Raw genomic sequence first — 115,343 nt, 5'->3', positions numbered from 1 at the left:
CCGCCGCCGAGGCAGGAATGACCCTGAACGAGGTCACCGGGCTGATCACCTCCTACACCACCGACTATCCGGTGGCCAATGTCAGTATCGACGGGGCCGATCTGGACGTCCACCTCACCCCGGCCGCCGATATTGACACCATCCAGGAATTGGAAGACCTCGATTTAGGCGGGATCCCACTGACCGATGTGGCCGACATCGAGCGGATTTCCATCGCCCCACAAATCAATAGCTCCAATGCGGTGCGTACCGTGACCCTTTCGGCCACTCCGACCAACCCCGACGATATCGGTACTCTGACCGACGAGATCACCCAGGTTATGGACGACACCGATCTACCCGAAGGCGTCACCGCGGAGATCGGTGGTCTGGCCAGCGACATTGACACCACCTTCTACCAGCTGATGCTGGCCATGGTCGCCGCGGTCTTGCTGATCTATGTCGTGCTGGTCTGGCTGTTCAAATCCCTGATCCAACCACTGGTGTTGCTGATGTCGATCCCCTTCGGCATCAGCGGGATGATCTTGGCGTTGTTGCTGACCGGCACGCCCATCGGCGCCCCGGCGATGATCGGCCAGCTGATGTTGATCGGCATTGTGGTCACCAACGCGATCGTGCTGATCGATCTGGTGAACCAGTACCGTGATCGGAAGATGTCGATCAACGACGCCCTACTCTACGGTGGCGGGCACCGCATCCGTCCGATCCTGATGACCGCTGCGGCCACCATCGGCGCGATGATTCCCCCAGCCCTGGGTCTGTCGGGGCAATCCAGTTTCGTCTCCGCCCCGATGGCGATCGCGGTGATCGGCGGGCTGGCGTTCTCCACCGTGGTCACGCTGATCATTGTGCCGGTACTGTACTCGCTGACCGAACGTGGCGGAACCTACCGCCGCGGCGAGCACGCCAGCAGTGACCACCAGCAGTGACTGACCCGAAACAGCACATGGCCCCGGCCGCTGACTGCGACCGGGGCCATGCACCTATTCTCATCACTCACACCTTGAAGAGGCACTATCTAGTCTAAGAAGCCGCGATGAAAGCTGGCCGGGAACCAGCTGGAAACTTACTGTGAGTCTCGATGAGCGACATCATCCTCCAGGAGGACCCCACCCACACCCCACACCGGCTAAAGTAAGGCCCGGACCGACACCCGGCCCGTCCCCAGACCACATCACACAGCCCAGGGAGGAACACCACGGTGACTGACCCGGAGAGTAGCCAGCGTACCCGCAAGATCCGGAAACGCTCTCAACCCTCCACCGAGGTTGACCCATCCCCCGACGCTCGCGCAAAATTCCTCCGCGAGCGGGATGTCAACGACCCCGGCCTGGTCACCGGCACCCAGGGCCTCACGGGCGAGCAGGTACAGGCCCGCATCGACCGCGGGCTGATCAATACCCAACCTGCGGGCACCTCCCGCACGCTGTGGGCGATCCTGTCCACCCACTTATTCACCATGTTCAATCTGGTGATTGGACTCTGCGCGCTGGGCATTATCCTCTTAGGCCGCTGGCTGGACCTGTTGTTCTCCTTGGCCGCGCTGTCCAACGTGATCATCGGCGTGATCCAGGAGTACTCGGCGAAAAAGAAACTCGATCGCATCGCGTTGCTGAATCAGGACGACATTGTGGTGATGCGCCACGGTACCCCCACCTCGATCGGCCTCACCGACGCGGTGCTCGACGATGTCGTGGTGCTGCGTCGTGGCGATCAAGTCCCGGCCGACGGGGTGGTGATCTCCTCCCAGGATTTCGAGGTCGATGAATCTCTGGTCACCGGTGAAGCCGACCCGGTGGCGAAAAAAGTCCAGCACACCGTGCTGTCAGCCACCTCAGTTGTCTCCGGAACCGCCCTGATGCGTATCACCGGGGTGGGGCACGATTCCCACGCCGCCCAGCTCACCTTGAAAGCCCGCGAATTCACCACCGTGCACTCCGAGCTACGCGCCGGGCTGGAAAAAGTCGCCGGCTGGATCACGGTCTCACTCATCCCGCTGATCGCCATCACCCTTTTCGGCCAGGTGATGGCCGTGGGCGGATGGGACCAGGTCTTAGGCCACGGCAGTCTGGAGACCCCGCTGATCTCGACCATCGCCGGTATTACCACCATGATCCCGCAGGGCCTGGCCCTGATGACCACGATCAGCTTCGCTATGGCCGCACTGTCGCTCACCGGCAAAAAAGTGTTGATCCAAGAACAACCCGCCGTGGAAATCCTGGCCCGTGTCGATACGGTCTGTCTGGATAAAACCGGCACTCTGACCGAAGGTGGCATCCTGTTCGACGCCGCCTACCGGATCGACCCGACGAGCGGTGATCTCACCACACTAACGACCCCCACCACATCAGCCACTGACTCCACGGCCCAGCCACCCGCCTGGCAACAGGTACTGGCCACCATTGGCGCCGACCCCAACGCCAACCCCACCGCGATCGCGTTGCGGGAACACTTCACCCAGCAACCCGATCAGCCACTGACCGATCACGTGGTCTTCGCCTCCGAACGGCGCTGGTCAGCCTTTGGCTTCGGCACCCCCACTACCGGGGACCCGGCAGCAGACGAGGTGACCGGTGGCTGGTTTCTGGGCGCCCCGGAGGCCCTGATTTCCCAGCTGGATCCCACGCTGGCACCGGTCATTCAGCAACACACCACCGCCCTGGCCACCAACGGTCTGCGCACCATGGTGCTGGCCCGAGCCCACGCCGGTGCTGCTCATGCTACCGCCGAGCACCCCTGGTTCGGTGACAGCGCTGACCTGCCCGATCGCTTAGTACCCGAGCTGGTGCTGACCTTCGGAGAGAACGTGCGTGACGACGCCGCAGAGACCCTGAACTATTTCCGTTCCCAAGGCGTACAGCTCAAGGTCATCTCCGGGGACTCTCCCCACACCGTGGCAGCCGTGGCCCGTGCCGTGGGCTGGGAGCACGACGCCCCAGCTAGCGAGCGCACCCAGAGTACGGCCCCCAGCCTCGCCTTCGACGCCCGCAATTTACCCGAAAATGACGCCGAACTGGCCGGCATCATGGACGAATATTCCGTCTTCGGCCGCGTCTCCCCGGACCAGAAGAAACGCATGGTCGAGGCCCTGCGCGCCTCCGGTCACACGGTGGCCATGACCGGAGATGGCATCAATGACGCCCTGGCGCTGAAGCCCGCAGATTTGGGGATCGCTATGGGCAACGCTGCCCCGGCCACCAAGGCCGTCTCCCGGATGGTGCTACTGGATTCAAAATTCGACCGCCTCCCCTCAGTACTGGCCGAGGGTCGCAAAGTTATCGCCAACGTCGAGCGCCTAGCGCATCTGTTCTTGGCCAAAACCGCCTACGCATTCGGCTTCGTGCTGATCTTCTCTCTGCTGTTCTGGCAATACCCGCTCCTGCCCCGCCAAGCCTCCACCGCCGACGCACTGTTCATCGGCATCGCGTCCTTCCTCCTCGCCCTGATGCCCAACCCGCGTCGCTATGTGCCCGGTTTTCTCCACCGCGCACTGCGTTTCGCCATCCCCTCCGGGGCGGTCATCGTCCTCGCACTGGTGGCGATCAACCTGGTAGGCCGGTGCTATGCCAGATCCTTCGCCGGCGAGCTCCCCTTCTTCGACGACCCCCTCGACGCGCTGGGCTCCCCGGCCTCTTGGGATGGGTACGTCGCCGCCGCAGAGCACGTCGCCGGTGCTGCGTTGACCATGGAACAACTCCAAACCGCTACCATGATCACCTTGACCCTGACCGGGTTGTGGCTGCTGAATGTCATCTCCCGTCCGCTGAATTGGCAGAAGATCGGGATCCTGGCGATCATGTACGCCGGCCTCGTGCTGGTGGTCGCCGTGCCCTTCTCGCAGTGGTACCACCAGTTCATCCTGCCCCCCACCCCGATCCTGCTGGCCTCGATCGGGATTGCGGTTGCCGGATCGCTCGGGCTCGAACTGGTCTACCGAGTGCACAACCGCTGGTTGTGCGCACATCAGCCCGAAGCACTCCCGGCGGGATAGGCTAGAGAGATGACCTGTGCAGAGCCAATATCCCCACCGAGGCAGACATCCCTGCCTCTGTCCATCCTGGATCGGGCCAATACGCGAACTGGCTCCTCAGCCGGTGCGGTCCTGCATGACGTCATCACCCGCGCCCAACACGCCGAAACTCTGGGGTACCACCGGTTTTGGGTCGCCGAACACCACGCGGTCCCCGGCATCGCCGGATCCACCCCCGCCGTGCTGATGGCCGCCATCGCCCAAGCTACCCAGACCATCCGGATCGGCTCCGGTGGGATCATGACTCCTAGCCATCAGCCCCTCGTGGCCGCCGAGTACATCAGCACCCTGGAGGCCCTGTTCTCCTCCCGGATCGATATCGGGCTGGGCTCCTCGGTCGGCTTCACGGCCCCAATCCGTCGCGCACTCCACCAACAACATGCCGACCGCTACCATTTCCCTGAGCAACTGCGCGAGATCATCGCTTTGTTGAACGGGACTGCTGAGATCACCCTGCAACCACCGAATGAGGCAGCCACCCCGTTGTTTGTGCTCGCCTCAAAGCGTTCGGTGGCCACTGCCGCCGAGGTGGGGGCCGGTGTGGTGATCGGCGGACCGGCCCTCCCCCAGTTCTCCGTAGCCCACCGCGACGAACTGGCCGCCTATCGGGATGAGTTTGTCCCCGATCCGCACCGCAACCAGCAACCCCGGGTGATTTTATCCCTCAACGTGGCAGTAGCCGAGACGGAAGCCCACGCCCACGACCTGTTGCTCTCCGAGGCCTGGGCGATGGCCCGCTCCCGGAACGTGGGCGCCTTCCCGCCCTTGGATGATCCCACAGAGGTCCGCCACGCCCTGGATCACGCCACCGCCCGCGAACGTGCGCACACCGATGAGCACCTCGCTCAAGGCCTGGCCGGCACCCCCGAGACCGTGGCCGCCCGGGTGCGTGAGCTGGCCGAATTTTACCAGGCCGATGAGGTGCTAGTCACCGGTGGCATCTTCGACCCCGCCGACCGGCTCGCCGTCGACAAACAACTCATCGCCGCGTGGGGTTGAGGCTCTGTCGGCCGGCTGCCTGAGGCGTGCGCGACTGTTGGCGCACCACCGTGGACCGGCACAACCCTGACAGGTCCTGACACACTCACGTCAGCCGTAGTAGGGTCAAGTTGTGAACGACTCCCAACGACCCCCGGTCCAGGGCTCACTGATCGACGCCCTGGTGCGGGCCCAGGCAACAGGCACGGTGGAGATCATCGATCTCACCAACGAGCTCTCAGCCGATATTGCGGTGTTGCGCCTGCCCGCCCCCTACATCAATTTGCACGACTTCTCCCTCGAGCCGGTGGCCGCCTTCGATGAGCGGGCCCCGTTGTGGGCGCATCATAATTTCCGGATGGGTGAACACGTGGGCACTCACGTCGATGCCCCCGCCCACTGGATCACCGGTCGCGATGGCAAGCACATCCACGAGCTGGCCCCAACCCGACTGATTGGTCCGGCCGTGGTCCTCGATTTCGTCGCCGAGGCGCGGGCTGATCCCGACTGGTGCCTGGAGATTGCCGACGTTCAGCAGTGGGAGCGCACCCACGGCCCCTTACCGCCAAACTGCTGGGTGTTACTACGCACCGGCTGGGATGCCTACGCCCGCGATCCCGAAAAATCTCTCAACGCTGACCAGCATGGCCCCCACACCCCCGGGGTGTCGCCCGCAGCCGCCGAATGGCTCTCCCAGCGTGAGGAGGTCTCCGGTTTCGGAGTTGAAACCGTCGGCATCGATGCCGGCTTGGCTGCCGGATTCGAGCCGGCCTTCCCGGTGCACCACTACCTGCTCGGGGCCGATAAATATGGGGTCACCTCCCTCCAAAACCTCGATCAGCTACCACCCACCGGCGCGTTGATCGTCGTCGCCCCATTGCCGATCAAAAACGGCACCGCCGCCCCGGCGCGCGTCTTCGCGATCGTTGAACGCCCCGGTGCCGTGGCCGGCCAGCACCCCGCCAGTCCTTCCAGCTCAGACGGTGATCGCCGATGACCGAACAACCAGCTCAACAACCCCAACCCGCCCCGCACGACTCACCCGCCCAGCCGACTCTGGTCCAACGTGTGGCCGAGATCTTAGCCGAGCACGGCCTGACCCACGTCTTCGGTGTGGTCGGCTCGGGGAACTTTCATCTCACCAACCAGCTGATCGCCGCCGGGATCGAGTTCACCGCAGCCCGCCACGAGGGAGCAGCCGCGTCGATGGCCGACGCCTACACCCGATTGGCCAGCCTCGATTCCCCCGAAACCCGACAGGTCCGTCCCGAGCTGAACCCCACCGGGTTCGCTGCGGTCAGCGTCCACCAAGGGTGCGGGCTGACCAATACCCTGACCGGACTGACCGAAGCCGCCAAATCCGGCACCGGCATGCTGGTGCTCACCGCTGAAACACCCCAGGAGTCGGTGGGCTCGAATTTCAAGATCGACCAGTTCAGCCTGGTGGAAGCCGTGGGTGCCACCCCGCTACGCATCAGTGACCCCAATGAAGTGGCGACAGTACTTGACGAGGTCTTCCAACATCTCGCCCGACGTCATACCGTGGTGCTGAACTTACCGATCGATCTGCAGACCCAACCGGTCACCGCCGAACGTCAAGTCCCCCACCGGGGCCCGCGCACCGGCACCATCCCGCAACTTTCCCAGGTGACCCGAGCAGCCAAATCCTTATTTCACGCCCAGCGCCCGGTGGTACTGGCTGGTCGGGGCGCGTTGCACGCCCGCACCGAGATCATCGCTCTGGCCGAAACCGCCGGGGCACTGCTGACCACCTCCGCGGTGGCCAACGGACTCTTCGAGGGACACCCGTGGAACCTGGGCATCTCCGGTGGATTCTCCTCTCCGGTGACCGCCGAGCTCATCTCCCAAGCCGATCTGGTGCTGTCCTTTGGTTGTGCCCTGAACGACTGGACCACCCGCCACGGGGAGCTGATTAACGACGAGGCCACCCTGATCCAGGTGGACCATTCCCCGTGGGCGATCGGGAAATTCCGAGAGGTCTCCCAAACCCTGGTGGCTGATTCCGCTGCGGTGGCGGAGGCCGTCAACGCCGAGCTAACTCGCCTACACCACGACGCTGCGGAACATTCCGAGACACCGTCGGTGACCGGGTACCGCACCGATCACGTGCGTACCAAGCTCTCGGCAAAATACTTCAACGAGGTCCCCCTTGCCGGTGGCGATCTGAGCACCGAGGACCGTATTGACCCCCGCGTGCTCTCTACCAAACTCAACCGGCTGTTGCCCGAACAGCGCGTGGTGACCACCGATTCGGGAAACTTCATGGGCTACCCGGTGGCCTATCTGCGCGTTCCGGACGTGCGCGGATTCTGTTTCACCCAGGCCTTTCAGTCCATCGGGCTGGGACTGGGCACGCTGGTCGGTGCTGCCTTCGCCGAACCGACCCGCATGCCGGTCCTCGGCACCGGCGATGGCGGATTCGCCATGGGCATCTCCGAACTGGAGACCCTGGTTCGGTTGCGCATCCCAGCGGTCGTGATCATCTATAACGATGCCGCCTATGGGGCCGAGCTCCATCACTTCGGCCTGCAACCGGGGCAAGATAGTGCCCGGAACACGGTGACCTTCCCCGACACCGACTTCGCCCGGATCGCTATCGGTTACGGGGCCCGGGGGATCACCGTGCGTGTCGCCGAGGACCTCAGCCAGGTCACCGATTGGCTCGAGACCGCCGTGAGCGCCGATGAGCACGGTCGTCTGACCGGCACCCCGCTGATCGTGGATGCCAAGATCGCCTCAGATGGTGGCGCTTGGTGGCTCGAGCAGGCCTTGAGGCACTAAGTTCGGCCCTGCGTGTCCTGGGAAGACGTCGAACATTGACCTTGCTACAGCCGTAGGGAAGAATCGAAGTGAGAGCACCCTCGCTTGAAAATCGGGTGTCCACCATTTCGTATCACCCCCACCTCGGGTGAAGAAAAAGGAGAATGACATGGGTCTTTTCAGCTTTCGTAACATCTTGACCTTCGGTGCCGGTGCTGCCGCGGGGTACTTTTTGGGCTCCCGCGAGGGGCGCAAGCAGGCCGAGGAGATCGCCCGCCAGGCCCAGGAATTCTGGACCGACCCCAAGACCCAGCAACAGGTACACGATGTGACCTCCAAGGTGACCAGTGTGGTCAAGGAAAAGTCTCCGGCTCTGGGCGACGCTGCTGAAACCGCCGCCGGCATCGTCGACAGCTCCACCGGTTACACCTCCGAGACCGCCCAGTCCGAGAACACCGGCACATCCGCTGATTCCGACACCACGTCCAACTCGACGTCGAACTCCACCTCCAAGACCACCAAGCCGTCCGGCGGTGCACACGCCAACTCATGATGACCACCGGCGTTCACCCGCCGTGTCATACACCGTCATATCCGGGCCTGGATCCCTCAATGAGCGGGGGTTCGGGCTCGGTTGTGATGCTCGAGAGCAACAGCACACCAGAACCTGAGACCTCCCGTGTTACGTCGTCATAACGGCTCCGTCACGCCGTTGTTCATCTATGAGTCACCATCAATATCACCTAATTCACTTGCATTTAACACCTACTTCTGTATCGTATAGCTCAGCCCTGAAAACCAGGGCCTGAACGTGCCTGAGACGACGAATACCCGCCCTTGGGTCGTGGCCGATGGCTCGGTTCATCATCTACTCAACCTTGTCAGGAGTGCTTAGGCACCGATGTTGACCAAATTGCACGACGCGTTAAAGTTGAAAACATCCCCGGTGATTTTCTTTTCCTCCGCCGGGATCATCATTCTGTTCGTGATTGCCACCATCGCCTTCACCGAGCCACTGGGCGGGGCAGTCTCCACCGCCTCCGATTGGTTGCTGACCAACCTGGGTTGGTTCTACGTCCTAGGTGTGACCGTCTTCCTGGGGTTCTTGATCTACATCGCGCTTGGCCGGTTCGGTCGCGTCAAGCTCGGCCCCAATGACGAAAAGCCCGAGCACTCCGGTCTAGCCTGGTTCGCGATGCTGTTCGCGGCCGGTATCGGTTCGATTCTGATGTTCTGGGGTGTGGCCGAACCGGTCAGCCACTTCGGTGATCCGCCACGTGGCCCCTCGCTGGGCATTGAGGCAGGTACCGACGAGGCCGCCGTGGAGGCGATGAACTTCACCTTCTATCACTTCACGTTGCACACCTGGACCATCTTCACCCTGCCGGCACTGTGCTTCGCCTACTTCATTCACAAACGCAACCTGCCCCCACGGGTGTCCTCGATCTTCCAGCCCATTCTGGGTGAAAGAATCCACGGTCCGATCGGTAAGTTCATCGACGTGGTGGCCATCGTTGGTACCGTCTTCGGTGTTGCAGTTTCCATCGGTCTGGGTACCCTGCAGATCAACGGTGGTCTGGGTCAGCGCTTCGGTGTGCCGAACTCGGCTGGCTGGCAGCTGATCATTATCGGTGTGGTCACCGGTGTGGCTCTGCTCTCGGTGTCGCTGGGGCTGGATAAGGGCATTAAAGTGCTCTCCAACATCAACATCGTGATGGCCATCGGTCTGCTGATCTTCGTGCTCATCACCGGTTCGACCCTGTTCATGTTGCGCGGTACCTTCGAGTCCCTGGGAAGCTACCTGCACAACCTGCCCGAAATGGCGCTGTGGAACGACACCTTCGCTAATACCGGCTGGCAGAACACCTGGACCGTGTTCTACTGGGCCTGGACCATCACCTGGTCGCCGTTCGTCGGAATCTTTATCGCCCGCATTTCCAAGGGTCGCACCGTGCGTCAGTTCGTGCTCGGTGTGCTGGCTATTCCATCGGCCTTCTCCATCCTGTGGTTCGGTATCTTCGGCTACGGTTCCTTCGATATCGAGCTCAATGGCGACGGTGGCCTGGTCGAGCGCGTGGTCGACGAGGGAGACATCCCCGGCGCGCTCTTCGCCTTCCTGGAACACCACCCGTGGTCCTACCCGATGTCGATCCTGGCCATCATCCTCGTGGTGATCTTCTTCATTACCTCGGTCGACTCGGCCGCACTGGTCACCGACACCATGGCCAACGGTCACGAGGACTACAACCCGCTGGGCCAGCGCATCTTCTGGGCGGTGGCCATCGGTCTGATCACCGCCACCCTGCTGGTCTTCTCCGCTGAGGGCGGTCTGACTGCACTGGAACAGACCATTATCTTGGTCGGTCTGCCATTCTTCGTGATGGGCTACTTCCAGATGTACGCGCTCTACCGCGCCCTGCGTGAGGACGCCGGTGAGTTGCCCCAGATCCGGACTCGCGAGTGGAAGAAAGTCCTGCCACCGGAGGAATACGCCCGTCGTGACGCCGACGATGACTTCAACACCGATGATGTGGTCGTCGAGCCCGAGGCCGAAGAACCGGCTCCGGTCATGCGCGATCCGTACCTGGATCTGGAAACGATCGAGCCCAGGGCCAAGCACGGTACCCTGGCTGCCCGCACTAGCTCGGCCCCGCTACCCAAGGTGCCCAAGAAGGACCGCAACCAGTAAGGGCCCTGATTAGTAAGGGCCAGTCTGGGCCGGGGCTCGCTGAGTCCCACACGGCATGAGAAAACCGGCAGGGTTTCTCCCTCAGCGGGAGAGGCCCTGCCGGTTTGCTGTCTGGCGGTCCTAGCGCTGCAAAGATCCCGGCGTGAACTGGGAACCGTGGTGGCGTTCATTGAGGTGATCGCCCTGACCAAACAGCTTCTGACGCAACGTGCCCGGAGCGTAGCCGGTCTTGTACCGCCCCAGCTTCTGCAGCTGTGGCACCACGTACTCGACGATGTCCTCGAAGGTGCCTGGGGTGACCGCATAGGCTAAATTGAACCCGTCGATATCGGTCTCATCCTGCCACTGGATCATCTTCCGGGCCACGGTCTCGCCGGAGCCGACGATGACCGGGCCGAAGCCGCCCACACCGACCCATTCGGCCATTTTGCGCACGGTCCACTCCCCGTCATCTCCCGACGCCTGCTTGAAGGTCTCCACCGTGGACTGGATCGCGTTTGATTCCACCTCACCCAGCGGCTCGTCCAGATCGAACGTGGACAGGTCCAAGCCCATCCAGCCTGACATCAGCACCAGGGCGCCTTCCACATCGGCGTAGCTGGCGTAGTCTTCAAACTTCGCCTGGGCCTCGTCATCGGTGGCTGCGGTGATCACCGTCAGCATCGCGAAGATCCGCAGATCATAGGGGTCACGGCCGGCATCCACTGCCGCCTGGCGTAGCTTTTCCACAGTCGCGCTCATCAGCTGTGGGGTGGGCGAGTTAATGAAGGAGGCTTCAGCGTGCTTACCGGCAAACGCCCGACCTCGGGTGGAGGCACCAGCCTGGAAAATCAATGGCACCCGTTGCGGGGAGGGCTCGGTGACCGCGGTGCCGGGAACGGAGAAGTACCGACCCTGGTGGTTGATATTATGCACCTTGGTCGGATCGGTGAACACCCCGGTGCCACGATCCTCGACCACCGCATCGAGCTCCCAGGAGCCATTGAGTAACTTATAGACCACGTCCATGTACTCATCGGCGTGATCGTAGCGCTCGTCGTGTTCCATCTGATCGACATTGCCCATATTGCGGGCCGCGGAGGGCAGATACCCGGTGACCACGTTCCACCCGATCCGGCCGTCGGTGAGATGATCCAAGGTCGCCAGTCGCCGAGCGAAGGGGTAGGGGTGCTCATAGGCGGTACCGGCGGTGACCCCAAAGGAGAGGTTCTCGGTCACCGCGGCCATCGCCGAGACCAGCAAGAACGGGTCGTTGACCGGCACTTGGGCCCCGGAATTCAGCGCTGCCCGGGGTGAGTCCTCAAAGACGTCGTAGGGACCGAGCACATCGGCAATAAATAGCCCATCGAACAGGCCCTTTTCCAAGATCTGGGCCAGCTTGGTCCAGTAGCCGATCGTGTTGTATTCCCGGGCGTGATCCTCCGGGTGGCGCCACAGCCCCGGGGACTGGTGCACCACGCAATTCATGTCGAAAGCGTTGAAGAAAATCTCGCACTCGCCGTTCTGGCCGGTTTCAGGGGTGGTCGACATCGAAAGATACTCCTTCCATCGGTCTTGGCATTAGCACCCGGGCACGGACCGTGGACCACGGGTTGCTGCGGCGTCAACGAGCCAAGTCTCTCAGCCACTCTGGATGGGACGAGACCATCACCTAACCTGGGGCTTTTCGACAGAATGTGGCTGAGGCAAACCGCCGTGCGAGTGGAGACCGGTTGCTACCGGGGCGTGCTGCTGGGGCTATCGGTTCTGCGCCAAATAGGTGCTGGGCACGGTTCCGTTGACTTCCCAGTCACCGACCATCCTGGCCTTGAATACTGATGGATCATGGGTGGCCAGGGTCCGGGCGTTGCGCCAGTGCCGGTCCAGGGCCAAACCGGTGGAGGTCGCCGAGGCCCCGAGCACGTCAAAAATACCGGTGCAGACCTCCAACGCCAGTGACGGGACCGTAATCGCTGCCCGCTGGGAGGCCACCAGCGTCTCGATCCACCCGGAACCGGGCTGAGTCTCTTGACGACCAGCGTCGGTGGCCTCTTGGGCTACCACGGCCTCATCCAGTTGCGCACCGATCGCGCGCACCGCTTGCTCACACAGCGCTGATTTGGCGGAGAGTTCTCCCACAATCCCCAACAGTTGATCGTCTTCGCGCGGGGTGGACCCGGTCGAGGTGTTGAAAACGCGGGTGCGCTGTTGCAACGCGGCCATCCCATCGCGCAACGCCGCCCGGGCAATACCGGCCTGCAGGGCCAGCAACGTGACCTCAAGCATCACGTTGAGAATACCCCGCCGGGAATCACCCGGCCGGTCATAGACCGCCTCGGCCAAAGCGTCTTTCATGATCAGCGATCCGGTCGCAGTCAGCCGTTGCCCAAAACCGTCCCAGTCATCACGGACTCGCACGCGGGGCTGTTTCACCGCAACCACGGCCACCGCGGACAGACAATCCTCAACGCGCACCCCCGATTCGCCATGACGGCGTCGCTGACGGGCTCGTTTCAGCGCCAAATCATGGTCACGATCCACGCCCACCATCGTCCAGGTCGAGGCCAGCGTGCCCGTGGAGTAGTACTTGGTGCCCGACACGGTGAGGTTGCCCACCTCATCGGCGCTGACTGTGGTGGGCTGGGAGACCTGATCCATCGTGGCTGACAACGCCGAACCGCCCCACTCGCCCTGGTCAATCCGATGCCACCACTGCTGCATCTCGGACGAGGTGGTCACCGCGCGCAAATACTCAATAAACACCACATGCGATCGCCACATATGGGCGACGTTCACATCTTCGGTGGCGAGATCCATCATCAGGCGCAGCACCGTCTCGAAGCTCGCGACCGGTTGCTGCGGATCCTGTCGGGGCACCGTAACGGCCCCGAGCCCGGCATCGCGCAACTGCTCGAGCGGAATGATCGGAAGATGTCGCCCGGCTTCTCGCGCGCGATCACCACGGCCGATCTCGTCAAAGAGCTGCCGAAACTGACGGGAAAAATGTGCGTAACTCACAGCCGGTAATGCCTCCATCATTGTTGGCATGAGCGCCCGCTCCCGAAAGAACAGGCGATTACTGCGGCGTCAACGAGCGAGGTTTCTCGGGCGCTCTGAACGATTGATGCATCCACTGTAACCGATGATCGCTCAGGCGCCAATCAGCGACGTGACCTGCCGATCGGCTGCATCAGGGCTCGCATAGCATATCGGGCTCGATCCATGCGAAGCCTCATCCACAGCGCAGGCTGTATCCACAGATTAGTTCGGTCCCGGCCCGGGGTAACCCACCGGCTCCTAGCGTAAACACCGTCCGATACATCTCTGCTGAAGGGAAACTCGCTGTGAACGCACGCTCAACACCTCTGATTCCTACCCGGTTGCTGACCACCGGGGCCACGCTGGGTGTGGCCGTGGCGATGACCGCTTCCCCGGATCTCGCCCACGCCACTGTCACCGACCACCAGATCACGCAGACACGATTCACCGGCGTCTGGCGGGATACCGGCTCACACGAGACGGCCTCATGGCATTCGGTCCCGGACTTTGATGTGGGTGATTCCACCACACTGACCGGCCACGGTGAACCCGGCTACCGCGTGCACACCACTGAGGCCGACGGGAGCAACCCCCGGACGGTGGCCACCGGCCTGTTCCAGGTTGAGATCAACGGCGAGACAATTCCGGCCTACTGTTTGGAGATCTCGCAAGCGACCTTGATCGATTCTATCGGCACCGTAGATCGGTGGGACGATTTCGCCAAAACCTCCCCGGGCCCGGAGCACACGCGGGATGCCTCCACCTCTTTGCGGGTGGGGTGGATCGTGCAGAATTCCTACCCGGCCCTGGAACTGGAGGAGCTGGCGGCCAACGTACCCGGAGTCAGCCAGTTGGCCAGCGACGAGGCCATTGCTGCCACCCAGGCGGCAATCTGGCACTATACCGACGAGATCACGCTGGAAGACAAGACCGTCTCGGCCTCAAACCGTAGCGCCGATTTGGGTGAGAACTCGGTGGATCACGTGCGGGCAGTCTACGACTATCTCATCGAAGAGGCCTCGGGACTTGATCTTCAGGCGCATCAGAGTACCGCGGCGGCCCCGGGGAGCCTGCAGGTGGACGCCGAAGAGTTTCTCATTCCTGCCGACCGTGATGCGTCAGACCAGACCTTGCTGGGGCCGGTGACCATCGACGCCGCATCAGGCCATCTGGCCCTGTCGGCTGAGTCAGACTCCGGCCTGGAGTACACCTACACCAATGAAGACGGCGAACCGCTCGACCTACAACGCGTGGCGCACGGCGACGAGATTTACCTAGCGCACACTGCGGATTCTCCTGACGAAGACACCGTGACTTGGACACTGGAACAATCCCACGTCTCCCAACACCGGTTCGTCACTCTGCCGGTACACCCCGAGTCACACCGTCGCTCTCAGGCGATCTTGCTCGTCACCGCCCGGCAACACGGGCACGAAGACCAGGTGGAGCTGAGTTTCCGGACCGAGACTCAGCCGGCCGTAGCGTCCAGTTCCCCAGCCGAGGAGCCGGCAGACTCTGAGACGTCGCCCGAAGCCACGCCCCAGCAGCCCCCAACCCCCGCAGAAACCCCCACACACGAACCGGAAGAATCCCCTGCCCAGACCAGTGAAGAGCCCGCAGACACCGAATCTAGCCCCGCGACCTCGGATGTCGCCAAGCCGGTCAATGCCCCGGCAGAGGTGGATGACACTGACCAGGCCGAGCCAGACAGCAACAACGGTGAGCACAACTCCCAGGTAGCTGACGATGAACTGGCCAAGACCGGCAGTACCTCCTCGTTGCTCTGGGCTGGCGTGGGTGGCGCGATCGTGTTGCTGGTGGGCATCCTGCTGGTGCGGTGGCGTCACCGAGACGACGCCTAAACGCTCTGGAATTTCCCGAGCTTTGAACTCCCCGATCAAGACCCCGACGAACGCGGTTTCACCACGATGAGATCCCAGACCGCGTTTGCTCGGGGTCTTTTATGACACCCGATTTTGACAAGCGGAGAAACGAAAAGATTAGATAAGCACGTAACCATCCAGAGCGGTTGAGAGATCTGGCTCTTTGACACCGCAGCAACCCCGACACGTTAGACACAATTGTCTGTTGCTTCGACTGGCACATTGACGTGAATCAGCAGGGTGCTAACGCCAGGAACGATGGAGAGTGATGTACGTGCCTTCTGTTGCTTCGTCCACCCCCGGCGCCGGTGCCTCCGGTCAACCCCTTTCCAGTACCTACGGTCAACTCGCGTCCGGTTCACAACTATCGGTCACCTTCGACCACGTCGGGCGTAGCTTTACCACCGACGCCGGGACACGCACCATTCTGCGCGATATGTCGTTCACGGTTGCTCCCGGGGAGATCTTATCGATCATCGGAGCCTCCGGATCGGGAAAATCCACGTTGCTTCGCATCGTGGGGGGCCTGGATACCGAAAACACCGGGCACGTGCTGATCGGTGGCGACACGGTAGTAGCCTATGACCCCCGAACCGCTGTCGGATTCCAAGAGCCCCGACTGTTGCCGTGGCGTAGCATTGCCGCCAATGTAGCGCTCGGGCTACCCCGTGGCACCGGTCGGCGGGCCGGTCGCGAGCGCGTGGCCGAACTCCTTGAGCTGGTCGGGCTCGGGCAGGTGGCCAAGCACCGGCCTCGAGAAATTTCCGGAGGTATGGCCCAGCGCGCTTCTCTGGCCCGGGCGCTGGCACGGAGCCCGGAAGTGTTGCTACTGGACGAGCCTTTCGGCGCCTTGGACGCGCTGACCAGGATCAACATGCAACAGCTATTACTGGATGTGCATGCTGCCACCAACACCACGATCTTGTTGGTCACCCACGACGTGGATGAGGCCCTACACTTATCCGATCACATCATGTTGCTGGGCTCGGACCAGTCTGGGCAGCCCGGAGCGACAGTGCAGGAGATCTGCCAGGTTCCCGGTGCCCGGCCACGGGATCTCTCCACCCCAGAACTCGTCGACCTCGCCCGGCATCTGTACGAAGGGCTGGGCGTGACCGAATCGAGCGCTACCACCGACACAGCGGGGGCAGGACGATGACATTCCAGTTTCTCCGCGGTGGTGTGGCCACTGCGAGCGTTCTTGCGCTGTCGGTGACCCTGTCCGGCTGTCTGGTCGGTGAAGGATCGGGGTCCATCGATAATCCTGACGACACGCTGACCCTGGACTACGCGACGTATTCTCCGCTGAGCTTGATCATCAAAGATCAGGGCTGGCTCGAAGATGAACTGACCGATCAGGGGATCTCAGTGGAGTGGGTCTATTCAGCCGGTTCGAATAAGGCCAACGAGAACCTGCGAGCCGAAGCCATCGATATCGGGTCGGCTGCGGGATCGGCCTCTTTGCTCAACCGTGCCAATGGGGCTCCGGTCAAGACCATTGCCATCACCAATCAACCGGAATGGTCGGCGCTGGTGACTGCAGCGGATGCCGACATCAGCTCGGTAGCAGACCTTGCCGGGGGCACCGTGGCAGCCACCCGTGGCACCGATCCGTTCTTCTTCTTGATTCAAGCTCTGCAAGAGCACGGCGTGGACCCAGCAAGCGTGGAAATCCAGAATCTGCAACACGCCGATGGCCGGCAGGCCATGGAGCAAGGGTCGGTGGATGCCTGGGCCGGGTTGGATCCGATCATGGCTGGGGCCGAAGCCGAGGGGGCACAGCTGATGTATCGGGACGTGGCGCTGAACACCTACAACTTCCTCAACGCCACCGAGGAGTTTGTTCAGGACCATCCTGACCGGGCGCAACTGGTGGTCGATACCTATGAGCGGGCCCGACAGTGGGCCCTGGAGCATCCCCAGGAAACCGCGGAAATTCTGGCCGAGGAGGCCGGCATCGAGATCGAGGTGGCCGAAACGGTGATCTTTGAACGTTCGAACCTGGATATTTCACCGGTGCCTGGCCCGGATCAGCTGTCGGTGTTGCGCACCATCGGCCCCATCTTCGTCGAAACCGCAGATGTTGATCGGCCCGAACATATTCAGACCGCTTTGGACGAGATTTTTGAGCCCCGGTTTGCCGAGCAGGCGCAGCATGCTGGCAACTATCAGCACACCGGGGAGACTGCACCCACTGAGAAGAGCACTGATCACTGATGAGCACTCACAGCACAAAAACTGTCACGACATCAACATCGTCAGCATCGGCCTCCGGTCGCTCTGGTAGCGCCGGCACCCCTGAAACCGCTGGTCAGGCTGGTCAGACCCTCAGCGTTGACCGTTCGGGAGCAGGGGCCAGGGTTCGGTCGGGTCACGCAGAAAAGCCACGGGATCAACGAGGCGGGCGCTCCTGGTGGTTGGGCACCACCGCGGGGCGGGTTGTGCTCGGGCTGATCGTGCCCGTCGGGCTGTTGCTGATGTGGTGGGGTGTCACCGCCGCCGAGGTCTTCAACCCGGTACAGCTGCCTTCTCCGTTCCAGGTCATCGATGCCGGTGTGGTGCTGGCAGAACGTGGCGATCTCGGGTTTCACATCCTGATCTCGTTGCAGCGGGTGCTCCTTGGTTTCGGCATCGGTGCCGCATTGGGGCTGGTATTCGGGGCCGTGCTGGGTTTAAACCGATGGGCTGAGGCGATGCTGTCCCCGATCCTGGGCGCGCTCCGGGCGGTGCCGTCACTGGCGTGGGTGCCCCTGTTGATCCTGTGGTTGCAGATCGGGGAGAATTCCAAGGTCACGCTGATCGCCATTGGGGCATTCTTTCCCGTGTTCACCACGGTCTTTTCGGCTCTGAAACACGTGAACCCACAGCTGGTGGAGGCCGGCAGAGCCTTCGGCTATCACGGGTTGCGACTCTTAGGCACCGTCCAGTTGCCGGCCGTGGTGCCGTCGATCTTTTCCGGGCTACGCCTTGCCTTGGCACAGGCGTGGTTGTTCGTCGTGGCTGCCGAGCTGATTGCCTCCTCGATGGGGCTGGGCTTCTTGCTCACGGATTCGCAGAACAACGGTCGGACCGACCGACTGATTCTGGCGATCATTCTGCTGGCGGTGATTGGCAAAATCACCGATGCGTTACTGGGTCTGTTGGAGAAGTGGGCCATCAAGCGGTGGGCCTAGAACGGTGGCGGGCCGTCGGTGCTAAAAGGGTCCGGGACGTCATCCGGTCCATGTTCGATTGCCTCCAGCGGGATCAGGGTATCGGGAGCTGGCGGATCGGGAGCTGGCGGATCGGGATCGGAGAGGTCGAGGCCGGGTAGCACTGGCGGGGTAGGGCGTCGGTAACGGTGGCCCGTCGGGGTTTCGACGGTCATGTCGGCGACGGTGGAGTGGTGTTTCCAGTGTTTCTTTTCTTTGGTCTGATTGCACACCCGACACAGTCCCTGGCCGTTGGCGAAGGAGGTCGGGCCACCGTCGGCAAAGCGTGTGGCGTGATCGAGTTCGTGGATGGGGTTCTCGCAACCCGGGGTGCGGCAGAGATCGTCGCGCAGGCGAATGAGTTCTTTCAGCCCGGGAGGAAAGAGTCGGGCGGAGGATTCCATCGCGACCAAATGGCCGGTCTGAGGGGCGGTAAACAACCGGTTGAGCAGGACGTTGGCCTCGGGGTTCGCAACCCACTGCCGAGCGATGTAGGCCGGCAGAGTGCCGACCCCGGGGATACGGGCCACGGTGTCATCGGTGCCAAAGAGCGTACGGTCGGTCATCACGAGTTTGACCTGGACGGGGATGGCCGGGGCGGAGGATTGGCCGGTGAGACGTTCGACCAGCAGGTCGGCGATAAGTTGTTCTTCGCTGCGGGTGTCCTCGCCGGTACGGATCATCCGGCGGGCGTCGCGTTGGAGCGTGGCGTGGCAGGCGGCGGCTTGTTCGGCGGGAAGATAAGCGTTGAGCGTTCCCATCCCGGACCAGCGGGGCCGGTTTTCACATTGCGTTTGGTGCGGTTGGTGGAGGCCTGGCGATCCATGGTCTCGGGATCGAGGCGCTGGGCATGGGCTTGAGCGCGCTGTCCCAGTTCGGCTGGGGTCAGCGTCGCGTAGTCGCCGGCCAGGTGCTGATCGATGGTGCGACGGTGGTCAGCATCGACTCCTTGGGTGTCACGGACCAAGGTCAGGGCGGCGGCTTCTGACAGTCCCCCGTTGGTCATGGAGTGCAAGGCCTCGGGCAGAGAATCGGCCAGTGTCCGGGCGGCACGCAGTAGCTTGGCTCCGGTACGGTGGTCCACGCGACGGGCGAGCGCAATTTCGGCGCCGAGCCCGGAGCCACGGCGTAAGGCCGGGATGTTGTCGGCGGTTTCGGCCTCGATACGCAGGGCGGACAGCTGGGCGGTGAGTGTGGCTTTGATCCCGTCCAGAGTGCGGGTGAGATCTTCGGCAGCAGCCAGCAAATCAATGGCATCAGCCTGGTCGGTCAGCGACAGGGTGACGAGCTGGTCGCGGAGTTGATCGCCCGTGTTGTGGAAGGCATCGAGCAACTCAGCGGCGGGCGTGACGGTATCCTGATCCGCAGGTGCCGAGTGATCCGGCTGGACTGGATGAGCCGGCTGGGTTGGTGGAGGGAACTGAGCTGTCATACCGATGACGGTAGGAGATCGTTGCCAGCCAGGGTAGCCGTAGCGCGGCAACGGTGGAGAAAGCCGGCGAGTGTCCCACGTGTGTGGAGAACTAGCTGGCGGTGATCTCGGCGGCTGCTACCCTGTACCGTTCGGCGGTGGCGGCCACGTCGGCTTGGTAGTGCACCGAATTGTTGTAGGACCGGATCGCTGCGATCCACTCTTGAGAGCCTTCGAGCCCGGCGCGAGAGTGACACAGATAGCGGGCGGCGGTATAGGCGGCATCATCGATCTGATGAGGGTCGGCCACGCCGTCGCCCGAACCGTCTGCACCCCAACGGGCCCAGGTCTCGGGGATGAACTGCATCGGGCCGACAGCGCGATCGTACACCTCGTTTTGATCGAGTTCTCCCCCGTCAGTGTCGGGGACGTGAGCGGTATGGCCAGTGCCGTCCAGGGGGACGCCGTAGATCTTGGGGGTGACACGGCCATCGTCGGCCACCGAGCCACCCTGCAGAGTGCCGTGCTGGGACTCGATCCAGCCAATACCGGCCAGGGTGTTCCAGCCCACCGCGCACTGTTGTTCCTCGCGGACCCGTCGATCGGCGCTTGCATAGGCCGACAGGGCCCGGGGCGGGATCCCGGTGGCCTCGGAGACGGCGTGTAGCCAGTCGGGGTCAATCTTGTCTGGTGTCTGAGTCGCATCGCGAGCAGTGGACTCGGCACCCGGGGCATCGACGGCGGCCATCGGGGCGATGGTTGCCGAAGCCTGGGCTTTGTCAGCGTCGGTCATCTCCGCGACCGGATCCTGGCCGGTGGTGGGGCCGATGCCGAGTTTCGTGGCCCAATCGGGGCGGAAAGCCAGCACACCGAAGGCCACGATGATCAGCAGAATCAGCACCGCGAGGGATCCGAAGAGCAGATCCCGCACGGTGGTTGAACGCTGGGAAGAGGCCATACGGTGGAGTCCTTACTGGCGGGGTGACTGAGGCTTGGCTGGATCGGCTTGCTGGGTGTGGCGTCGGCGGGTGATCACCACGTAGGCAATAATCCCTCCGCTCACGACGAGAAGCACCACCAGGGTACCCCACGGGATGATGATCCCGGATCCGTTGGCTTCAACGGGTTCGCCCAGGGCACCTGAGACGGCTTCTGGGGTGAGCTTGACGGTGGCGTGATGGTAGCCGATCGGCCAGATGGTGGCTCGTTCTTCCACGATCCCGGTGCCGGAGGGCATCAGTTCCAGCACGGTACTGGAGTCTTGATCGGTGGCATCGGATTCATGGACGGCGCCCAGCCAGACCGAGTTGTCGGGGTTGATCCGGGTGAGCGCATTGCCGGTATTGGTGACTTCATACCGCACAGTGGCTTCCACAGGTGCGAAGGGTATCCAGGCCACCGGGGCATCGACAATGCTGATCTCGTTGATCTCCAGCGCCGGGACGATCTCGCCGTCGACGGTGATCCTGATTTGGGAGGCCAGCCGGTGGTTGACTGCGACCTGGCCGTCGCCTTCCGAGAGCCGGGAGGTGACCACTCCGCCCAGGTGGTCTCCGGGTGTGGCATCAGCGGGGACCTCGATCGTGAAGGCCACGGTCTTGGATTCGCCGGGGGCGACGGTGATGGACTCGGTCTCCACGGTGCCCCAGATTTCCAGGCCGGTGGGCTCTTGGGCGGGTTCTTTCAGGGACAGTGTGCCATCCACGGAAGTTTCGGCATCGGCGATGGTGGTGTTGAGGGTGAGCTCTTCGGCGCCGTAATTGACCACGACCATCTGGTCTTCAATGGTCTCACCGGCAGAGACCTGGTAGGCAAACGAGCTGCGACCGGTGCCGTAGTCGTTATCTGCCGGGGCGATCCCCCAGGTCTCGGTCTGATCCGGGGAAAGGCTCTGGTCGGTAGCAGGGATCTCAGCCGAGGCAGGGGTTTCAGGCGTGGCAGCGGTGGCAACGGTGGGGGTGTACGGGATCAAGCACAGCAGCGCTGATAACAGGGTGGTGATCACGGCTGCGGGGACAGTCAGGCGGGTGGTCATGGTGCTCCGGGTGGTGAAAAAGGATCCGAGGCCTCGGTGAGGTGCGACCCCGTGGGGCACAACACCTCACCGAGGCTGTCGGGTGGTGTAATACTCTGCTGGGCTACTTCGCGATGGCGGTCACGGTCAGCACCGAGCGGTAGTTCCCACCGGAGGGGATATTCTGTTGCAACACGTTGAGGTTCAGTTCCGCACCCAGGGTGGTCTTTTCACCGGTGGCGCCGGTGGCGGTAGCCAGCGTGCGGTTGGCGGCCAAACCGTTCTCCACATTGGGCTTCACCTCGGCACCGGCTCGTGCTGTCTGACCGGTTTGGGTCACCCGCGGCACCCAGCCCAGGGCGGCTGCGCCGAAGGATTCAGTTCCCGCGGCGTTCTGGAAGGCCGAGGCCTGTCCGGTCACGTTCCAGCCCTGAGAGTTCGAGCGGGTATCGAGCACGGTGGCCTCGGGCAGGCGACCGGAGGCCACCACCCCACCAGCCTGATCCACTTCACCCTGGCCCAGGGAGGTCTGGTTCTTCTCGATGGTCAACTTGAACGCGCCGGTGGGGGTGTCATCACCGTCACCATCGCCGGGGCCTTCATCGGGTCCGCCGGGGTTGCCAGGGCCAGGTTGGTTCTGATCAGCATCGGGGATGGTCACATCGGTATCGACACATTCGGTGTTCTCACCGTCAGCTGCCCCGGCGGTGGTGCAATCTTCATGCTCGGGGGTCGGCTGGGCCGGGGCTTCCACCTTGGGGTAGGACACCGAGATCGGGGCGGCCGGTTTCTTGGGGTCGACCTGGCCGCCGGTGGAGTACCAGTACCCGGCCTGGCCAGTGCCGACGTTGAAGTCCACTGTATCCTGGGGGAAGGAACCCCAGTGTTTGCCCTCCCGCTTCTGCGGGTTGGAGGGGCCGTTGGCTTCAACCTCAACCGCAACGCCCAGGTAATCGGGCTTGATCTCGATCCCGGTCTCGGTCACGTCGACATCGGAGAAGGTGGCCACGGTAGCGTTGTACATCGGATCGAGCTTGACCCACTTGGACAGATCGTACATATCAGCGCCGTAACCGGTCAGGGTCGCGGTCAGTTCGCCCTTGCCGTTGGTGACGGTCAGCTTCGGATCGTTGATGCTCCAGTAGGTCATCCCGCCATAGAACACGGTGGTGAAGGAACCGTCCCAGGAGATCTCGGCGTTCTCGCCTTCGGGATCAACGGTGCCGGAACCGGCGGCAATATTAGCCTGATTCCAGGAAGAGGAGCCCGGGGCTGTTTTCAAACGGTTTCCGGCAGGCTCACCATCGGCGGTGATGGATTCAAAATTCCGGGCCGCCCAGGTGGCTGGCACCTGGTTTCCCTGGGCATCCGGGCGGGTGATGGTGACGTTGCCGTCGCGATTCGTGAAGTACTTGGCGTCCTTCTTTTCATCCCAAACGGTGGCACCGCGGTTCTGATCGCCGTGCACATTGCCGACCTCGCCGGCCACCAGCCAGTTGGCGCCACCGAAGAAGGCACCGCCACCGGCTTCTTCGTTGACGGCCCAGCTAAACTGCACGTCGCTGACCGGGAGGTTCTGATCGGCGTTGGCGTCGGTGGCGGTCAGGCCACCGGCCAATAGCGCGATACCGGCGACACCGCCCAACAGGCGTGTGATCTTGTTCTGCATGTCTCTCCTTGCGTGGTGAGTTGATGGATTGATCGGTTGAAGGGTTGGCAGGAAAGGGGACTGTGGTGGTGGCAGGGTCAGTTTTTCCAGGGCAGTACGAGCCAGCCGCGCCAGAAGGCTAGACCGGTGCCGGCGCCGATCACCAGCAGTCCGGCCAGCGCCCACAGGAAGGCTTCGCGGTGATCCTGCATGAATTGCGCGACGTCGTCGGGGATCAAGTTGCCTCCCAGCCAGTCAATGTCTTGGGCGGCTACGGGCTGCCCGTAGGAAGTTTTGGCTTCCTCGGCGGCTTGAGCGGCCGCGTTGGCATCGGCGAGTCCAGTGGCTTCTGGCGCGGCCGGGTGACCCATGGCGGCCAGCAGCGCACTGAGATCCAGCGGTTCGTAACTGGCGGTGGTCGAGGGCCCGGTGGGAGAGGCCCAGCCGGCTGAGGGGACCCGAGCGCTACCGGCCGGGTTCCTGACGGTCTGCAACGGTGCCTGGGGCGCGGGCGGCTGGGTCGCCTCACTGGGTTCCGTCAGCTGTGGGGGGACCTCGGTGGCGCTGCCGGACGAGATCGGGCGGGTGGCGTCGAAGGAGACAGTGATCGGAGTCGGGGGTTTGGCCGGGTCACGCAGCCCACCTGTGGTGTACCAGTAGCCGGCTTGACCGGTCAGGACCTGGAAGTCCACGAACTGTTGGGGGAAAGAACCCCAGTTGGGTTCGTTGCGGTTTTGCGGATTGGAGGGACCCACCGCGGCAACATCAACTTTCACCCCGCGGTAGCGAGGGGTAGTGGTCAACCCGTTGAGTTGTTTGGTCTGTGGGTCGGTTTTCATTGACACGGAGTTGATGGTGGCCATGGGCACCTTTTTGTGGGTTTCCAGCACCGTCCATTTGGACAGGTCGTACATGTCCGCGCCGTACCCACCCAGGTCCGCGGTGAGCGTGCCCTGGCCGTTGGTGAGCTCTAGCACCGGGTCGGTGGCCCACCAGTAGGTCATCCCGCCGTAGAACACCACCGTAAAGCTCCCCTTCCACTTGATCCGGAGAGTATCGGTGGTGGCATCGTAGTGGCCTTGACCACCATCGATCACGACTTCGGCCTGGGTGCCGGTTTCTGCGGGGTTGGTCAGCACCGTGCGGGGTGTCGAACCGGTGAGATCCTGGCATTTGTTCTTCCAGGTGGGGGTGGTCCACTGTGTGGCGCCGAGCCGTTTTTCGATCCGGACATTGCCCTCTTTGACCTTGAACAACCTGTCGTTGCTCCAGACCTCGGACCGGCCCCAGTTGCCGGCCTTTCCGGCTTGCAGCCAATTGCAGCCGCCGAAGAAGGCACCGGCGTTGGATTCGACGTTGATCCCCCACCGTAACTGGGCGTTGTCGATGGTGAGATTGCCTTGTTGGTCGGGGGTGACCCGGGCGTTGAGGCCCTCGGGAATCTCGACGCCAATATCGACCTGGCGACGTGAGGACCCCTGGGCGTCCGATGAGTCATCGAGTGAGGCGATGGCGGGGCTGGCGGCCAGCGGGACGCTGAGCAATGCGGTTAGGACCAACAGCAGTGCCGTCAACAATGCAGTCACCGCCGACGCGCGTCGTGGTGCACCGAGTCTGCGCAGACAGCGCCGAGTGGCTTGCCGGGTTGGGGTGGTGTTAGCCATGGCTCACCACCGGTCCGAGGAGCTGAGGTGGCGGTGGCGTCCACCGCCCGAGAGACGCTCAGCCGGCGCCGCTGCTGGCGAGGCGGCTGGCACGGTGGCGTAAGGGTCTTGGCTGGCCGAGATCTCCTCGGTCATCTGGGTGGCGTCATCATATTCCTCCAGTTCGGGTTCTGGATCGACATCGTGCTGCTGGTCGTATTCGTCGTATGGGTCAGATTGGTCACGCTGCTCGGAGACAGTTGCTCGGGCCCGACGGCGTTTGACCAAGGAGACGATGACGCAGACGATGACAAAGATCAGGATGGCCGCGGCCAGACACAAGACCGTGATGAAGGCCGGGGACCACCAGCTGGAGTTCTCGGCCGAGGTCGCGGTGGCGTTGGCCGCGACCGTGAATTGGGCTTCAACGGTTTGTTCCGAGGAGGCGCCGGTGAGTCGTAGCGTGTGGGTGCCCGGACTGGCATCGTCGGGGATCGGGATCGCTCCGGCTACTTCTCCTGTTGCACCGGCGGTCAACGGGCCGGCTCCAGAAGAACCATCGCCCAGGGTGACGACCACTTGCTCGCCCGGTTGGAAACCTTGCCCGGTGAAGCCCAGCACGTGACCGGCCTGGATGGCCTCTTGTTGTAGCCCGACGGTGGCAAAGGCGGCGTTGGCCTCAGCGGTGTTGTCGGTCAGTTCTTCTGCCTGTCCGGCGTCTACAGCGCCGGCGGAGTCGCCGGCCTCATCCTGTTCAGCTGGCTGTCCGTTGGCCAGATCAGCCGCAGCCGCATCGACGGCGGCCTGCTGAGGGTTCTCCACGGTTCCGGCCTGGCCGCCACCGCCAGTGTGGTGACCCGCAGCACTGCGGTTGGCGGCTGCAGCGGAGTCATCGACACTCACCGAGACGGTGTCGCCGGCAGCACCGACGATCTCGACCGGAGTGAAGGATTCATTGGACGGGTTGTGCACGCCGTGGGCGCCGATGGTGATGATCCCACAGGTGACTTTGGTGCAGTCCACGGTTTTTTGGTTGCCCTGACGGTCCACGGCGTTGAACTTCGCGCCCGGGGTACGCATGGTGAGCTTCCACGTCCCGTCGGCGGCCAGGGTTCCGCCGTTAGCGGCCGAAGCGGTGGATGAGCCGGGGAAGGTCACAAAGCGCAGGTAGCCGTTATTATCCTTGGCCTCGGTATCGGGGACGTACATGTAGTTCACGCCGGTCTTTCCACCCTGAGAGGGTTTCCACGAGCCACCGCGGGGATCATCCACCCAGCCGAAGGCCACGTAGATGCCGCCGAACCCGCCCTGCAGTGACTGGAAGCCCCGGCCACTGACGGTGATATCGGTGATGCCACTAGCGCGCACCTTGGCTTGGCCGTCCAGTCCGGAGATCGCCACCTGCGGGGCGGCAGAGGCACTGGAGGCTGTCAGTAGCTGGTGGCCGATGACTCCAGCCAGGCAGGCCACAGCGATGACCACAGCGAGCAGGCCCGCCAGCAGGTGAGCCGGCAGGCTAGTACGCACGGTACGCCCAGCGTGGGCCAGCGTGCGAGGTTCAGTGAAACAATGAGTTTTCATGAGTGCGACTTCCAGATGTCGTAGGTGATGGTGTGGGTGATAGTGCTGAGCGTCGGGGGCGGTCACGGACCGGGGCGATGATCAGCTCCCCGTTGGTGGGGTGTTGCAACACATCGACCGGATGACCGTAGACCTCGGTGATCAGCTGTGCGGTCAGCACCTGCTTCGGGGTTCCGGTGCGGATGTGGCGACCATTGCTGATCATCATGATCCGGTCGGCGTAGGCTGCGGCCACCGACAGATCGTGAATGACCACCACCACGGCTGCTCCGGCGTTCGCGCGTTGGCGGACGTGGGATAGCACGTGTTCTTGGTGGCGGATATCCATCGCGGCGGTGGGCTCGTCGAGGAGCAGCATCCGAGTCTCTTGGGCCAGGGTGCGGGCGAAGGTGGTGCGAGCTTTTTCGCCTCCAGACAGTTGCGGATAGGCGCGCTGGGCCAGTGGGGTGACCTCGGTGGCGTGCATGACCTCGTAGACCACGGCATCGTCACGGGCTTCTTCACCGGTGCCGGCCCAGGCGGCTCGACCCAATCGCACGACCTCACTGGCAGTAAAGGCAAAGGCGACCCGATTTTCTTGGAGTTGCACCGCGCGCAATCGGGCCATCTGGGCGGGGCGCAGCTCGGACAGCTCGGTTCCGTAGAGCGTCACGGTGCCGGCGCTCGGGGTGGTATCGCCGGTGAGCGTGGCCAAGAACGTCGATTTTCCGGCACCGTTGGGACCGGCTAGTGCGACGACTTCACCGGGGTAGACCTCCAAGTCCAGGTGGTCAATCAGGTACTGCTCCCCGATCGTCACGGACACGTTGTCGGCAACCAGCACCGGGGCGCGATGGTTGGGCCGGGAGTTCCGGATGGGGGCACCGTGAGCAGTGTGGGTCATTAGTTCCACCCCCCGGCGCCACGTCGGGTGCGACGAATCAAGTAGAAGAAGAACGGTCCACCGGCCAGAGCGGTCAGAATTCCGATCGGTAGATCCGCGTAGGGAATGATCGTGCGCGCAGCAGAATCGGCTGCCAGCAGGAGCACCGCTCCCCCGATGATCGAGGCGGGGAGTAGCACGCGGTGGCCGGGGCCGACGATCATGCGGATGATGTGGGGTACCACCAGGCCCACGAAGGCAATGATGCCGGAGAAGGCAACAGCCGCGGAGGTGATGACTGCCACGAGAATGATGATCTGTCGGCGTAGCGATTCCACATCGACTCCCAGGTGGCGGGCCTGGCGTTCACCCAGGGCCAGTAAGTCGAGCTGGCGGGTGTAGAACAGGCAGGCCCCGATACCGATCAGCATCACCGGGGCGGCGACGGAGATGTCTTGCCAGCGCGTGCCGTTCAGCGAACCCAGTTGCCAGAAGACGATTTCTTCGCGGGCGGAGGTGTCGCCGATGAAGGTCATCACCGCGGTGAGGGCTCCGGCCACCGCGTTGACCGCAACGCCGGTGAGGATCAGGGTGACCACTTCGGTACGACCGTTTTTGCGGGCGGTGAGATACACCAGGGTGGTGGCGAGCAGCCCGCCGATGAAGGCGCCACACACCAAAGTCCAGGCACCGAAGACACTCAGGCCCAGGGCGATGACCACCGAGGCGAAGGCAGCCGCACCGGCGGAGACCCCGACGATGCCAGGTTCGGCCAGGGGATTGCCGAACACGCCCTGCATCAGTACCCCGCCGGTGGCCAGTCCGGCGCCGACGATCACGGCGAGTGCCACCCGCGGGAAGCGCACATCCCATAGGGCGGCTTCGTAGTAGGTGTGCTCGGATTCGATGCCGGTTTCGATCCCGATCCCTCGAAGCACCGAGGAGATGACTTCTAGCGGTGCGATCTGCATCTGACCGATCCCGGCTGAGAGCAGGATCAGGGCGATAAGCAAGGCCGTGAGCACCACGAAGAGCCAGCGGGCGCGTCCGTGGGACTGGCTCTGCAACACTGTGCGGGTGGCAGCGGAGCTGAGCAGGCCGGTGTCGACGTTATCGCCCACGGTCTGATACGGGGCGAAGTACAGCGGAGTTGCCGGAGTCGTCTGGGTAGCCGGGGTCTTCATGGGCAGGCTCTACTCTTCGGTGGAGGTACCTGATTCGTCGGTGGAGGTACCTGCGGAGTCGGGTGCGTAGATGGCCACGGCGAGCGCTTCGAGGATGCCGGCGGTGTTGGGGCCAAAGGAGAGCACTTCGTAGTCGGACATGTCGACAATCCGGCGCTTTTTGCCGGCGGGAGTGTGTGCGAGAGCGGGCACGGCAGTCATCAACCCATCGACTCCGTCGACCGATTCGAGCCCCTTGGTCATCATCAACACCAGATCGGGTTGGGCTTCCACGATCGCTTCGTCGGTCATCGGCATCATGCCCTCCCAGCCGATCTCATCGGCCACGTCGATCCCACCGACACCTTTGATCAACGAATCGGTGCCGGAGCCGGGCCCGAAGATGTAGTAGACCCCAGCCTGGCCACGGACGTAAAGGAACATCATGCGTAACTTCTCGTCGTCGGATTCGGGCACGTACTGCTGGATTTCTGCCAGCATCTGATCGGTGTCGGCTTGGATGCGTTCGGCGAGCTTTTGGCCTTCTTCGGGTACGCCCAGGGCTTCGGCGATCTGCATGGTGAGTTCGTCAACGGTGTCGACATCGCGCTTGGAGTCGATAGCAACCACCGGAATACCGGCATCGCGCATCTGCAACATCACGTCCCAGGGTCCGAGGGAGGTGTCGGTGATGATCACGGTCGGAGCCAGCTCGAGGATGGCTTCGGCGTTGAGATCGTGCCCGTTTTCGGTTACCAACGGTTTTTCGGCGATCTCGGCAAAACCCGAAGAGATATCGCGGCCAACCACATGATCGCCGAGGCCGAGCTCATAGACGGTCCGAGAGGCGGTGCCGTAGAGGTCCACCGCCAGAATCCGGGAGGTGTCGGTCACGGTGACTTGGGTGCCTTGGGCGTCGGTGACGGTAACCGGCAACTGGGATTGTGGGTTGGTGGCGATCGGGTCGATCGCCGAATTGGCCAAATGCGCGGTGGTGGGGCCTTCGTAATCCTTGGGGTTGTCGATGAACTGAGCGTTGTCCAGGGCCTGGCCAACATCAACGGTGCCACTAGCCTGACCGCCACAACCGGTGATAACAAACAGCAGGGTGGCTAGCAGGGCTGCCAGTGTGGCGCGCTGGCCACTGCGTGATGTTCTCGGTGCGTGTTCGACGGTCTGCACGGTAGGTGACCTCTTCTCGACGGGATCGTATCCGGCGGGTTGATGGTGAATACTCAAAGCTCACGGCAAGCTTAGCCTCACCTATCTTTTTTTGGCAAATATAGCGACTGTATGTACAAATGCTAAGTCTTTCCTACTTTTAGCGCAGATATCAGCTTCTAGGGCGTTCTCGCCGACCACAAGCCGGCCCGCGACGGGTCGGTGTTGTTGCTGATCTCACAAGATGTCGGTCTGCGACACCTCGGTGTTGACCGCTTGATCGACGACCTAGACTAGAGGGCAGTACGACCATCCAGAGCGGTAGCAGAGATCTGGCTCGATGACGCCGCAGCAACCACCGACTGCATTGTCGATTCGGCAGGTGCTCATGCCAGAAGCGATGGAAGGAAGGATCGATTTATCGTGTCCGCAACACCCACTGAGCATTCCGCGTCCCACCCCTCTGATCGGGAGATCTTTCAGTCCCTGATCGCCGAGCCCGACCAGGTTGATCAGCGGTATCCGGCCGGGTTGGCCACACAGCTTTTGACCTCTGAGTACCAGCCACTCACCCCGGAGCAGACCGGACTGCCAGGCATCGTGCCCGGACCGTTGCCCGCCGAGATCGTGGACGCCGCCGATCCGGATGTGCATCCCGGTCGAGATCCCGAGCTCTTACACGGCGGTCGCGGCGATGGACAGCCAGTGGACGAGCGGGCGCGGATCGCCTTCTGGGAGGCTGCCGCCCAACGGTTGGACTGGCACGAGCCATTCGACACGGTACACACCTGGACCAATCCTTCACCAGCCGCCGAACGTGGCCCGGTGATGCGGTGGTTTTCCGGTGGCAAGCTCAATGTGGCGGTGAATTGCCTGGATCGGCACGTGGACAACGGTCTGGGCGAGAAGGTGGCCCTGTATTTTGAGGGCGAGCCCGGCGATCGGCGGGCGGTGACCTACCGGCAGTTGCTCGCCGAGGTCTCTCAGACCGCCCATGCGCTAACCGAGCTGGGCATTGGCCCCGGCGATCGCGTGGTGGTCTATCTGCCGGTGCTGGTCGAGACCGTGGTGATCGCACTGGCGTGTGCCCGCATTGGGGCGGTGCACTCACTGGTCTTCGGCGGTTTTTCGGCCGAAGCCCTGAAGTTCCGGGTGGAGAATACCGCGGCGAAGTTGCTGGTCACCTCCGATGGGCAGTTCCGGCGGGGCAAAGCCGTACCGGTCAAAGACGCGGCCGATGCCGCGGTAGCCGGGGAAAACAACATTGAGCACGTGCTGGTGCTCAACCGCACCGGTCATCAGGAGGAGATCACCTGGGTGCCGGGTCGAGACGTGTGGTGGCACGAGATCGTGGATCGGCAGCCTGCGACCCACACCCCGGAGTTTTTTGACGCCGAGCACCCGCTGTTCATCATGTACACCTCGGGCACCACCGGTCAGCCGAAAGGACTAGTGCATACCTCGGCCGGCTATCTCACCCAGGCGTCGTGGTCCTATGACTACCTGTTCTCGAATCTGGATATCGCGGCCCGGGACCAGGACGTGCATTGGTGCACCGCCGATCTAGCGTGGGTCACCGCCCATACCTACGAACTCTACGGCCCCCTATCGAATGGGGTCACGCAGGTGATTTATGAGGGGGTGCCCAACCAGCCACATCCGGGCCGGCACTTTGAGGTAATCCAGCGTTACGGGGTGACCAGCTATTACACCGCCCCGACGCTGATCCGGTCGCTGATGGGCTGGCACCCCGACGGGGTGGAGCCCGGCTATGATTTGAGCAGTATTCGGCTACTCGGGACCGTGGGTGAGGCAGTCAACCCTGAGGCCTGGCGGTGGGCGCGCACCCAGCTCGGTGGTGGCCAGGTCCCGATGGTCGATACCTGGTGGCAGTCCGAAACCGGTGCGACGGTGCTCTCACCGCGACAGGATGACACGGAGTTCAAACCCGGGTGTGGCTCCCGGCCGTTGCCCGGGGTCCACACCGCGGTGGTCGATGACAACGGGCACCCGACCCCAGCCGGTCAGCAGGGCGTGGTGGTGATCACCCGACCCGGACCAGCGATGGCACGGACCGTGTGGGGCAATCCGGCGCGGTTCTTTAACTCGTACTGGAAGGACTACGCCGATGCGGAAGACTCCCGTGGCTGGTTTGTGGCCGGTGACGGGGCGAAGGTGGATGCCGACGGGGACACCTGGATTCTGGGCCGGATTGACGATGTGATCAACATTTCCGGTCACCGGTTATCCACCATCGAGATCGAGTCCGCCTTGGTGACACACCCGCAGGTGGTTGAAGCCGGCGTCACCCCGGTACCGGATGCCAAAACCGGTCACGCTGCGATCGCTTTTGTGGTCACGCGGGACGGATTTGCCGGCGAGGATGCGGTGGCCGAGTTACGTGAGCTGGTTTCGCAGGCGATCGGCCCGGTGGCCAAACCCAAGGACATCGTGGTCGTCCCGGACGTACCCAAGACGCGTTCGGGCAAGATCATGCGACGGCTACTCACGCAGCTCTACACCGGGGACACCCTCGGTGATACCACCAGCCTGCAAAACGAGCCGGCCGTGGCCAGTATTGCCGAGGTCCTGGCCACCCGCTAGACGCTCACACACCGCCGATCGGTGGGTAACTCTTCCGGTGCCTGGATGCATCCGGCGGTGGCGCGGGCGATACGCACGTGAATTGCGCAGACCTGATCCAAACTCAGCGGACCGTCTTGGCGGTACCAGCGCGAAATGCCCAGGCAAATGCTGACCACAGCTCGGGCCACATCCCCGGGGTCTCGGGTGGTGAATACCCCGGCGGCGATGCCCTCATCAACCACCCGGCGCACGAGATCCTGTTCGCGACGGCGCTGGGCAATGTGATGGTCACGGGCATCGCCGTTCAGCGCACGAATCTCGGTAAACGACACGAAGGCTACCGCGGCAAAGTCGGCGTGGAACTGCACGAGGCATTCCACCAGCGCATCATAACGGTCCAGCGGGTCAGGACCAGCATGGTCAACAGCCCGCTGTGACGCATCGATCAGCTCATGCATCGCCACGTTACAGATCTCGACCAAAATCTCGTGTTTTGAGCCGAAATGGTGATAGATCCCGGGCACCGAAAGCCCAGCCGTTTGGGCGATCTTGCGAATACTGGTGCCGTGATACCCGCTCACCGCAAAGCAGCTCAGCGCTGCTTGGGCAATGGGATGTAGCGGAAGTTGTAGCGGCAACATGCGCGGATGAATTGTGACCACCTCATCTTTGTCCATGAGTACCCTCCTGGTAGCTAAACGTGATATAAATTACATTATGCACGACCGAGCGAACGATCGGTCGGACCTGTTGGAGGGACAACACACACATGGATATCAACACCACGTTGACGCAGCTGTGGCGCCAGCGCGTCGCGGACGAACCACAAGCGATCGCACTGACCGATCACACCAACGATTACACCGTTGAACGCACCGAGGACCTGACGAACGCTCTGGGAAGCTATTTTCAATCTCGAGGTGTCGAGACCGGGCAACGGGTGGGCATCCAGTTGCAGAACACCGTGAGTTTTCCGCTGTGCATGCTCGCGCTGTGGAAGATCGGGGCCACCCCGCTGATCCTGAACACCATGTACGGTCAACACGAATTGGCCGGCATTCTCCAAGACTCTCAGGCCGTGGGGCTGGTGTCCTCGGAGACCACCGGTGCCGAGACCGCCACCTGGGGGTTGGCCGGCACCACACCGTGGGTCGTTGCCGCTGATCTCACTGACCCCAGCGACCCCGACCTGTGGCAGGAATTGGAGACTTTCCTGGGCACAACCCCCACCGCGCCGGAGATCACCACGGACAGTGCAGCGCTACTGACCTATACCTCCGGAACGACCGGACCACCCAAGGGGGCCCTGGCGACCCACCGCAACCTCGTGGCGGTCGCACTGACCTTCCCGCAGCTGATCCACCAACAGCCCGGCGACGGTGTGCTGGCCGTGGCCCCGCTGTTTCACATCACCGGTGCGGTCGGCAGTGCCACCGCGACGCTCACCGCAGGTCGTGGAAAGCTGATTCTGCGTGGCCGGACCCGTACCGAGGTGGTGCTGGATGCGCTGCGGCGTGGCGATGTCAACCACATGGTGGGCTCCATTACCGTCTACAACGCGCTACTGGATGCCCCGGGCGTGACCGAAGAGGATTTCGCTACGCTCAAGTCGACCTATACCGGTGGTGCCCCGGTGCCTCCGGCGACCTTGCGTCAGTTCGAGGATCGTTTCGGCCACTACATTCACAACGTCTACGGCATGACCGAGACCAGCTCGGCGGTGATCGGTGTCCCGCTCGGTGAGCGGGCCCCGATTCATGAAGAAACCGCCAGCCTGTCCATCGGTAAGACGATGCCGGATGTGGCAGCTCGCATTATCGGCGACGACGGCCAACAGGCCCCCAACGGCACACCCGGGGAATTGGTACTCCAGGGCCCCTCGTGCATTGACCACTATTTAAACAATCCCGAAGCCACCGCCAGCACCATTCAAAACGGCTGGTTATACACCGGTGACATCGGCATCCTCGACGACGAGGGCTGGATCTACATTGTCGACCGGCGCAAGGACCAGATCAATGTCTCCGGCTATAAGGTCTGGCCGCGCGAGGTCGAGGACGCCATCTACGACTACCCCGGCGTTAAAGAAGCTGCGGTCGTGGGCGTTGCAGACCCGTACTCCGGAGAGAAAGTCATCGCCTTCATCTCCGTTCAGGAGGGTCAAGCCCTCGACCCCGAGGACGTACGGGCCACGGTCCGCCAGAAGCTAGCGGCTTTCAAGGCCCCCAAAGAGATACACCTCCTCAACGACCTGCCCAAGACCCCGACCGGCAAGATTCAGCGTCGTGTGTTGCGCACGCAGTACACCGCTGAGCCCACCACCAGCTAACACCTCACCTGCCACCAGACCAAGGGACACTGATGACCAACACTACCCCCCTTATTGATGTTGTTCAGACTCCGCAACAGGCCCGCGATCTGCCCGAGCCACCACTGTTGATTCGCTCCACCGTGGAGAGTTTCTTGGATCAGCACGATATTGGCCAGGGCGGCCTGCAGATCACACGGATCGGCGAAGGCCAATCTAACGCCACCTTCCGGATTCAGCGTGACGGCGCCGATGTGATCTTGCGTCGCGGACCGCGACCGCCGATCCCGCGCTCAACCCACGACATGATTCGGGAAGCCCGCGTGCAATCAGCCTTGGCCACCCGCGGATTTGCGGTGCCCACGATCCGCGCGGTGGAAGAAACCGGCGATCTGTTGGGCGTACCGTTCTACATCATGGACACCCTCGATGGTGATGTCATCACCTCAGAGCTACCCGAACGCTTCGAATCCGACGACGCCCGGCGCCAGATCGGATTTGCCGCAGTGGATGCTCTGCACCAACTGCACAGCCTCGATGTCTCGACCGAACCGCTGGCATCTTTGGGACGGCCCGAGGGCTATTTACAACGCCAGATCGAGCGCTTCACGCACCTGTGGCCCCAGCAAACACAACGAGATATTCCGCTGGTCGATGAGCTATCGCAGTGGCTTGGCCGGCATGTGCCCACCACTCAACGGCACAGCGTCATCCACGGCGACTATCGCATTGGCAACCTGATGTATTCACCCAGCACTACACCTGAGATCCAGGCGGTGCTGGACTGGGAAATGGCTACCCTCGGAGATCCGCTTGCTGATCTCGGCTACTTCGCTGCCACCTATGCCAGTGGCAGTGATACTCCCACCGTCATGGAACTCACACCGGTCACCCGTCAACCCGGTTTCCCCAGCCGCGATGAACTCGTGGCCCACTATAACCGAGAGTCCTCTCTCGACCTTTCCCAGCTGAACTGGTACCAGGTACTAGCTCTGTGGAAATCCGCTATCTTCTGTGAAGCGATCTACACCCGATTCCTCAACGGCGAAGCACCCGACGATCCGAGCTTCGCTGCGGGTCTGAAGCACGGAGTGCCCGCCCTGTTGGAATCCGCCCATCAATTCACCACCGCATAGGTCCTGACTTTTCGAGAAAGTCGGTAACCGTCATGACGACGACCACCACCCTGCCCAAAGAACCCTCACCCACCCAACCCACCCAAGCAGCCCCGAAGAAATCTCTGATTGCTTCCACCTCCGGCCAGCTTTTGGAATGGTACGAATGGAGCGCCTACGCGGTCTTCGCGCCCTTTATTGCCGGGGCTATGTTCGATGACAGCGATCCGGTGTCTGCACTCTTGGCCACCCTGGCTGTTTTCGCGGTCGGATTCCTCGTCCGCCCGCTGGGTGGCATCCTGTTCGGTGCCATGGCCGACCGCAAAGGCCGCAAAGCGGTCCTGATTATGACCATGCTGACTATGGCCACCGCCTCGGTGCTCATCGGCGTCTTGCCCACCTACGAAACCATTGGCGTGTGGGCCTCGGCCGGTCTTTTGCTCCTACGCATCGCCCAGGGCTTGGCCCACGGCGGTGAGTCAGCAGCGGCTAACTCCTACGTTGCTGAAATCGCTCCCGCCCACAAACGCGGACAGTGGTCCTCGCTCGTATTTGTCACCATCTTCGGTGGCTCCGTGCTGGCATATAGCGTCGGTGGCGGTATCTCGGCGGTAGTGGACGAAACTGCTCTGGCAGCATGGGGATGGCGCATTCCGTTCGTCTTGGGTGCAATCCTGGCCGTTGTCGCTCTGCTGTTGCGTCGGAACATGGCTGAATCCGCCGTCCACGAGCAGGCGCATCACGAAACAGACGAGACACCTGTTGCCCCGGCACAGGCCAGCGCGCCAACCACGATGCAGCTCACCCCGCGCAAATTCTCCCAGACCAAAGCTATTCTGCTCATTATCGGTATGGTCAGTGGCGCTACCGCCGCCCACTACACGTGGAGCTCCTACGTTTCAACCTACGCCATCGTGGAACAAAGCATGGAGCCCACCCTGGCCTATACGGCCAGCGTCGGCGCGCAGTTGATCGCTCTGTTCTCGTTGCCATTCTGGGGACGCCTCTCCGACCGCATCGGTCGCCGGCCGATTATGGCAACGTTCGCCGTGCTGATGATCATCACCCAGATTCCGCTGAAGAGCATGATCTCGGATAACCCCTGGAGTTTATTCATTGCGGCCACGATCGCGTTGTTGATCGTCGGAGCAGCCGGTGCGTTGCTGTCCTGCATGATGTCTGAAGTCTTCCCGACCAAATTCCGTACCCGCAATATCGGTCTGGCCTACTCGATTTCGGTGGCCGTCTTTGGTGGATCAGCTCCCTACCTCAACCAGCTGTTCATCTCCATTGACATGTCCTGGCTGTCGAGCTTCTACATCATCGTCCTCTGCGTGGTGACCCTGTTTGCTGTGCGTCTGTTGCCCGAAACCCGTGGCATTGATTTGAATAAGGTCTAAAACGCCTCCGTTGATACCTCGGGTGGGCCACAGCTGCCGTCGAGGTATCCACGGACCATCTCGATTAACAAACCAGTGGCGGAGAATCCTGAGGAATTCTCCGCCACTGTTGTGTGCCGAGAACTCTCGGCGACGGGTCCACCCCACCTTGGGACCCGGGTCTGCGGGAGAGCCGTGCGATGAGCATGAGGGGCGTCTCACCGCGTGCCAACGTCTAACAGATTAGCTTACCCTGACTGAATTACTAACGCCGTACAGTGGTAATTTATGTCACATCTGGTTAAGATGGCCAATTTTCCAGGGAAACGACTTCATTTTTGTCAGACCCGGTGATGAAAATGTCAGCAGAACCCGATAGTCTCGTCCCTATTACTTCACTCACAAAGGGTAGCCTTCCTTAGCACCCCGCTCCCGATCTTGCGAAAAGAGGCCGCTGCTATGGACATCCACGCCGCGACGACATCTGCTGACGATGTGCTCTCCACCAGAGTCCGCCAGCTGACTCGCGAGGACCACTCGCAGGCAGAAAATTCGGCGTTCATCACCGAGCTAATGTCAGGAAAACGCTCATTGCGCGACTACGCACTGCTGGTGTGTCAGTACTTTTACATCTATGGCGCCCTGGATACCGCGGTAGAGGCATGCCGGGAATCCGCGGGCAACGAAGCGTTCCGGGCCCTGTTCGATCCGAACCTGGATCGACGCGATGCCTTGGCAGCAGATCTGGAGTCCTTGTTGCCCCTGACTGACTGGGACGCGCCGGCTGCTATGACAGCGACCACCGATTATGTGGCCCGGATTGTTCGGGTCTGCGATGATCCGGTCCGACTCGCGGCTCACCATTACTTGCGATACCTGGGCGATTTATCCGGCGGGTTGGCCATCGCCTCGCTGGTCCGTCGGCACTATCAGGCTCGTGACGATCAACTACACATGTATACCTTCGCCGCTATTCCAAAACCGAAGGTCTATAAGGATCACTACCGTGCCAACCTGGATGCCCTCAAGCTGGATCAGCAGGACCGCGAGGCTTTTATCGACGAGACCCGGCGCGGGTTTCAGTTCAACCAAGCAATCTTTGAGGACCTCTTCGACTACACCCAGGCACATCCGGTGCGGCACTGCGCCATGGAGGGTCGCTGACCGTCCGACGAGACGGGCTACTGCTGTTCGGCCGGGTAAATCTGCCCAATCGGCTCGCGTTTTTCCGCCTGGAACGCGTCTTCGACCCGACCGTAGGCCCAGTAGGCCGACAGCGACAGTTGTGCCCGGGATAGCCCGCGCTCGTCCATCAAATACGCGCGGAGCTGCTTGATCACTTCGCGCTCGCCGTGCACGAAGGCCTGAATACTGTGTGGGGCGTTGCGCAGGTAGTCGGCCGTGAGCTTCTTCGGCCAGGCCACATCGCGGACTGCCTCGGTCAGCATCGCGGTCTGGGGTGTGAAGGGACCGCCCCGGTGCAGGTAGCGTACTTGAACACCCTGCGGTGCCACGATGGCAAATTCATCATCGGCGCCGGCGACCTCCAGCAACGCGACTCCGCAGGCGGCCGGATTGGTCTCAGCCAGTTCGGCCAGAGACGCCGCGATGGCTGGTAGGGCGGCTTCGTCTCCGGCCCAAAGGTGCCACTCGGTCTGCGGGTTAGGAGTGTATTGTCCGCCGGGGCCACTGAACTGAACGGGGTCCCCGACCGCAGCGCGTGTGGCCCAGGGGCCGGCCACTCCGGCATCACCATGCAAGACAAGATCGACCTGAAAGGTCTGGGCGACCGGGTCGATGGAGTGCACCGAGTAGGTCCGTCGCACCGGGAGTTGGTGCTTGGGTAGCTCAGCGCGTAATGCGTCCAGATCAAAGGGTGGCTTCAACCCCAGGGAGGGATCCGGCGGTAAGAGCAGTTTGATGTAGCGATCTGCGGAGTGGGAATCGTGGGCCAGAAACTGCTCGAAGTCTCCCCCACCGAAGGTCAGTCGGATGAAGTGTGCGGAGAGTCGTTCGGTGCCGACGATTTCCATCAGGTGGGTCGGTTTTTTCGTGCGCGCTGGCCGGGCTTTTTCAGACATACCACTACCCTAACCTGGGTAGGTTACCCTTCACTAGCGCACGGAGTGCCGGTAGCTGGTGGCTCGGTGATCGGCGGCGGTGTGCGGACCGGCGTTGAAGAACTGTTCGCGTAGGGTGCGCGGGGTGTCCTCGGGTGCTGGGGAGGCTAGCTGTCCTCGCTGAGCTAGCACCGGGGAGACGTAGGCGGCGAAGCGCTCCAGATCTGCCGGTCGCACCGCACCGGAGATATTGAACCCGTCGATGTCAGCCACCGTGGCCCAGTGCTCTAGCTGGTCGGCGACAGTCTCTGCGGATCCGACTAACACCGGGCCACGCCCGCCCAGGGCGACGAATTCGGCGAGGTCCTTGACCGTATAGGCACTGCCACCGGTGGCTTCGGCCAGCGTGGTCATCGCCTCCAGGGCGGAACGGTTGGCCTCGGTGGTGACGTATTCCAGCGTGTCGTCGGGGTCTGCCTGAGCCAGGTCCACACCGGTCCAGCCCCCGAAGAGTGCCAGGGCCCCTTCGGTATCGACGTAGTCCCGATAGGACTCCCAGCGGGCGATGGCGTCCGCATCGGTGGCGCCGGTGACCACGGTGGCCATGGCGAAAATCTTCACCGCGTTACGGTCACGATCACGGGCTTGGAGTCCGTCACGTAGCTCATCGACCCAGTGGCGGACCAATTCGGGTGTGGCGCCGATGAGGAAGACGGCTTCGGCATGGTCGAGGGCGAATGCTCTGCCTCGCGGGGAGGCGCCAGCTTGGAACAACAACGGGGTGCGTTGCGGTCCGGGGTGGGTCAAGGCCGGGCCGGGAACCGTGAAGAATTCGCCCCGGTGCTCGGCCGGGTGGATTTTCTGCGGGTCGACGACCACGCCGGCGTGAGCGTCGTTGACCACTGCGCCGGGCTCGACGGAGGATTCAAACAGCCGGTACATCACCTCCATGTATTCATCGGCGCGATCATAGCGTTGATCGTGCGGGATCTGCTGGGCGAGTCCCATGTTTTTGGCCGAGGAGTCCTGGTAGGAGGTGACGATATTCCAGGCCAAACGTCCTGCGGTGAGGTGGTCCAGGGAGCTCAGTCGGCGGGCCAGCAGGAACGGGTGCTCATAGGAGACCGAGGCGGTCACCCCGAAACCAAGGTGACGGGTGTGGTCGGCCATGGCCGAGACTGCCGACAGCGGGTCCAGCAACGGGTACTGCAGGCCACCGCGATAGGAGGTCTCGGCCGATGCCCCGTAGACGTCATAGACACCGAGCACGTCGGCCAAAAATAGGGCGGAGAATCGGCCTCGTTCCAGGGTTTCGGCCAGTTGCGTCCAGTACTCCAGGGTGTCAAAGGCCACGATCCGGGACTCGGGGTGGCGCCACAGGCCCGGGGATTGGTGGACCGGGACCATCATCTCGAAAGCGTTGAATAGCAGGGGTTTCATCACGCGTGCTCCTGGGGTGTCTGCGTCTGCGAGGAGTTGCCGGTGGGGGCATCACCGATGGCGTTGAGCCCTTCGGGGGCGGTGCCATTGACCAGCCAGTCCCCGATCGCCCGGGCACGGAAGACGATGGGGTTATGAGTGGCCACGGTTTGGGCGTTGCGCCAGTGCCGGTCGAGGTTCTTAGAGCGCAATGTGTTCGAGGCGCCACCGGTCAGGAACAGATCGGAACAGGTCTTGATCACGATCTCGGGGACCGTGACGTGCGCATTGGCCACGGCAATCTGGGCGGTGATAAATTCCTCGGGGACCTCGGCATGGGCGTTGTGCATCTGGCTTCTCGCGGCCAACGCCTCCAGGGCGCTGTCTAGGGATCTGGCGGCTTCGATCACGGTGGCGCGGGCGGTGAAAGCCCCGGCACTGAGGCGCCCGACGGTTTCGAGGATGAGCGGATCGTCACGGTAGGGCACGCCCAGACCGGTGTTGAAGGTGCGTTTGCGGTGCCGGACCCCAGAAGTGGCGTCGTGGACTGCAGCAGCCCCGATGCCGGCGGAGACGGCCAGTAGCACCAACTGGAAGAAGGTCGCTTCATGGTGTGCCTCGGGCGAACCGGGGACACGTGGTAAGACGTGGGTGGCCGGAACAGTGATGTCGGTGAATCGTGCGGTACCGGTGGAGGTCAGGCGTTGACCGAACCCGTCCCAGTCATCGAGGAGCTCTACCCCGGGATCATTGACCCCGACCACCGCGAATCCGCGACCTTCTTGGGCAGATCCGTCGGGATTGTAGAGGGTTGCCGACACCCGGGTGTGACTGGCGAAAGCCGACCCGGTGGCGTAGTACTTCGTGCCGTTCAGGATCCCGCTACCGTCGGGGTGTAACGAGAGCGAGGTGTTGAGCGTGCCCAGGGTGTTCCCGCCGATTTCGGTGGAGGCGTTCCCGACGGTGACCCCGGACAGCAGTCGCTGAAACCACGCTGCTCGTTGCGGTTCAGGCAGAAAATACAGGGATTCGGTGAATCCGGCGTGGGAGCGGTATTGGTGGGCGATATTCGCATCGGCGGTGGCCAGATCAATCAGCAACCGCGTGAAGGTTTCGATGCTCACCCCGGGGCCGCCGTATGCGGTGGGGACCCGCAACACACTGAAGCCGGCCTGGTTGAGCTCGCGGATCTCGGCGAAGGGCAAAATGCGTTGCTGTTCCCGCTGGCTAGCACCAACGGCGATCGAGTCAAACAGTGGGGCGAAATAGTCTTTCAGGCTGTGATAGTCCGAGACGGTCGGAACATGCGGGGCCACGGGGGTGGCCGAGATTGCGACGTCGTCGTGAAATGTCCGGGCAGAAGGCGACACAGCGAAGGTCCTTTCCATCGGAACTGGCATTAGCACCTGGGTGGCCTGAACGGCACCCCTGGTTGCTGTGGCGTCATCGAGCCAGCTCTCTCAGCCACTCTGGATGGTCTGGGCCTCACTGTAGTCAGTGACCATGTCACATCACAGGTCATTGAGAAATGTGACGTGAACTACTCGCCCTGCCAGGACTGGTGCAGGGTTAGTTCTTGCTGTATTTCACCAACCGGACGTTGACGAACTCTTTGATGCCGTACGGTCCCAGCTCACGCCCGAAACCGGAGCGCTTGACACCGCCGAAGGGCAACTCTGCGGCGGTGGTGGAGGTTTCATTGATGAACACCTGGCCGGTGTGGATCTGATTTCCCACCTCAGCCGCGCGCGCCGGGTCGGAGGAGTGGACGGTAGCGGTCAAACCGTAGGGCGTGTCGTTGGCGAGCTTGATGGCTTCTTCTTCACTTGCCACCGAGTAGACCATGGCCACCGGGCCAAAGAGCTCTTCGGAATAGGCCCGCATCTCGGGGGTGAGCCCGGTGAGCAGAGTGGCCGGGTACCAGGCCCCCTCGCGGTCTTCGGGCGCCCCTCCCACGTGTGCGGTCGCACCGTGGTCGATGGCGTCGCGGACCTGAGCGTCGAGATTCTCCAACGCTTGCTGGGAAGACATCGGTCCCATGGCCGTCTCCGGTTGGGTGGGGTCGCCCAACCGGACTTGTTCCACGGCGGTTTTCAGTTGTTCCACAAAGTCGTCGTAGAACTCCTCGAGCACAATGAGGCGTTTAGCCGCGTTGCAGGCCTGGCCGGCGTTACCAAACCGCGAGGTGGCAGCCAGCTCGACGGCCTGGGGCACGATGTCGCGGTCAAGCACGATGAAGGGGTCGTTACCACCCAGCTCAAGCACCACTTTTTTCAGGTGTTTACCGGCGGTCTCGGCCACCGCTGCCCCCGCCCGGTCAGAGCCGGTCAGAGACACACCCTGGACCCGCGGGTCGGGAATAACTCGCTCGGCGATCTGCTCGTTGGAGGCGTAAATATTGACGTAGGCGCCCGCGGGGAATCCGGCCTCGTGGAAGATCTGCTCCATCACTTCGGCCGATTCCGGACACTGCGGAGCGTGCTTGAGCACGATGGTATTTCCGGCCATCAGGTTCGGCCCAGCAAAACGGGCGACCTGGTAGTAAGGGAAATTCCAGGGCATGATGCCCAACAGCACACCCACCGGGTCGTATTGCACTTTCGCCTGACCACCGCGAGCAACTGGGAGTTCTTCATCGGCGAGGAACTCCGCGGCGTGATCGGCGTAGTAGCGGTAGATCGAGACCGAAATTTTGACTTCAAACTCGGCTTGGCGGACCGGTTTACCCATCTCCCGGGTGATGATCGAGCATAGCTGGTCGAGACGCTCTTCGTAGAGATCGGCAACGCGGTGCATCCACTGGGCGCGTTGCTCAAAGCTGGTGTTCGCATAACTTGTGAAAGTCTCGGCAGCTAGGTTTACTGCTTCGGTAATTTGTTCGTCGGTTGCGGTGGGGTAGGTCTTTTCAACAGCGCCGGTAGCGGGGTTAGTCACTGCATAAGTCGTCATACCCCTAACCTACGGCGCGAGTGTGGCAGATCACAATACCTGGGGGGGTCGAAAACCACGAAACCGCGGCCGGGACCAGAGACAGGCGAAAGGCCCCCGCAGTGAGTAGCCTAGAAGAATCTCCCCGGCACGACGTCTATTGACAGGATGATTCCCGATGCTTTTCTCCACGCCCGCGCTCGCCGCGCGGTACCGCTCGGTGGCGCTCGCCACCCTGGTCAGCCTCAGCGCCCTGGGGTTGACCGGTTGTGGTGGCGAGGACGACCCGGGATCCGGGCAGGCCCAAGATCCCGCCACAGCGATTCCCTCCGATCAAGCACCGGAACCCCGCGAGGAATCGATTGCCCTGGCGAACCAGGTCGATGAGACCCTGCAGGAGGCGATGGTCTATACCGGCGAAGAAATCTGGGGCGACCGGTGGCTCGTGGTCGATTCACTCCGGGAGGTGTCGGACCCAGACCAGTGTCAGCAGGCAACACTCTCACAGCTCGAGGGTGCTATGGACTCAACGGATCCTGCAGTCTATGCCCAGGTTGACGGCGAGACTCAGCTTGATGAGACGGCCTCGGTCGAAGAACTCGATCTGGTCGAGTTCAGCACCGATGCGGATCGCCGTGAACGGGTCGAGCTCGAAGAAGCTCGAGAGACCGACTGTGTGAATGAGGAGATGACCGAGATCGAGGACGACACCGTCTCCGCCGAGGCCGGTGAGGTTTCCATCCGAGAGGTGGTCGTCTCGGATTTCCTTACGGCCCGGACCGCTGAGCTGGAAACCGGTGGCACCTGGCTTCGGTACCGGTCGGTGTATCCTTCAGCCACCGATCCTCAGGACGGGATAGCATTCGATGCCTGGGCCGAGTCGGCCAGCGAACGCATTGACGAGATCTACACCGCGACGCGTTAGGAGTACGGCCAGCATGTCATCACAGCACTCCGAAACCACCCAGACCCCAGGAGCATCCTTACCACCGGGCGCTGTGGGGGTGCTGGCCATGTTGGCGCTGGGCTCGTTCGTGATGATCCTCAACGAGACCATCATGTCGGTGGCCTTGCCGGTGCTGATGGACGAATTTCAGCTCACCCCGGCCACCGTCCAGTGGCTCACCACCGCGTTCATGCTCACCATGGCCGTGGTCATCCCCACCACCGGCTGGCTACTGACCCGGTTGCCGATCCGGGTGGTGTTTGTCATCTCCACCGGGTTCTTCGTCCTCGGCACACTGGTGGCCGCGACGGCACCTGTCTTCGGACTACTCGTCACCGGTCGCGTCATCCAGGCCGCGGGCACCGCGATCATGTTGCCGTTGTTGATGACCACGGTGCTCAACGTAGTGCCGTTGCACTTACGCGGGCGCACCATGGGAGTGGTGTCGATCATCATCGCGGTCGCTCCGGCGGTCGGGCCGACCGCCGGCGGTCTGATCCTGCATGCGTTGAGCTGGCGGTGGATGTTTTTGATCATTCTGCCGATCGGAGTGTTGGTGGTGCTGTTGGGGCTGTGGCGGTTGCGTAACGTGACCGAGACCCGCAAGGTGCCGCTGGATGTTTTTTCGGTGGTGTTGTCAGCGATCGGTTTTGCCGGCGTGATTTATGGACTGAGTTCTATCGGTGAAGCTGCCACCGGACATGCGGTCCTCCCGCCCTGGGTGCCACTGGTCATCGGCGGGGTGGCGTTGGGGATCTTCACACTACGACAGATCTCCTTGCGGGATATCGCGCTGTTGAATCTGCGGGTATTCACCGTCCGCACTTTCACGCTGTCCACCATATGCGTGTTGATTGCCATGGTGGGGCTGTTCGGCGTGATCGTGATTCTGCCGATCTACATGCAGGACATTCTGCACTTCTCCGCCCAGGACACCGGGCTGGCCATGCTCCCGGGGGGCCTGGTGATGGCCGGTTTGGGATGGCTGGTGGGCCGGGCCTATGACGCTGTCGGTGCCCGGGTGCTGTTAATCCCCGGCGCCGTGGTGGTTTCGGTGGCGATGTGGCTGATGACCACCTTCGATGCCGACACCGGGCTCGGTAGCTTGATCGCCACCCACGTGGTGATGTCGATCGGGCTAGCGGCCCTGATGGGGCCACTGTTTACCTCAGCGCTGAACTCGCTGACACCACGGCTGTATTCTCACGGCTCGGCGGTGATCAATTCACTGCAACAGGTCGCCGCTGCCGGTGGCACCTCACTGTACATCACGGTCATGACACTGGCCACCACCCTCGGGGTGCGCTTGGGCCAGGATCTTGCAACGGCTGAGATGACCGGTATTCACAACGCGCTGCTGTACGGAGCGGTGCTATCGGTGGTCACCGTGGTGCTGGTGCCGTTTGTACGGACACCGAAACCGCAATCCTAGCAACCGGCCCGGGTTCTAAGGGCAGAATGCCCATCAGAACCCGGGCCATGGTGGAGTGCAACACCTACCGCGCCGGACGAGTCGCGCTCGCGACTACTCGCGGTCGTCCCGGTTCTTGTCGTCCCGGCTCTTTTCGTGCCGGCGTAGCCCAATTCCGGGCAGGTTGAATCGGGACGGACGCGTTCCTGGAGCCGGCGAGGCGGGGTCTCTGCTCTTCTGGTTGAAGATCCCGCGGGTGGCCTCCAGCCGGTAATCGATCCAGTCGTCAATGTGGCTGGTGAGCTGTTCGGGGAAGTCCCACTCGTAGTCGTCAGCCATTCTGCTGGCGAACTCATGGTAGCGGTCATCCAGCTTGCTACGTTCCACGCGGGCGTAGTCGGCGCGCAGACAACGCACCAAAGACCAGCACATAAACAACAACACCACAGAGAATGGCAACGCGGTGGCCAACGCGGCGGCTTGCAAAGATTCTAATCCGCCGGCCAGCATGAGACCGATAGCCAGCGCACCGGCAGCGGTGGAGAACAACACGCGCGACCAGATCGGCGGGTTGGGGTGGCCGCCCGAGGAGAGCATGTCCATCACCAGGGATCCGGAGTCTGAAGAGGTCACGAAGAAGATGGTGACCAACAGGATCCCCACAATGGAGAACAACATCCCCAAAGGCAGGTCGCCGAGCACGTCGAAGAGCACCCCTTCGGGGCTGACTTCGCCGTCTTCGACCAGGTCACCGGCCCCAAAGAGCTGGCGGAAAATCCCGGTGCCGCCCAGCACGCCGAACCATAAGAAACCGACCAGCGGCGGCACCAGGAGCACACCAGCAATGAACTGGCGCACGGTGCGACCGCGGGAGATTCGGGCGATGAAGATACCGACGAAGGGTGCCCAAGACACCCACCAGCCCCAGTAGAACAGGGTCCAGGACGAGGCCCATGCGGATCCGTCTTCCCCGGTATAGGTGGCCACGTCCAGCGACATTTCGAAGAAGGTGGCCAGGTAGACGCCCAGCGATTCCACGAGGTTCTGGAAGATGAACAGGGTCGGTCCCATCAGCAACAGTGCGATCAGGACCACGCCGGCCAGACTGAGGTTGAAGTTCGACAGCCACTTCATTCCGCGTCCCACACCGGAGACCACAGAGAGTGTGGCGATGAACGTGATGACCACGATGAGGATGACCAGCAGAACAGTATCAGCGGTTTCGACGATGCCGATCTTTTCCAGACCGGTCCCGATCTGTTGCACGCCGAGGCCCAGTGAAGTGGCCACACCGAAGATGGTGCCGAACACGGCCAGGATGTCGATCACGTCACCCAGAATGCCTTTAACACGCTCCCCCAGCAGAGGTTCAAAAACCCAGCGGATCGAGACCGGACGCCCACGCCGGTGAATGGTGTAGGCCACGGCTAGGCCAATGATGGCGTAGACCGCCCAGGGGTGGATGCCCCAGTGCACGAAGGTTTGGGCCATGGCTTGCTTGGCGATGTCGGCTTCGCTGCCTTCCCAGCCGGGTTTGGGTTCCACGGTGGCAAAAGTCAGCGGCTCACCGACGCCATAGAAAACCAACCCGATACCCATGCCGGCGGCGAAGAGCATACAGAACCAGGACAGCAACCCGTGGTCGGGCTTGTCTTCAGGGGAACCGAGCTTTAGTCTGCCGTATTTCGACAGCCCAAAAAACAGGGCAAAGCCGATGAAGACCATAATGCACAGTACGTAGTACCAGCCCAGGGTATCGACGATCCAGGTCTGGATGGCGTTCAGGACTTCACCGGTCGCGTCCGGCAAAAAGATACCGCACAGTGCCACGGCAATGACGATGATAGTCGATGGCCAGAACACGTGCGGGGCAATCATGCCCCGGCCGATCTTCACACCCTGCCGTCTCAGCTTGGCCACGATGCGGCTATCAGAATCATGCTCGCCAAGCGACATGTACTGGGGCAAGGAGGCGGTCTTATCGATTTCTTCCGCTTCGGTTTCTTCGGTCAGCACCGATCCCTCACCGGATGTCTCGGTGGTCGTCGCCCCCGCGGACTGAGCCGTGGGTGGCTCGTCTGGCTCGTCTGAAGGATCATGATTCGACATGCGATGGTCACTCCTTAGATCGTCAGATGAAATCAAGGACGCGTCCGGAATACGACAGCCCGGTACAGATGATCTATTATAGGAATATTTCTTGATAATGCGAAGATGAGACTGATTCCCCCAATGTTGGGGACGCGGTGCGGTCTTAGGCCCGGAATTGCTGGAAACCAATGTGGTCCTGCAAGTCTCTGATCTCAACGGGTTGCTCATCCAGGTCACCGGCGATTTTCCAATCACCATCGACCCACTCCATCGCCAACAACAACGAGGCTCGAGTGGTGTGGGTGCCGTCAAAGCTGGTGACCGCGACCTCAATCAGCCCAGCGTCACCGTCGTAGCGGACCACCCGAAAACCACCGATGGCGGATTCTTCGCCAGTGAAGCGATCCCGTACCTCGTCGATCACCTGGGAACTGTTTTGTGATGCATCGTCCCCGGGCCCCAGGGGCATGGCGAGCGCGGTGTCGTCGAACCGGTCCGGGTTCGTCAGCATGGCGGTGTACGACACAGCGGCAAACATCATGCCCCGTGGCGAATGCTCAAAACAACTGGGCACTCCGCCATCATTGCGCTGGCCAGGCCCGTATTGCTCAGAGACGGGGAAGAAAATATTGCGGTGGTTTTCCCAGTCAGCGTCGGGGGTGCTTCCAATGGATCCTTCACGCGCGACACCGCCGAGCCCACAGATCGAATCCGTGGTTTCGCCGGTATAGATTGCCTCTTGTCCCACACCCTCGGCATCGGGACCCACCGCACGCACGACGCCGAAGATGATGATGGCCGTGATGCCGATAGCGATCAGCGCAATGGTGAGCACACCTTTTCCCGTGACCCAAAAGTTCTTGCGCTCGCTCGTCGATTGCATTTCACTCATCAAGTCCTCACACACTGATCCGGTTGGCCTCGGCGACGCTCTATCTAGTCTAGGTGACCTCATGAGTCATAAAGGTCGCATTCTCTCCGGAGCGCGAGAACAATAGACGAGAAGAGAAATAGACCCCTCATGCAGTGATCTGCAATGGTGACCTGAAATGAAAGGACGACGATGGCTGAACGCCAATTTGGGTTCCGCACCCGTGCTTTGCACGCCGGGACCGTTCCCGATGCGGTGCATGGATCGCGTGCACTCCCGGTATATCAGAGCACCTCATTCGTCTTCGAATCCACCGAGGATGCCGCGAACCTGTTTGCCCTGCAGAAATACGGCAATATCTATTCGCGCATTGCCAACCCCACAGTGGCCTCGTTTGAAGAACGGATGGCATCTTTAGAGGGCGGTATCGGCGGGGTAGCGACGTCGTCAGGTATGGCCGCAGAGTTCGTGGTTTTCGCCGCACTGGCTCAGGCCGGGGACCACATTGTGGCCTCATCGCGACTCTACGGTGGCACGGTGACCCAGCTGGATGTCTCGTTGCGTCGTTTCGGTATCGAGACGACCTTTGTGGATTCCACTGAGGCCACCGACTTCGAAGCCGCGATACAACCCAACACCAAAGCGGTCTACACCGAGATCGTCTCTAATCCTTCCTCGACGATCGTGGATTTGCCCGGTCTCGCACAGGTGGCCCATCACCACGGGGTTCCTTTGGTGGTCGACTCCACGTTGACCACCCCCTATCTGATTCGCCCGTTTGAGCACGGCGCCGATATCGTCATCCATTCAGCAACGAAGTTCCTGGGCGGACACGGCACCACCTTGGGTGGGGTCGTGGTGGAGCACGGCACCTTCCCCTGGGATAACGGCAACTTCCCGTCGATGACTGAGCCGGTGGAGTCCTATAACGGGCTGAGCTGGTGGGGCAACTTCGGAGAATACGGGTTCTTGACCAAAGTGCGCAACGAGCAGCTACGCGATTTCGGCCCGACCTTGGCACCACAGTCAGCCCAACAACTGATGTTAGGGATTGAGACCTTGCCACAGCGCATGGACGCGCACATTGCTAATGCACAACAGGTCGCCGAATGGCTGAACGAGGACTCGCGCATTAGCTACGTCAACCATGCGGGGCTTCCCGACAACCCGTACTACGAGCGGGGGACACAGCTCTTGCCACAAGGGGTCGGCTCGGTCTTCAGCTTCGGGGTGAAGGGAGGTCGCGACACCGGAAATACCTTCATCCAAAGCGTTCAGTTGGCATCCCATCTAGCGAATGTTGGCGATGCTAAAACGCTGGTGTTGCACCCGGGTTCGACCACGCACCAGCAACTCTCAGATGAACAACTGGCTGCTGCCGGTATTCCGGATGATTTGATCCGTATTTCGGTGGGGATCGAAGACGTCGACGACATTATCTGGGATCTTGACCAAGCGTTAACCACCGCCACCGATGGTGCAAGCCACTAACTCCAGGAAAGGACCATCATGAGCACAGCATTGCCAGACCGCACCTGGACCGGCCCCTCGGCTCCGGAACGTTTGAGTCTGCTTCGCCAGAGCCAGTCCATTGCCATCGTGGGCGCCTCGGATAAGCCCTCTCGCGCGTCCAACTTTGTCGCCACTTACCTGCTTAGTTCCACCACCTTCGATGTGTATTTCATCAACCCGGTTCTCGCGGAGAAGGGTGGGAAAATCCAGGGCCACAAGGTGTATCCGAGCCTCGAGGCACTGCCCGTCGTACCCGATATCGTTGACGTCTTCCGAAAACCCGAAGACACTCCCGGGGTTGTCGAAGAAGCCCACAACGTCGGGGCCAAGATCGTCTGGCTCCAGCTGGGTATCTGGAATGAAGAGGCAGCACACCTGGCCGAGTCGTATGGCATGAATATCGTCATGGACCGTTGCGTGAAAATTGAACACGCTCGCTTCCATGGCGGGCTGAACCTCGCTGGTTTCAACACCGGGGTCGTCTCTTCGCGCCGTCAGGAATTAGATCGGTAGAACCAGATTCGTGCAAGGGACCACGATGAGGGGCTTTCACACGTATGTGAAAGCCCCTCATCGTTTATGCCACACCGCCACGCCCGTCGTGGACGCCTAAAAACGCCAGTGGCCGGTCCCGTGTAGTTCCGAAGAACCCGGGACCGGCCACCGCCAGTAACTACACCACTAGTAGCAGCGCAGAGTCTTAGTCCTCAGACTTGCGACGACGGGCCAACAGGCCACCGGCCGCAGCCAGCAGACCACCCAGACCCAACGCGCCCAGCACGCCAGCACCAGTCGAAGCCAGCTTGTCACGGTGGTCACTCGACGCATCGGAGGCGTCACCAGCGCCATCGCCAGCACCGTCACCAGAACCGCCATCACCAGGCTTGCCGGAACCGTCACCAGCACCGCCATCACCAGGCTTGCCGGAACCGTCACCAGCACCGTCACCAGCGCCGCCATCACCAGGCTTACCGGAACCGTCACCAGGCTTGTCGCCACCGTCACCAGGCTTGTCGCCACCGTCACCAGCACCGCCATCATCAGATGGCTCGGTCACGGTCACGGTGATCTCATCGATCACGTTGCCGTCCTTGTCCTTGACGACCACCACAATGGTGTCACCAGGCTTCGCATCCTTATCGATTTCGACAACCAGGTTGCCGTCCTCGTCGATCGAGGCACGTCCTGGGCCTTTCACCTCAACAGTGGCGCCCTCAGGAACCTTGCCACCCTCATTCGGGATCACGATCCGCTCACCAGGCTCACCCTCAGCGTCACCCCAGTTTGGCTTCTCCTGATCACCAGGTCCCTCACCATCATCAGATGGCTCGGTCACGGTCACGGTGATCTCATCGATCACGTTGCCGTCCTTGTCCTTGACGACCACCACAATGGTGTCACCAGGCTTCGCATCCTTATCGATTTCGACAACCAGGTTGCCGTCCTCGTCGATCGAGGCACGTCCTGGGCCTTCCACCTCAACAGTGGTGTCCTCAGGAACCTTGCCACCCTCATTCGGGATCTCGATCCGCTCACCAGGCTCACCCTCAGCGTCACCCCAGTTTGGCTTCTCCTGATCACCAGGTCCCTCACCACCATCAGATGGCTCGGTCACGGTCACGGTGAAGGTCTCGGTGTCAGTGGAGCCATCCGGGTAGGTCACGGTCACGGTAATTTCGGTCTTGTCGCCCGGGGCGGCACCTTCTGGGGCAGTCACCTTGATAGTGTTGCCATCCTCGCCAACCTCAACGGTCCAACCGTCCTGATCGGACGCAACTTCGACCTGAGAGCCTTCCGTCAGTTCGTCACCGTTATTCGGCACCTCAACAGTCTGACCTGGTTGAGCAGTGGTGTTGTCCCAGTTCGGAGTTACCTCGCTCGCTTGGTCACTGCCAGGTTCTTCACCACCGTTATCACCACTCGGGTCGTTGACGGTCACGGTGAAGGTCTCGGTGTCAGTGGAACCGTCCGGATAGGTCACAGTTACCGTGATCGTGGTTTTATCACCCGTGGAGGCATTCTCCGGAGCAGTGACAGTTATCCCGTGATCATCGCCGACGGTCACGTTCCAGCCATCCTGGGAAGAAGTCGCTTCGACCTCAGAACCTTCCGGCAACGCATCACCATTATTCGGCGCGGTCACCGACTCGCCCGGCGCCACTTCTTGGTTATCCCAGTTGGGCTGAACCTCAGCAGCTTGGTTGTTGTTGTCATCGTCATCACCGACAGCCGGGTCAACGACAGTGACGCTGACCTGTTCGTTATCAACAGAACCATCCGGGTAGGTGACTTGGACAGTCACCACAGCCTTCTCACCGTGCGAGGCACCTTCTGGTGCAGTCACGGTCAAAGTGCCGTCGTTGGTGGCCGAAACTTGCCAGCCTTCGGCATCAGTGCTGGCTTCAACGGTGGAACCTTCCGGAATCTCTTCGCCCGTGTTCGGAACCTCAACGGACTCACCGGGGGCAACCTGGCTGTTCACCCACGTTGGAGTGATGTCATCAGCCTGGGTCCCGGCTTCGTCATCGTCGCCACCACCATTGGGATCGTTGACGGTCACGGTGACCCGCTCTACGTCCTGCGAACCATCCGGGTAGGTCACGGTCACCTCAATAGTGGCCTTATCACCGTCAGCAGCACCCTCAGGTGCGGTGACGGTCAGGGTACCGTCATCGGTGGCCGACACCTTCCAACCTTCGGCATCGGTAGTGGCCTCGACGTTGGAGCCTTCCGGCAGTTGGTCGCCGGAATTCGGGATATCTACCGAGCCACCAGGCTCCACGGTACCGTTCTCCCACGTCGGAGTGGTGGTGTCAGCCTGGGTGTCGTCCTCGCCACCACCGCCAGGCTCATCCACCGTCACGGTCACCGTGACCTCATCAGTGGAACCATCCGGGTAAGTCACGACCACAGGAATCTCAATGGTCTCACCAGGGGTAGCACCCTCCGGGACGGTGAACGTGATCTCACCAGTGTTCTCATCAACACTGACACCCTCAGGAGCATTCTCACCAGCCTGGAACGAGGTCCCCTCCGGAGCCTCGGCCTCATTACCGTCAGCGTCGGTGAACGACGGAGCCGGAACACTCACCTGCTCACCCGGAACACCAGAAGCATCCTCATACGCGGGCTCGAAGGTTTCAGCCTGCGCCGGAGCCTTCGGGTCAACATCAATGGTCACCGAACCCTCAAAGGTCGGTTCACCATCCTCATCAACAACCCGAACCGGAACCTCAACCGCACCATCAGTATCAGCATCCTCACCAGCATCCACGGTAATCTGACCCGTCTCCGGATCCACCACCACCGTAATGTCATCAGCAGGATCCTCGGTGCCACCATCCCAAATAATGGTATTACCCGACTCATCAGAAGGATCCTTGACGAAACCGTCCGGCAACTCACCAAACTCAAACCGGTCACCCTCACCCTTCTCAGCAGGATTACCCTCAGCATCAGTAATCACCGGATCCACAGACACCTGACGATCCCCATCATCACCCACCGTGACATCCGGGTACGACACAACACCAGGGTCAACAACCTCCGGCTCATCCACCGTCACGGTCACCGTGACCTCATCAGTGGAACCATCCGGGTAAGTCACGACCACAGGAATCTCAATGGTCTCACCAGGAGTAGCACCCTCCGGAACAGTGAACGTGATCTCACCAGTGTTCTCATCGATGGTCACACCCTCAGGAGCGTTCTCACCAGCCTGGAACGAGGTCCCCACCGGAGCATCAACCTCAGCACCGTCAGCGTCGGTAAACGACGGAGCCGGGACACTCACCTGCTCACCCGGAACACCAGAAGCATCCTCATACGCGGGCTCGAAGGTCTCAGCCTGCGCCGGAGCCTTCGGGTCAACATCAATGGTCACCGAACCCTCAAAGGTCGGTTCACCATCCTCATCAACAACCCGAACCGGAACCTCAACCGCACCATCAGTATCAGCATCCTCACCAGCATCCACGGTAATCTGACCCGTCTCCGGATCCACCACCACCGTCATGTCATCAGCAGGATCCTCGGTGCCACCATCCCAAATAATGGTATTACCCGACTCATCAGAAGGATCCTTGACGAAACCGTCCGGCAACTCACCAAACTCAAACCGGTCACCCTCACCCTTCTCAGCAGGATTACCCTCAGCATCAGTAATCACCGGATCCACAGACACCTGACGATCCCCATCATCACCCACAGTGACATCCGGGTACGACACAACACCAGGCTCAACAACCTCCGGCTCATCCACCGTCACGGTCACCGTGACCTCATCAGTGGAACCATCCGGGTAAGTCACGACCACAGGAATCTCAATGGTCTCACCAGGAGTAGCACCCTCCGGAACAGTGAAAGTGATCTCACCAGTGTTCTCATCGATGGTCACACCCTCAGGAGCGTTCTCACCAGCCTGGAACGAGGTCCCCACCGGAGCATCAACCTCAGCACCGTCAGCGTCGGTAAACGACGGAGCCGGGACACTCACCTGCTCACCCGGCGCACCAGAAGCATTCTCATAAGCGGGCTCAAAGACTTCCGCCTGTGCCGGAGCCTTCGGATCAACGTCGATCGATACCGAACCCTCATACGTGGGGTTACCATCCTGATCCACAACCCGAACCGGAACCTCAACCGGACCATCAGTATCAGCATCCTCACCAGCATCCACGGTAATCTGACCCGTCTCCGGATCAATCACCACCGTCATGTCATCAGCAGGATCTTCAGTGCCACCATTCCAAATAATGGTATTACCCGACTCATCAGAAGGATCCTTGACGAAACCGTCCGGCAACTCGCCGAACTCGAACCGGTCACCCTCACCCTTCTCAGCAGGGTTACCCTCAGCATCAGTAATCACCGGATCCACAGACACCTGACGATCCCCATCATCACCCACAGTCACATCCGGGTAAGACACAACACCAGGCTCAACAACCTCCGGCTCATCCACCGTCACGGTCACCGTGACCTCATCGGTGGAACCATCCGGGTAGGTCACGACCACAGGAATCTCAATGGTCTCACCAGGGGTAGCACCCTCCGGGACGGTGAACGTGATCTCACCAGTGTTCTCATCAACACTGACACCCTCGGGAGCGTTCTCACCAGCCTGGAACGAGGTCCCTTCCGGAGCATCAACCTCAGCACCGTCAGCGTCGGTGAACGACGGAGCCGGGACAGTCACCTGTTCACCCGGCGCACCAGAAGCATTCTCATAAGCGGGCTCGAAGGTTTCAGCCTGCGCCGGAGCCTTCGGATCAACGTCGATGGTCACCGAACCCTCAAAGGTCGGTTCACCATCCTCATCAACAACCCGGACCGGAACCTGAACCGGACCATCAGTATCAGCATCCTCACCAGCATCCACGGTAATCTGACCCGTCTCCGGATCAATCACCACCGTAATGTCATCAGCAGGATCTTCAGTGCCACCATTCCAAATAATGGTATTACCCGACTCATCAGAAGGATCCTTCACGAATCCATCCGGCAACTCACCAAACTCAAACCGGTCACCCTCACCCTTCTCAGCAGGGTTACCCTCAGCATCAGTAATCACCGGATCCACAGACACCTGACGATCCCCATCATCACCCACAGTGACATCCGGGTAGGTAATAGCGCAGAGGCCGGAGCGTCAGGCTCAACCACGTTCACCGTGGCGGTCACGTGGTCAACGGATTTGTCAGCGTAGGTCACCACGACGGGGATCTCAATAGTGTCACCTGGGGTAGCACCCTCCGGAACAGTGAAAGTGATCTCACCAGTGTTCTCATCGATGGTCGCACCCTCGGGGGCGTCGTCCCGCAGGGCGTATTTTGCCCCAGCCGGGGCCGAAACATCCTTACCCTGGTTGTTCTTGTAGGTCGGTGCCGGAACAGTCACCTGTTCGCTCGGAGCGCCGGTCACTTCCTGGTAAGCCGGCTCGACTTGGTCTGCCCGAGCGGAGACTCGGAAAGCTGCCGAGTCCATAATGTTGCCGTTGATGATCAACCGCGCCTGGTAAACGGTTCCAGGCTTAGCATTTTGGGGTACCGTGAAGGTGCAGTTGGCAGCCTCAGCAGCCGAGGTAATCTTGCAGTCCTGACCGACCTGATTACCGTTTTCATCAACCCAACGGATCGCGTAATTCTGACCGGGGTAGAACACGGTATTGACGCTCGGGGTCACCACATCACCAACACCGGCGGTGTTGGCACCGGTGTCGTGATCAAGCGAAATGTCAGCACGGTTCGGGTCAGGCACCAGCGCGAAGTACACGTTGTACAGGGAGCCACGAGCCGGCTGCCAGAAGGCCGCGGTGTGAGTACCATCATTCGGATCACCAAACGCCGGGACAGTCCACGGCGTGTAACCAGCCACAATCTCATCGTCGGTATTAATCACGAAACCATACAACGCGTCAGCATTCGGGATAGGCTGATCGAAACGCACCGTGTACCGACCATTGTCCCCAACCGGGGCAACCACAGTTTGCTTAATATACTGCGGATTCGCTTCCAACAGCGCTTTCTGCTGCTGAATCCGCTGACCCGTGGGCAGATTACGCAAACCACGAATAGCCGAACTACCTTCCTCGCTCAGCACCGACATCACCACGCGAGTACCCGGAGCAGGACTCTCACCGGATGAGGTGGGGAAAGCAATGGAAATATCAGGTTCACCCGATTCCCACCAGACACGGCCGGAGACCATATTGTCCCCGTTACCACCCGTACCGGAGGTGTTGGACGGGGTGGGCACCGGACCTTCGTTATCAACCTTCCACTGATCACGCGGGGTCGTCAGGTAGCTAGCAGGATCCGCACCTTCAGGCTTCTCATAAACCCACACAGAACCACGTTGAGTGGAGAACTGTTCGGTGGTGAACGACCCGAAGAGACCATCACGGGTGGGGTTCATGAAACCGTTCATCATGCCCGGTCCTTGACGGATAGCCTTCAGCTCACCACCACCAGGACCAGCCTGACCCGGAGCAACCCACACCTTGATCCGTACGTCATTGACCGCGTTCATCGGCTCGTAGACGTGCAGGGTGCCGTTTTCATCTACCCAGTTGAGATCACCAAAACCGAAAGCCCCGTCAGTACCGGCCAAGTTGTGCGTCTTCGCGGTGAACACCGGGCTAGCAGGCGAGTCCTTATCCATCCACTGGAAGTACAGAGTCACATCATTCAACGCAGCCGCACCAGAGTTACTGGCGTCGAAAGACGCACCATTGCTGTAGTACAAACGACCTGAGAAGGTCCCCAACGACCCCCGGTTGGTGACAGCAGCAAATTGACCGTAGCGGCTGACTCGACCAGCAGCAATCGCATCCGCATCCACCGGGCCAGTGACTTCACTAGCGACCGGAGCCGGACGAGTACCCTGCGGATTCGTCGCACGCGGGTAACGATTTGTCGCACCTTCAGGGTTCACTTTCTTGGGGACAATGGCGTCACTGACGTCTTCTCCTGCTGCGGGAGCGTCTGTTGCAGGAGCGTCCGCTTGATCAGCTCGCGCCACGGTGGCCTGGGTCACGTCACAGACAACGCCACCACCAACCAAAGCAAAAGCGGTAAAGGCAGCCATGGCACCGCGCCGCCAAGCTGGCCACTGTCCGGCAGAGTTTTTGGAAATCTCAGTCATTACGGCTAGTCACTTTCTGTCGAGAAAAAACGTGACCACACCACAAAAGGCCGTGCACGCGCACAGACAAACCCTCTGAAGGTGATCGTGATGATAGACCCTGCGGCCGCTGTCACCGACCATAGAGTAACCTACCGCTCAGAATACCACGGCGTACAACTATCTAGTTATCTTTCGTTACAACAAATAACCCAAGTCCTGCAGAAGATCAGTGGCATATGTGCACCTCTTGAGACCGTGATCAAGAAGCCAGCCACTTGGAACCCGAATTGCTGCCCCTGAACGCTAAGCGGGGTCTTAAACACCGGTGGCCGGTCCCATGTGGTTCCGAACAACCCAGGCCCGGCCACCGCTGCAGGTGGACGGCCCAGCCCGCGGTCGACGCGGGCGGTGGAGAAGGCCTCGTGCTCGCTGCGCATCCGCTCCAGTCGGGTGCGGCGGGCTTCCGCTTCCGAGGTGGCCGGCACCTCGGCGGTCAGAGCCGGGAGGATGGCGGCCGAGCTGGAGGCCGGGATCGCATCATAGACGCGGAAGTCGGAAGTCACCGGCACCCCGTGGGCTACGCACCAGGCGGCCAGCTCGGCTCCACAGCCGTCTTGCCAGCCGTCACCGCCGATGACGACCGGTTCGGGCCGTCCGCCGGCGGAGTCCGGGTCATCGAGGACGAGAACCTTCTTCGCCGTGGAGCCGAACCACGCATGCGGGTCGAATTCCTGGAAGGACTCCCGATTGCGGTCGGGGATGGGGATAAGGCCGACGAACATCACGAGCGGCGTCTGGTCCTGATAGGCGGTGTGGATGGCAATCATCGCGTTCGCCACACCCGGTCCGCGGGTGACCATGACGACGCCGGGCCTGCCGGTCAGGCGCGCCTCGGCCAGGGCCATGAATCCCGAGCCACCTTCGTGGCGGGCGACGACGTTGGTGATCGGGGCGTCGTAGAGGATGTCGAGGAAGCTCTCACCGGACACGCTGTAGACGCGCTCGACGCCTTCGCGCACGAGCTGTTCGACCATGAGGTGGCCAGCGCTACGGCCTGCGGGAATGGATGGTTCGGAGGTCATCCGGGCTTCTCTTCTTTTCAGAAACGGTGAGCGGATGGCCTGCAGCGATCCTACCGAGGCACAGCCAGTCGAGTGCACGGCCGCGCCTCACGCGCGCCTGTCCGGCCGCTCCGACGCGGGTGAGCTGCGTTTCCTGTCAGAGGACCTCGGCCGCCGGCGCACCGCCCGCCGGATCGCTCTCGATGACATGCTCACAGCGATCCGGCTGGACTTTCGCGTGCTGTGGGCAGGGCTGACCCGCAGCGTCGATGCGGCCGATGCACCGCGCCTGTTTTCCTATGCCGAGGAGGTGCTCAAGACCCTCGAGGAGTACTCGTCATACGCACAGCGCGCCTACCTTAAGGAAGCCGAGGCGCTGGCGGCCGATGATGCGTTCCAGCTCCAGCGGCTGCTCACCCACTTCCTCTCCGCCGATGACCCGCGCCCGCTGACGCACCGGGTCGCCGAACCCGGGACGTGGGCGACAGAGCGCGAGGTGTGGGTGACGTTCCTCAACGAGCACCTGGCGGAGATGTTCCCCAGCGGCGGTCAGAGATCCAGGCTGGCCTGGCGACCATCGCCGCTGATGAGCGTGAGCGCGTCATCGATACCGTGCTCGTCTACCTCGGCTGCGGCTGTTCCGCGAGTGCACCGGTCTTGATGTCACCATCCCAGCCGAAGCTTTGGCAGTCCTGCTGGCTCTCGGCCGGCACCGCAGGCGGCGCGCTGATCCGAACAGTCAGATCCGCTCGATCAGATCCGCTCACTCGAACGCTTCGGCGAGTTCCTCCCAGGCGGCATCGACGTCGCTGCCGGGCGGCAGTCGCCCGTCGAGTTCGAGGATCGTGAGCCCGTGGGTGGCCGCCCACAGTGCTTGTCCGATCACCGGGTTTCCCGTGACGACGAAGAACGGCCGGCCGGACCACTCCTCCAAACCCTCAGGCAGCGCAGCCCGGTCGAGCGGCCCGCTCGTCGCCAGCCGGTAGAGCTCCGGTGACGCGGCAGCGGTGGCGCGGTAGGCGCGCAGCAGTAAGTCGATCGAGGCTTCAGTCTCGATCACCCGCCAGCATGCCTGCCCCATCCGGGCGAAGGCGTCGATGAGCAGCTGGGTGCGCACCGCCTCCTTGTTCGGCAGGTGCTTGTACAGCGACGGGGCGCGGATCCCGAGGTCGGTTGCCAGCATGCGCATGCTCAGCGCCTCCCAGCCCTCGGCTTCGACGCGGCGGCGTGCGGCGACGAGGATCTCGGTCTGGCGCGGGCTACGCGTCGGCAGCTCGATCGGGATCTCAGTCATGGGCACCAGTCTGCCGCAGATCGGCGGCCCGCTGCCCGATCGCCTCATTGACCTCGGCGAAGTCGGCTTCGAGGTCAGTACGCATCGACGTCATGAACGGCACGACGACACCGGTGAAGGTCTCCTGCGGGTCAGCCGGGTGCCGCCGGGCAGCGCTTCGAGCCGGAAGGAGTGTTCGCCGTCGGCGAGTCCCGGGACCCACATCCGCCCGATCCACGTCAGTTCGCGGCCGGGTTCGGCGGTCAGGATCGTGGGCGTGAAGGTCATCGTGCCGTCTGCGAAGATGACGGTGTTATGCAGCTTCTCACCGGCGGCGACGGTACCGGAGCTCTCGATAATCGAGGGATTCCATTCGCTGTAGCGCCCGGTGTCGGCCAGCACCGCCCACACCTCATCGGGTGAGGCGTCGAGTTCGGTGACGGCGACGATCGAGACCGGGTTGAGGCGACTGTAGGCGAAGATACCGGAGGCCAGGATGACGGGGATGGACAGGCAGATGGCGATGATGCGGGCGACGGTCATGGCGGGGGCTCCGTTCGGTGGGGTGACGCGTCAGTCACCAGTGGCTAACACTGTTAGCCTACCGGTGGCGAGGCCCCCTCGGCAATGCCCCTCTTCTTGCTTTTCGGCCCATCGCCGCCGCCGAGGCGGGCCTTGAGGACGGCGAACCACGCACCTGCGATGAGCGCGAGCGCCGCAGCGAAGGCTGTGAGCGCGACCGGGTTCGTCACCGCTGTCGTCCAAATGAGGCGGGTGGGCACGAAGGCTGCGAAGCCGAAGGCGATGAGGGTGCCGACGTAGGAGCCGACCATGTTGCCGATGTGCCCGCGCGTGTTGCCGCGCGCGGTCATCCAGACCCCGAGCGTGACGCTGACAGTGGTGAACACCGAGAGGCCGTGGAGGAAGGTGAAACCGTCATCGAGACCGAAGAAGAAGCTGGAGACGCAGGTGAGGTACATGAGCCCCACCCAGGTGCGCCCGAGCACCCGGTGCACGGCGTCGCGGCGGGGACGGAAGATGTTGATGGGCCCAATGATGAGGACGAGGAACGCAGCGCTGGCATGGACGACAACGGCGAGCGGGATGGTCTCCATACTCGGTAAGATAGTGACGCCGTCCAAGTGTGTGCAACGTGGATAGCCACACCCCGATTCAGTATCCGACCGCCAAGGAGAGCTAAGTGAAGCTCAGCGCGCTGGCAGAGGCCACCGGCACCTCGACCGCCTCGATCAAGTACTACCTGCGCGCAGGCCTCCTGCCGCCTGGAGTCAAGCGGAATCAGACGACCGCCGTCTACGACGCCTCCCACGTCGAGCGCTTAGAGCTCATCGCCGCGCTCCGCCAGCTCGTCGGCCTGTCGATCGAGCAGATCGGCACGCTCACCGCCGTCATCAACGACCCACAGGCGAGCATGCTCGATGTCATGCAGACCGCCCAGATGCTCGGCGGCGGACTGCCGCCGCTCTCCGCTGACTCGCCGGCTGCACAGGATGCCCGCACGGCCGCCGCCGAGGCGCGGGTCACCGCGGTGATGGAAGCCCAAGGCTGGCCGGACGCACCGAGCGCCGCCCGGGCAGCGGCCACCTCGGTGGTGGCGGAGATGACCGAGATGGGACTGGAGGTCAGCGACGAGTACCTGCAGCTCATCGGGGCAGCCGTCGACATGATCTCCGGCTCCGATCTCGACGTCTCCGGATCCCGGGACCGGATGGCGATGTATGTGGCCGTCGGCACGCACCGGTACTCACGCCTCGTGCTCGCGCTCCTGCAGCTGGGCCAGACCTCGCACAGCATCGCCCGGGCCGGTGAGCACACCGACCGGTGACGCAGAATTCATGTGCTCGTGAACGGACTGTCGTCGCAGATCCGTGTTGTTCACGCTACACTCCCATACCATGATCCCCACCATGCACTCCCCCGTGCCCGCACCACACCCCACCCACCCTTTGGAACCGAACCTCTCAACTTCGGGAGCGCCTTAGTCTCACCGGGCTTAAGCACAGTCCATTCAAAGTTCTCAGAAAAGCTCTAGAAAGGATCTATTCAACGAGGCGTAATGGACTCTCATCCCCCGTATTGCTAGTGTCCGAGGGCTGATTTTGGTCTGCAGATGCCACACCCGCCTGGGCCACGCCACACACGACACCACCACCAAGCAACGCAAAAGCCGCGAAAGCAGCCACCGACCGACGATGCAAGGAAGGAACCAAGCCAACAGCATTCTTCGATGCTTTAGACTTTTCTCTCACGTCTCTTTCTCTTCGCGAAAATAGTCACGCATCCCGCAAGAGAACACCGCGCCAACGCACAGCAAACCCTCAACGCAGGTGCTCAATGTGATGAATCTCTTCGAACGCCCAACAACCGGACCCACCCCAATCAGATATCCCGCCGAACTGACCAGCTATAGACCACTACCGACAGGCCCCCGGCCGATTCGAAGTCAATCGCACCTGAACAGCGTAGAAAAGATAGTAAAAAGCCCCCGTCCGAAGCGTGAGGGGAACGCTGTGATAATCGGACGGGGGCTTATGTCATCACTCGCACCTTGACGAGGTACTTCTGAGTCTAAGGTGACGAACAGGGCGAGTCTAGGGTTTAAGCTGACAATTTCCTGTTAATTCTACTCAGGTGACCCTAAATACCTTGGTGACATGGGCGTTCGCTAATTCTTGAGATCGGTCACATCCGTGCGTCGGTTGGCTAAGACTGGTACTATCGAGCGCACTTCCGCCACCCGATCTGTGCTCACCTCCGCCAGCACGACGCCTTCCGGCTCAACACCGAGCTCCGCTACTGCAACGCCCAAGGGATCGACGATACTGGAATAGCCGATCGTGTCGGTCCCAACGGTGTCCGCGGCGAGTATCCATACAGTGTTCTCCATCGCTCTGACGGTCAACAGTGACTGCCAGTGCATTTTCTTGTGTTCGCCAGCAAACCATGCTGCCGGGGTGATGATGGCCTGAGCGCCCCGTAGTGTCAGCGCGCGAGCGACCTCGGGGAATCGGATGTCGTAACAGGTTTGCAGACCCCAGGTGATGCCTTCGAGATCGACGGTGACCACCCCTCGGTCACCGGCAGAGATCTCGTCTGATTCACGATTGTTAAAGGCATCATAGAGATGCAGTTTCCGATAGGTGCTCACCTGCGCACCCCGGTCGTTAACGACCAGCAGAGTATTAAAGGGCTTGCCGGTTGCGGAGGGCTCGAACCCTCCGGCCACCACATGCACACCCTGTTGCTGAGCTAGCCCGCACAGTTGCTCGACAAACACGGGCCAGGTTGTGGCAACCGCTTCGGCCAGGGATCCTTCGACCAGGCGGTAGGCCAGCATCGCTTCTTCCGGCAGGACCACGAGTCTGGCCCCGCGTTGGGATGCTTCGGTGATGAGCCGTTTGATCACACTCAGGTTGTCGTTGACATCGGCTGTTGGCCCAAATTGTGCGACCGCTACTGTGACCATCGCCTTGCCACCTTTCTACCGCACAGCGTGTTCTGCAATGTAGTCGCGCAGTTGATCAACGTTGTCGCGGATCTCGATGATGTGTTGCTCGCGTTCTAACATGTTCTGCAGGTCCTCGCTCAACTCCGGTGCCTGACCAATAGCTTCGACGACCGTGTCGGAAAACTTTTCCGGTTTGGCGGTTTCTAGCACCAGCATGGGCACCGAGTCATCGCGATACTGTTGGGCTATGGTGACACCATCAGCGGTGTGCGGATCAATGAGCACATGCGCGTGCTCCCAGGTCTGCCGGATGGCCGTCAATCGGTCGGCGTGCGTGGAGGCACCGGAGACCATCCCGAACTCTTCGGCAAACCGGGGTTGATAGCGGGACAGATCGAGTGTTCCCACTTCATCCAGCGCCTGGAAAGCGCCAGAGAGTTTAATCGGATCGGAGCCCAGGACCAGGTAGATCAATCGTTCCAGATTCGAGGCCTTCGAAATATCCATGGACGGTGAGGAGGTGGCCACGGTCTGTTGAGCCGAACGCGGGGTATAAACTCCAGTGCGGAAGAACTCGTTCAGCACGTCGTTCTCGTTGGTGGCCAACACCAATCGACGGATAGGCAGGCCCATGAGCCGGGCGAGTTGCCCAGAGAAGATATTGCCGAAGTTTCCTGAAGGAACCGTGACGTCGATCGGTTCGGTGCTACCGGGGTGCTCATCGCTGGCGCGGAGCCACCCCCAGAAGTAGTACACGCACTGGGCGACCAACCGGCCTAGGTTAATGGAGTTGACGGTGCCGAGCGTATTGGCACGCTTAAACGGGAGATCGCCGTTGAGTTGTTTGACCATGTGCTGGCAATCATCAAAGACTCCATCCACCACAATATTGTGGATGTTCTGATCGGTCAGCGAATACATCTGAGCACGTTGGAATGCCGACATTCGCCCCTGAGGAGAAAGCATGAATACCGCCACATTCGGCTTGGCAGCAAAGGCGTGCTCAGCAGCTGAGCCGGTATCACCGGAGGTCGCCCCCAAGATGTTGAGGGTCTCACCTCGTTCGGTCAGTACGTATGGAATCGCCTCACCCAGAAATTGCATCGCCATATCTTTGAAGGCCAGTGTGGGTCCTTGAGAGAGGTCCAAAAGCCACGTGTTGTCCCCAATCTGAGTCCGGGGGACCACATGGTCACTGGAGAACTGGTCTCCGTAGGCGGCGGTGACGATCTGTTCGAGGTCCTTCGTGGGGATCTCGGTCCAGTACCGGCCGATGACTTCTCGTGCCAGTTGCGGATAGCTCAGCTCACGCCAGGATTCGATAGTGACCTGGTCGATCACCGGAATCTCGGTGGGCATCACCAGCCCACCGTCGGGGGCCAGGCCTTCCAAGAGAATGTCGGAGAAGCTGGCGGGGTCCATCCCGCCACGAGTGGAAACATACTGCATCGGGATCTCGCAGAACTCTTTCGTGTTGTGGTGGCTAGTCGTTCCAAACCAGGTCGCGGACCTGAATCACTTCGTCGCGGCCCGGCCCCACACCGATACCGGAGATCCTGGTGCCCGATAGCTCTTCGAGAGCGTGCACGTAGCGTTGAGCAGCCTCGGGGAGATCAGAAATGCTCCGTGCCTGGGAGATGTCATCGTGCCAGCCCTCGAAGTACTCGTAAATGGGGACCGCGTGGTGGAAGTCCGTCTGGGTCATCGGCATCGAGTCATGCCGAACGCCGTCGACCTCGTAGGCCACACAGACCGGAATCTGGTCGATGCCGGTGAGCACATCCAGCTTGGTGAGGAAGTAGTCGGTAAACCCATTGATCAGTGAGGCGTGCTTGGCCATGACCGCATCGAACCAGCCGGTCCGACGGGGACGACCGGTGTTCACCCCGAACTCGCCGCCACTGGTGCGTAGTCGCTCCCCCATCTCGTCGTCCAGCTCGGTCGGGAACGGTCCGGCACCCACACGGGTCGTGTAGGCCTTAATAATTCCCAGCGTGCGGGTGAACCGGGTGGGTCCGATTCCAGCACCCACCGAAGCTCCTCCCGCGGTGGGGTTGGAGCTGGTGACAAACGGGTAGGTCCCGTGATCAACGTCGAGAAAGGTGGCCTGTCCACCTTCCATGAGCACGACCTTGTTATGGTCCAACGCTTCGTTGAGCAGGATCACCGAGTCCACCACCATCGGGCGCAGTCGCTCGGCGAACCGATCGAAGTATTCCACAATCTCATCAACACTAAAGGCCCGGCGATTATACAGCTTGACAAGTAGCTCATTCTTCTGCCGCAGTGCGCCCTCGATTTTCTGACGCAGAATCGATTCATCGTAGAGGTCCTGGACCCGGATACCCAGTCTGGCAACTTTGTCTTGATAGGTGGGCCCAATACCGCGACCGGTGGTACCGATCGCGCGTTTGCCTAAAAATCGCTCGGTGACTTTATCCAGGGTCTGGTGGTACGGGGCGACCAAGTGAGCGTTGGCAGAGACCTTCAGGTGCGAGCAGTCGTGACCACGTGCTTGAAGTCCGTCGATTTCCTCAAAGAGCGCTTCGAGGTTGATCACCACCCCGTTGCCGATCACCGGGGTCGCATTCGGAGAGAGAATACCGGCCGGCAGGAGCTTGAGTTCGAATTTCTCACCGTTAACCACCACGGTATGCCCAGCGTTATTGCCACCGTTGGGCTTGACCACATAGTCAACAATTCCACCGAGCAAATCGGTTGCTTTGCCTTTGCCTTCGTCTCCCCATTGGGCGCCGACGATTGCGATAGCTGGCATAGTTGCATCTCTCCTGATCAGGACGCGCAGGACGAGCCCTCAACATAGAAAACGTTCCCGACCGACACCTTGGCCTGAGAACCCTACCGTCCCAGTTTATCAGGTGAGCAACCTCACCTGAGGATACAAGGCTCCGGAGCAACCGGAGCTAAGACAGATCAGCCACCCCGTGCTCATCTCGCTCCTGTAAGTAGCACCGAGCGCACAGCGAAACGTAGGTGACGTTGGTATGTTGTGACCCATCGTCGTCATCAATGGCCACCTGGTCTCCATCAAAAACGAACCGGTCACCCAGCTTCCGAGTATTGAACAGCGCCTTCCGTCCGCACCGGCAGATCGTCTTCAGTTCCTCAATATTATGAGCCAGTTCGAAGAGTCGTCGCGCACCCGGAAACGACCGAGTCCGGAAATCGGTGCGGATCCCGTAGGCCAGCACGGGTACGTCATCAATCACCGCAATGCGTAAGGCATCGTCGACCTGTTCAACGGTGAGAAATTGCGCCTCATCGATCAGCAGACACGACACCGACTGGCTGGCCGCATCCATATCGGGCACCAGGGAATATGGATCGCGTCCCGAAGCTCGTTGCTGAAAGCTCTCCCGCAGTGACGATCCCTCCAGCACGAGAAAGTCCACGGTGCGGACCACCCCCAAGCGGGAGACGATCTGGTCGGCCCCCTTAGTATCGACCGCGGGTTTAGCCACTAACACGCGCATCCCGCGTTCCTCATAATTAAAGGCCGCTTGCAACAGAGCGGTAGATTTACCGGAGTTCATTGCGCCATAGCGGAAATACAGTTGAGCCACGGTGCCTCACTCTAGTCGTCCCCCACCGCCTCACGTTGCTACTACGGGCCCCTGACACCGCGTCTTGCGATGGGTCTTGAGTGTGATTCAGGGTATTGCGATCCACGCAACCCGGTGCTACGTTTACGTCGTGACTCGCACCACGGCCTCTCGCACCGCCGGGCCTGCCGCCTCAACGGCTCAGCGTGCCCGCGAGGCGATCAGCGCTTCGGGGATTCGTCAGCGTCACCTTGCTCAGCAGATGGGGATCGATGACTCGAAGCTGTCGAAATCACTGGCCGGGGTGCGCAAATTTTCGGCAACTGAACTGTCGTTGCTGGCCCAACTCACCGGTGTCACCGTGGAGTGGCTGCTTGCCGGCAACCGGCAATCCAACCCCACCAATGAGCACGATCGCCACAGAGACCACGATCACCACATCACGGACCGGGCCGGTGCCCAGACCACCGTTAGGCAACGCACCCGTCGCCACTGCGTTGTGGTTGCAGCCTGGAGACTGTTTGCCTCCCGCGGATACTCGCGCGTGACCATCGACGATATTGCGCGCGCGACCTCGATGTCTCCGGCAGCGGTGCTGTACTACTTCGAGAATAAGAATGCGATCTTTTTAGCCACCCTGCGATATTGCAGTGACTTAGCCGCCCAGTCCCAGACCGAAGCCCTGCAGATGCCCGACCCGGTCCAGGCCCTGCGAGCCCTGGCCCGCACCCAGTTGCCCACCACCGAACAGACCCGGTTGCAGTGGGCCACCTGGGCTCAGTTCTGGTCGGCAGCCCCCACATTCCCCGATGCCAAAGAAGTCAACGCCACCGCGTATCAGCGCTGGCTGGACACCATCACCACCCTGATCCAGACCGGTCACGACCAGGGCCTGATCGTCGACGCCCCGGTGGGTGAGCTCCGCGACCTGTACGCAGCACTCATCGACGGGTTCGGCATCCGGGTGCTCACCGGAGGACTGGATCCAGACCGTGCCGTTGACCTTGCCGACCGCACGATCGTACGCCATTTTGCCACCGACACCTCCAGAGATCACCACACCACTATGGAACGCCCCCGATCATGAAACACCATCGCCGTACCCCCACCGCCGCCGAGGCCAACGACGTCCACCCCACTGGGCCACACCTCAACCGCCGCCAGCTGTTGGGTGGCGCCCTAGGTCTGGGGGCACTCGGTATGCTGGCAGCCTGCAGCGCACCCCCGGCCACCCAGTTCGATACCTCCGGCCCGCCCACTCCGGGCGGCACGCTGCGCGTCGGGCTGGCCGGCGGGTCGGCCACCGACTCCTTGGATGCCCACTCCCCGGTCAACTCCGGCGACACCGCACGCGTGATTAACCTCTATGAGGGGCTTCTGCGGCGCGATGACAACTACGAGCTGGAATACCGGCTGGCCGAATCCATGCAGGTCAACGACGACGCCACCGAATGGACCCTGGTGTTGCGCGACGGTATCACCTTCTCCGATGGGCGACCGGTACGCCCCGAAGATGTGATCGCCACTGTCGAGCGGGTCCGCGACCCCGATGACCCGAAGAATGGCGCGTCGATGATGGCGGTCATCGACACCATGGAGGTCGTCGACGAGCGCACCCTGATCTTCAAGCTCTCCAGCCCCGATGCGGAGCTGGACGACTCGTTCTCCCAGTACCAAATGGGTATCGTTCCCGAGGACTACGACCCCAGCGAGCCCATCGGTGCCGGTCCCTTCACCCTGGCCGAATTCGAACCGGGTCAGATCACCACACTGGTGCGCAATGAGAACTACTGGGACACTGTCGCCCACCTGGATCGGGTCGAGCTGGTTAATTTCTACGAGGAAGACGCCATGCTCAACGCGCTACTGTCGACCCAGGTGGATGCCATCGGCCAGATTAACCCGGCACTGACGCGGGTGGTCAACGCCGATGAACGGTTGCAGGTGCTGAACTCCGAAACCGGGATGTGGCTACCGTTCACCATGCGGGTCGATACCGCACCCTTCGATGATGTTCGGGTCCGGCAAGCCATGCGACTGGCCATCGACCGCGAACAAATGGTCAACCAGGTCTTCTCCGGTCACGGGCAACTCGGCAACGATATGTTCGCCTTCTACGACCCGGGATACCCCGACCACCTGGAACAACGCGAACAGGATATCGAGCAGGCCAAACAACTACTGGCCGAGGCCGGGTATCCGGACGGGCTCGAGGTGGACCTGGTGACCAGTGAGATCCAGGCCGGTGCGGTCCGGGCCGCCCAAGTGCTGGCCGAACAGGTTCAAGAAGCCGGGATCACGGTGCATCTGCACCAGGTCGATACCACCACCTTCTATGGGGAAGGCAACTACCTGCACTACCCGTTTGCCCAATCGTTCTGGTACACCCGCAACTTCTTGGCCCAGGTCGATCAGTGCGCCACCGACTCGGCCCCGTTCAATGAAACACACTGGCAGGACGAGGACTTCGAGGCCCGGGTCGCCCAAGCCCAAGCCACCGCCGACGACCAGCAGCGCCAGCAGAAAATTGCCGAACTACAAGAAGAGTTCTTCGACCGGGGTGGCTACATCATCTGGGGCTTTTCCAACCAGGTCGATGCCATGCAGAAGTACGTGATGGGCTTTGAAGAAAATGCCACCGGATTACCCCTGTCGGGCTATAACTTCCAGCGCGCCTGGATTGCAGAGGTGAACGAATGACCAAGCTGATTGTGCGACGATTGGGAATCAGCATCCTGATTCTCTTGGCCGTGTCCATCGTGGTCTTCTGCGCCACCCTGCTGTTGCCGGGTTCTCCGGCCACCGCCATCCTGGGCCAACAGGCCACGCCGGAACGTATTGCCGCCCTAGAAACCGAGATGAACCTGGATCGGCCGGCCTGGGAACGCTACTTCCTGTGGCTGGGCGGAATGCTCACCGGCGATTTCGGCACCTCCACCTCCACCGGAGGCCCGATCTCCGAATACCTGGGCGAACCGCTGGTCAATTCCCTGGTGCTGATGGTGCTGGCCGCGATCCTGTCGATCCCCATCGGCATTGGTGTAGGCATCTACTCGGCGATGCACCGCGGGAAAAAACGCGACCAAACCGTCACCTGGGTCTCACTGGCCCTGGCAGCCATGCCGGAGTTCGTGATCGGTATCGGTCTAGTCACCCTGTTTGCCACCTCGGTATTCCAAATCCTGCCGGCAGTCACCATGAACCCACCCGACCAGCGGGTCTGGGAATTTCCCACCCAGCTGATCCTGCCCACCCTGTCCCTGATGTTGGTGGTCAGCCCCTATATCGCGCGGATGACCCGGGCCACCATGATCGAAGCCCTAGACTCCGGGTACGTGGAAATGGCCCGCCTGAAAGGGGTGCCCGAACGGCGAGTGGTGTTCCGCCACGCACTCCCCCACGCGATCGGGCCGGTCGCCCAGGTGGTGGCCATCCAGCTAGCCTGGCTGGCCGGAGGGGTGGTCGTCATCGAGTATCTCTTCCGCTACCCCGGCCTGGGCCAGGCCCTGATCGATGCGGTCACCTATCGTGACGTTCAAGTCGTCCAAGCGATCTCACTGTTGATCGCTGTGGTCTACGTGCTGGTCAATCTCATCGCCGACATCATCGGCATTCTGGCCAATCCCAAGCTCAGGAGTGCATCATGAGCCAGCTCAAAACCTCCGCCACCAAACCCGCCCCGTTGCTGAAACGCATCTGGGCTCAGCCCGAAGGGAAAGCCGGTCTGATCCTGACCGGCCTCGTGTTGCTCCTCGCTCTTACCGGCTACTTCTTCGCCCCCGAGATCACCGGGACCACCACCACCGAATTTGTGGGACTACCCTTCACCCAGGAAACACTGCTGGGCACCGACAACCTCGGCCGCTCGGTGATCTCCCGCTTCCTCGGAGGCGGGTTACTGTTGCTGCTATGCGCGGCAGCGGCCACAGCGATCGGCCTGGTGCTCGGTGCCCTGATGGGTATGATCGCCGCCTACGCCGGCGGAATCACCGATGCGATCATCATGCGCGTCAACGACGTGGTGCTGGCCTTCCCCCAGTTGATCCTGGCGATGCTGGCCATCGTGATCTTCGGCCCTTCGGCCCTGGTGCTGATTCTGGTCATCGGATTCACCCACGCACCCCGGATCGCCCGCGTGTCCCGGGCCGCCACCCTGGCGGTGACCTCCGAAGACTACATTCGCGCCGCCGAACTCTACGCGGTGCCACGCACCCAGATCCTGATCCGCGAAATCTTCCCGAACATTACCGGCCCGCTGGCCGTGGAAGCCGGACTGCGGTTGACCTACTCGATCGGCACCATCGCCTCCCTGTCCTTCTTGGGCCTGGGCATCCAGCCGCCGGCCGCAGACTGGGGTCTGATGATCAACGAAAACCGGATCGCGCTGTCCATCCAACCTTGGGGCGTGATCCTTCCGGTGATCGCGATCGCGGTGCTGACCATCGGCACCAACCTGCTGGCCGACGCCTTGGCCCGAGCCACGGCCACCACCACCCTGCCGGTGAAGGCCTCCCGACTGCGCAGCACGAAAAACACCCCCGAGACCACCGCGGAGAAAGTAGCCAACCGATGAGTCCCGACCATCCCACCAGCGCAACTGACACCGTGGTGCTCACCATCCGGGGGCTGAGCGTCTCCGCCACCGGCACCGGCCACCAGATCATTCACGACCTGGACTTGGATCTACACCGTGGCGAGATCCTCGCCCTGGTCGGAGAATCCGGCTCCGGTAAGACCACCGTGGGGCTTGCCTGTCTGAACCACTTCCGCACCGGGCTAGCCCACACCGGTGGGGAAATCACGCTCTACCCGCGCACTGGCGAAACCCCAATCAACGTCACCGAACTCACCGATGACCGCATCCGGGCCCTGCGTGGCGAACGCATCGCCTACATCCCCCAAGACCCGGCGTTGAGCCTCAACCCGGCCATGCGGGTGGGCGACCAAATCCGGGAAGTACTCGACATCCACGGCTACGGCTCCAGCTCCTCCGAGCGCGCCCAGCGGGTAGCCCAGGTCTTAGGCGATGTCGGTCTGCCCGATGATGAGTCCTACCAGCGTCGCTGGCCACACCAGCTCTCCGGCGGCCAACAACAACGCATCGGTATTGCCATGGCCTTCGCCATGAACCCCGACGTGCTGGTGCTCGATGAGCCCACCACCGGGCTGGATGTCTCCACCCAAGCCCACGTGCTCGACACCATTCGGGAAATGACCGCCCGCCACGATGTGGCCTCGCTCTACATCACCCACGACCTGGCGGTGGTCGCCGAATTGGCCCACCGCGTGGCGGTCATGCTACGCGGTGACCTGGTGGAAGTCGGCGATAGGCGCAAAATCCTAAACGAACCCGACCACCCCTACACCCAACGCCTCCTGCGGGCAGTACCCGATCTAGCCGGACAGAAAAATCTCACCGGAACCAACCAGGCGCCCGCGATCACCGAGCCCTCCACCGCCGCCCAGGGACAGTCTCAACCGCAGGAGAAATCCGGGCCCAGCCAACACCTGCTGGCCGTGCGGGAGCTGCGGATGTCCTACGGGTCCCATGAGGTGCTCAAGGGAATCAACCTCACCATCGATCCCGGGGAATCCACCTTATTACTCGGCGAATCCGGTTCCGGTAAAACCACCCTGGCCCGCTCGATCGCCGGGCTCAACCCGGACTACACCGGCACCATCCAGCTACGTGGCCAGGCACTGGAACACCGGGCCCGCAAGCGTAGCCTCGATGCCCGCCAAGACATCCAGTACATCTTCCAGTCGCCCTTCTCCTCCCTAAACCCGCGCCAATCCATCGGGAAATCCCTGACCGTACCGTTGCGGATGTCCCAGCGGCTACCTTCCTCCCAACACCGGGCTGTGGTGGAAGAAACCCTAGAAGCTGTCCAGCTGGACCCCAGCTTCTACGACCGCCGGCCCGGAGACCTCTCCGGAGGGGAACGCCAACGCGCAGCCATCGCCCGCGCCCTGGTCAACGCACCCTCGATGCTGGTCTGCGATGAAATCACCTCAGCCCTGGACGTCTCCGTGCAAGCCTCCATCCTGGCCCTGCTGAACCACTTGCGCCACCAGCGCGGGCTGGCCCTACTCTTCGTCACACACAACATCGCCCTGGCCCGACACATCGCCACGCAAGTGGCAGTGTTGAACCAGGGCGAAATCGTCGACCACGGGCCGGTCCATGACGTCCTTGACAACCCGTCACATTCCTACACCCGTCATCTCCTCGACGACCTACCCCAACTGTAACCCTCCAGCTAGGCTGAGCACCGAGAGCTCGGGGGGTCACTCCTGGTAGCGACAACTGCGTTCCCACCACACGATATCCCCTTGATGGCGGGGCTCTTCACTCGAGGCTCGAGATAAGACTGTGCTCGGCGTTGAGAGAGAATCTCAGGACTTCACGAGTAGGTCATGACACAGTGGCACTAGAGCAACTCGCCTATTCCGCCCACGATGGGAGTGCAATTACCCCTAGTGAAGGAGAGCTCGACGATGCAAGCAGTACGCTTAGTTTCGCTTGTCGTCATGATCATAGCCCTAGTGGTCGCAGTGTTTGTTGTCCTCAATAACGTGATGGATCCCAGTAGCCTTCCAGATCCCATAGCCCCGGCTATTGAGGCCCTTCCGGAGCAGGGATCCGGTGCAGCTATCGTGCTAACAGTCGTAGTGGTAGGCGTAGGCATCCTGGCCTCGGTAGTCCATAAGAACGCGAAGAAAGCACTAGAAAAACAGGACTCGAAGAAAAACCTCTAAGACAAGTCCGGTTCACGGAGGAAAATTCCCTTGCCGGCCCCAACCCCGAGACGTATAAGTTGGACTTCCCTGCGCACGGTGCCATCGGTGTATAGCGCACCATGCGCAGGGTCGGGGTCAATCGTCGCTCTGTTTTTGCTGTCATGGGACAGGCGCTTCTTGAAGAGCCTAGGTGTAGTTGGTCATGACGTTGTCGCTCTTGAAAGCCGGCAATATATCGGTTCTGAAACCCATCTGGTTCATTTCTTGATAATAGACCCGAATCCAAGAGTCTTTCACGTGCGGACCAACAGCAATAGGCCAAATCCAGTACAGGTATCAGCTGGGCAACGACCAAAGGAACCAAGGCAGGAATAGAGAGAGAACGGGAGCCCACGCGTCGCCACAGGTGGGCGTAACATCACATTCCCACCGGTGACTCACGGCGTGATACGGAACCGGATGGCACCGGCCGAAAGCCGCACGGGGTTAACGTGTGCAATTCAAGCCCGAACGTTATGCACAACGATCGCTTCTTCACACGCACAGTTCTCCGGAGGTACCGGCAGAAGGAGTCGGTTCCCTGGCTAATCCGAGTCCTGAGGGGAACGAGATGGTGCCTGTGATCGTTGCTGGCCTCGGCGAATCTCCCTCTGAGCCCAGCCCAGTGCCAGTCCACACAGAAAAACAACCACCGGAGCGAACCACACAAGCCCACCTAGTGAACTGGCAATAGCTTCCACCCACCCTGGTAGCGGGTCTACGGACAGATGCACGAGAAGGGCCGGCACGCATAACAACACGGATACAGCCATCAGGACATAGAGCAAATTTCGAAGAGTAGACATGTTCCCAGTGTTCATCGTCTGACCCCGTTAGCTGTAGTGACACCACGTCACCGAGGATTTTGGTACTGAAGGCCAGGCCGAACCTCAGGGTGGAGTACCGAGCCTACGGCCCCGGGTCTGATTGTAGGAACCTCACGGTCGGTTGTCAGATGCCCCGCAAAGAGAGGAACTAACACGATGGGGACTAGGGGCTCATATCCAATCAAGATCGCGAGCGAATCGCGCTGCTTCGTGCCGGTTTGTTGCATGTGTTTTGGCTATGGCACTTGAAAGGTAGTTCCGTACGGTGCCTTGAGAGAGAAAAAGTTTAGCCGCGATTTCTGACGCTGAGAATCCTTCTCGGGTTACGCGTAAGACATCTTTCTCACGTTCTGTGAGTGGGCAGTCGTCGCTTACCGCCGATGCTGAGACCTCGGAGCCGATCCAGCGCTTTCCTTGATGAACGGCCTCAATGACGTCAGCGATATGAGAAGGGTCGGCAGATTTACTCTCGAACCCTTTAACTCCCAGCCGAAGAGCCTTGCGTAGCACTCCAGGTTTAGCGTGCCGGGTTAACATGAGCACTGGCTGATGTGGTAGCTGTTGCTGAATTGTCTCTAACACCTCGAGGCCGTCCATCTCAGGCATCTCAAGATCAAGAACCAATACATCGGGCCGATAAGTCACAGTAGCCTCAACGGCTTCATGCCCGGTCTGGGCTTCTGCAACAACTTCTATTTCTCCTTCATAGGGCAAGATTTGTGCCATTGCGGCGCGCAGGAGGTTTTCGTCGTCTGCAAGCACAACACGAATCATGTTGCCATGCCTTTCTAACGTGTGGGGAATCGAAGTTCAGTGATGAACCGGTTTTCTTCACAGTGCGCCATGAGTGTACCGCCAAACTCTGAGACTCTTTTCTTAAGGGCGTCAAGCCCACTCAGCTCTGACGCTTCAGAAGTGACTCCGTCATTGCTGATTCCCACGATGTTGGAGTTGACCGTTATTTCCACCTGTCTAGCGTCGGAGTGTCGCAATATGTTCGTTGTCGCCTCCCTGAGCACCAAGCTTGCTGGTTCTTGACGTTCGAGCGGGAGATCGGTATCAGCGTGGTGAACATTGACCGTGGCACCTGTAGCCTCAAGGAGGTTTTTCGCGTTCTCCAACTCGCCCTGCAGGGTTAGACGGCGTTCTCCATAGGCAAGTGACTTGGCTTGCGAGATCGTATCTGTCAGAAGACCACGGACCTCGTCCAATTCCTGCTTGGCAGCGTCAGGAGCGTCGTCCATCTGTCGCTGAGCAAGGGCCGTTTTCATCTTGACTACATGCAATGTGTGTCCCTGAATATCATGTAAATCAGCCGCGAAACGGAATTTCTGCCGATAAAGGGCCAATTGAGTCTGGGCTCGGTGGGCATTGTCGAGCTCCCGCACAACCCGCACTGTCCACCGAGACCCGAAGAAGACGGCCACCCAGAAGAGGCCAAAAACCACAGTAGTCGTCACATAAATAGGCGCCTGATCTGGCTCATGCACTGTCGAGAGGAGCGCCAGCCCTACCGCGACACCTAGGAGACCGGCAGTGGCCACGACTCGCATTCTCGGTAGCGTGGAGAGGTAGGCAGCGCCTGCAATCAACAATCCGCCCGTGGCTAAGGGGCTTACTGCCAACCAACTGGCTACCCCGGCAGTAAGAACGCCGACTAGCAACGACCACACCAAGAGGTTTCGACTGAGATTCGCCCACCGTAGTGCGACGCAAAACGACAGTGTCGCGCTGGGCAAGAGAATCAGCGCGTGCCAGAGGGGGTCAAGTGCGGTAAGCAGCCCCGCAGCCCAAAAAATAGCCAGTCCTAGCAACAGCCCCTGGGTCGTATTGGTCCGGACACGGTCTAGAGAATGTCGTTGCCACGTCCCAGAGATTCCAATGGATTCTTCTGTTTCGTTCCCGTTTCTTTTGTTGTCAGCCATGGATTCTCCTCCTGGCAGCACCTACTGCCCGCTCGGGCGGGAAGACTTTGAGCGAGTCGTAACTCACTCTATTTTATCCAGCGAGCCAGTGAAGTTGGGCTTGTTCTAGAAATACGGTTCAAAGATCCACATTTCTGGGGATATTTTCAGCCTTGCAACCGATTAGTGTTGGAAATGTCCGGACAACACCCGGGCACGTAAAGTAGGACATCCCTGAGAGGAGGTTAGATCATGCGAAATGACCTGACACATTTTGCGGACACACTGAATATCGGCGAAGTCGGGCACGCCGTTACTGCGATGCCGACTCTCGCAACTCCCGCGACCACAGCGACTACAGCAACTACCGCTATCTTCGGGTTTACCGATAGCAACCCAGTTACCGTGTCGGCCGAGGTCGCACCCTATGGTTCAGTCAACGAACTGATAAGGGCTCGTGAGAGCGCTCTTCAACCTAACGGCACACAACTCACTCTACAAGGTGGCGGCGAGCCACGCTGAAATGCTCGCGAAGCGCCTTCGATTCCTAACGGGCCGATGACAGCTCCGTCGGTGTGAGGCCGAGAGCTATGGGGCGTGGGTTGTCGATGTCGGCGACGGCGAAGACATGAAAGACGTACGCATTCCAGTACGCAAGGGCGTTCAAGGAGTACGGAAGCTTGTTACTCAACGACCCCGTCGCCGACATCGGCAGGCAAAGAGATAACTCGGGTATCACCCAGTCTCAGGACGCAACCCGTGCTTCAGGCCGTTGAAAGCCCTTCATCGCTTTTGGGCCACAGGCGGAACGCAGTGTCGAATTTTTCTGGCCACCGAGATGCAGGCCCCGGTAGATACCGGGGCATACGGGGAGGTGGTGTTTTAGTAGCGCCGATACACCGATATGTTTCTGGGCCAGTTACTACTGGATATCGCCGGAGACAACCGAACGCCACCTCGCTCTTGTAGTTGCGAAGTACGGTTCGAGGCGATTGCGCGGCGCGGCCCTCGCCGTTACTACCCCAATCGCTCCAGCTCGGGCCAGTAAGTGGGGCGGTCGCGGACCCGCAAGGTTTTTCTGAGGGGCAACACTCTTGCGAACCGAGGGCCGACGTTACACGAGGAGTTCATCTGGCCCTGAACCTGACTCACATATCAACGTGATATGAGAGATCGCCCGATCGATACGCAAATACGCACACCTGCATGTCCTAGCAGAGTTTGCTACCACAGTCTCTCAAGTGCTGCAAGAGTTCAACGGGCGCGCCTTCGATAACAACAACCAGTTCATTAATCACGACGTGACCGGCTGGTTAACCGGTATGAAGATCTTCTTCAAGGGGTCGCGACCCTAGAAAGAAAAACCTCTTAGCCGCGACCGGGTCGACTAGTAACTACCACGTGCGCGATACACGTATTCAGGGCTCCACAACAACCCGCTGCGCTGGCGGTTCTCGATTTCCCTTACCGTTCGTGAAAAAACCGGCAAGGTTGATTCGCCCTCATGAGCACAGTCGTCGCGTCGGCCACAGTCTGACTCGGGCGTCCTAATTGCATCACGATGACACGAAAACGCCGTCCTGCCGGCCCCTCGAAGCGAATGTGTTCACTCAGCTTCAGGAACGTGGGCTGAACAAACACACCACCAGCCCGAACCTCCCTGACCGCACCCTGAGTGGCCGGTCGCTCATTGACCGACTCACCACAATTCTCAAACCTTCAATAGTGGCCCACAGGTCAGTCTGGATGCCACCCCGCCCATCCTCACTCGCGGTATCAGGCTCCGACCGGTGAACCGACCAGGCCAGCTTGTCTTGCGATCAGTTTCACGTGATGCGTCGGTTAGATTCCGCCCGTAACTTGAGGCGAGAGGCTCCGGGTTGTGTGTCGCAAACGCGGCACACAACCTCTTTTTCGGAAAGCGTCCCTAACTCATGACAGTACGTCACTGGGGCCACTCCGCCAATTTTGCTGGGATGAAGACATGGTTACACGAAAGATCATTGACGTCCAAGAGCTCACCGTGAGCTATGGAAAGTTCACGGCGGTTGAGGAGCTCTCGTTCGAAGTACAGCAAGGCGAACTCTACGCTCTTCTAGGCACAAACGGCGCAGGGAAGACATCGGCACTGGAGACCATCGAGGGGCACAGGCGTCCAAGTTCCGGTACGATTCGAGTCTTTGACCAAAATCCCCGTGATCGCAGATCGGTTCGACCCCGAATGGGGATTATGTTGCAGGAGAGCGGATTCGCTCCGTCTTTGAGGGTCGGGGAGACCGTTGAACTCTTTGGGGCCGTGAGCGGCCGGCAAGACGATAAAGACCGCGTCCTTCAACGAGTCGGGCTCTCCCATAAGGACACCGTCCAGGTTTCTCAACTCTCTGGGGGAGAAAAACGCCGCCTGGACTTCGCAACAGCAATTTACGGTGACCCCGAGCTTGTCTTCCTGGATGAGCCCACCACTGGCCTTGACATAGAAGCACGCGATGAACTCTGGCAGGTAGTTAGCGAGCTCCGTGACCAAGGCGCCACGCTAGTGCTGACCACCCACTATCTCGAGGAAGCCCAGGAGCATGCCGATCGAATTGGATTGATGCACCGAGGACGACTCGAGCTTGAAGGCACATTCAACCAGCTGGCAGGATCGTTCCCCACAACGATCAGTTTCAGCACCCCCGAATATCGTGGCGAAGTTCCTGTCCCCGTAGATACCACGGATCGTGGCTGGAAACTACAAACTCAGGACCCTCAGCGCGATCTGTTCAAACTTCTGCAATGGTCAGAGGAGAAGGCCATAAGGATCAGCAACTTATCGGTCCAGCCAGCAAGCCTCGACGATATTTTCCGAACACTGAGCAACTGAGGAGACCAGATGTTACCTATCGCCAAAGCCGAGTTCATCCAGATGCTCAGGGACCCTTTAGTCCTGTTCATGGCAACAGTCATTCCTTTGGGCATTTCCGTGTTCCTTTATTGGAACCGCGACACGATAGGCGGAACCCCTGTGATCGCTTCTCTGGTCATGGCAGTGATCCCTTCTTTCGTGGTCTACGCCAGCACTACCACTACGTTGGCTTCAAGACGCCAGAATTTGTTCCTCAAACGCATGAGGTCGACCTCCCTCAGCGATCCCGCCATCCTTCTCGGCCTCTCGTTAGTACTCATTGTGCTCTCGGCGGCACAGACGCTGGTGATTCTGATGGTCTTAACACTGGTGGACAGCGGTCCAAGCAGTCCAGTGCATGTGGTCGCTGTCTTGTTGCTGACTCACGCCATGTTCTTCGGCCTTGCCCTCGCTACAGCTGGCATAACGAGTTCTCCCGACAGTGCCCAAATCACAGTACTACCGATCACCATGGGTGTCGTTGGAGTGGCCACGTGGGTCGCAGCTACCGGCACAGACGAGATGGCCGGCTTAAAGCTCTCTCTACCAGGAGGAGCGGCTGCCGAACTAATCGTCCAGGCATGGAGCGAGGATGCCACCGGCGAAATGACGATGCTACTCATCCCAACCCTAGCGTGGGTGGGCCTCGCATTCCTTGCGGCACGGTTCCTCTTTCAATGGGAACCGAGGCGCTGAAGCGCGCTCTCGCTTGGAACACCAGGCACAATACACTCCCTCTAATAGATTCCAAAGCACACGCAAAAGGCGCTATAACAGCATGTAGGAGCCAAGATACCGGAAGGAGACCTGTGTTTTCCTCGTCATGCAAGCTAAATCCAAGACAAGCACTAACACGAGGGTCGCGGATAGCAGCGATAGGGAGCTTGGTTGGGTCGCTAGAAGAATTGAGCCGACCGGCCGACGTCAAGTCCGATTCCTTACTCGCCTGGCGACTACGGCGCACTGCACTACCGATGTTCCAAGGCCGCCTTGGCCGTCAGTTGGACAAATGCTTCGAACATCCTGGATACCAGTATCTGGTAGCCCTTCGGTCGCTGGCAGCTATCGGCACGATCATTGCCCCGGAACGGACAAAAGTCCGCACCCTGTCGATAACCACCCTGACACTACTCCTGTGGGCAAAAAGTTACCGAGGCTGGTACGGGTCCGATGGATCCGACCAGATGTCCTTTATCGTATTCTCAACAGGCGCCCTTGCGGAGCTGATGCCCCGAAACGAATGCAACGCTACCCTTCTCAGTTCCTTTGTCGCGTTCCAGAGCCTACTTTCGTACTTTGCATCTGGGGTCGCCAAAGTCGTCTCTCCTTCGTGGCGAGATGGAAGCGCCCTCAAAGGGATTTTTAGAACACAAACCTACGGCGATGAAATGTTTTACCGTTTCCTGACCGCGAAAGAATGGAGGGCGGCAACCATGAGCCGAACTGTCACAGCATTCGAAGTCCTGTTTCCAGCAGTAGTGCTGATGCCAAAAACCCTCCGCACCATAGGGCTCGGCATCGGAGCCGCGTTCCACATAGCCAACGCCCGGTTCATGGGGCTGAACAGGTTTTTCTGGGCCTTCTGCGGGACCTACCCGTCCATCATTTCCGTCGCGAAGGCCATTCGTTTTTCATGGAAGCACCGCCTCTTACAATAATCCCGTCCTGACGGGAACCGACTATGCCGTCCCTCTTCATTCAGAGCTACTTAGCTCAGGTTCTCGCCCACTCGGAAGTCTATGAGTCAATGGGAGATCTAAATTCTACATCTTTTCCATTTTTACAATCGGGATAAAATACCGACTCTCAAAGCGCGAGCAGTCCCGCGATACTGGAGCACCGCAGAACGGTTCCTCGACCGTCTCCGAACCAAAACCGTTGTGATCTTCTCGAACCACTCCTTCCGAGGTTTGTTAGATGCGCACTTCGTAGCCCATATCACATAATGTGTCAGTGGATTGGCGCTGGTTGATTCCTCTAACACCGAAGTGATTCATCCCTCGCCTCGGTAAGAGCAAGCGATTCGCACTCTGCGGAGACATTTACGACGAGCCAAGTGACACGCTTCCTCTCTAAGACGTTGAGCCATTAGGCAAGTGATGTGGCCAAAATACCTCGCTGATACGCAGTGGAATTCAGCAAAGAAGATAAAGAGTGCCTGCCGACCTGCGAACTTGGAACTCACATTGACCGGGCTTCTCAAGCGCAGCTGAGAGCTCAAAAACAGCACTCTATTGATAACCCGCCCTATATGACTTTTGGCGCCAGCGACAGTTGCATGGAACTTCAGGAAGTACTGCGTTCGATTCCTGAACGCAGCCCACACATCACCATCCATCAAGCCGAGCACCGTGCAAAGTTATGGCTTCGGCTATTCACTGAAAATCGTGAGGGCAATGGCCACGTACTTTTGGCCACATAATCACTCGAAGGAGGGCGCTTAAGTGAATACAACAAGCATCTGCCACCACTTCACGACGTACACACTTGCTGGAACGCTGGGCATCTGGGCCACGGCCACCGTGCTTTCGCAATTTGATATCGGTCGGAAAACGGCCACCAAAATCGACAAGACAGGTCTGATGGTCCCAGATTGGCGGTTCTTTGCTCCTAACCCAGCTTGTCACGAAATTAGGCTCGTGTACCGCAGTCAACTTCCGAACGGGGATGTCACAAATTGGCAGGAACTAACGTACAGTCAAAAGCGTAGGTTTACGCACCTAATTTGGGCGCCACATCGCCGCCTGGAGAAGGGCCTTTTTGACGCGACCGATGAATTGGTGAGAACCCACGAATCCACTCAAGACTTCCAGCGCGTCAAACTGAGCACAGCGTATTTAACATTGTTGAATACCGTTACTCACAAAGGTGAACATCCTCAGGATAGTGTACGAACGCAATTTATGCTGATGCGCGCGACATCTTACGAACCACGCGTCGCTCCCGAGCCGGTTCTGGTTTCCGACTTTCATAATTTGGAGGCTGGTATGCCATGAAGCCACCCTACCCCGATGAGTCTATTGAAACGTATGAACTCGTCCACTCCGTCCAGAATGATGTTAACTTGATTTCCGACTTCGTTAGTTCGTTACCCCGCATGCCAGTGACGGTGCTGGAGTTCGGGGCGGGGACTGGGAGGTTAACCCTACCTCTTGCTGAGGCCGGCTTCTCGATAACAGCCTTGGACCTATCACCAACCATGCTCGAGATCCTTCAACGGAGGACCCGGGGATACGACGTTTCTACAGCCTGTGGTGACTTTAGAAATAAGCTAGTCCACGGAATTTTCGACCTTTGCGTGATAGTGACAAATACTCTATTCATGGTTCCCGGATGGAAAGAACAACAACGAGTTCTCTCTCAAGCAGCTAATTGCACCGCGGACAACGGCTACTTGATTCTAGAGACATATGACCCGCGGATTTATCTCGATCAGCCGGAGACATTCAGCCTTTCGGTGCCTCTAACCGAGCAGCACCTGCTCACCGATACTGCCTTCGTCGATCACGTTGCCGAAAAAGTAACTCTGATCCGCACAGTCACGGGGCCCGAGAACCATTCGTTTTACACCGAGACGAGCCACTGGTTAGCACCTCGCGAGCTTGACATTCTCGCTTCCAGCGTTGGATTCGAACTTCTCGAACGATATGAGGACCTAGCCAAGAATCCATACGTCACCCAGAGCAAGAACCTGGTATCGGTTTATCAAAAGACTTGCCAAGGAGAGGGACGATGATTACTCTTTCCACCATTTGTGGTACTGGCGAAGCCAAAAGCGTGAGCAACGTTGAGAGCTTGTTGAAAGACTTTGATATTAGCCATAACAGGGTCGTCGGTGTGGCCAAGCTTCCTGAAGGTGCGAATATACTTCTCATCGGAGAGCCTTCGCTTCAACAGGTGATACACGAGCTCGGGTGGCACAGCGACGTTGATTCTCTCACCATCCTCCTGGCCACCCCCGACCCCCATGAGGTCACAGCGCTGGGCCCCGTCCGGGTAGTGTCAGTAGGAACCCCGCTAGACACGGCCGAGATTATCAGCGCGGCCGTCTCCCTATCATTGCCCGGGGAGTACGTCTCGCGGCACCAAGTGGCCCGGAAGTTGAGCCATCATATATTAGAGAGCCCTCTCACGGCTCGCGAGAAGGAAGTACTCCACCAGGTCTCTTTGGGCAAACGCGACGACCAGATCGCGCAGACACTTTCTGTAAGTACGGCCACGGTCCATACTCATATCAAGAACCTTCGTAGTCGGCTACAAGCAAGAAGCCGTACTCATGCAGTCACCATGGGGCACAATCTTGGAATACTACCATTGACCCTCCCTGACCCCTCTCCCCTGTAAACACTAAAGGTTCCCAGAAAGCTCAACCGCCTTTAAACCGAATAATTCGCCTGTGACTTCCCTGGTCCCAAAGGTTGGACCGATGCGCGGATACTTGCTTTTGCAGGATGGGAGGTTCGCGTTGACGCGCGTGAACAAATCAGGTCCCCGTACCGACCTCTCGCAACCACACCTCTTGTGGGCTGACCGATATTACCTCGATGGGGGCGCTAGGTTTTGAACACTGAACTTTGACGCTGACGGTGACGTGGAATGGTTCGGAATGATCGCAGTTGCCGAGGCGCCAGCGTCCATGGCCAACCATTCCACCACGTCTTAGTGATAACACGCGACAATCTGGGCGATGACCCGCAACGTCTTCTTAGTCGATGCCCCGGACCAGGCTGCCATGCTGGTCACCCGGCAACCCTCGAGTCTGGCAAACATTGCACACGGAACCCAGTAGGTTCAAGCTGTAGCCACAAGCATCGATGCCATGTCTTTCACGGTTCTTCAGGGGAAATCAGGCATTCGGCTACGAAACTTAGAGTCGACAAGGATATAGTCATTGCCGAACTGATACATCATCTCCCGCTGTTCGCACGCAACGGCGCTGAAGCTACCAGCCACCGTGAGAACAAGTTTTCCCCACAGTAGCTGGTTTGACCGTGCGACCTACCGCAGAGGATAGTTCTCTGGACAGGTCACTGGCGGAAAACGCGACGATCGCTGTCATGTGAAGCGACGGCATAGACCGGAGATCTGGCTTGAGGCACGTTTCAGCCAGCCCGCGAGCAATATCGCACGGCAACGCGAATGAGTGCCTGTTGTCGGGCTTGCCGAACCACACGAATGAGCACTTTCTTCCTCTGACGACCTTCTCGAGAGAGCTCCACGGCATAACCGTGGTCTCCGCACCCTGACCGAGATAATTTGCCGCCCGGCACACGACCACGTCGTGACCGTCCAGACGCGCCTGATCAAGAATCTTCGTCCCTTCCAACCTGGCGGTTCCCTTCTCACTGCAGGGTTCCATCGGGTGCGACTCCGTTATTGGTAAGGTGGCGCGACCGTACACATAAAGGTTGCCGAGGAAAGTCAGCGGAATCTGGTGGCTTTCGGTCGATGACACAATGGAACGGACCAAACCTGGCCACTCCTCGCTTGAGCTCGGCGGTTTCATACGATGAGATCTAACAATGGGAAAGCTCATCAGTGGAAAGCGCATCGCCTCGTTGGCGCGAGATGGCAACGAGGCGAACACCACGTTGGGAAAGTGCACGCGCGACGAGACTTCCAATCTGCCCACTTGCACCGATCACGGCAACTCGTCGCTCTCTGGTCACTGATTCTTCTCCTTTGATTCCTCGGTGGCGACGCCGAGGCAGTAGTGCCTCGAATCGACAGTGGCCGGAAAGCCTTTGCATTGCACGGAGCCAGAGGATCGAGACACCGTTTTCGTGCGTGTTGTTCGTGCCGACTCGTTACGCGATCATGTTTATTATTCTTCTTAGTGCAATGAGCTCATCGCTCATAGTGCACCCGATCCTTTGGTTCGATAGGGCCTGTATTCACAATGTAATCCACCCCGTATCTAGTCATCGAGTCGTCGAGACTCGATTGAAAACCGCGCAGGGCGTGAACCAATTGCGCTACCAGCGCGGGCTGGCCCTACTCTTCGTCACACACAACATCGCCCTGGCCCGACACATCGCCACGCAAGTGGCAGTGTTGAACCAGGGCGAGATTGTCGACCACGGGCCGGTCAATGACGTCCTTGACAACCCGTCACATTCCTACACCCGACATCTCCTCGACGACCTACCCCAACTGTAACCCTCCAGCTGGGCTGAGCACCGAGAGCTCGGGGGTCTTAGAACCGAGCGGCAGTCTGGATCGGCGGGTTGTACTGCTGGTAGGTCGACAGGTTGTCAATGGTAATACCCGCGCTGGGGTTACGGGCCTGAGCAATCTGGCCATCACCGATGTATATGGCCACGTGGTAAATGCCCGAGGCGGAGCCATTATTGGACCAGAACACCAGGTCACCGGCTTGAAGGTTGTCCAGCGAGACATGCTGGTTGGCTGCCGAGTACTGGGCGGATGAGGTACGTGGCAAATCCTTGCCCGCGCTGGCGTAAGCGGCCTTAACGAAGGCCGAGCAGTCATAGGCCGAGGGACCATTAGCGCCAAAGCTGTACACAGCACCGGAATTGACGATGTCGATGGCCGCGTTCACGGCCTGGCCCTGCCAGCCACTGGCCGAGCTGGTTGCCGAGACGGTTTGAACATCCAGGGGCTCATCGGCCGACGCCTCACCGGTTGCTGTCTCAGCATTGGAGGCAGTATTGGAGGCAGTCTGCGCCTGTTCCCCGGTGGACTCCGTTGCGCCCGGAACGGTCAGCTCTTGGCCGGGGTAAATGGTGGTAGAGGCCGAAATACTATTGGCCTCCAGCAACTCATTGAGGCTCACGCCCAACTCGCCGGCGATCTGTGAGAGCGTATCCCCGGCTTCCACGGTGTAGGTATCAGCAGATGTTTCAGCCGAAGCGGTGTTGGCGCTATCGGAGGTGCTATTCGGGCCCACCTGAGCCGCCGTCGAAGATCCCTCCGCATCGGCCGGCACATCTTCCAGGGCAGCGGTGGCCGAATTCATTCCGGTGAAGGTAGCACCAGCCACCGCAGCAACACCGACCAGCCCGCTGGTCACATTCTTCCGACGACGGCGGGTGGCAGCCTGCTTCAAGGCCCGCTCAGCGTCAATACGCTCGCGACGAGTTAAATAAGTCATCAATCAGGATTCCTTCTCTATCTCGTGATCTCTACTCGTGATGAGAACATCAATGGACCGCGCCCGAACAGCGCGTTGTTATCTGACTGTTATCCACCGTGACATAATCGTTACCTATTCGCAACCGACCGCCTGAATTAACTGAGGATTCACTCCGAAGTCACACCCTTTAATCCGCATGCTCGTGCCGATCCCGCGAAAACCTGAGAATATCCTGTTATTCTTTCGTGACTTTATCTACCGGGTGGTAGGGCTCCTGACAGCAACCTCACCAACAGGTGACAATAGAGGTAACCCATCCTGTCGAAGAGAAAGCCCATACCGCTGTGACCCTCACCCCGCACCCGGCCACCGTCGACCTCAAGCCACTACCTCTCCCACATCTTGATGACACCTTGGACACGCTCCGCCACGCGCTACGTGCCCTATTGGCCGGGGAGGAATTCGCCCACGCCGAAAAGATCATCGACTCCTTCCGCACTCGCAATGGCCCCATCCTGCAATCTCAGCTGGAACAGCTAGCCTCTCGGGCCGAGGCCACCGGCACCAACTGGATGTCCGACTACTGGTACTCCAGTTATCTCGCGGTCCGCGAGCCTCTGATGCTGGCCTCCAATGTGGCTTTCCAGATCGAAATCCCCTCCGAGAAGACCGGATCTGCTCGAGTCGCCGACCTCGTACACCGCCTGCTCCGGTTCCACCTGATCCAGGCCCGTGGCGAGATGCCCGAAGAGATCGATGCCCGTGGCAGCCGCATCACGATGAACCAGTGGTTTACCTTCAACGGCGGGATCCGCACCCCGCAGGTCGATGAAGACGTGATCGAGCCGTGCTCCCTCGATGCCCGCGAGCGCGAGATCGGCGTGTTCTACCGGGGTCAACTGCACGCGGTCACCGTGACCGATCAGACCGGCGCCCTGGTCACCCCCACGCAACTGCGGGTCGCCATCGACCAGATTCTGGACGAGGCACACACCGCCCCGCAAGCCCAACAAGCCCAGCAACCAAACTTCGCCGATATCTCCGCGCTGGGTTCCAGCTTCTTAGCCGAACACCTCCCGGCACTCCGCGCGGTGGGGGACAACGAGCACACCTATCAGCGCCTGAAGAACCTGTTATTCACCGTCGATATCACCGACGATGACCTGCCACAGGCCACCGAACTGCGCAATGTCACCTTCCGCGCGGGGGCCGCCTGGGTTTATAAGCCCATCAGCTACCAAGTCGGACTCCACCACGACTGGCTGTGCATGGAGGTCGAACACACCGCCGTGGACGGGGCCACGCTGGTCACCGCACTCGAGCGTATCCAGCACTTGGACCGCGAACCGACCACCACCGACCCACACCAGCCCGAACTCGCCTACGAACCGTTGACCTGGGAGTTCACCGACGAGTTCCTGGCGACCTTTACCCCGGAGGTCGAGGAATACCACGAACAGGCCAGCCACTACCAGGTCGAGATCATCGAGGTCGACCGGCTGTTGCCGGTAGAGAACTACCCGATGAAACTCAGCCGAGACGCCTGCGCCCAGCTGATGATGTCCACCGCCCAGTACCTGACCTTCCAGCATGTCCGGGCGGTCTACGAGGCCGTGGACATGCGCGAATTTCGCGCCGGTCGCACCGAATGCCTCCGGGCTGCCACCCCGGAAGCCGTGCGCTTTGCCACCGCGCTGGCTCAAGGGGACGCTACCGAAAATCTGCTGATCGATGCGCTGAACGCCCACCGGATCTGGGTCAAGAAATGCAAAGCCGGGGCCGGGATGGATCGACACCTGCAACTATTGGAAGCCACCGCGATCGCCGATAACACGCTGATGGCCTCCGACCCGTTCTTCACCGACCCGGCCATCCGGTCGGTCCGCCGGGACTTTTTGTCCACCACCTCGGTGGGTGGCCCAGAGCAGATCATCCGGTATGCCTTCGCCCCCACGATCCCCGAAGGCTTTGGCATCAGCTACACGCCCAATCCCGCCCACGGAGAGTTCTGCGTCAGCTGGCACGATCAGACCACCGAAGACCCCGAGACCTTCCTGGCCAACCTGCGCCGAGCCGGGGAAATGTTCTGGGAATTCGTCGACTCGCTCCCCCGCCCCGAGCAGAACTAGCGAGCCTCGATCTGCTCCACCGCGCTGGGGTCACAGTCATGCAACAGTGTCGTGATCCGCTCCACCTCATCGGATTCCCCGATCGCGGCGGCCGCCCGCCCCAGGGCATACAGGGCACGCAAGAAACCGCGGTTGGGTTCGTGGGAGTACGGGACCGGGCCCTGCCCGCGCCATCCAGCCGCCCGCAACGCGTCCAGTCCCCGGTGGTATCCCACCCGTGCATAGGCGTAGGAGTCCACGGTGCGCCCTTCCGCCCAGGCATCCTCAGCCAACATTGCCCACACCAGTGAGGATCGCGGGGCCACCGGCACCAGATCCTCCGGCAGGTCACCGGCTTGCAGCCGTTGGTCCACCTCCGGTTCCGCCGCCAACAGAGTGGGCTCGGGTTCCATCAAGTTCTTACCGATCATTGAGGCCACAACAGGCTCCTTTCGCCACCTCAGCGCATAGCTTCTGCTTCCACTGTACCCAGCTCGGCGAAGTACCGAAGATGACACCATGTGACATTCCCGGTGAAATCACGTTCACATCGATACCGCGCTGCGAGTCAGTGTCCCCTATTCTTGAGGTACCTCATTGTCAGCAATGTCAGCACTCTCACGATGCGCTGAACCCACCGGTTCTGCGCATCAGGATCAGGAGATATCCCTGCATGATCACTGTTGAAGGCCTGACCAAGGTCTACCGACAAAACGCCCGTGACGTTCGGGCGTTAGATGGAGTGAACCTTCAGGTTCCCTCCGGCTCGATCCACGGCATCATTGGTCGTTCCGGGGCGGGGAAATCCACCCTGGTGCGTTGCCTGACCCTGTTGGATCGCCCGACCGAAGGCACGGTCGCGGTCAACGACACGGTGCTGAGCAACTCCTCGGCCAAACAACTGCGTCAGGCCCGCCGTCGGATCGGCGTGGTGTTTCAGAACGCCAACCTGTTGTCGTCGCGCACCGTCGTCGACAACGTGGCCCTGCCGTTGGAGATCTCCTCGGTCTCCAGCTCCGAGCGCAAACAGCGGGCCACCGAACTGGTCAATCTCGTCGGCCTCGACGGCTTCCACGAGGCCTACCCCGCCCAGCTGTCGGGCGGACAGCGTCAACGCGTCGGCATCGCCCGCGCCTTGGCTGCCGACCCGGACGTGCTGCTGTGCGATGAGCCCACCTCCGCCCTCGACCCGGCCACCACCAAAGAGATCCTGGAGCTGATCCGCTCGGTGGCCCGCCGACTCAACCTCACCGTGGTGGTCATTACCCACGAAATGCACGTGGTCAAAACCCTGTGCGACGCCGTCTCTCTGCTGGACGCGGGTCGTATCGTCGAATCCGGTCCGCTGGAAGAAGTCGCCGCCCACCTCGACGGTCAGCTCTCCGCCGCGTTGTTGCCACTGGACGAACTCGATGAAGCCCACCGCGACCCCCAAGCCACGCTGATCGAGGTGCTGGGCTCCGGCGAACACCTACCCGCCCCCACCACCGTGCTGGAAGAGGCCCTGCCGGTGAAGGCCATCGTCTCCACCGGCACCATCGAATACCTCGGACCCACCCGGTTCGCCCACCAGCTTTTGTCCGTAACCGGCGGGGACCAGCCACCCGCTGCCGAACCAGCCCTGCAACTCCTGCGCGCCGCCGGATTCCAAGCTCGTGCCCTGAAGGCAGGTGATCTGTAATGGATTGGTTCACCGAGAACGTGCTCGAAAACCGCGCCATCACCAATGCCGTGCCCGAAGCCCTGTGGGAGACCATCCAAATGGTGGTGATCTCCTCGATCGCGACCATCATCCTGGGGCTGATCGTCGGCCTGATCATGCACATCACCCGCCCGGGCGGGCTCGCACCGGTACGTTGGCTGTACGTGATCATCTCCTCGATCATCGTCAACATCACCCGCTCGATCCCGTATGCGATCTTGATCGTCGCGCTGATCCCCTTCACCCAGTTCTTGGTCGGCACTGCCATCGGCCCCATCGCCGCAACCGTGTCCCTGACCATCGCCACCGCGCCGTTCTTCGCCCGCCTGGTCGAAACCGCACTGCGTGAAGTCCCCGCCGGCACCGTGGACGCCGCCCAGGTCATGGGCCTATCCAAGGCCCAGATCGTGTCCAAGATCTATCTGCCCGAAGCCCTCCCCGGCCTGGTGGCCGCTTCCACCAATACGATCGTGGTGCTGATCGGCTACTCCGCCATGGCCGGGCTGGTCGGCGGTGGCGGTCTGGGCCGACTCGCCTATAACTACGGCTACCAGCGCTTCGACACCGCCGTGATGCTGGTGACCGTGATCCTGATCGTGGTGCTGGTCCAGATCATCCAGTTCATCGGCGATCAGATCGTCAAGTACGTCGACCACCGTTAAGCTTTCCTCCCCGACTAACCACACACCCACCTTGGAAGGAGAAACTCTGATGAGCTCATTCACTTCACGCCGTCGCATCCGCCACGGACTGGCCCTCGGGGCTACCGCCACCATCACCGCCCTGGTGCTGACCGGTTGCGGTGAAGAAGGCGGTGGCGACAATGGTGGCGACGGAGACGTCACCACCATCACCGTTGGTGCCAACCCGGTTCCGCATGCTCGGATCCTGGAGTACGTCGATGAGAATCTGGCCGAAGATGCCGGTATCGACCTGGAAATCAACGAATACGATGACTACCAGACCCCGAACCGTGTGCTGGACGAAGGCGGCGACGACGCTAACTACTACCAGCACCTGCCCTTCCTGGAACAGCAGGAAGAGGACCTGGGATACGATTTCGATCACGGCGATCCGATCCACCTGGAGCCCTACGCTGGCTTCTCCGAGAAGCACGACTCCATTGACGATCTGCCCGATGGTGCCACCATCGGTATCACCAACGACCCGGCCAACCAGCCCCGCGCGCTGAAACTACTCGAAGCCGAAGGTCTGCTGGAGGATATCGGCGACGACGACGGCGCGCTGGATCTTACCGACGAACAGAACCCCAAGGGTCTGGAGTTCGAAGAATCCCAGCCGGAGTTCTTGGCTCAGGTCGTCGATGACGACTCCATCGACCTGGCCATCATCAACGGCAACTACTTCCTGGAGGCCGGACTGAGCGTCGATGACGCCCTGGTCGTGGAATCCGCCGAGGACAGCCCGTGGGGCAACATGCTCGTCTGGCGTGCCGGCGACGATAACGACGCCATTGCCACCCTGGAAGAGCTGTTGCACTCCCAGGAAGTCACCGACTTCATCAAGGAAGAATGGCCCAACGGTGAAATCATCCCCGCCGAAGGCGACAGCTCCGAGTCCTCCGAGGACGCCTCAGACGAGGAAAACGCCGAGGAAGAGGACGCTGAGTAACTCTCACCGAGTCTGACTAACGGTCTGACTAACGCCTGCCACCGTAGCCAACCACCACAGTTGTGCCACCGGTGGCAGGCTTTTTTAACGCCCTGGGCGCCCCGGTGCCCGGGCACCCATTACTCACGAAAATCCTCCAGGGTCGAGACCGGGATGATGTGATAGGCCGGTTGCTCGTACGGGTGCACCGCGAGTGCGGCTTGCACCGCTGCCCGCACTTTATCGATCGGGGCCATCATCTCGATCCGGTCTTCAGCCACTTCCTCGGCACGGTCTACCTCTCCAATGGCCGGTGCAGCCCCCGGCAACGGAGTGAACCGCCCGGTGCCCTGAGAGGTGAACGATGCTCCGTAATACTCACCGATCGGGCCCACCGCCTCAGCGAGCGCGTCACGGACTGCTTCGGCGTTCTCGGTCGGTACGTAGATCACAATCACGGCATAGCTCATGGCACATACTCTAAACGACCACCGTGCGCTGGAATACCTCCGGAGAGTTGTTGCCGGTGGATGTTCAGACGTCGCGCATGTTCGATTAAACCGTTCGAATGCCGGTTGTCCACTGTTCGAAACGCACACTTGACGTCAACCGCAACTTCCGCATGATTAAGCGGTTTGCAGCCATCCACACCCTTCGCGTGCACCCTTGTTATGGGAACAGCTGTACGATATTATGGGAGTATAACTCGAACAATCAGATGGTTTATCGAACGCATTGAGGTGGTGAAGAGCATGTCAGTGACGGCGGATCCGCGCAGTCGCGACATGCAGGCTGTTCCGGGTCTCCTCGACGAAGAAGCCCTGCGAGAGGCATCGCCGGGCGAGATGCTCCACGCCGCGTGCCGGGTACTCCAAGCATTAGGGTCGCGCATGGGCTCAGAGAGTGCCTTCGATGACCTCGCCAGGTGGCGCGAAGACGCCTCGGCTACCGACTGGAACTCCACGCTGGCCTCTGATCGTGATTCCGAGCAGGTCGAACTCACCGCACCGGATAACTATCACGACAGCTTGCCTGGTCTCACCCATGCAGCCGAAGAACTCAGCACCGGTCTTGACGGCCTCCAGACGACGCTGATGGGGCTCACCACCCGGGCCTTGACCACGACCGCAGAACAACAAGCAGTTCTGGGAGTTCCCCGCACAATTCGAGGACCGAAAAATGAAAAAAAGTACCTCGAGGAATACCACGGACTGGGTCGCAGAGATATCGCCCAGCGAACGATGCGGGCCCACTATACGGTTCCGCCCCCACCACCGATTTCAGGTGGCCCCGCCCCTGAACTTGAGTTCCCAGACTTTGCGCGTAGCTTCCAGCGCGGTCACATGCGGACCGCTAACGCCGACCGCCTGATCAAGCTCACCGAAGATCTCAAACGCTATGCCCGTAGAACATCCGCGGATCCGGCACGGGTGGACGCGATTCTTCAAGAAATGATGCCAGTGCTGACCCGTCACGCAGAAACCATGAGCGTCGGCGACTTCCATCAAACGTGCCGTGAGTGGTTGCCCAAACTGTGCTACTACATTGATGCCGACGGCCCCGCACCCGAAGATGGCCTTGAACCACAACCAGCTCAAGAACAGTTCTGGGTCGCCTCGCGACAGGATGGTGGTCTGGACTTCGGCGGGACCGTCTTCGGCCTCAATGCCGAGCTGTTGCGAACCATTGAGGCCGCAGCAAACAACTATGCCGTGCTACGTCGTGGTTCTGAGACAACCGGTGTCACTGACAGCCACAACTCAGATGATGAGAGCTCGGCGACCGAGCCGAAGAACCCGGTTATTCAGGCATTGAAAGCAAACTTTCCCGAGATTTCCCCCGATGCACTGGCCAGTATCGATGCGGCGGGAAACCAGCACTCCTTTGACGGGGAGAACCTCTACGATCCCCGTCATCGCGCACACCGTGCAGTGAACGCGCTGTTCGGTGTACTGATCGCCGGCATTGGCGCCGGGAACGCCAAGAACGGGTTGCCAGCAACGCGCGGTCAGTCCACCAAGATGATCATCTCTATGGACTACGAGACCCTGAGCGAACAATTGTCGCGACGACACCAACTCGATGACGATTTGAAGAGACAATCACTCGTGAAGTTCTTCAGCCACCACCGAGAAGGCGATCCAGTCGATGATGATTCTCCGGGCCACCGATTCAGATCTGAAGGTCAATTCTCTGGAACCATTCATCCCAGCACATTACGAGCAGCCGCCTGTGACGCAGGATTGATCCCACTGGTGTTTGGCAGTGACAGTGAAGTGCTCAATCTTGGCCGAGAAAAACGAATGTTCTCCACCGCGCAATACCGTGCATTGGTGGCTCGAGATCGTGGTTGTGCCACACCGGGGTGTACTATGCCCGCTGCCTATTGCCAGATCCACCACATCACCGAATGGGAAAACGGTGGCGACACCAATATGGGCAATGCGGTCTTGCTCTGCCAGGGCCACCACACCGATGTGCACTTAGGCAAATGGCGCATTCAACGCATCGACGCCAAGGGGGTCTGGTTTGTCCCAGAACCCTGGGTGAGCCCAGATCCAACCCCTCGGCGTAACGCATATTGGCATCACTAAGGGTCGGAGCTTATCTCAGCGCGTGGCCGGCCGATCCCAGCGCCTGGCAGGCCTGAACGATCCGCTCGCTCATGGAGGCTTCGGCTTTCTTACCCCAGGTACGCGGGTCGTACATTTTCTTGTTGCCGACTTCGTCATCAACTTTGAGCACCCCATCGTAGTTCTCAAACATGTGGGCAGCCACCGGACGCGTGAAGGCGTACTGGGTGTCGGTATCGATGTTCATCTTGATCACACCATAGGACACAGCGTCAGCAATTTCTTGATCTGTCGAGCCCGAACCACCGTGGAAGACCAGGTCGAAGGGGCGCTCCACGCCGACCTTGGCTCCCACCTCACGCTGGATTTCGTCCAACAGCTCGGGACGCAGCTTGACGTTGCCCGGCTTGTACACCCCGTGAACGTTACCGAAGGTCAGCGCGGTAATGTAGCGACCCTTCTCGCCGGTTCCCAAAGCCTCAACGGTCTTCATACCGTCTTCGACCGAAGTGTAGAGCTTGTCATTGATCTCGTTCGCCACTCCGTCTTCCTCACCACCGACAACACCGATCTCCACTTCGAGAATCTGGTGGTTGGCCTGAGTTCGCTCCAGGAGCTGTTCGGCAATGCGCAGGTTGTTTTCCAGAGGCTCTGCCGAACCATCCCACATGTGAGAGTTGAAGATCGGATCACGACCGGCCTTGACTTCTTCGGCGGAGGCGTCCAGGAGCGGGTTAACGAAGCCCTCGAGTTTGTCCTGTGGGCAGTGGTCGGTGTGCAGAGCGATGGTGACACCGTAGGAATCAGCAACTACCTTGGCGAAGGCGGCGAAGGCCTTCGCCCCCACGGCCATGGATTTCACCGACTGACCAGAGAAATACTCGGCACCACCGGTCGAAACCTGGATGATCCCGTCAGACTCTGCCTCAGCGAAACCGCGGATAGCAGCGTTGAGAGTCTGTGAACTGGTGACGTTCACCGCGGGATAGGCATAGCCACCCTTTTTCGCGGCGTCAATCATCTCAGCGTACTTATCGGGGGATGCGACAGGCATATAAGCTCCTTCATCGATCTGGGTTTGCCCCCAGTCTAACCACCCACCACCCGGCGGTCAGGACCTGCCGGGCGAACCGCATGCTGTCGCACCCATTCATGCATCGCGATACCGGCGGCCACCCCGGCATTGATCGAACGGGTTGAGCCATATTGCGCAATGGCCAACGTTGCCGTGGCAGCCCGATGAATGTCCTCGGAAATCCCCGGTCCCTCTTGCCCAAAGACCATCACGCATTCCCTCGGGAAGCTGAACTCCTCGATCGCCACCGAATCCGCAAAAAGGTCCACGGCCAGAATCGGTAGGTTGTTCTCTTGCGCCCACGCCACAAAGCCGTCAATAGTGGGATGATGCTCAACGTGCAGGTAGCGGTCGGTGACCATGGCACCACGACGATTCCACCGGCGTTTGCCAATGATGTGCACTCCAGCGACGTTAAACGCGTTCGCGGTTCTCACCACGGTTCCGATATTGAAATCGTGCTGCCAATTCTCGATGGCAATGTGCAGACCGTGGCGCGATCGGTCGAGGTCGGCCACAATGGCCTCCACTGTCCAATACCGGTACCGGTCCAGCACATTGCGACGATCACCCTCAGCCAGTAGTTGCGGATCGTACTGTTCGCCGGTGGGCCAGGGTCCTTCCCAGGGGCCTACACCGACTTCACGGTGGTAGCCGTTGTCGGTGGGGTGCTGCGCGGAGTCCGTCACGTCGTCGGGCCGTCGGCGTCCGGCTCGGCGTGCCGATCATGCACCGCCCAGGCGGCCCCCGAGGCGATGCCGGTGACCGTCAGTACCGATGGCCACGCGCCAATTTTCTTCGATAACCAGTGCGACGCGCCAAAAGCGCCCAGGTATACCGTCGCTAGTCCCACGGCGCGTCCAGCGCCACCTGCCTGGGCCCAGGCTTTTGTGGCGTAGCTACCAGCCACACCCAGTCCGACCGCGCCCAGGGCCCGAATCTTCGTCAACCGAGCCGTAGCGTAGCCACCGATCAGCCCGGCGATCACCGTCGGTGCGGTCTTGCGGTGCTGAATCTCCGTCTTGTGGTCTGCCATAGTGATCCTCCTTCAGGGATGGTTAGAGTCCGAGATCGCTCAAACGGAAGGCGGCCAGATACGGGACGCCGGCCTCGTCTTGAATCCGCTCGGCCGCTCCGGTATCCCGATCGACCAGCACAGCGACGGCTTGGACCTCACCGCCGGCAGCGCGCACACCCTCAACGGCGGTCAAGGCCGATCCGCCGGTGGTCGAGGTATCTTCCAACACCACGACTTTCCGCCCCTCGATCGAGGGTCCTTCCACCTGGCGCCCCATACCGTGTTCTTTGGCCTGTTTACGCACCACGAAAGTATCCAACTCCCGGGCCGGGTTGGCTTGGTGCAACATTGCGGTGCCGACCGGGTCGGCGCCCATGGTCAATCCTCCGGCCGCGGAAAACTCCACGTCGGAGAGTAACTCCAACATGACCCGCCCCACCAGCGGAGCTGCGCGGTGGTGCAAAGTGACTCGCCGCAGGTCGATGTAATAATCGGCCTGTTTGCCCGAGGACAGCGTCACTTTTCCGTGCACCACCGCCAAGTCTTTGACGAGTTCTGCCAGTTCAGCGCGATCCGAAGCATAGGTTCCCATGCAGGCTAGTTTACGCGGTGCATCGCCGGATCAGCCTCGGCGGGTGCACCGCCCACTGTTTATCCTGGTCAACACATCGTGAGTTGGAAATTGGCGTCACGAGCGTTGCCCCTTTAGTAGAGTGTCAACAGCACCGCTTTTTCGGAGATGAGGAACCATGAACCTGAAAAAAACCGTTCTCGGAATCAGTGCCGTGGTCGGGCTGGGTCTTACCCTGACCGGTTGCACTGGCAACGATGAAATCGCCACGACCTGTCAGAAGCTCAACAACGTCACACTCAAGGTCCAAAACGCCCTAGGGGAGTCCGGCGATGACGCCGAACGCGCCACCGGCCAGATGGAATCGGCGTTAAACGAATTTTCTCGGATGGTTCATGACACCTCCGATCAGGAGCTTGCCAACGCTCTGGAAGATATCGAAGGCTCCTACCACAGCGTCTACCAGTCCCTGGAAGACGGAGCCAGCATCGCAGAAGCCCAACAACAGGGTCTCGAGTCACAGGTCGATCCCACATCTGCCGAGGTTCTGGTTGATAAATGCGCCTCCGGCATCTGAGTCTCATTACTCTCGCGACGGGGTTGGCGCTGACCGGGTGTAGCTCCGGTGGCGATGACGCGCTCGAAGACTCGTGCGAGCAATTGCAGGGCCTACCTGAGCCCGCCGATGAGGGATTCATCGAGCAGGCCGAGGAGATCAAAAATAACGCCTCGGATGAGCAACTACGCCACGGCATCGACCAGGTCATCTCCATGGCCGAGATTCTGGAAGACCACCGCACCGGCGATACGTCGGATACCGACGCCTACGCCGAGGTGGTCGAGCTGGCCGATGACGACGAGTTTGTGGACGGGATGACCTATCTGCAAGACCACTGCGAGGTGCAGTTCTAGTCCGCTTTATGGAGTCCACGTGTGGTGGTGTGAAAAACGAGGAGACGTAGCGTGAAATTAGCGACCTGGAATGTGAACTCACTGCGGGCCCGGGCCGACCGGGTGGAGGACTTCCTCGAGCGTAGCGACACCGATGTGTTAGCCATCCAGGAAACCAAGTGCAAAGATGAGAACTTCCCCTGGGAGGTTTTTGAGCGCTTGGGTTATGCGGTCGCACATTTCGGGTTTAACCAGTGGAACGGTGTCGCGATTGCCTCCCGGGTGGGCCTCACCGATGTCCAACGAACCTTCCCGGGCCAGCCGGCCTTCGGCAAAGGTGGTCACGACCCGGTGCAAGAGGCTCGGGCAATCTCGGCGGTCGTCGGAGAAGATCTGCGGGTGTGGTCGTTGTACGTTCCCAACGGTCGGGCGCTCGATGATGAACATATGGCGTATAAGCTCGACTGGCTGGATGCGTTGCGGGAGCACATTGGCGCTGAACTCGCCGAGAACCCCCAGCAAAAATTAGCCCTGGTCGGCGACTGGAACATTGCACCCTACGATCAGGACGTATGGGATATCGAATTCTTCTATGAGAACGAGATGACCCACGTGTCCGCTCCGGAGCGGGAGCGCTTCCACGCGTTCGAAGAGATTCTGCACGATCCCGTGCGCGACCAGCACGAGCAGGCTTTTACCTACTGGGACTATCAGAAACTGCGTTTCCCGAAGAACGAGGGCATGCGGATCGACTTTGCCTTGGTCTCACCGGCAGTGAGCACCGGGGAAACCATGATCGATCGGGACGAACGCAAGGGTAAGGGCCCCTCGGACCACGTTCCGGTGATCGTGGAGGTTTGCTCATGAGTAAGGTCTCCAGGTGACGTGACCTAATAGATAGCATGGGTGCTATGAGCACGAGCGCACAGCAACAGATCATCAGCGCCCTGAACGTCGCCCCGGAGATCGATCCGGCCACCGAAGTCCAGCGCCGGGTGGAGTTCTTATGTCAGTACCTGCGACAGGCCGGAGCTTCCGGGCTGGTATTGGGCATTTCCGGTGGGGTGGATTCCACCGTGGCGGGCCGGTTGGCTCAGCTGGCCGTCGAGAAGCTCCAGCAGGACGGTATTGAAGCGCGGTTTACGGCAGTGCGTTTGCCGTATCGGATGCAGGCCGATGAGTCCGATGCCACCGCTGCGGTGGAGTTTATTCGTCCGACCCGGGCGGTGACGTTCCAGATCGGTCCAGCCACCGATGAGTTCGGTGAGACCTTCCGTCAGGCCACCGGCGAGCAGATCAGCGATTTCAGTTTCGGCAATGTCAAGGCGCGGATGCGCATGGTGGCGCAGTACGCTCTCGCCGGGATCGATGGCGATCTGGTGGTGGGCACCGATCACGCCGCGGAAGCGGTGACGGGGTTCTACACCAAGTTTGGGGATGGCGCCTTCGATATCGGCCCGCTCCAGGGACTGAATAAGCGGCAGGTGCGTAGCATCGCCCGGTATTTGGGTGCACCGGAATATTTGTGGGCCAAAGTCCCCACCGCGGATCTGCTCTCCGATCAGCCCCAGCGCACCGATGAAGATGAGCTGGGACTGACCTATGATCAGATCGATGACTTTCTCGAGGGCAAGATCGTTCCCGAGGACGTGGCCGAGCGGATCATCTCCGCGTACCGGGCCTCAGCGCATAAGCGTGCGCTACCGGCAGGTCCGGTCGCGTCCTAAAGGCTAGGACTGTCCGCGCAACTCGTTCTTGCGGATCTTGCCGGTAGCGGTGCGCGGTAGTTCCGTCAGGATCTCGAAACGGTCGGGCACCTTGAACCCGGCGTGGATCATGGGCACGCCCTGCCGGGAGAGCTTGGCGTGGCGGCCCCGGCGAGCTGGCGCACCTGCTGGTGAAATTCGCGATACGTCCAGCTGGTGCCTTCACATTCTACGGCGGTGTGGTCGGGATAGATGGCGGCGGTACGGTCAAGATACGTGACCGGAGTCATAGTGTGGCGCATGTGTTCAGATGAGCAGGTCAGCAGAACTGCCTGTCCGGGTGCGATTAGGCTAGAACCATGTCCAAAACTCCCTGGTGGTCCCATGCTGTCATTTACCAGATCTATCCCCGCTCCTTTGCCGATTCCACGGGGTCGGGGATGGGTGATCTGCCGGGGGTGATCGCCAAGCTCCCGTACCTGGCCGAGCTCGGGGTGGATGCCATCTGGCTCTCGCCCTTTTACGTCTCCCCGCAACAGGACGCCGGCTATGATGTGGCCGATTACCGGGACGTGGATCCGCTGTTTGGCGCTCTAGCCGATGCCGACCGGCTGATTACCGCCACCCACGAGCACGGGCTGAAAATCATCGTGGATTTGGTGCCGAACCATACCTCGGATCAGCACCCCTGGTTCCAGCAGGCCTTAGGCGACCCGGCCGCCCGGGATCGGTATATTTTCCGTGACACGCCGAATAACTGGTTGTCGCATTTCGGAGGAAAGGCCTGGACCCAGATCACCGAACCGGATGGCACCCCGGGCCCGTACTATCTCCACCTGTTTGACACCTCGCAACCCGATTTGAACTGGGAGCACCCCGAGGTGCGCGAAGAGTTCGAGAATATTCTGCGGTTCTGGTTGGACCGCGGGGTCGATGGGTTCCGAGTTGATGTGGCCCACGGGCTGGTCAAACAGGCTGGACTACCCGATCATCCGCACCGGCCGGGGATGATCACCGATGCCGAACTGGATCACAATATCACTGATCGGGACAGCTTCACCCCGGTGCACCCCTTCTACGATCAGGAGGGCGTGCATGAGATTTACCGTAGCTGGCACCGGGTGCTGGAGGAATACCAGGATCGGATGATGGTTGCCGAGGCCTGGATCTCGCCGCTGTTCCGGCTGTTCCGCTACGTGCGCCCCGACGAGATGCAGCAGGCCTTTAACTTCACCTTCCTCACCGCCGGCTACGATGCCCAGGCGCTCCACGAGGCTATTGACATCTCGTTCGCCGAGGCGCACGCGGTGGGGGCGCCGGTGACCTGGGTGCTGTCGAATCACGATACGGTCCGGCACGCCTCCCGCTTCGGACTGCCGGATCCCACCAGCTATCCGGACAGCATCACCGCCGAAGACATCCAGCCGGATGAAGCCCTGGGACGCCGACGCGCGTTGGCGGCGGCGATGATCGAGCTGGCACTGCCGGGCTCGGCCTATATCTATCAGGGCGATGAGCTGGGCCTGCCCGAACACACCACCCTGCCGAACGAGGCACGTCAAGATCCGACCTACCGGCGCACCCGGGGTGCCGAGTACGGTCGCGACGGGGCCCGGGTGCCCATGCCGTGGCGGGCCGGTCAGCCCGACGGGTGGCTTCCGGCCCCGGAGTCCTATCACCGCTTGGCCGTGGATCAGCAAGACGGGGTGCCCGGATCATTTTTGGAAACCTACCGGCAGTTGTTGCGCCTGCGGGCTGACTACCGGTTGGGTTCCGGTCAGTTCGCCTGGTCGGCCTACCACGATCCGCACCGCGGGGTGCTGGCCTTTACCGTCACCACTGAAGACCATACGGGGACTCAGCGCGTCGAGGTTATTGCCAATCTGTCGGATCGGCCGGTGACGGTCGCCCCCGGGGAACTACTGATCGGCCCCGGTTACGCCGAGAGCATGGTGGAGCCCGATTCCACCGCGTGGCTCATACGGTAGTGTTAGGTTAACCTCAGTCAAGGAGTGAATGCCACGATGTCCGATCACCACGACCTGGTCGATACACAGGAAATGTATCTGAAGGCCATTACCGAATTGCACGAGGCCCGCCTGCCGGCCCTGCGCGCCCGGTTAGCCGAACGCTTCGAGCAGTCCTCCCCGACCGTCTCGGAGACGGTAAATCGGATGTCGAAGGCCGGGTTGCTGGTGTTGGGCACCGACCGGGTGTTGCACTTTACCGCAGAAGGCGAACAGCAGGCCTTATCGGTGATGCGCAAACACCGAGTGATCGAGCAGTTTTTGCATCAGGTGGTCAAGCTCGACTGGTCGAAAATTCACACCGAAGCGTGCCGATGGGAGCACGTGGCCAGTGATGAGGCCGTGGAGTTGATGGACGGGCTCTTGGAGCACCCGGAGGTGGATCCTTTCGGCAATAGAGTCCCGCAACGAAATGGTTCCCAGGTGCATGCGGTGGACCAGCCCGCCGATGACAGCATTGTGGACCGGGATCACGGCACGCTGACGCGGATCGGAGAAATCGCCCAAATTGATCAGGAGTTCTTGGCCGATTGCCTGGCCCAGGGCATCACGCTGGGTACCGAGGTCACTGTGGAGCAGATTCCGGACGGGTATGTCTTGATCCACGGCGAGGCTGAGGTGTTTGTGCCCGAGGGCTATGCTCGCGGGGTGTTTCTCAGCTAAGCTTCCCGGGGTTCGGCACCCATCGCCTGGGCGGCCCAGTACCCGGACATACCGTGCACCCCGGCCCCGGGCGGGGTGGCTGCCGAGCCCATAAAGAGCCGGTCGGTGAGCCGGTAGGGTTCACGGGTGAGACCGGGACGTAGCACCGCTTGACTGCGGGTCATCGCCCCACCGGCAATATCGCCACCGATGAGATTCGGGTTCCAGTCTTGCAGATCTTGTGGGGAGACCAGGTGGCGGTCCAGGATTCGGTCGCGGAAGTCCGGGGCGAACCGGGAAATTTGGGCCTCGATCCGCTCGGCTACCAGTCCGCGACGGGGCTCGTGATAATTGGCCGGCACGTGCGCGTAGGTCCACAGGATCGTGCGCGAATCGGTGGTCCGGCTGGGGTCAGCGACTTGTTGCTGACACACCATCACAAAGGGCCGTTCGGGCATGCGTCCGGCGGTGATCTGGGCTTCGGCCAACCGGATCTCAGCGGCTTGACCGCCCACGTGAACGGTCACGGCCTGACCGACGCGGTCATCGCTCCAGGGCACCGGCCCGTCGAGCAGATAGTCGACCTTATACACGCCGGGTCCGTAGCGCCAGCGGGACAGCCGACCCAGGGTGGTATCGCTGAGCCCGGCGGCGGTCTCGCGTCCGGCGAGGGTCATCACCTGGGCCGGTGTCATGTTCAGGAGGATTTTCTCGGCATCCAACTCGTGTAGCGAGGTGATCTCCGTATCGGTGTGAATCCGTCCGCCGTGGCTGGTAATCACCGATCCCAGGGCGTCGGAAATGGCCTGGGAGCCCCCCTCAGCCACCGGCCAGCCACGGGTCATGCCCAGAGCGCCGAAGATCGCGCCATAGGCGGAGGTAAACGGGTGACCCAGCGGGGTGATGGCGTGGGCGGCCGAGCCGATAAATAGCGCCCGGGCGGGCTGGTCGCGGAAGGCGGTGCGGGTGAACCACGTCGAGGGTGGGGATCCGAACAGCCCGAATTGGGCCATGCGTACCGGGTGGGCGGGGAACCGCAGTAACGGACCCATGACGTTTTCCAGGTCCTTGTCAATATTGTCGACCAACGACCGGTGAATCATCCGCCAGGCGGTGCCGTCGCCACCGAGTTCGGCGGCGGTGTCTTCTAGGCTGTGATGTAAGACCACGGCCGAGCCGTCGTCCAACGGGTGGGCCATTGGGTAGCGGCCGTGTCGCCAGCGTAGCCCATGATCGGTCAGTCGCAGTCGGGCGAAGACCGGGCTGGCCACCCCGAAGGGGTGGGCGGCAGCCCCCAGGTCGACCACGGTGCCGGGCCCGAAGATCTCCGCTGAAGAGCTGGCTCCGCCGATGCGGGCATTGCGTTCGTAGACGTCGACCTGCCAGCCGGCCTTCGCTAGCAGGGCGGCGGCGGTGAGCCCGTTGGGCCCGGCGCCGACGATGGCTGCCGTACGGGATGGTGAGCTGGTGGGCACTATCCGAAGTACTCGCTGATCAGGTTCGCACGGGTCCGGTTGATCTCACTGAACATCAGTGGCTCAAGCCCGTTGATGTGCAGGCTGGTGGAGGCGGTCACCGCCCCGATCTGCGCCAGTGGCACGTGGTGCGCTTCGGCCAGTTGCTCCAGGGCGGTCACCTGCACCGGAGGCACCGAGACGATGGCCCGACCCTGAGATTCGGAGAACAACAGGGTCGGCAGGTCAATCCCATCGCGGTCGGCCACGTGGTTCAGCTCGCACTCCGCGCCGACCTGGAACCGCAGGCAGGCTTCGGCCAGCCCGGCAGCTAGTCCCCCACCGGAGAGATCGTGGGCCGCGGAGATCAGCTGGCGTTGTGCGGCGGTCTGCAACAGTTGCGCCAGTGCCTTTTCAGCAGCCAGGTCGACCTGGGGCGGTACGCCGCCGAGGTGCCCGTGCATCCGCGCCAGTTCGGAGCCGTCGAGCTCATCGGCGGTGGTGCCCAGCAGGTAGATCACGTGACCGGCGTGGGCCGACTGCCAGCCAGATGGTACCCGGTTCTCCACGTTCTGGTGTACGCCCAGCACGGCGACCACCGGGGTGGGGTGGATGGCCTGGGAACCGGTGGAGTTGTATAGCGAGACGTTGCCACCGGTGACCGGGATGCCCAGTTCCAGGCACCCATCGGCCAACCCGCGCACGGCTTCGGCGAATTGCCACATCACCGCTGGATCTTCCGGGGAGCCGAAGTTCAGGCAGTCAGAGACCGCCACCGGGCGGGCCCCGGAGGTGGCCACATTGCGATAGGCCTCGGCCAGGCTGGCCTGAGCGCCGGTGTAGGGGTCCAGGGTGGTGAACCGGGAGTTGCAGTCGGTGGCGACGGCAATCCCGAGCCCGGTGGTTTCGTCCACGCGGATCACCCCGGCGTCATCCGGTTCGGCCATGGCGGTGTTGCCCTGCACGTAGGAGTCGTACTGGGCGGTGATCCAGGATGTATCTGCCAGATTCGGGGTGGAGAGCAAGTCCAGGATGGTCTGGCGCAGATCGGCCTCGGGGGCCTGGAAGTGGTCGGTGGCCAACGCGTCCTGACTGTCCGGACGGTGGTAGGGGCGGTGGTATTCGGGGCCGTCATGAGCCACGGTGCGCGGGTCCACGTCGACGATCACCTCGCCGTCCCACTCAATGACCAGCCGGTTGGTGTCGGTCACCTCGCCCAACACCGAGTACTCGACCTCCCACTTATCCATCACGGCTTCAAAGTCGGCCAGTTTCTCGGGGGTGACGACGGCCATCATCCGTTCCTGGGATTCTGACATCAGAATCTCGCTGGGGGTCAGGCTCGGGTCGCGCAACAGCACCTGGGTGAGGTCCACGTGCATCCCGCCCTCACCGTTGGAGGCCAACTCCGAGGTGGCACATGAAATGCCGGCAGCACCCAGGTCTTGGATACCTTCCACCAGTCCGGAGTGGAATAGCTCCAGGCAGGCCTCGATCAGGACCTTTTCGGCGAACGAGTCACCGACTTGCACCGCCGGGCGCTTGGAGGGCTTGGTGTCGTCGAAGGATTCTGAGGCCAGCACGCTGGCGCCACCGATGCCGTCACCGCCGGTGCGGGCACCGAAGAGTACGACCTGATTGCCCACCCCCGAAGCGTTGGCGGTGCGCAGATCCTCGTGGCGCAGTACGCCGACCGCCAGCGCGTTGACCAACGGGTTACCGCGATAGCACTCGTCAAATTCGGTTTCTCCGCCGATATTGGGCAACCCCAGCGAGTTACCGTATCCGCCGATTCCGGCCACTACGCCGGGGAGTACCCGTTGGGTGTCGGGATAGTCGATCGGGCCGAAGCGTAGCGCATCCATGACCGCCACCGGGCGGGCACCCATCGAGATAATGTCGCGCACGATCCCGCCCACACCGGTAGCAGCGCCCTGGTAGGGCTCGACGAAGGACGGGGAGTTATGGGACTCGATCTTGAAGGTCACCGCCCAGCCGTCACCAATGTCGGTGACCCCGGCGTTCTCACCGATGCCCACCATCAGGTCCTGACGCATCTCGTCGGTGACCTTCTCACCGAATTGGCGCAGGTGGACCTTGGAGGACTTATAGGAGCAGTGCTCGGACCACATCACCGAGTACATCGCCAGCTCGGCGTGGGTGGGACGACGCCCCAAGGCCTTTTTGATCTCGGCGAACTCGTTGTCCTTCAATCCCAGTTCGGCCCAGGGAAGTTCTTCATCGGGGGTGGCAGTCGCGTGGTCGACGGTGTCGAGGTTGAACATCGTAATCCTTAGGCTCTCGCGAGTGAGGTCAGCACGGACTGGAACACGCCCAGCCCATCGGTTCCCTGGCGCATGGTGGCAGGCGCGGCGGCTCCAGAGGCCAGTGAGGGGCCGAAACCGGCTTCCACCGCGTGTTCGGGGTGGGGCATCAACCCCACCACAGTGCCCGCTTCATTGGTAATACCGGCAATGTCATTGCGGGAGCCGTTCGGGTTGTGGCCACGGTAGCGGAAGACCACCCGGTTGGACTCCTCCAGCATCGCCAGCGTCTGCTCATCGGCAACGTATTGGCCGTCCTGGTTCTTCAACGGCACCACAATCTCCTCGCCCTGACGAAACGAGGACGTCCAGGCGGTGGTGGCGTTGTCAATGCGCAAACGTTGATCGGTGCGGATGAACTTCAGGTGATCGTTTTTGATCATCGAGCCCGGCAATAATCCGGCCTCGGTGAGGATCTGAAACCCGTTGCAAATGCCCAGCACCGGCAGGCCGGTCTCAGCTGCGGCCACCACCTGGGTCATCATCGGGGCTTTGGCGGCCATCGCCCCGGCGCGCAGATAGTCGCCGTAGGAGAACCCGCCGGGGATCACCACCGCGTCGCTACCGGCCAGGTCGGTGTCCTTGTACCACAGCTGCACCGGCTCGGCACCGCCCAACCGCACCGCGCGGGTAGCATCGCGGTCATCGAGTGTTCCAGGAAAGGTGATAATGCCAATACGTGGGCTCATGCCTGCTCCACCGCATCGTCGTCAGCCACAGACACATTCACCACGTCTTCGATCACCGGGTTGGAGAGCAGTTCTTCTCCGGCCCGACGTGCTGCCTGCAGGTGGGTCTCGGTGACCTCACCGTCGACGAACAGTTCGAAACGCTTGCCCTGACGGACTGCGGAGAAATCGGAGATCCCGATTCCGGGGAGCTGGTGGGCAATGGCTTTACCCTGCGGATCAAGAATTTCGGGTTTGAGCATCACGTCAACGACGATACGAGGCATCTGCAGTCTCCACCTTCTGACTAAAACGTGTACGTCAAAATCTTAGGCGCTTCAGCCACGCTTTGCCTATTCCGCAGGTTTTCATTGCGGGGTTAACACACCGCACCCGCCAACACCTCACGACGGTGCTGACGGGTGCGATGAGTATATGGAGTTTTTACTCGTACTTCTCGCCGGCCTTGGCCTTGGCGATCAGCCCGTCGGAGGGCAGGAAGTGGTCGCCGTACTTTTCAGCGAGCTCGCGAGCCCGCTCCACGAAGCCCTGCAGTCCGCCGGCGTACTGGTTGACGTACTGCAACACGCCACCGGTCCAGGCCGGGAACCCAATACCGAGGATCGAGCCGATATTAGCATCGGGTACCGAGGTCAGCACGCCTTCTTCCAGGCAGGCAATGGTGTCCAGTGCCTCAGCGAAGAGCATGCGTTCCTGCAGGTCGATCAGCTCCGGCACCGAGGTCCCGGACTTGAAGTGTTCCCGTAGCCCCGGCCACAACAGCTGACGCTTGCCGTTCTCGTCGTAGTCGTAGAACCCGCGACCGGACTTGCGGGAGGGACGATCGGCTTCCTCGACCATCCAGCGCAGCACGTCCTGGGACGGATGGTGCGGGGTCTCGATGCCGGCAGCACGGTCTGCTTCTTCGGCCTCAGAACGAATCTTCAACGGCAGGGTCAGCGTCAGGTCGTCCAGCAGCGACAGCGGACCGGAGGGGTAACCGGCCTGCATCGCGGCGTGCTCGACGGTAGCTGGCTCCACACCTTCACCCACAGCAGCCAGGGCTTCGCGCATGTATTTATCGATCACCCGGGAAGTGAAGAAACCGCGCGAGTCGGTGACCACGATCGGGGTCTTGCGGATCGCGGCCACATAGTCGAAGGCACGGGCCAGCGCCTCATCGGAGGTCTTCTCGCCGCAAATGATCTCCACCAATGGCATCTTGTCCACCGGGGAGAAGAAGTGAATGCCGATGAAGTCTTCCTGACGGTCCACGCCGGCAGCCAGCGAAGTGATCGGCAAGCTGGAGGTGTTGGAGCCCAGCAGTGCGTCCGGGGTGACAATGTCCTGGATTTCCTGGAATACCTGGTGCTTGAGCTCAACGGATTCGAAGACCGCCTCGATCACGAAGTCCACGCCCTCAAAGTCGGAGGCTTCCCCGGTCGGGGTGATGCGGTCCAGCAGAGCCTGGGACTTTTCTTCGGTGGTCTTGCCGCGCTGTAGAGCCTTGGCCTCAAGCTTGCGGGCGTAGTCCTTACCCTTTTCAGCCGCCTCCAGCGAAACGTCCTTGAGCACCACGTCCAGTCCAGCCTTGGCGGACACGTAGGCGATGCCTGCGCCCATCAAACCGGCTCCGAGTACGCCGAGCTTTTTGATCTCCCGCGGGGCAATGCCGTCGGGACGGGAGCCACCGGACTTGATGTGCTGCATGTCGAAGAAGAAGGCCTGGATCATGTTCTTGGCCACCTGAGAGTGGGTCAGGTGAATGAAGTACCGGGTCTCAATCGCCAGTGCGGTGTCGATATCCACCGAGGCGCCCTCTACCGCGGCGGCCATGGCAGCACGCGGTGCCGGGAAGTTCGCGCCCTTCAGCTGGCGACGCAAGAGTGCCGGTAGGGCCGGCAGCTGGCTGGCGACCTTGGGGCTCTTCGGGTCCCCACCGGGGATTTTGAAGCCCTCTTGGTCCCAAGGCTGGACCGGTTCGGGGTTGTTCTTGATCCAGGCTACCGCCGCTTCGTGGAGCTGCTCGGCGGGCACCAGCTCATCGATGAGCCCCAGCGCGTGGGCGTCCTCGGCCTTGAGCTGGGTACCGGGAATCACCAGTTTCTGCAGGGCGTCCTGGATACCGAGCATGCGCACCAAGCGAGTCACACCGCCACCGCCGGGAAGCAGTCCCAGGGTCACTTCGGGCACACCGTAGCGTGCCTTGGGATTATCGGAGGCGGCCAGTCGGTAGTGCGAGGCCAGGGCGATTTCGAGGCCACCGCCCAGGGCGGCACCGTGCATGGCGGCCACCACGGGTTTACCCAGTTGCTCCAGACGACGCAACAGCGACTTGATGTGGCTGAGTTCTGCCACCTGGGCGTCGGTGTTCTCGGGGGTCATCTCGCGCAGTTGCTCGAGGTTACCTCCGGCGAACCAGGTCTTTTTCGCCGAGGTGATCACCACGCCGGTGATCTCTTCGGCTTCCAGCCGGTCCACGGTGGCGGAGAAGGCCTGCACGAAGTGGTCGTTCATGGTGTTGACCGAGGCATTGGGGTCGTCCATGGTGATGGTCACGATGCCATCGGCGTCTTGGTCCCACTGGTATCCGGTGTAGTTCTCTGTCGTCATGACTGTTCCCCTTAGACTCGCTCGATAATGGTCGCAATACCCATGCCGCCACCGATGCACAGGGTGGCCAGACCGCGCTGCTGGTCGGTGCGCTCGAGCTCATCGAGCAACGTACCCAAAATCATCGCGCCGGTCGCACCCAATGGATGGCCCATGGCGATGGCACCACCGTTGACGTTGACCTTTTCATCCGGAACGCCCAGCTCCTTCTGCCACTTCATCACCACAGCGGCGAAGGCCTCATTGAGTTCGAACAGGTCAATATCGTCCACGCTCAGACCCGCCTTGGCCAGTGCTTTCTCAGTGGCCGGTGTCGGACCAGTGAGCATGATGGTCGGTTCCGACCCGGTGACCGCCGTCTGAATAATCTTGGCGCGCGGGGTCAGACCCAGCTTCTCACCGATCTCGGCAGAACCGAGCAACACCAGGGCGGAGCCGTCAACAATGCCGGAAGAGTTACCGGGACCGTGGACGTGGTTGATCCGCTCCAACCAGTGGTATTTCTGCAAGGCAACGTCATCGAAACCAGCCTGGGCACCGATCTTGGCGAAACTGGCGGGCAGTTCGCCCAGGGATTCCACGGTGGAGCCGGGACGGCGGTGTTCGTCGTGGTCGAGCAACACATGACCGTTGATGTCTTTCACCGGCACGATCGAGCGGTCGAAGCGACCTTCTTGCCATGCGGTCTCAGCCCGCTGCTGGGAACGAGCGGCGTAGGTGTCGACGTCTTCGCGGCTGAAACCTTCCACCGTGGCAATCAAGTCTGCGGAGATACCCTGGGGGACGAAGTAGGAGTCATAGGCGGTGGCGGGGTCCTGAGAGTACGGGCCACCGTCAGCACCCAGTGGCACCCGCGACATGGATTCCACGCCGCCGGCCAGCACGAGATCTTCGAAGCCGGAGCCGATCTTCTGGGCGGCCAGGTTCACGGCCTCCAGACCGGAGGCGCAGAACCGGTTGACCTGCACACCAGCCGCCGTGTCAGGTAGGGACGAAGCCAGGGCAGCGGCGCGAGCGATATCTCCACCCTGGTCTCCAACCGGGGAAACCACGCCCAGGACAATGTCGTCAAGGAGTTGTGGATCTAACGAGGGGTTGCGTTCTTGGATGGCCTCGATCAAGCCCACCACCAGGTCGATGGGTTTCACCGAGTGCAACGACCCGTTCTTATTCTTCCCGCGCGGAGTTCGCACGGCATCATAGATATATGCCTCGGGCATGGACCTTCCTTTTCCTTTTCTGTGAGCTAGGACTCAATCAACAGTATTGAGGATAGCGTCTCATACCTGCAACTCGAGTTACAGGTAGCTGAGCCCGAGACAACGTTTTAGCGGACGTTGTCATGCCGTCCGCTCCCTAGCTGTCGGTGACTACTCCCAAATCTTTAAGGTATTCATAGGCCACGTCACCGTAATCTTCTCCGTCCACGTCCACGCGGGCATTAAGTTCCTGCATCCGGTCATTGTCTAGGTCAGCGATGACCGGCGCAAAGAGGTCTTCAAGCTGGGGGTATTGCTCGGCGAGCTCACTGTCAACGACCGGTGCCATGTTGTATTTGGGGAAAAATCCCCGCGGGTCTTCCAGCGCTACCAGGTCCAACGCCTTAATACGACCGTCGGTGAAAAATACCTCACCGAAGGTACAGGTTCCGTTAGCAAGGGCCGCATAGATCGCTCCGGTGTCGATAATCGACACCTGTTCAGAAGGAGGTTCATCCATCCCGTATTCCTCCAGCATCGGGATAAACCCATCATTGCGAGCCTGGAACTCGGCATCCACACAAAATGTTTGTTCTGCCTCGGGGAGCTTCGTCATATCGTCCAGGGATGAGACCCCGTATTCTTCAGCCGTCTCCCTGCGCACAGCCATTGTATACGTGTTGTTCATTTCCGCGGGCTCGTACCACATTAGCCCGTTGGACTTGTCCGCGTCCCGCACAGCTTCGTATTGTTCCTGGGAATCGGGTATCGGATCAGTGTGCCCCATATATGTGATCCAGGCTGTCCCTGTATATTCCAAGGTGAGGTCAACATCACCTGTCGACTGGGCCTGGCGAACCGAGGTCGAGCCGGGAATATTCGTCAGGTCCTGAACGTCAGCCCCCGCTGACTGCAGTAGCACCACAGCGATCTTGCCCAGAAGGATTTGCTCGGTGAAGTTCTTGGAACCAACGGAAATACTGGCGCCGTCAAGGCTAATGTCGGCGACCTCACCGGTCAGCGTCCCCGAGGGAGTGTAACCGCCGGCAGTACCCAAACCACAACCGGACAGGACCAGGCTTCCGATGAGCCCGAGACTACTCACGCCGATAACAGCTCGACGTTTAGCGACCCGAAGCAACATCTTCAACGACATTGACCGTTTCACGCAGTCACCCCCTTCGGAGCCAAGATCGCTTCGCACAGTCTTCCCACCCATTCGATCAGCAGGGCTAGAGTACCAATCAACAGGGCACCCGAAATCAGAATGGGAAACCGGTACAGGCTGATTCCGGTGGTGATGAGTGTCCCGAGGCCACCAGCGTCAATAAAAGTCGCGAAGGCCCCAGCACCCACCAATAGCACGAGTGCTGTGCGCACCCCGACCATGATCACTGGTAGTGCCATCGGTAGCTCGACTCTGAAGAGAACTTGCCACGGAGACATCGAAATCCCCCTGGCAACCTCAATAAGTTCGGGGTCAACGGAGCGCAAGGCTGCAATCGTATTGGCCAGCACGGGCAAGAAAGCGTAGATCCACAGCGATACAACAGCAGTTGTCGCCCCGAATCCCCACCACATAGCCAGTAGCACGATCACACCGATCACCGGTGCTGCCTGTCCCATATTGGCAATGAAGGTCACCGGAGTTGCCAGCCGGCGTAAGCTACCGCGCGTGAGGAGAATTCCGACGGGAACCGCGGTGAGTACTACAACAATGGTGCAGACCAAGACCAGTACAACGTGCTCGCCAGCCATGACCGCCACGTTGGAGAGGTCCAAGGTACGGGCTTCAATATCGTCCAAAGTTGCGGCCGCTTGCCAGACCAGCCAACCCCCCAGCAAGATGATCACGAGCACCGGGATACCCGCCAGCAAGATTTTGTCTTCGCGAGAAAGCCTTCGCCACATGATCAGTTCACTCCCCGCACATCGTCAGTCAGATTGTCGGATGAACCGGGCTGTTGCTCGTCGTGTACCGGCTGCGCAACCTGTTCATTCAGGGCGCGGACATAATCCGTCACCGTCTCATAAAGCAACACACCCTGGTAGGTGCCACGCTTGACCACCATGGCACCACCGTGGGAGGAGGTGAGCATTGCGTCGAGCGCGTCATTGAGCGTTGACCGGTGGTCGATGACGGTCTGCAAATCCGCCTTGGGATCTGGCACCGTAGCCTGTCGTTGGAGCGTGCGCAGGCTGACCCAGTCACGGGGCTCGTCACGCTCATTAAGGATCACAACAGCACTCGCTCCCGCTACTGTGGCCCGTTGCACTACCTCATCCACAGACTCGCCAATCCGGGCTGTGGGTGGATGCGACAACCCAAGTTCGTCAACCCGCCGTAAGCTGAGCTGTTTTAAAGTGGATCCAGCACCGATGAAATCGTCGACAAAATCGCTGGCCGGTGCGGCGAGAACCTTTTCTGGCGTGTCGTACTGCGCGATCGTGGCTCCTGGTTGGAAAATCACCATCCGGTCACCCAGTTTGATCGCTTCATCTATATCGTGAGTCACGCACACGATAGTCTTCTGCAGTTCAGACTGAATCCGCATAAGTTCATCCTGCAACCGCGAGCGCGTCACCGGGTCAACCGCGCCGAACGGCTCATCCATCAGCACGATCGGGGGATCAGCAGCCAGTCCACGCGCCACACCCACACGCTGTTGCTGTCCGCCGGAGAGTTCCCTCGGATAGCGGTCACGGTAAATCTGCGGGTCAAGCCCCACCATGTCCAGAAGCTCATCTACTCGGGCGCGGATCCGCTTCTTATCCCACTTGAGTAGCCCCGGGACGAGGCCAATATTGGCGCCCACAGTCAGGTGCGGCAACATCCCACCGCCCTGAATCACGTAGCCGATATTGCGACGCAACCTCGTGGGATTGTGGTTGGTCACATCGTCCCCGTCAATCAGAATCGTGCCAGCGCTTGGTTCGATCAGTCGATTGATCATCTTCAACGTGGTGGTTTTCCCACATCCCGATGGCCCAACAAACATCACCATCTCACCGGCAGGAATGACGAGGTCCATCTCCTGGACGGCAGGATTTTTCTGCCCGGGGTACCGTTTGGAAACCTTGCGAAGTTCGATCTCAACGCCGCGGTTGGATTCGGGATGACGCTGTGACTCTGTCATGCTTTTTGTCCCTTCGAAGTGGTGAGGCGGGTCAGACCCATGAGTAAGAGGTCAAGAATGAGCGCCACGATCACGATGCCAAAAGTGCCAACCAAGGCGTAGTACACCGCGTTTGCCCCTCCAATTTGACTGAGGCCCGAGAAAATGTATCCACCCAGTCCAGGTCCTAGGGCATAGGCCGCGATGGCGGCTACACCCATGGACATCTGAGCAGAGACTCGCACGCCGGTCATAATGATCGGCCAGGCCAGTGGCAACCGTACTCGGAACAAGACTGCCGCAGGCCCCATCCCTTGACCACGGGCGGACTCGACAACCAGCGGATCTATGGCTTGCAAGCCGACAATGGCATTTCGCATGATCGGCAGGATCGCGTAAAAGGTCACCAAGACCACCGACGGTAAAGTACCGATACCCACGATGGGAATCACCAGCCCAAGCAAGGCCAGTGAGGGCACGGTCAACCCGATAGAGCTCAGAGCGTTCGCAACCGAAGCACCCCACGGCCGTGACGACACCAACATTGCGATCACTAAAGCAATAATCGTGGCTAAGATCAGCGCTTGAACCACTAAGCTGGCGTGTTGGTAGGAGCGAAAAAGAATATCTCCCCACCGCGAAGTTAGAAACTCAAGCACATTCAGGACCGCCTTCCAAGGAATCCATGAGACGTCATGCGTCACCCTCAGGTCGTCGCAGGGCGAGTTTAACGGAGTGATATTTTCTTATTCAACCCCCCGACGTACCTTATTGATATTGAGCGCGTGGCTCAGGTCGTGCCTCACGTATCGTGAGCGCGAAGCCATAGTGTGAACGCATGGATAAGGACATTGTCTCGATGAGTGCTCGGATTGAAGTCACC

96 protein-coding genes and 4 riboswitches (1 of these 100 running past the window's edge) are annotated in these 115,343 nt (G+C 60.8%); of the genes, 47 read left to right on the top strand and 49 right to left on the bottom strand.

Annotation, left to right across the window (positions count from 1 at the left end; translation table 11 throughout):
* The 7 genes from DCC24_RS06765 to DCC24_RS06735 all read left to right on the top strand — a co-directional run.
* Positions 1–929 carry the final stretch of an efflux RND transporter permease subunit gene (locus DCC24_RS06765; protein WP_110099161.1) on the top strand. 2,215 nt of this gene lie to the left of the window's left edge, so only the last 929 of its 3,144 coding nucleotides appear in the window; its start codon lies off the left edge, out of view; its stop codon occupies positions 927–929.
* A gap of 272 nt (positions 930–1,201) precedes the next feature.
* Positions 1,202–3,991 (top strand): HAD-IC family P-type ATPase, encoded by a 2,790-nt coding sequence (locus DCC24_RS06760; protein WP_233492010.1) that lies wholly within the window; start codon positions 1,202–1,204, stop codon positions 3,989–3,991.
* Between the two features lie 9 nt (positions 3,992–4,000).
* Positions 4,001–5,029, top strand: a complete 1,029-nt coding sequence (locus DCC24_RS06755) for an MsnO8 family LLM class oxidoreductase (protein ID WP_158524616.1) — start codon at positions 4,001–4,003, stop codon at positions 5,027–5,029.
* A 112-nt stretch (positions 5,030–5,141) separates the two neighbouring features.
* Positions 5,142–6,005, top strand: coding sequence for a cyclase family protein (locus DCC24_RS06750; protein WP_110099160.1), 864 nt, complete (start codon positions 5,142–5,144; stop codon positions 6,003–6,005).
* Positions 6,002–7,810 (top strand): thiamine pyrophosphate-binding protein, encoded by a 1,809-nt coding sequence (locus DCC24_RS06745; protein ID WP_110099159.1) that lies wholly within the window; start codon positions 6,002–6,004, stop codon positions 7,808–7,810. Before DCC24_RS06750 ends, DCC24_RS06745 begins: the two co-directional genes overlap by 4 nt.
* Before the next feature lie 148 nt (positions 7,811–7,958).
* On the top strand, positions 7,959–8,342 hold the full coding sequence (locus DCC24_RS06740; RefSeq protein ID WP_110099158.1) for a YtxH domain-containing protein: 384 nt from the start codon (positions 7,959–7,961) through the stop codon (positions 8,340–8,342).
* Between the two features lie 348 nt (positions 8,343–8,690).
* Positions 8,691–10,478, top strand: coding sequence for a BCCT family transporter (locus DCC24_RS06735; RefSeq protein WP_110099157.1), 1,788 nt, complete (start codon positions 8,691–8,693; stop codon positions 10,476–10,478).
* A gap of 120 nt (positions 10,479–10,598) precedes the next feature.
* Here DCC24_RS06735 and DCC24_RS06730 read toward each other — a convergent pair whose 3' ends face one another.
* Together DCC24_RS06730 and DCC24_RS06725 are read right to left on the bottom strand one after the other, a co-directional pair.
* Positions 10,599–12,008, bottom strand: a complete 1,410-nt coding sequence (locus DCC24_RS06730) for an LLM class flavin-dependent oxidoreductase (protein ID WP_110099156.1) — start codon at positions 12,006–12,008, stop codon at positions 10,599–10,601.
* Between the two features lie 12 nt (positions 12,009–12,020).
* Positions 12,021–12,118, bottom strand: a riboswitch (SAM riboswitch).
* 97 nt (positions 12,119–12,215) lie between these two features.
* On the bottom strand, positions 12,216–13,475 hold the full coding sequence (locus DCC24_RS06725; RefSeq protein ID WP_233487992.1) for an acyl-CoA dehydrogenase: 1,260 nt from the start codon (positions 13,473–13,475) through the stop codon (positions 12,216–12,218).
* 326 nt (positions 13,476–13,801) lie between these two features.
* Here DCC24_RS06725 and DCC24_RS06720 point away from each other — a divergent pair, with 326 nt between their 5' ends.
* The 4 genes from DCC24_RS06720 to DCC24_RS06705 all read left to right on the top strand — a co-directional run bounded on the left by DCC24_RS06720 (position 13,802) and on the right by DCC24_RS06705 (position 18,552).
* Positions 13,802–15,358: a Cys-Gln thioester bond-forming surface protein gene (locus DCC24_RS06720; protein ID WP_110099155.1), complete on the top strand. Its 1,557-nt coding sequence runs from the start codon at positions 13,802–13,804 to the stop codon at positions 15,356–15,358.
* A gap of 151 nt (positions 15,359–15,509) precedes the next feature.
* A riboswitch (SAM riboswitch) is annotated at positions 15,510–15,644 on the top strand.
* Positions 15,645–15,647: 3 nt separating this feature from the next.
* The gene (locus tag DCC24_RS06715; protein WP_110099154.1) at positions 15,648–16,538 is read left to right on the top strand and encodes an ABC transporter ATP-binding protein; all 891 of its coding nucleotides are present in this window, start codon (positions 15,648–15,650) and stop codon (positions 16,536–16,538) included.
* The gene (locus DCC24_RS06710) at positions 16,535–17,596 is read left to right on the top strand and encodes an aliphatic sulfonate ABC transporter substrate-binding protein (protein ID WP_110099153.1); all 1,062 of its coding nucleotides are present in this window, start codon (positions 16,535–16,537) and stop codon (positions 17,594–17,596) included. The genes DCC24_RS06715 and DCC24_RS06710 overlap by 4 nt, the downstream gene beginning before the upstream one ends.
* Complete coding sequence (locus DCC24_RS06705) at positions 17,596–18,552, top strand: ABC transporter permease (RefSeq protein WP_110099152.1); 957 nt, start codon at positions 17,596–17,598, stop codon at positions 18,550–18,552. Before DCC24_RS06710 ends, DCC24_RS06705 begins: the two co-directional genes overlap by 1 nt.
* Here the strand turns inward: DCC24_RS06705 and DCC24_RS12650 are convergent.
* From DCC24_RS12650 to DCC24_RS06655, 10 genes are all read right to left on the bottom strand, one after another.
* The gene (locus tag DCC24_RS12650; protein WP_110099151.1) at positions 18,549–19,331 is read right to left on the bottom strand and encodes an HNH endonuclease; all 783 of its coding nucleotides are present in this window, start codon (positions 19,329–19,331) and stop codon (positions 18,549–18,551) included. The genes DCC24_RS06705 and DCC24_RS12650 overlap by 4 nt on opposite strands.
* On the bottom strand, positions 19,250–20,002 hold the full coding sequence (locus tag DCC24_RS06695) for a DUF222 domain-containing protein (protein ID WP_110099150.1): 753 nt from the start codon (positions 20,000–20,002) through the stop codon (positions 19,250–19,252). Before DCC24_RS06695 ends, DCC24_RS12650 begins: the two co-directional genes overlap by 82 nt.
* Before the next feature lie 91 nt (positions 20,003–20,093).
* Positions 20,094–20,939, bottom strand: a complete 846-nt coding sequence (locus DCC24_RS06690) for a lytic transglycosylase domain-containing protein (protein ID WP_233492008.1) — start codon at positions 20,937–20,939, stop codon at positions 20,094–20,096.
* Positions 20,940–20,951: 12 nt separating this feature from the next.
* Positions 20,952–22,016, bottom strand: a complete 1,065-nt coding sequence (locus DCC24_RS06685) for a WxL protein peptidoglycan domain-containing protein (RefSeq protein WP_110099149.1) — start codon at positions 22,014–22,016, stop codon at positions 20,952–20,954.
* Positions 22,017–22,119: 103 nt separating this feature from the next.
* Complete coding sequence (locus tag DCC24_RS06680) at positions 22,120–23,664, bottom strand: HtaA domain-containing protein (protein ID WP_110099148.1); 1,545 nt, start codon at positions 23,662–23,664, stop codon at positions 22,120–22,122.
* Between the two features lie 77 nt (positions 23,665–23,741).
* Positions 23,742–25,307: an HtaA domain-containing protein gene (locus DCC24_RS06675; protein ID WP_110099147.1), complete on the bottom strand. Its 1,566-nt coding sequence runs from the start codon at positions 25,305–25,307 to the stop codon at positions 23,742–23,744.
* Positions 25,308–25,310: 3 nt separating this feature from the next.
* Positions 25,311–26,867, bottom strand: a complete 1,557-nt coding sequence (locus DCC24_RS06670; RefSeq protein ID WP_110099146.1) for a hypothetical protein — start codon at positions 26,865–26,867, stop codon at positions 25,311–25,313.
* Positions 26,845–27,750: a heme ABC transporter ATP-binding protein gene (locus DCC24_RS06665; RefSeq protein WP_110099145.1), complete on the bottom strand. Its 906-nt coding sequence runs from the start codon at positions 27,748–27,750 to the stop codon at positions 26,845–26,847. The genes DCC24_RS06670 and DCC24_RS06665 overlap by 23 nt, the downstream gene beginning before the upstream one ends.
* Entirely contained in the window at positions 27,750–28,913 is a 1,164-nt protein-coding gene (locus DCC24_RS06660; RefSeq protein WP_110099144.1) for an iron ABC transporter permease, read from the bottom strand. Before DCC24_RS06660 ends, DCC24_RS06665 begins: the two co-directional genes overlap by 1 nt.
* 9 nt (positions 28,914–28,922) lie before the next feature.
* Positions 28,923–30,074, bottom strand: a complete 1,152-nt coding sequence (locus DCC24_RS06655) for a hemin ABC transporter substrate-binding protein (protein WP_110099143.1) — start codon at positions 30,072–30,074, stop codon at positions 28,923–28,925.
* 285 nt (positions 30,075–30,359) lie between these two features.
* A riboswitch (SAM riboswitch) is annotated at positions 30,360–30,460 on the top strand.
* Between the two features lie 220 nt (positions 30,461–30,680).
* Between DCC24_RS06655 and acs the strand changes: the two genes are divergently transcribed.
* Entirely contained in the window at positions 30,681–32,657 is a 1,977-nt protein-coding gene (gene acs / locus DCC24_RS06650) for an acetate--CoA ligase (RefSeq protein WP_369860040.1), read from the top strand.
* On the opposite strand, the gene DCC24_RS06645 is transcribed toward acs, so the two are convergent.
* Positions 32,654–33,316 (bottom strand): TetR/AcrR family transcriptional regulator, encoded by a 663-nt coding sequence (locus DCC24_RS06645; RefSeq protein WP_110099142.1) that lies wholly within the window; start codon positions 33,314–33,316, stop codon positions 32,654–32,656. The two genes, acs and DCC24_RS06645, sit on opposite strands and share 4 nt — an antisense overlap.
* Before the next feature lie 92 nt (positions 33,317–33,408).
* Between DCC24_RS06645 and DCC24_RS06640 the strand changes: the two genes are divergently transcribed.
* The 4 genes from DCC24_RS06640 (at position 33,409) to DCC24_RS06625 (ending at position 38,605) form a co-directional block, all read left to right on the top strand.
* Positions 33,409–34,968, top strand: coding sequence for a class I adenylate-forming enzyme family protein (locus tag DCC24_RS06640; RefSeq protein ID WP_110099141.1), 1,560 nt, complete (start codon positions 33,409–33,411; stop codon positions 34,966–34,968).
* 32 nt (positions 34,969–35,000) lie between these two features.
* On the top strand, positions 35,001–36,083 hold the full coding sequence (locus DCC24_RS06635) for a phosphotransferase family protein (protein ID WP_110099140.1): 1,083 nt from the start codon (positions 35,001–35,003) through the stop codon (positions 36,081–36,083).
* 32 nt (positions 36,084–36,115) lie between these two features.
* The gene (locus DCC24_RS06630) at positions 36,116–37,462 is read left to right on the top strand and encodes an MFS transporter (RefSeq protein WP_110099139.1); all 1,347 of its coding nucleotides are present in this window, start codon (positions 36,116–36,118) and stop codon (positions 37,460–37,462) included.
* A gap of 438 nt (positions 37,463–37,900) precedes the next feature.
* Positions 37,901–38,605, top strand: coding sequence for a heme oxygenase (biliverdin-producing) (locus DCC24_RS06625; RefSeq protein WP_110099138.1), 705 nt, complete (start codon positions 37,901–37,903; stop codon positions 38,603–38,605).
* A gap of 17 nt (positions 38,606–38,622) precedes the next feature.
* Here DCC24_RS06625 and DCC24_RS06620 read toward each other — a convergent pair whose 3' ends face one another.
* From DCC24_RS06620 to DCC24_RS06605, 4 genes are all read right to left on the bottom strand, one after another.
* On the bottom strand, positions 38,623–39,522 hold the full coding sequence (locus tag DCC24_RS06620; protein WP_110099137.1) for a siderophore-interacting protein: 900 nt from the start codon (positions 39,520–39,522) through the stop codon (positions 38,623–38,625).
* 33 nt (positions 39,523–39,555) lie between these two features.
* The gene (locus DCC24_RS06615; RefSeq protein WP_110099136.1) at positions 39,556–40,941 is read right to left on the bottom strand and encodes an NtaA/DmoA family FMN-dependent monooxygenase; all 1,386 of its coding nucleotides are present in this window, start codon (positions 40,939–40,941) and stop codon (positions 39,556–39,558) included.
* Positions 40,941–42,290 (bottom strand): acyl-CoA dehydrogenase family protein, encoded by a 1,350-nt coding sequence (locus DCC24_RS06610; RefSeq protein ID WP_233492007.1) that lies wholly within the window; start codon positions 42,288–42,290, stop codon positions 40,941–40,943. The genes DCC24_RS06615 and DCC24_RS06610 overlap by 1 nt, the downstream gene beginning before the upstream one ends.
* 11 nt (positions 42,291–42,301) lie before the next feature.
* Positions 42,302–42,400: riboswitch (SAM riboswitch) on the bottom strand.
* A gap of 89 nt (positions 42,401–42,489) precedes the next feature.
* On the bottom strand, positions 42,490–43,869 hold the full coding sequence (locus DCC24_RS06605; RefSeq protein ID WP_110099134.1) for an NAD-dependent succinate-semialdehyde dehydrogenase: 1,380 nt from the start codon (positions 43,867–43,869) through the stop codon (positions 42,490–42,492).
* A 157-nt stretch (positions 43,870–44,026) separates the two neighbouring features.
* On the opposite strand from DCC24_RS06605, the gene DCC24_RS06600 reads away from it, so the two are divergent.
* Both DCC24_RS06600 and DCC24_RS06595 read left to right on the top strand, forming a co-directional pair.
* A complete protein-coding gene (locus DCC24_RS06600) occupies positions 44,027–44,773 on the top strand; it encodes a hypothetical protein (protein ID WP_110099133.1) in 747 nt (248 codons plus the stop codon).
* Positions 44,774–44,786: 13 nt separating this feature from the next.
* Entirely contained in the window at positions 44,787–46,226 is a 1,440-nt protein-coding gene (locus tag DCC24_RS06595; protein WP_110099132.1) for an MDR family MFS transporter, read from the top strand.
* A 93-nt stretch (positions 46,227–46,319) separates the two neighbouring features.
* On the opposite strand, the gene DCC24_RS06590 is transcribed toward DCC24_RS06595, so the two are convergent.
* Together DCC24_RS06590 and DCC24_RS06585 are read right to left on the bottom strand one after the other, a co-directional pair.
* Complete coding sequence (locus DCC24_RS06590; RefSeq protein ID WP_110099131.1) at positions 46,320–48,314, bottom strand: BCCT family transporter; 1,995 nt, start codon at positions 48,312–48,314, stop codon at positions 46,320–46,322.
* A 145-nt stretch (positions 48,315–48,459) separates the two neighbouring features.
* Positions 48,460–49,188 (bottom strand): hypothetical protein, encoded by a 729-nt coding sequence (locus tag DCC24_RS06585; RefSeq protein ID WP_146206297.1) that lies wholly within the window; start codon positions 49,186–49,188, stop codon positions 48,460–48,462.
* Between the two features lie 171 nt (positions 49,189–49,359).
* Between DCC24_RS06585 and DCC24_RS06580 the strand changes: the two genes are divergently transcribed.
* Together DCC24_RS06580 and DCC24_RS06575 are read left to right on the top strand one after the other, a co-directional pair.
* A complete protein-coding gene (locus DCC24_RS06580) occupies positions 49,360–50,658 on the top strand; it encodes an O-acetylhomoserine aminocarboxypropyltransferase/cysteine synthase family protein (RefSeq protein ID WP_110099129.1) in 1,299 nt (432 codons plus the stop codon).
* 18 nt (positions 50,659–50,676) lie between these two features.
* On the top strand, positions 50,677–51,192 hold the full coding sequence (locus DCC24_RS06575) for a CoA-binding protein (protein ID WP_110099128.1): 516 nt from the start codon (positions 50,677–50,679) through the stop codon (positions 51,190–51,192).
* 187 nt (positions 51,193–51,379) lie between these two features.
* Here DCC24_RS06575 and DCC24_RS06570 read toward each other — a convergent pair whose 3' ends face one another.
* The 3 genes from DCC24_RS06570 to DCC24_RS12645 all read right to left on the bottom strand — a co-directional run bounded on the left by DCC24_RS06570 (position 51,380) and on the right by DCC24_RS12645 (position 59,387).
* Positions 51,380–56,266, bottom strand: a complete 4,887-nt coding sequence (locus tag DCC24_RS06570; RefSeq protein ID WP_146206296.1) for a YPDG domain-containing protein — start codon at positions 56,264–56,266, stop codon at positions 51,380–51,382.
* The gene (locus tag DCC24_RS06565) at positions 56,248–58,323 is read right to left on the bottom strand and encodes a YPDG domain-containing protein (RefSeq protein WP_110099126.1); all 2,076 of its coding nucleotides are present in this window, start codon (positions 58,321–58,323) and stop codon (positions 56,248–56,250) included. The genes DCC24_RS06570 and DCC24_RS06565 overlap by 19 nt, the downstream gene beginning before the upstream one ends.
* Before the next feature lie 167 nt (positions 58,324–58,490).
* Positions 58,491–59,387, bottom strand: coding sequence for a thiamine pyrophosphate-binding protein (locus DCC24_RS12645; RefSeq protein WP_110099125.1), 897 nt, complete (start codon positions 59,385–59,387; stop codon positions 58,491–58,493).
* Here DCC24_RS12645 and DCC24_RS06555 point away from each other — a divergent pair.
* Positions 59,368–60,027, top strand: a complete 660-nt coding sequence (locus tag DCC24_RS06555; protein WP_146206295.1) for a hypothetical protein — start codon at positions 59,368–59,370, stop codon at positions 60,025–60,027. The two genes, DCC24_RS12645 and DCC24_RS06555, sit on opposite strands and share 20 nt — an antisense overlap.
* 102 nt (positions 60,028–60,129) lie before the next feature.
* On the opposite strand, the gene DCC24_RS06550 is transcribed toward DCC24_RS06555, so the two are convergent.
* The 3 genes from DCC24_RS06550 to DCC24_RS06540 all read right to left on the bottom strand — a co-directional run bounded on the left by DCC24_RS06550 (position 60,130) and on the right by DCC24_RS06540 (position 61,754).
* A complete protein-coding gene (locus DCC24_RS06550; RefSeq protein WP_110099123.1) occupies positions 60,130–60,660 on the bottom strand; it encodes a TetR/AcrR family transcriptional regulator in 531 nt (176 codons plus the stop codon).
* A gap of 90 nt (positions 60,661–60,750) precedes the next feature.
* Positions 60,751–61,182: an SRPBCC domain-containing protein gene (locus tag DCC24_RS06545; RefSeq protein WP_110099122.1), complete on the bottom strand. Its 432-nt coding sequence runs from the start codon at positions 61,180–61,182 to the stop codon at positions 60,751–60,753.
* Between the two features lie 53 nt (positions 61,183–61,235).
* Positions 61,236–61,754, bottom strand: a complete 519-nt coding sequence (locus DCC24_RS06540) for a DUF2306 domain-containing protein (RefSeq protein WP_146206294.1) — start codon at positions 61,752–61,754, stop codon at positions 61,236–61,238.
* Between the two features lie 86 nt (positions 61,755–61,840).
* Between DCC24_RS06540 and DCC24_RS06535 the strand changes: the two genes are divergently transcribed.
* On the top strand, positions 61,841–62,485 hold the full coding sequence (locus DCC24_RS06535; protein ID WP_110099120.1) for a MerR family transcriptional regulator: 645 nt from the start codon (positions 61,841–61,843) through the stop codon (positions 62,483–62,485).
* An 840-nt stretch (positions 62,486–63,325) separates the two neighbouring features.
* Here the strand turns inward: DCC24_RS06535 and DCC24_RS06530 are convergent.
* The 4 genes from DCC24_RS06530 to DCC24_RS06515 all read right to left on the bottom strand — a co-directional run bounded on the left by DCC24_RS06530 (position 63,326) and on the right by DCC24_RS06515 (position 67,692).
* Entirely contained in the window at positions 63,326–64,126 is an 801-nt protein-coding gene (locus tag DCC24_RS06530) for a carbon-nitrogen hydrolase family protein (RefSeq protein ID WP_110099119.1), read from the bottom strand.
* A gap of 15 nt (positions 64,127–64,141) precedes the next feature.
* On the bottom strand, positions 64,142–65,557 hold the full coding sequence (gene thrC / locus DCC24_RS06525; RefSeq protein ID WP_110099118.1) for a threonine synthase: 1,416 nt from the start codon (positions 65,555–65,557) through the stop codon (positions 64,142–64,144).
* Between the two features lie 34 nt (positions 65,558–65,591).
* Positions 65,592–66,884 (bottom strand): adenylosuccinate synthase, encoded by a 1,293-nt coding sequence (locus DCC24_RS06520; RefSeq protein ID WP_110099117.1) that lies wholly within the window; start codon positions 66,882–66,884, stop codon positions 65,592–65,594.
* 148 nt (positions 66,885–67,032) lie between these two features.
* On the bottom strand, positions 67,033–67,692 hold the full coding sequence (locus DCC24_RS06515; RefSeq protein WP_110099116.1) for a thymidine kinase: 660 nt from the start codon (positions 67,690–67,692) through the stop codon (positions 67,033–67,035).
* A gap of 130 nt (positions 67,693–67,822) precedes the next feature.
* On the opposite strand from DCC24_RS06515, the gene DCC24_RS06510 reads away from it, so the two are divergent.
* From DCC24_RS06510 to DCC24_RS06485, 6 genes are all read left to right on the top strand, one after another.
* On the top strand, positions 67,823–68,758 hold the full coding sequence (locus DCC24_RS06510) for a TetR family transcriptional regulator C-terminal domain-containing protein (protein WP_146206293.1): 936 nt from the start codon (positions 67,823–67,825) through the stop codon (positions 68,756–68,758).
* Entirely contained in the window at positions 68,755–70,371 is a 1,617-nt protein-coding gene (locus DCC24_RS06505; RefSeq protein ID WP_199446236.1) for an ABC transporter substrate-binding protein, read from the top strand. The genes DCC24_RS06510 and DCC24_RS06505 overlap by 4 nt, the downstream gene beginning before the upstream one ends.
* Positions 70,368–71,318: an ABC transporter permease gene (locus DCC24_RS06500; RefSeq protein WP_110099114.1), complete on the top strand. Its 951-nt coding sequence runs from the start codon at positions 70,368–70,370 to the stop codon at positions 71,316–71,318. The genes DCC24_RS06505 and DCC24_RS06500 overlap by 4 nt, the downstream gene beginning before the upstream one ends.
* A complete protein-coding gene (locus tag DCC24_RS06495) occupies positions 71,315–72,244 on the top strand; it encodes an ABC transporter permease (protein WP_110099113.1) in 930 nt (309 codons plus the stop codon). Before DCC24_RS06500 ends, DCC24_RS06495 begins: the two co-directional genes overlap by 4 nt.
* Entirely contained in the window at positions 72,241–73,923 is a 1,683-nt protein-coding gene (locus tag DCC24_RS06490) for an ABC transporter ATP-binding protein (protein WP_110099112.1), read from the top strand. Before DCC24_RS06495 ends, DCC24_RS06490 begins: the two co-directional genes overlap by 4 nt.
* A gap of 279 nt (positions 73,924–74,202) precedes the next feature.
* Positions 74,203–74,430: a hypothetical protein gene (locus tag DCC24_RS06485; protein ID WP_146206292.1), complete on the top strand. Its 228-nt coding sequence runs from the start codon at positions 74,203–74,205 to the stop codon at positions 74,428–74,430.
* Between the two features lie 1,019 nt (positions 74,431–75,449).
* Here DCC24_RS06485 and DCC24_RS06480 read toward each other — a convergent pair.
* Complete coding sequence (locus DCC24_RS06480; RefSeq protein ID WP_110099110.1) at positions 75,450–76,052, bottom strand: DNA-binding response regulator; 603 nt, start codon at positions 76,050–76,052, stop codon at positions 75,450–75,452.
* A 14-nt stretch (positions 76,053–76,066) separates the two neighbouring features.
* Positions 76,067–77,203: a histidine kinase gene (locus tag DCC24_RS06475; protein WP_110099109.1), complete on the bottom strand. Its 1,137-nt coding sequence runs from the start codon at positions 77,201–77,203 to the stop codon at positions 76,067–76,069.
* Positions 77,204–79,166: 1,963 nt separating this feature from the next.
* On the opposite strand from DCC24_RS06475, the gene DCC24_RS06465 reads away from it, so the two are divergent.
* The 7 genes from DCC24_RS06465 to DCC24_RS06435 all read left to right on the top strand — a co-directional run bounded on the left by DCC24_RS06465 (position 79,167) and on the right by DCC24_RS06435 (position 84,410).
* Positions 79,167–80,045, top strand: a complete 879-nt coding sequence (locus tag DCC24_RS06465; RefSeq protein ID WP_110099107.1) for an ABC transporter ATP-binding protein — start codon at positions 79,167–79,169, stop codon at positions 80,043–80,045.
* Between the two features lie 9 nt (positions 80,046–80,054).
* Positions 80,055–80,762 carry an ABC transporter permease gene (locus tag DCC24_RS06460; protein ID WP_110099106.1) on the top strand — a complete coding sequence of 236 codons (708 nt, stop codon included), beginning with the start codon at positions 80,055–80,057 and terminating at the stop codon, positions 80,760–80,762.
* 488 nt (positions 80,763–81,250) lie between these two features.
* Positions 81,251–81,724, top strand: coding sequence for an HTTM domain-containing protein (locus tag DCC24_RS12055; RefSeq protein ID WP_158524615.1), 474 nt, complete (start codon positions 81,251–81,253; stop codon positions 81,722–81,724).
* 470 nt (positions 81,725–82,194) lie between these two features.
* Positions 82,195–82,488: a hypothetical protein gene (locus DCC24_RS06450; RefSeq protein WP_110099104.1), complete on the top strand. Its 294-nt coding sequence runs from the start codon at positions 82,195–82,197 to the stop codon at positions 82,486–82,488.
* Positions 82,489–82,510: 22 nt separating this feature from the next.
* The gene (locus tag DCC24_RS06445; RefSeq protein WP_110099103.1) at positions 82,511–83,062 is read left to right on the top strand and encodes a DUF5819 family protein; all 552 of its coding nucleotides are present in this window, start codon (positions 82,511–82,513) and stop codon (positions 83,060–83,062) included.
* The gene (locus DCC24_RS06440; RefSeq protein ID WP_110099102.1) at positions 83,059–83,802 is read left to right on the top strand and encodes a bifunctional 2-polyprenyl-6-hydroxyphenol methylase/3-demethylubiquinol 3-O-methyltransferase UbiG; all 744 of its coding nucleotides are present in this window, start codon (positions 83,059–83,061) and stop codon (positions 83,800–83,802) included. Before DCC24_RS06445 ends, DCC24_RS06440 begins: the two co-directional genes overlap by 4 nt.
* Positions 83,799–84,410, top strand: coding sequence for a response regulator transcription factor (locus DCC24_RS06435; RefSeq protein WP_110099101.1), 612 nt, complete (start codon positions 83,799–83,801; stop codon positions 84,408–84,410). The genes DCC24_RS06440 and DCC24_RS06435 overlap by 4 nt, the downstream gene beginning before the upstream one ends.
* A 1,172-nt stretch (positions 84,411–85,582) precedes the next feature.
* On the opposite strand, the gene DCC24_RS12640 is transcribed toward DCC24_RS06435, so the two are convergent.
* A complete protein-coding gene (locus DCC24_RS12640; protein WP_110099099.1) occupies positions 85,583–85,816 on the bottom strand; it encodes an NAD-dependent epimerase/dehydratase family protein in 234 nt (77 codons plus the stop codon).
* A 211-nt stretch (positions 85,817–86,027) separates the two neighbouring features.
* On the opposite strand from DCC24_RS12640, the gene DCC24_RS06420 reads away from it, so the two are divergent.
* On the top strand, positions 86,028–86,225 hold the full coding sequence (locus DCC24_RS06420; RefSeq protein ID WP_199446235.1) for a hypothetical protein: 198 nt from the start codon (positions 86,028–86,030) through the stop codon (positions 86,223–86,225).
* Positions 86,226–86,262: 37 nt separating this feature from the next.
* Here the strand turns inward: DCC24_RS06420 and DCC24_RS06415 are convergent, their stop codons facing one another.
* Positions 86,263–87,180, bottom strand: a complete 918-nt coding sequence (locus DCC24_RS06415) for a C40 family peptidase (protein WP_110099098.1) — start codon at positions 87,178–87,180, stop codon at positions 86,263–86,265.
* A 278-nt stretch (positions 87,181–87,458) separates the two neighbouring features.
* Here DCC24_RS06415 and DCC24_RS06410 point away from each other — a divergent pair, with 278 nt between their 5' ends.
* Positions 87,459–89,291, top strand: a complete 1,833-nt coding sequence (locus tag DCC24_RS06410; protein ID WP_110099097.1) for a choline/carnitine O-acyltransferase — start codon at positions 87,459–87,461, stop codon at positions 89,289–89,291.
* Here the strand turns inward: DCC24_RS06410 and DCC24_RS06405 are convergent.
* A complete protein-coding gene (locus tag DCC24_RS06405; protein ID WP_369860018.1) occupies positions 89,288–89,710 on the bottom strand; it encodes a DUF3151 domain-containing protein in 423 nt (140 codons plus the stop codon). The two genes, DCC24_RS06410 and DCC24_RS06405, sit on opposite strands and share 4 nt — an antisense overlap.
* Positions 89,711–89,943: 233 nt before the next feature.
* On the opposite strand from DCC24_RS06405, the gene DCC24_RS06400 reads away from it, so the two are divergent.
* From DCC24_RS06400 to DCC24_RS06390, 3 genes are read left to right on the top strand one after another with little or no spacing between them, the layout of a single operon-like run.
* Positions 89,944–90,951, top strand: a complete 1,008-nt coding sequence (locus tag DCC24_RS06400; protein WP_110099096.1) for a methionine ABC transporter ATP-binding protein — start codon at positions 89,944–89,946, stop codon at positions 90,949–90,951.
* Positions 90,951–91,634: a methionine ABC transporter permease gene (locus DCC24_RS06395; protein WP_110099095.1), complete on the top strand. Its 684-nt coding sequence runs from the start codon at positions 90,951–90,953 to the stop codon at positions 91,632–91,634. Before DCC24_RS06400 ends, DCC24_RS06395 begins: the two co-directional genes overlap by 1 nt.
* Positions 91,635–91,683: 49 nt before the next feature.
* On the top strand, positions 91,684–92,604 hold the full coding sequence (locus tag DCC24_RS06390) for a MetQ/NlpA family ABC transporter substrate-binding protein (protein WP_110099094.1): 921 nt from the start codon (positions 91,684–91,686) through the stop codon (positions 92,602–92,604).
* A 119-nt stretch (positions 92,605–92,723) separates the two neighbouring features.
* Here DCC24_RS06390 and DCC24_RS06385 read toward each other — a convergent pair whose 3' ends face one another.
* A complete protein-coding gene (locus tag DCC24_RS06385; RefSeq protein ID WP_110099093.1) occupies positions 92,724–93,053 on the bottom strand; it encodes a hypothetical protein in 330 nt (109 codons plus the stop codon).
* Positions 93,054–93,335: 282 nt separating this feature from the next.
* Here DCC24_RS06385 and DCC24_RS06380 point away from each other — a divergent pair, with 282 nt between their 5' ends.
* Positions 93,336–95,177 (top strand): HNH endonuclease signature motif containing protein, encoded by a 1,842-nt coding sequence (locus DCC24_RS06380; protein WP_158524613.1) that lies wholly within the window; start codon positions 93,336–93,338, stop codon positions 95,175–95,177.
* Between the two features lie 10 nt (positions 95,178–95,187).
* On the opposite strand, the gene fbaA is transcribed toward DCC24_RS06380, so the two are convergent.
* From fbaA to pyrE, 4 genes are read right to left on the bottom strand one after another with little or no spacing between them, the layout of a single operon-like run.
* Positions 95,188–96,210 carry a class II fructose-bisphosphate aldolase gene (gene fbaA / locus DCC24_RS06375; protein WP_110099091.1) on the bottom strand — a complete coding sequence of 341 codons (1,023 nt, stop codon included), beginning with the start codon at positions 96,208–96,210 and terminating at the stop codon, positions 95,188–95,190.
* Positions 96,211–96,245: 35 nt separating this feature from the next.
* The gene (locus tag DCC24_RS06370) at positions 96,246–96,920 is read right to left on the bottom strand and encodes an RNA methyltransferase (RefSeq protein WP_110099090.1); all 675 of its coding nucleotides are present in this window, start codon (positions 96,918–96,920) and stop codon (positions 96,246–96,248) included.
* Positions 96,917–97,267: a hypothetical protein gene (locus DCC24_RS06365; RefSeq protein ID WP_110099089.1), complete on the bottom strand. Its 351-nt coding sequence runs from the start codon at positions 97,265–97,267 to the stop codon at positions 96,917–96,919. The genes DCC24_RS06370 and DCC24_RS06365 overlap by 4 nt, the downstream gene beginning before the upstream one ends.
* A 22-nt stretch (positions 97,268–97,289) precedes the next feature.
* Positions 97,290–97,841, bottom strand: coding sequence for an orotate phosphoribosyltransferase (pyrE, locus tag DCC24_RS06360; protein WP_110099088.1), 552 nt, complete (start codon positions 97,839–97,841; stop codon positions 97,290–97,292).
* Positions 97,842–97,998: 157 nt separating this feature from the next.
* Between pyrE and DCC24_RS06355 the strand changes: the two genes are divergently transcribed.
* From DCC24_RS06355 to DCC24_RS06330, 6 genes are all read left to right on the top strand, one after another.
* Positions 97,999–98,397, top strand: coding sequence for a hypothetical protein (locus DCC24_RS06355; RefSeq protein ID WP_110099087.1), 399 nt, complete (start codon positions 97,999–98,001; stop codon positions 98,395–98,397).
* Positions 98,379–98,732, top strand: a complete 354-nt coding sequence (locus tag DCC24_RS06350) for a hypothetical protein (protein ID WP_110099086.1) — start codon at positions 98,379–98,381, stop codon at positions 98,730–98,732. The genes DCC24_RS06355 and DCC24_RS06350 overlap by 19 nt, the downstream gene beginning before the upstream one ends.
* A 51-nt stretch (positions 98,733–98,783) precedes the next feature.
* Positions 98,784–99,578: an exodeoxyribonuclease III gene (locus DCC24_RS06345; RefSeq protein WP_110099085.1), complete on the top strand. Its 795-nt coding sequence runs from the start codon at positions 98,784–98,786 to the stop codon at positions 99,576–99,578.
* Between the two features lie 44 nt (positions 99,579–99,622).
* Positions 99,623–100,438 carry an ammonia-dependent NAD(+) synthetase gene (nadE, locus tag DCC24_RS06340; protein WP_110099171.1) on the top strand — a complete coding sequence of 272 codons (816 nt, stop codon included), beginning with the start codon at positions 99,623–99,625 and terminating at the stop codon, positions 100,436–100,438.
* 338 nt (positions 100,439–100,776) lie between these two features.
* Positions 100,777–102,405 (top strand): glycoside hydrolase family 13 protein, encoded by a 1,629-nt coding sequence (locus DCC24_RS06335; protein ID WP_110099084.1) that lies wholly within the window; start codon positions 100,777–100,779, stop codon positions 102,403–102,405.
* A 36-nt stretch (positions 102,406–102,441) separates the two neighbouring features.
* A complete protein-coding gene (locus DCC24_RS06330) occupies positions 102,442–103,107 on the top strand; it encodes a metal-dependent transcriptional regulator (protein ID WP_110099083.1) in 666 nt (221 codons plus the stop codon).
* Here DCC24_RS06330 and DCC24_RS06325 read toward each other — a convergent pair.
* From DCC24_RS06325 to DCC24_RS06280, 10 genes are all read right to left on the bottom strand, one after another.
* Positions 103,104–104,561, bottom strand: coding sequence for an NAD(P)/FAD-dependent oxidoreductase (locus DCC24_RS06325; RefSeq protein ID WP_110099082.1), 1,458 nt, complete (start codon positions 104,559–104,561; stop codon positions 103,104–103,106). The genes DCC24_RS06330 and DCC24_RS06325 overlap by 4 nt on opposite strands.
* Positions 104,561–106,825 carry a phosphoribosylformylglycinamidine synthase subunit PurL gene (gene purL / locus DCC24_RS06320; RefSeq protein WP_110099081.1) on the bottom strand — a complete coding sequence of 755 codons (2,265 nt, stop codon included), beginning with the start codon at positions 106,823–106,825 and terminating at the stop codon, positions 104,561–104,563. The genes DCC24_RS06325 and purL overlap by 1 nt, the downstream gene beginning before the upstream one ends.
* A gap of 8 nt (positions 106,826–106,833) precedes the next feature.
* On the bottom strand, positions 106,834–107,553 hold the full coding sequence (gene purQ, locus DCC24_RS06315) for a phosphoribosylformylglycinamidine synthase subunit PurQ (RefSeq protein ID WP_110099080.1): 720 nt from the start codon (positions 107,551–107,553) through the stop codon (positions 106,834–106,836).
* On the bottom strand, positions 107,550–107,819 hold the full coding sequence (purS, locus tag DCC24_RS06310; protein ID WP_110099079.1) for a phosphoribosylformylglycinamidine synthase subunit PurS: 270 nt from the start codon (positions 107,817–107,819) through the stop codon (positions 107,550–107,552). The genes purQ and purS overlap by 4 nt, the downstream gene beginning before the upstream one ends.
* Before the next feature lie 157 nt (positions 107,820–107,976).
* The gene (locus DCC24_RS06305; RefSeq protein ID WP_110099078.1) at positions 107,977–110,145 is read right to left on the bottom strand and encodes a 3-hydroxyacyl-CoA dehydrogenase NAD-binding domain-containing protein; all 2,169 of its coding nucleotides are present in this window, start codon (positions 110,143–110,145) and stop codon (positions 107,977–107,979) included.
* Positions 110,146–110,156: 11 nt separating this feature from the next.
* Positions 110,157–111,365 carry an acetyl-CoA C-acetyltransferase gene (locus tag DCC24_RS06300; protein WP_110099077.1) on the bottom strand — a complete coding sequence of 403 codons (1,209 nt, stop codon included), beginning with the start codon at positions 111,363–111,365 and terminating at the stop codon, positions 110,157–110,159.
* A gap of 136 nt (positions 111,366–111,501) precedes the next feature.
* Positions 111,502–112,512, bottom strand: a complete 1,011-nt coding sequence (locus DCC24_RS06295) for a glycine betaine ABC transporter substrate-binding protein (RefSeq protein ID WP_233492006.1) — start codon at positions 112,510–112,512, stop codon at positions 111,502–111,504.
* Entirely contained in the window at positions 112,509–113,255 is a 747-nt protein-coding gene (locus DCC24_RS06290; protein WP_110099076.1) for an ABC transporter permease, read from the bottom strand. Before DCC24_RS06290 ends, DCC24_RS06295 begins: the two co-directional genes overlap by 4 nt.
* A gap of 2 nt (positions 113,256–113,257) precedes the next feature.
* Complete coding sequence (locus tag DCC24_RS06285; RefSeq protein WP_110099075.1) at positions 113,258–114,481, bottom strand: ABC transporter ATP-binding protein; 1,224 nt, start codon at positions 114,479–114,481, stop codon at positions 113,258–113,260.
* The gene (locus DCC24_RS06280; protein ID WP_110099074.1) at positions 114,478–115,119 is read right to left on the bottom strand and encodes an ABC transporter permease; all 642 of its coding nucleotides are present in this window, start codon (positions 115,117–115,119) and stop codon (positions 114,478–114,480) included. The genes DCC24_RS06285 and DCC24_RS06280 overlap by 4 nt, the downstream gene beginning before the upstream one ends.
* Positions 115,120–115,343 lie beyond the last annotated feature (224 nt).

The sequence above is a fragment of the Auritidibacter sp. NML100628 genome (genome assembly GCF_003185985.1).
GTDB lineage: Bacteria > Actinomycetota > Actinomycetes > Actinomycetales > Micrococcaceae > Auritidibacter > Auritidibacter ignavus.
Note: the sequence above shows the minus strand (reverse complement) of the source record. Positions and strands in the feature narration are given on the sequence as shown.

What these genes read in the sequence shown, in the direction of transcription:
- DCC24_RS06605 (WP_110099134.1), bottom strand. Translation starts at nt 43,869, where the DNA reads ATGACGACTTATGCAGTGACTAACCCCGCTACCGGCGCTGTTGAAAAG.
- DCC24_RS06690 (WP_233492008.1), bottom strand. Translation starts at nt 20,939, where the DNA reads ATGGCCTCTTCCCAGCGTTCAACCACCGTGCGGGATCTGCTCTTCGGA.
- DCC24_RS06580 (WP_110099129.1), top strand. Translation starts at nt 49,360, where the DNA reads ATGGCTGAACGCCAATTTGGGTTCCGCACCCGTGCTTTGCACGCCGGG.
- DCC24_RS06745 (WP_110099159.1), top strand. Translation starts at nt 6,002, where the DNA reads ATGACCGAACAACCAGCTCAACAACCCCAACCCGCCCCGCACGACTCA.
- DCC24_RS06495 (WP_110099113.1), top strand. Translation starts at nt 71,315, where the DNA reads ATGAGCCAGCTCAAAACCTCCGCCACCAAACCCGCCCCGTTGCTGAAA.
- DCC24_RS06660 (WP_110099144.1), bottom strand. Translation starts at nt 28,913, where the DNA reads ATGAAGACCCCGGCTACCCAGACGACTCCGGCAACTCCGCTGTACTTC.
- DCC24_RS06640 (WP_110099141.1), top strand. Translation starts at nt 33,409, where the DNA reads ATGGATATCAACACCACGTTGACGCAGCTGTGGCGCCAGCGCGTCGCG.
- DCC24_RS06635 (WP_110099140.1), top strand. Translation starts at nt 35,001, where the DNA reads ATGACCAACACTACCCCCCTTATTGATGTTGTTCAGACTCCGCAACAG.
- DCC24_RS06530 (WP_110099119.1), bottom strand. Translation starts at nt 64,126, where the DNA reads ATGGTCACAGTAGCGGTCGCACAATTTGGGCCAACAGCCGATGTCAAC.
- DCC24_RS06565 (WP_110099126.1), bottom strand. Translation starts at nt 58,323, where the DNA reads ATGACTGAGATTTCCAAAAACTCTGCCGGACAGTGGCCAGCTTGGCGG.
- DCC24_RS06505 (WP_199446236.1), top strand. Translation starts at nt 68,755, where the DNA reads ATGAAACACCATCGCCGTACCCCCACCGCCGCCGAGGCCAACGACGTC.
- DCC24_RS12640 (WP_110099099.1), bottom strand. Translation starts at nt 85,816, where the DNA reads ATGCAAAGGCTTTCCGGCCACTGTCGATTCGAGGCACTACTGCCTCGG.
- DCC24_RS06730 (WP_110099156.1), bottom strand. Translation starts at nt 12,008, where the DNA reads ATGTCGACCACCCCTGAAACCGGCCAGAACGGCGAGTGCGAGATTTTC.
- DCC24_RS06645 (WP_110099142.1), bottom strand. Translation starts at nt 33,316, where the DNA reads ATGGACAAAGATGAGGTGGTCACAATTCATCCGCGCATGTTGCCGCTA.
- DCC24_RS06330 (WP_110099083.1), top strand. Translation starts at nt 102,442, where the DNA reads ATGTCCGATCACCACGACCTGGTCGATACACAGGAAATGTATCTGAAG.
- purL (WP_110099081.1), bottom strand. Translation starts at nt 106,825, where the DNA reads ATGTTCAACCTCGACACCGTCGACCACGCGACTGCCACCCCCGATGAA.
- DCC24_RS06705 (WP_110099152.1), top strand. Translation starts at nt 17,596, where the DNA reads ATGAGCACTCACAGCACAAAAACTGTCACGACATCAACATCGTCAGCA.
- nadE (WP_110099171.1), top strand. Translation starts at nt 99,623, where the DNA reads ATGAGCACGAGCGCACAGCAACAGATCATCAGCGCCCTGAACGTCGCC.
- DCC24_RS06440 (WP_110099102.1), top strand. Translation starts at nt 83,059, where the DNA reads ATGAAGCCACCCTACCCCGATGAGTCTATTGAAACGTATGAACTCGTC.
- DCC24_RS06465 (WP_110099107.1), top strand. Translation starts at nt 79,167, where the DNA reads ATGGTTACACGAAAGATCATTGACGTCCAAGAGCTCACCGTGAGCTAT.
- DCC24_RS06695 (WP_110099150.1), bottom strand. Translation starts at nt 20,002, where the DNA reads ATGACAGCTCAGTTCCCTCCACCAACCCAGCCGGCTCATCCAGTCCAG.
- DCC24_RS06305 (WP_110099078.1), bottom strand. Translation starts at nt 110,145, where the DNA reads ATGACGACAGAGAACTACACCGGATACCAGTGGGACCAAGACGCCGAT.
- DCC24_RS06670 (WP_110099146.1), bottom strand. Translation starts at nt 26,867, where the DNA reads ATGAAAACTCATTGTTTCACTGAACCTCGCACGCTGGCCCACGCTGGG.
- DCC24_RS06685 (WP_110099149.1), bottom strand. Translation starts at nt 22,016, where the DNA reads ATGACCACCCGCCTGACTGTCCCCGCAGCCGTGATCACCACCCTGTTA.
- DCC24_RS06545 (WP_110099122.1), bottom strand. Translation starts at nt 61,182, where the DNA reads ATGACCGTCGCCCGCATCATCGCCATCTGCCTGTCCATCCCCGTCATC.
- DCC24_RS06350 (WP_110099086.1), top strand. Translation starts at nt 98,379, where the DNA reads ATGCGCCTCCGGCATCTGAGTCTCATTACTCTCGCGACGGGGTTGGCG.
- DCC24_RS06550 (WP_110099123.1), bottom strand. Translation starts at nt 60,660, where the DNA reads ATGACTGAGATCCCGATCGAGCTGCCGACGCGTAGCCCGCGCCAGACC.
- DCC24_RS06435 (WP_110099101.1), top strand. Translation starts at nt 83,799, where the DNA reads ATGATTACTCTTTCCACCATTTGTGGTACTGGCGAAGCCAAAAGCGTG.
- DCC24_RS06480 (WP_110099110.1), bottom strand. Translation starts at nt 76,052, where the DNA reads ATGATTCGTGTTGTGCTTGCAGACGACGAAAACCTCCTGCGCGCCGCA.
- DCC24_RS06595 (WP_110099132.1), top strand. Translation starts at nt 44,787, where the DNA reads ATGTCATCACAGCACTCCGAAACCACCCAGACCCCAGGAGCATCCTTA.
- DCC24_RS06365 (WP_110099089.1), bottom strand. Translation starts at nt 97,267, where the DNA reads ATGGCAGACCACAAGACGGAGATTCAGCACCGCAAGACCGCACCGACG.
- purS (WP_110099079.1), bottom strand. Translation starts at nt 107,819, where the DNA reads ATGCCTCGTATCGTCGTTGACGTGATGCTCAAACCCGAAATTCTTGAT.
- purQ (WP_110099080.1), bottom strand. Translation starts at nt 107,553, where the DNA reads ATGAGCCCACGTATTGGCATTATCACCTTTCCTGGAACACTCGATGAC.
- pyrE (WP_110099088.1), bottom strand. Translation starts at nt 97,841, where the DNA reads ATGGGAACCTATGCTTCGGATCGCGCTGAACTGGCAGAACTCGTCAAA.
- DCC24_RS06485 (WP_146206292.1), top strand. Translation starts at nt 74,203, where the DNA reads ATGATCATAGCCCTAGTGGTCGCAGTGTTTGTTGTCCTCAATAACGTG.
- DCC24_RS06675 (WP_110099147.1), bottom strand. Translation starts at nt 25,307, where the DNA reads ATGGCTAACACCACCCCAACCCGGCAAGCCACTCGGCGCTGTCTGCGC.
- DCC24_RS06380 (WP_158524613.1), top strand. Translation starts at nt 93,336, where the DNA reads ATGTCAGTGACGGCGGATCCGCGCAGTCGCGACATGCAGGCTGTTCCG.
- DCC24_RS06755 (WP_158524616.1), top strand. Translation starts at nt 4,001, where the DNA reads ATGACCTGTGCAGAGCCAATATCCCCACCGAGGCAGACATCCCTGCCT.
- DCC24_RS06335 (WP_110099084.1), top strand. Translation starts at nt 100,777, where the DNA reads ATGTCCAAAACTCCCTGGTGGTCCCATGCTGTCATTTACCAGATCTAT.
- DCC24_RS06355 (WP_110099087.1), top strand. Translation starts at nt 97,999, where the DNA reads ATGAACCTGAAAAAAACCGTTCTCGGAATCAGTGCCGTGGTCGGGCTG.
- DCC24_RS12645 (WP_110099125.1), bottom strand. Translation starts at nt 59,387, where the DNA reads ATGACCTCCGAACCATCCATTCCCGCAGGCCGTAGCGCTGGCCACCTC.
- DCC24_RS06740 (WP_110099158.1), top strand. Translation starts at nt 7,959, where the DNA reads ATGGGTCTTTTCAGCTTTCGTAACATCTTGACCTTCGGTGCCGGTGCT.
- DCC24_RS06500 (WP_110099114.1), top strand. Translation starts at nt 70,368, where the DNA reads ATGACCAAGCTGATTGTGCGACGATTGGGAATCAGCATCCTGATTCTC.
- DCC24_RS06735 (WP_110099157.1), top strand. Translation starts at nt 8,691, where the DNA reads ATGTTGACCAAATTGCACGACGCGTTAAAGTTGAAAACATCCCCGGTG.
- DCC24_RS06490 (WP_110099112.1), top strand. Translation starts at nt 72,241, where the DNA reads ATGAGTCCCGACCATCCCACCAGCGCAACTGACACCGTGGTGCTCACC.
- DCC24_RS06665 (WP_110099145.1), bottom strand. Translation starts at nt 27,750, where the DNA reads ATGACCCACACTGCTCACGGTGCCCCCATCCGGAACTCCCGGCCCAAC.
- fbaA (WP_110099091.1), bottom strand. Translation starts at nt 96,210, where the DNA reads ATGCCTGTCGCATCCCCCGATAAGTACGCTGAGATGATTGACGCCGCG.
- DCC24_RS06585 (WP_146206297.1), bottom strand. Translation starts at nt 49,188, where the DNA reads ATGAGTGAAATGCAATCGACGAGCGAGCGCAAGAACTTTTGGGTCACG.
- DCC24_RS12650 (WP_110099151.1), bottom strand. Translation starts at nt 19,331, where the DNA reads ATGGGAACGCTCAACGCTTATCTTCCCGCCGAACAAGCCGCCGCCTGC.
- DCC24_RS06285 (WP_110099075.1), bottom strand. Translation starts at nt 114,481, where the DNA reads ATGACAGAGTCACAGCGTCATCCCGAATCCAACCGCGGCGTTGAGATC.
- DCC24_RS06540 (WP_146206294.1), bottom strand. Translation starts at nt 61,754, where the DNA reads ATGGAGACCATCCCGCTCGCCGTTGTCGTCCATGCCAGCGCTGCGTTC.
- DCC24_RS06385 (WP_110099093.1), bottom strand. Translation starts at nt 93,053, where the DNA reads ATGAGCTATGCCGTGATTGTGATCTACGTACCGACCGAGAACGCCGAA.
- DCC24_RS06680 (WP_110099148.1), bottom strand. Translation starts at nt 23,664, where the DNA reads ATGCAGAACAAGATCACACGCCTGTTGGGCGGTGTCGCCGGTATCGCG.
- DCC24_RS06390 (WP_110099094.1), top strand. Translation starts at nt 91,684, where the DNA reads ATGAGCTCATTCACTTCACGCCGTCGCATCCGCCACGGACTGGCCCTC.
- DCC24_RS06400 (WP_110099096.1), top strand. Translation starts at nt 89,944, where the DNA reads ATGATCACTGTTGAAGGCCTGACCAAGGTCTACCGACAAAACGCCCGT.
- DCC24_RS06575 (WP_110099128.1), top strand. Translation starts at nt 50,677, where the DNA reads ATGAGCACAGCATTGCCAGACCGCACCTGGACCGGCCCCTCGGCTCCG.
- DCC24_RS12055 (WP_158524615.1), top strand. Translation starts at nt 81,251, where the DNA reads ATGTCCTTTATCGTATTCTCAACAGGCGCCCTTGCGGAGCTGATGCCC.
- DCC24_RS06625 (WP_110099138.1), top strand. Translation starts at nt 37,901, where the DNA reads ATGGACATCCACGCCGCGACGACATCTGCTGACGATGTGCTCTCCACC.
- DCC24_RS06555 (WP_146206295.1), top strand. Translation starts at nt 59,368, where the DNA reads ATGGATGGTTCGGAGGTCATCCGGGCTTCTCTTCTTTTCAGAAACGGT.
- DCC24_RS06630 (WP_110099139.1), top strand. Translation starts at nt 36,116, where the DNA reads ATGACGACGACCACCACCCTGCCCAAAGAACCCTCACCCACCCAACCC.
- DCC24_RS06300 (WP_110099077.1), bottom strand. Translation starts at nt 111,365, where the DNA reads ATGCCCGAGGCATATATCTATGATGCCGTGCGAACTCCGCGCGGGAAG.
- DCC24_RS06710 (WP_110099153.1), top strand. Translation starts at nt 16,535, where the DNA reads ATGACATTCCAGTTTCTCCGCGGTGGTGTGGCCACTGCGAGCGTTCTT.
- thrC (WP_110099118.1), bottom strand. Translation starts at nt 65,557, where the DNA reads ATGCAGTATGTTTCCACTCGTGGCGGGATGGACCCCGCCAGCTTCTCC.
- DCC24_RS06395 (WP_110099095.1), top strand. Translation starts at nt 90,951, where the DNA reads ATGGATTGGTTCACCGAGAACGTGCTCGAAAACCGCGCCATCACCAAT.
- DCC24_RS06590 (WP_110099131.1), bottom strand. Translation starts at nt 48,314, where the DNA reads ATGTCGAATCATGATCCTTCAGACGAGCCAGACGAGCCACCCACGGCT.
- DCC24_RS06520 (WP_110099117.1), bottom strand. Translation starts at nt 66,884, where the DNA reads ATGCCAGCTATCGCAATCGTCGGCGCCCAATGGGGAGACGAAGGCAAA.
- DCC24_RS06460 (WP_110099106.1), top strand. Translation starts at nt 80,055, where the DNA reads ATGTTACCTATCGCCAAAGCCGAGTTCATCCAGATGCTCAGGGACCCT.
- DCC24_RS06600 (WP_110099133.1), top strand. Translation starts at nt 44,027, where the DNA reads ATGCTTTTCTCCACGCCCGCGCTCGCCGCGCGGTACCGCTCGGTGGCG.
- DCC24_RS06615 (WP_110099136.1), bottom strand. Translation starts at nt 40,941, where the DNA reads ATGAAACCCCTGCTATTCAACGCTTTCGAGATGATGGTCCCGGTCCAC.
- DCC24_RS06290 (WP_110099076.1), bottom strand. Translation starts at nt 113,255, where the DNA reads ATGTGGCGAAGGCTTTCTCGCGAAGACAAAATCTTGCTGGCGGGTATC.
- DCC24_RS06415 (WP_110099098.1), bottom strand. Translation starts at nt 87,180, where the DNA reads ATGACTTATTTAACTCGTCGCGAGCGTATTGACGCTGAGCGGGCCTTG.
- DCC24_RS06620 (WP_110099137.1), bottom strand. Translation starts at nt 39,522, where the DNA reads ATGTCTGAAAAAGCCCGGCCAGCGCGCACGAAAAAACCGACCCACCTG.
- DCC24_RS06715 (WP_110099154.1), top strand. Translation starts at nt 15,648, where the DNA reads ATGTACGTGCCTTCTGTTGCTTCGTCCACCCCCGGCGCCGGTGCCTCC.
- DCC24_RS06475 (WP_110099109.1), bottom strand. Translation starts at nt 77,203, where the DNA reads ATGGCTGACAACAAAAGAAACGGGAACGAAACAGAAGAATCCATTGGA.